We start from the raw sequence: 113,252 nt of genomic DNA on the forward strand, positions 1-113,252 counted from the left end.
CCCAGGTGCGCGGTAAAGCGCACCCAGTTTTCACCGTCGCGCTCAAACGGCTCGATATCGGTGGCGTGCAGGCTGGAAGTGCTGGCCCCGGTGTCGATCTTCGCGCGCAGGCCCGCCACTCCCAAGTCGGGAAGTGCCACCCACTCACGCAGACCCACAACGGTCAAATGGTCAAATGTCTTCAATATAGGTAACCGGTTAATTCGCCCAAGCCTGAGGTGTCACCTCAGCCAGGGCTTTGAATGAAGGCTTGGCGAACCAATAGCCCTGCATCAGAAAAATTCCGCAGCCGTGCAGGAAGTCCCGCTCGCCAGCACTCTCGATGCCTTCGGCGATGACAGTAACCCCCAACTGCTCACAGATTGTGACAATCCCCTGGACGATGACCTGGCGGACACGATCCTGATCGACATCGCGAATCAACGCCATATCGAGTTTGATCAAGTCAGGTTGGAAATCGGCCAGCAGGTTCAGCCCCGAATAGCCCGCGCCGAAGTCATCGATCGCGGTTTTGAAACCGAATTCGCGGTATTCACGCAGAATATTCGTCAAATGGCGATTGTTATCTACGTGCTCACTTTCCAGTGTCTCGAAAATCAGCCGATTCACTGGAAAATTATGCGCGCGGGCCGCTTCCAGAGTGCTGCGGATGCACAGTTCCGGGCGGTACACGGCATTGGGCATGAAATTGATCGAAAGATGGGTTTGCATCCCCAGCGCAGCGGCGCCGGCGATTGCCTGGGTGCGACAGCGTTGATCGAGACGGTAGCGATTGTGTTCATTCACTTGATCCAGCACCGACAGCGCGCTTTCGCCGTGCGTACCCCGCACTAAAGCCTCGTGGGCAAAAATCGACTGGTCACGCAGGTCTACGATAGGTTGATAGGCGAAAGCAAAATCGAAGCCCAAGGGCTCGCTTTGCTGGCAGCCCACGCAACGCTGGTCTGGCGAGGTGAGTGAAGTGGGGAAGTCGGTCACAGCGTATCCTCGCGAAAACAGGGTGCTACCTGGCGTATCTTAGGTGAGCTCAGGGGTTTATGCGTCGAAGGGTTTCAACGGTAAAGTTGCGACATTTTTCAGAGCGAGGAATTCAAGTGGCTCAGAAGCAGGAAGAGGAAGAAAAGGTCCGTTTGGACAAGTGGCTGTGGGCGGCGCGTTTCTATAAAACCCGTGCCCTGGCCAAGGCTGCCATCGAGAGCGGCAAGGTGCACCATCGCGGCGAACGCTGCAAGCCGGGCAAGGAACCGCGCGTCGGCGATGAGTTTCAGATTCGTACAGGGTTTGATGAAAAGACCGTCGTGGTGCAGGCCCTTTCCATCGTGCGCCGTGGTGCGCCTGAGGCACAGGCGTTGTACGCCGAGACCGAAGCGAGCATTGCCAAGCGCGAAAACGCAGCGGCAATGCGCAAGGCAGGTGCCACCGGCATGACCACCGACGGCAAACCGAGCAAAAAGCAGCGCCGCGATCTGTTCAAGTTTCGCGGCAGTGGCAATGATGACTGACTGCACAAATCTCTCCTGCAAAGGAGATTAAATGTGGGAGCCGGGCTTGCCCGCGATGCAGGCGGCTCGGTGTATCGGTGATACCGAGGTGATGCTATCGCAGGCAAGCCAGCTCCCACATGATCCTGCTGGGTTAGAGGGCTGTGCGCATGACGCTCAAGCGCCCAACCAGAGGCAGTTTGCCGAGCAACCCAAACACCGGCGCCGTCACCTGCAACAACCCATCCGACACCTTCGCCGCAAACGGCGTGTAATAACCCCAACCCAGCGCCAACAACGCCAGCAATACCCCGCCGATGTAGTCGTCCTGTCCCCAATGCGCACCGGCCACCAATCTCGGCATCATGAATAGCAGCGTCAGCCCCCAGATCACCACTACCTGGCTGACACGCTTGGCAAACACCGTCATGAACATCCCCCAGATCAACAACACCGAGGCATGATCCCCCGGAAAGCTCTGGCTCGAACGGTCTTTCAGCTCCCAGGTTTTCTCCAGTCCCGGGAAATATTCACTCATATGAACCGCCCCACTGATCACCATCGACGGGCTGCTGTGCTGCCAGCCCATCAGCACCGTGAGTTTGGAAAACAGCATGCGGATAAACAGCAGCAACAACAAAATGCCGAAGAACCCGAAAAACGCTTGGCGCACCTGCACCGCCTCAAACACCCAGCCGCCGCGAATCAGCAATGCCAGCAAAATCACCCCAACCACCGCATCGAACGGCCGCAAACTGGCGACTGCCCATACATGCAGCCAGGCAGAGTTGCTCGCCAGCGGGTCATTGAGCAGATGAAACAGCCACTCGTCGAAAACCACACACAGCATCTGGCCCGTGGGCCACAGCCAAAAAAACAGCAGCCCGATTGCGAGTAGATTGCAAAAGGCCCATCGCCCGAGGTTCCACTTGGCTTGGAACAAACCCGGATTGTTCATAAACTGTCCCTCATCACTTTAGAAATCTGCACCAAAATGGTGCTAAAGCGTTTAATTCTATAAAGCTCGTCACCAACTTGTCATCAATTCAGATACCCAGACCTATGACTGATCTACCGGATACCGACTTCACCCAACGCTTCATCTTCGACGAGAACGACGCCCGCGGCGAACTGGTCTCGCTGGAGCGCAGTTACGCCGAAGTCCTCGCCAAGCACCCCTATCCGGAGCCGGTCGCGCAACTGCTCGGTGAGCTGATGGCGGCGGCGGCGTTGCTGGTGGGCACCATGAAATTCGATGGTTTGCTGATCCTGCAGGCGCGTTCCGAAGGGCCGATCCCGATGCTGATGATCGAGTGCTCCAGCGAGCGCGAAATCCGTGGCCTGGCGCGTTACGACGCTGACCTGATCGCGCCGGACGCGACCCTCTCCGACCTGATGGCCAACGGCGTGCTGGCGATCACCGTCGACCCGACTGAAGGCCAGCGTTACCAGGGCATCGTCGACCTCGATGGCGAAACCCTGTCGGACTGCTTCACCAACTATTTCGTAATGTCCCAGCAAGTCGGCACCAAGTTCTGGCTCAACGCCGACGGCAAGCGCGCCCGTGGCCTGCTGTTGCAGCAACTGCCGGCCGACCGCATCAAGGATGATGACGAGCGCACTGACAGCTGGCGCAAGCTGACCGCACTGGCCGGTACCCTGACCGCTGAAGAGCTGCTGGGCCTGGACAACGAAACCATCCTGCACCGCCTCTACCACGAAGAAGCCGTGCGCCTGTTCGACGAACAGGGCCTGCGCTTCCGTTGCAGCTGCTCGCGTGAGCGCTCGGCCAATGCCTTGGTCAGCCTGGGCCTGGAAGACGCGCAGAATTTGGTAGTGGAGCACGGCGGCAATATCGAGATCGACTGCCAGTTCTGCAACCAGCGCTACCTGTTCGACGCCGCTGATGTAGCCCAATTGTTCGCCGGAGCAGGCATCGACACCCCTTCCGACACCCGCCACTAAAACGTTTAAGCACAGGTAAATCACCTGACGAACGCCGGATTAGCGCAGTTCTGACGGGAGGGCCCTACTCTTTTTGGGCTTTTCTGGCATAATCCGGCCCACTTTTTTCGCGGTAGTAGTGCGCAACTTTCTACTACAAAACGTTTGGAGCACTCGGCCATAGGCCGACGGGGAACCTCATGACGCAAGCCAACAACGCCGTATACACCGATCTGAGTGTTGACGATCTGGTTAAAGAAGCCCTGCAGCGTGGTGAAGGCGTGCTCGCCGATACTGGCGCGCTGGTCGTCGAAACCGGTCACCGTACTGGCCGTTCGCCGGTCGACCGTTTCATCGTTGAAGAGCCTTCCACCCAGGACGCAATCGCCTGGGGCCCGATCAACCGCAAGTTCCCGGCCGACAAGTTCGACGCTCTGTGGGCTCGCGTAGAGGCATTCAATAACGCGCAAGAGCACTTCGTTTCCCACGTTCACGTAGGGGCTGCCGAAGACCACTACCTGGCTGTGAAAATGACCACCCAGACTGCCTGGCAGAACCTGTTCGGTCGTTGCCTGTTCATCAACCCGGCCCAGTACAACCCGGCCGGTCGTGATGAGTGGCAGGTGCTCAACGTGGCTAACTTCGAGTGCGTGCCAGAGCGTGACGGCACCAACTCCGACGGTTGCGTGATCCTCAACTTCGCACAGAAAAAAGTGCTGATCGCCGGCATGCGTTATGCCGGTGAGATGAAAAAAGCCATGTTCTCCGTGCAGAACTTCCTGCTGCCGGCGGCCGATGTACTGCCAATGCACTGCGCCGCTAACATCGGCGAAGCCGGCGACGTGACCCTGTTCTTCGGTCTGTCGGGCACTGGCAAAACCACCCTGTCGGCCGACGAAAGCCGTTACCTGATCGGTGACGACGAACACGGCTGGGGCGAAGGCGTGGTGTTCAACATCGAAGGCGGTTGCTATGCCAAGTGCATCGACCTCTCCGAGAAGAACGAGCCGGTCATCTGGAAAGCCATCAAGCACGGCACCGTGCTCGAAAACGTGGTGATCGACGATGCCAAGCACGCCGACTACACCAACGTCAGCCTGACTCAGAACAGCCGCGCCGCGTACCCGCTGGAGCACGTTGCCAAGCGTTCCGAGCAGAACCTGGGTGGCGAGCCAAACGCTGTGATCTTCCTGACCTGCGACCTGACCGGCGTACTGCCGCCTGTCTCGATCCTCAGCGAAGAACAAGCCGCCTACCACTTCCTGTCCGGCTACACCGCTCTGGTGGGTTCGACTGAAATGGGTTCCGGCAGCGGCATCAAGTCGACCTTCTCCACTTGCTTCGGCGCGCCATTCTTCCCACGCCCGGCCGGTGAATACGCCGAGCTGCTGATCAAGCGCGTGCGCGGCTTCGGCTCCAAGGTCTACCTGGTCAACACCGGCTGGACCGGCGGCGGCTACGGCGTCGGCAAACGCTTCAACATCCCGACCACTCGCGGCGTCATCGCAGCGATCCAGAGCGGCGCGTTGATCGGTGCTGAAACCGAACACCTCGACACCATCAACCTCGACGTGCCATTGGCCGTACCGGGCGTGGATACAGGCCTGTTGAACCCACGTAACACCTGGGCCGACAAGGCTGCGTACGATGAAGCAGCGAAGGCGCTGGCCGGTCTGTTCATCGAGAACTTCAAGAAGTTTGAAGTGAGTGATGCGATCAAGGCTGCCGGTCCTAAGTTGTAAGATTCGGTTGTTGTGAAAAAGCCGCCCTTTGGGGGCGGCTTTTTTGTGCGCGAAGGGTTAGTCGGCGATGTGCAAAACCACTGCGCCCACCAACACCAACACGACCCCCAACACTTGCACTGCCGACAACCGTTCCTTGAAAAACACGAAGCCTAAAATCGCTGCAATCCCGCCCGACAATGTACTGATCACCGTCACCACCGAAACAGACCCCGCCATTGCGCCCCACGAAAACGCCGAGAAACCGCCCAGGTTCATCACGCTCGCGCCGGTCAACGTTGCACAGTTTTTCAGTGGCGGTATTTTCAGGCCGTCCTTTATCTTCAGCACCATCACCACCAGCACGCACAGGCCCACCAGATAACCCAGCCACAGCATGGTGATTGGACCCAGGGCGGGCAATGTGTAGCGGCCTTGCAGCCAGAAGCTGGTGCCGTACAGCACTGCGGCGAGCATGGCGTAAGCGATGGACTGCCGCGGGTTGTTGTGGGGAACGCCGTTGTCCTTATGAAGGCTGGAGAGGGACACGCCGATGACACACACTCCGATACAGCCCAGTTGAAGCAAGCTGATGTATTCACCGCTGGCCCACGACAGCAAAGTGGTGACCACGCCGTAGGACGTCACCAGCGGCGCTACGATCGCGGCTTTGCCCAACGCGAAGGCCTTGGACAGCGCGAGGGCGCCGGAGACGGTGAGCAGGGCAGCGGCGATGCCCAGTAGCCAGACGCTCAACGGCGCATCGAGGGATTTGAACAGGAAGGTCGGGAAGATGACCAGCAGCAGGGTCATGATCAAAAAACCGAGGGCTTGGCCGAAATACACCGCACGTTTCACGCCGACGGCGCGGGCATTAAGGCCCACGAGAAAGTCCGTGCCGCCCCAGAGCAGAGCGGCCAGCAGGCCCATTGTTACGTCCATGTACGGTCCTTGTTGTTTTGTGCGCGGCTCGCCAGATTACCGCGAATTCGATGTGGGAGCTGAGCTTGCCCGCGATGCAGGTACCTCGGTGAATCAGTCCTGCCGAGGTGATGTTATCGCAGGCAAGCCAGCTCCCACATTTGGATCTCAGTGTTCTTGGGGTTAGCTTAGGTTTTCCAGCGTCTGCGTATCCCAGCTATGGGTTTTGATCGCCAGATACAGCATGCCAATCGTCAGCGGGACTTTATCACCACGGCCCTTGGCGCGACGCTTCAGAAACACATCAAACACCGGCGGCTTAAAGTAGCGATAAGCATCGTAATCGCCCAGGTCGATCGCAAAATCCTGCTCCAGCGCATCCATAAATTGCTTGGCCTCGGCGCCGTCGCAGCCCAAGTCGAAGTTGAGCGAGGTGTCGAGACGAATGGTTTTGTGTTTCGGCAATCCGATTTCTTCGTGCAGCAATTGCAGAAGCTGCTGCATCACGGGGTCTTCGGGGAAATTGGGGGCCAGGTTCATGGTCGGGGCACGCGGAAGTGGGTGAGGGTTGCGTTGTCTGCGGTATTTGCTGCGGGTGATCAAGAGTGCCAAGCCTATCAAGAATATGAAGACAGGCAATAAAGGCATTCTGAGGATGATTGCCACGTCGGGCAGCAGGCAAGTCATCGTTAGCCCTGTGGCGAGACAGGTGATTGCGATGCGTTGTCTGAACCGGGGGGCTTTGATTTGATAATGCAGCAGCAAATACATCAGTAGAAAAAAGGCGGATTGAAGATACAGGGCCATATGACTAAGTCTCGTCCGTGTAGACATGCATTGAGAGAACACTAGTTTCAGGCAGGCGAAGGTGAAATATGTAGTGGGTAGGGCAGGTGTTTTAAGCAGTTTGGGAAGGGTATGACGCTGTGTTTGACGTTTTCCTACGGGAGTTTCCTGCAATTCAAGGTTGGCCAGGATTTGTGGAAGAAAACCGGGCAAATGTGGGAGCGGGCTTGCCCGCGATGGCAGTCGTTCAGGTACAGAAATACAGCCTGAAAGGACGCCATCGCAGGCAAGCCAGCTCCCACAATTTTAGCTGTGTGGCTGGTTTGGATGTGTTGGGTTATCGACTGCCGGTTGCAGCTGCACGTGCTGCGCAGCTTCCAGCAAGTCGCAGCCATCCTGCACGAGCAAGTACAGGGCATTGATGATGTGGGAGATGTCTTTGAGGTCGGCGTGTTCGTAGGTCAGGCAGGTGAAGGTTTCCAGTAAGTCGGTGGCGGCGCGGATGCGCTGGTGTGCGGCGCACTGGATGTCTTCGGCGGTGGCTTCGGTGTCGATGACGAGCGGGTGGGTGTCGGTGAAGTTGGTGCGTAGAAGGCGATAGCGACGGTTCGTTTCAGGGATCTGCATTTGAAGGTACTCGGTTTGCTGTTAGGTAACCGACACCACCGTGGCCAAACGGTGGGTGGCGGACTGTGCGCAGGTTGGCCAGCCGGAAACAGCAATCCGGCACGTCCGAGGACGTCCCACACACAGCCGCCATAGCAGTGCTTTACGAGACGATAGACGTTCGCAAGGCATGTAGTGGCACTTATGTGTGCTGTTTTCGAGTGACCAAACCCGGTCGCTGAGTTGGCAGCGACGGGGCGAACCTTAGAAGTGAGCGTAATTTGGAGCAATAAACAGATGGTTTACCGAGTGGCGGTTTTATCAAGCGCGTACTGGTTTCTCGGATCGTTCCCACGCTCCCGCGTGGGAATGCATGCCGTGACGCTCTGCGTCACCAGCGCCGGGGTCTTGAACCGTGCGCGGATGGCGGGACGCGGAGCGTCCCAGGCGGCATTCCCACGCGGAGCGTGAGGAACGATCAGTCACTTTCAGTGAGAGGTGTCACGCGGGACTGGTACTTGGCGAGAACGGCTTCGCGGGTCGGCAGGGGGTGATCGACGTCGTCGGGTTGGGTATCGAACCCTTCCAGGCGTAGGCTGGCGAGGTAATTGGATAGGCGGATCTTATGGTAGTGATCCTGTTTTTGCTCAAACGTCGGTTCGCTCATTACCGCGTACTCCTGGGTTGCAATGCTCGACTTTAGCGCAATGCTTAGCTCGCAGACTGGATATAAATTGAACGCAGAACTCATAGTTTAGCAGTGACCCAGAACTAAAAAATGTGGGAGCTGGCTTGCCTGCGATGGCGGAGTGTCAGTCAGCAATCTATCGACTGACACTCCGCCATCGCAGGCAAGCCAGCTCCCACAATTGCATTGTATTCATCTCACGAAATCGTCTGAACAATCCCACATCGGCCCTAGGCCATCCCTCAGCCTGTGTATCATCCTGTCTCTTATTTCCTTGCGACCTTTCTCGATTCGCTGAGTGTTCCGGGCTATGTTTTTGAGCCAACTCAGCGGTCAATGGAGTGACAGCTTATGCACGACACCCTCCAGCAGGTCTTTGGTTATCCACAGTTTCGTTTGGGCCAGGAAGACGTCGTCAGCGCGGTGCTGGCGGGTCGTTCGGCGGCCGCCATTTTCCCTACCGGGTCGGGCAAGTCCCTGTGTTATCAGCTGTCGGCGGTGTTGCTGCCGCACCTGACGCTGGTGGTTTCGCCGTTGTTGGCGTTGATGCAGGACCAGCTCGGTTTTTTGAAACGCCACGGCATTTCGGCGGGCAGCATCGATTCGGCGCAAAGTCGCGAAGACGCCAATGACGTGATGGCCCGCGCACGTTCGGGCGAGCTGAAGATCCTGATGATTTCCGTGGAGCGTTTGAAGAACGAGCGCTTCCGAAATTTTCTGCAGAGTGTGCATATCTCGCTGCTGGTGGTAGACGAGGCGCACTGTATTTCCGAGTGGGGCCATAACTTTCGGCCGGACTACTTGAAACTTCCGGACTACCAGCGTCAGTTCAATATCCCACAGGCGTTGCTGCTGACGGCTACAGCCACGCCAGCGGTGATTGCCGACATGCAGGCCAAGTTCGCGATTGCGCCTGATGATGTGGTTACCACTGGCTTCTACCGCGCCAATCTCAATTTGTTGGTGGAGCCGGTGGCCGGTGCGGATAAGCGCCGGCGTCTGGTGGAGTGGATGAAAGAACGGGCTAATCAGCCGAGCATCGTCTACGTCACGCTGCAAAAAACCGCTGAGCAAATTGCCGAGCATTTGAATCGAAACGGCATCCAGGCCGAGGCCTATCACGCCGGGTTACCCCACGATAAACGCGAAGGTATCCAGCAGCGTTTCATGGGCGGGCGCTCCAATTGCATTGTCGCCACCATCGCGTTTGGCATGGGCATCGACAAGAGTGATATCCGCAATGTGGTGCACTTTGACCTGCCCAAATCCATCGAGAACTACAGCCAGGAAATCGGCCGCGCCGGGCGTGATGGGCAGCCGTCTGACTGCCTGGTGCTGGCCAATCGCGACAGCCTGAACGTGCTGGAAAACTTTGTGTATGGCGACACGCCGGAGCAGGAGGGCATTCGCCGTGTGCTGGAGGAGTTGCAGGCGGCGCGAACCGAGGGGCAGTGGGAGTTTTTGCTGAGGTCACTGTCGGACCACAGCAACATCCGCGAGCTGCCGCTGAAAACGCTGTTGGTGCAGTTGGAACTCAAGGGCGTAATCGCGCCGCGCTATGCGTTCTATGCTGAATACCGCTTCAAATACCTGATTGAGCCAGAGGTGTTGCTGGCGCGATTTTCCGGCGAGCGCCAGCAGTTTGTCGCAGCGATTATCCAGGTGTGCACGCGCGCCAGAACCTGGGCGACAGTGGATTTCGATGCGCTGTATCAACAGCACAATGCTGGGCGCAGCCGGGTGGTGAAGGCGCTGGATTACTTCCAGGAGCAGGGCCTGATCGAGCTGGAAAGCAAGCAGATGACCGAGGTCTACAGCCTGCTGGACACCGCCTTTGATCCACAGGTGTTGAGCGCCGAGTTATACACAGGCTTCAAAAACCATGAGGTGACGGAGGTGGCGCGGATTCACGCCATGCTCGACCTTTTCGCCACTGAGCATTGCTTGGGCCAGCGTTTGGCCCAGTACTTCGGCGATGAAAATGCCCCCGAGCGTTGCGGGCATTGCTCGGTATGCCACGGCCACGTTGCGCATCTGCCGCAGCCACCGAGTTTGCCGCCGCTTGTGGATAAAAACTTTATGGGACTGTGCGGCGATTTTATCCACAGGCATCATGAAGCCACTGGGGATTTACCAGGCTCGGAGCGACTGACGCGCTTCCTGGGCGGCATCAGCGTGCCGCTGTTTACCAAGCTGAAAGCGCGGGGTATTTCGGGTTTTGCTGCGCTGGAAGACTACCCGTACGCCGAGGTACGCGAGTGGGCCGAGGCCCATCTGAATGATCTCTAAACTCACTTTCACGAGACCTGCACATGCCTGACTCAATGCCCTTGCGCGCCGATTACCGACACTTTCAGCCGATCATCACGCGCTGGCACGACAATGATGTGTATGGCCATGTGAACAACGTGACGTACTACAGCTTTTTCGACACGGCGGTGAATACCTACCTGATTGAAGAGGGCGGGCTGGATATTCATGACGGCGAAGTGGTGGGGTTTGTGGTGAGTTCGGCGTGTGACTACTTTGCGTCGATCGCTTTTCCGGATCGCATAGAAATCGGCCTGCGGGTGGGCAAGTTGGGTAACAGCTCGGTGCAGTATGAGTTGGCGGTATTCAAGGCGGGCGAGGAAGACGCCTGCGCGGCGGGGATGTTTGTGCATGTGTTTGTGGATCGCGCGTCGAACCAGCCGGTGACGATTCCTGAAAGGCTGCGCGAGGCGTTGCAGCGGTTGGTGGTCTGACAAAGACCGCTGGACCCATAGAAATCAAATGTGGGAGCTGGCTTGCCTGCGATAGCGGCGAGTCAGGTTTAAAACTGTTGCCTGACACTCCGCTATCGCAGGCAAGCCAGCTCCCACAGGGATTTGCTTCGGGCTTTAGATCGAGAGATTAGCGGTGATGACGGTAGTGATGCTTGTTCTTGCGATGCCCATAAGCATGCCCGCGCCCATGATGGTCATCACGGTCATAACGGCGGTTGTCGCGGCCTCGGTAGCGACGGTCGTCGTCATCGCTTTTGTTGCCCATGTAATTGCCCAGTGCGCCACCCGCGCCACCGCCGGCGGCTGCGCCGATCAGGCTGCCGGTGTTACCGCCGACACTGCGACCCACTACGTTGCCGCCGGCCGCGCCGAGTGCGCCGCCAATAGCGGCTTCGCCACGGCTGCGTTTGTCGGCGCCGACCGCACTACCGCCCGCGCCGCCCAAGGCTGCGCCGATGGCCGAACCGGTGTTACCGCCGATCTGCTGGCCCACAACTGAACCAAGTACCCCGCCCAATGCGCCGCCCACACCGGCTTCGGTGGTGCCACCGGCCATGGCTGCGCCACTGACCAGGCCAAGGGACAACAAGAGAATCGAGGAGAACTTCATAGGGAAACCTCAAGAGGATGACGGCGCGATCCTGAGGTTGTATCGAGACGCTGACAATCGAAATCCGACCGGTGGCAGCAGTTGTATACAATTTGATAAGTTACTGTTTTGTATAGGGAACTTAAGTGGTTTTTGCGAGTCTTTAACTACTTCGGAACGGCCGCTTTTATGCAAAAGCGGCCTTTTTTGTGCATGGTTAATGCTGGCCTGGCGAGCTTTTGTGGCGAGCGGGCTTGCCCGCGTTGGGCCGCGAAGCGGCCCCTGGTGCAGGCAGTGCGTTATGACTGAAAGAATGCGGTGACTGTATTGGGGCTGCTTCGCAGCCCAACGCGGGCAAGCCCGCTCGCCACAATTGAAGCCAGTCAGGCAGAGCGCGCCATGATCAGCCCAGTGTCACTCGCCGCTTCCAAACGAATCGCCACGAACTTCGACGTCGGCGTATGGCTGCCATCCCCGGTGCTCTCCAGCGGCACCAGCGGGTTCACCTCCGGGTAGTACGCCGCAGCCTGACCCGCCGGAATATCAAACGCCAGCAAGGTAAAGCCCTTCACGCGGCGCTCACGGCCGTCTTCCCACAGCGACACGATGTCGGCCTTCTGCCCCGGCTTGAAACCCAGGCGAATAATGTCGGCTTCGTTGACGAACAGCACGTCACGCTGGCCTTTCACGCCGCGATAGCGATCATCGAGGCCATAAATGGTGGTGTTGTACTGATCGTGAGAGCGCATCGACTGCATGATCAGGTCCGGCACCCGGCCCGTGGCGTGAGTGCGTTCGTGGATCAAGTCTTTGGGCAAGATGTTCGGACGGAAGTTGGCGCGCCCCGATGGCGTATTCCAGCGGCGTGCACCGGCCGAGTTGCCCAGGTAGAAACCACCCGGGTTTTTGATCTTCTCGTTGAAGTCTTTGAAACCCGGGATGGTGTCGGCGATCAGGTCGCGAATGCGCCCGTAGTCGGCCACCAGCCAGTTCCAGTCCACCGGCTTGCTGCCCAGGGTGGCGGCGGCAATGCCGGCCAGGATGGCAGGCTCGGACTTCATGAGTTTGGACAGCGGCTGCAGTTGGCCATTGGAGCCGTGGACCATGCTGAACGAGTCTTCCACCGTCACCGCTTGCGGGCCGTCGGCCTGGATATCGATGTCGGTACGGCCCAGGCACGGCAGGATCAGCGCGTCTTTGCCGTGCATCAGGTGGCTGCGGTTGAGCTTGGTGCTGATCTGCACGGTCAGGTCGCAGTTGCGCAGGGCTTCGAAGGTGCGCGGGCTGTCTGGCGTGGCTTGGGCGAAGTTGCCGCCCAGGCCGATAAACACCTTGGAGCGGCCTTCGAGCATGGCGTGAATCGCTTCGACCACGTTGTGGCCGTTCTCGCGCGGCACCTGGAACTGGAAGCGACGTTCCAGGGAGTCGAGGAACGCCACCGGTGGGCGCTCGTTGATGCCCATCGTGCGGTCGCCCTGCACGTTGCTGTGGCCACGCACCGGGCACAGGCCCGCGCCCGGCCGGCCGATGTTGCCGCGCAGCAGCATCAGGTTGGCGATTTCCTGGATGGTCGGCACCGAATGGCGGTGCTGGGTGATGCCCATCGCCCAGCACATAATCACGTTCTTGCCTTTGGCGTACATGCGCGCCGCTTGCTCGATCTCGACCAGGGTCAAGCCGGATTGCGCGACGATTTCATCCCACGAGGTGTCGTCAATCTTGCCAAGGTATTCCAGCACGTTGGCCGTGTGTTCGTTGAGGAAGTCGTGGTCGAACACCGCTTCTGTGCCTTCAGCCTGGGCCTGGCGCTCCCACAGCAGCAGGAATTTCGCCATGCCACGCAGGATGGCCATGTCGCCACCCAGCGCCGGACGGAAGTAGGCGGTGTTGGTCGGCTTGTCGCCGTTGGTGAGCATTTCCAGCGGGTGTTGCGGGTGCTGGAAGCGTTCCAGGCCACGCTCTTTCAGCGGGTTGATGCACACCACCTGGGCGCCGCGTTTCACCGCTTCGCGCAGCGGTTCAAGCATGCGCGGGTGGTTGGTGCCGGGGTTCTGGCCCCAGACGAAAATTGCATCGGCGTGTTCGAAGTCATCAAAGGTCACGGTGCCTTTGCCGACGCCCACACTTTGCGCCAAGGCGACGCCGCTGGCTTCGTGGCACATGTTCGAGCAGTCGGGGAAATTGTTGGTGCCGTAGGCGCGCACAAACAGCTGATACAGGTACGCCGCTTCGTTGCTGGCACGACCCGAGGTATAGAACTCGGCCATGTCCGGGCTTGGCAGTGCATTGAGGTGTTTGCCGACCAGGTCAAACGCCGATTCCCAACTGATAGCTTTATAGCGGTCAGTCTCGGCGTCGTAGCGCATTGGCTCGGTCAGTCGGCCTTGGTATTCCAGCCAGTAGTCGCTTTGCTCGAGCAGCGCGGTGACGCTGTGCTTGGCGAAAAAGGCCGCGTCGACGCGGCGCTTGGTGGCTTCCCAGTTCACCGCCTTGGCGCCGTTTTCGCAGAACTTGACCATGCCGCTTTCCGGCGAATCACCCCAGGCACAGCCCGGGCAGTCGAAGCCGCCGTTCTGGTTGGTCTTAAGCATCATGCGCAGGTTTTTCAGCGCGTTGTCGCTGGTCAGCCATGCTTGCGCCACGCTGATCAGTGCGCCCCAGCCGCCCGCCGGGCCTTTATAAGGCTTGTAACGCGGGGTTGGGGTTTGGTCGGCTTGGTGGTGCTGGCTCATGGCTGGTTCTCCATCGCAGGGCTGTAGACCCGCGGCGCACTTTTCTGCGGCAGGTGGATGAGATTGAGGTTATGCCGGCGGGCCCATTGCAGGGCGAGGCCGGTGGGCGACGACAGGCTGACCAGGGTCTGGATGCCTGCGCGCAATACTTTCTGAATCAATTCGAGGCTGCAGCGGCTGGTAACAATCGCCAGGCCGCCGTCGGTCGGAATTTTTTGGCGGATCAGCGCGCCGATCAATTTATCCAGCGCGTTATGCCGGCCGATGTCTTCACGCCCCATCAGCAATTCGCCCTGGCCGTTCATGAACACGGCCGCATGCACCGCGCCGCTGTACTGGCCCAGCGGCTGAAACGCGCTGATGCGTTGACGCAGTCCATCGAGCCATTCGACTGGCGGCAAAGGCGCGCCCGGTAGCACTTGCAGGTCAGGCAATGCTTGTTCCACGGCTTCTACGCCGCACAAACCGCAGCCGCTGGTGCCTGCGAGTTGGCGGCGTTGCTGTTTGAGGTTCCAGAACGCGCGGCTGGAAATCTGCACCTGAGCGTACTGGGCAGAGCCTGAGCCGCTGAGTTTCAGGTCATAAATGTCGCTAACGTCGGCGATAATGCCGCTGCCAATGCTGAAACCGACAATAAAGTCTTCAAGATCCGTCGGCGTTACGAGCATCACGGCCTGACTGATATCGTTGTAGGCAATCGCCAACGCCACTTCCTCCGCCAACGCGGTGCTGGCGACTTCGGTGTGTTCGAGGTTGCAATACTGATAGGTCTGGCTGGCGGTGGGCGCGGGCACTTCAGGGGCGGGCGCCGCGCAGACTGGGCGCTTGGCGTTCATGGGGCAGTACCACCGACGGATTGATCAGTGTTTAGACTAGGCGCGACAAAGGGTCGCGTCTAATTGCCAGTACTGATCTATCGATAGATGGCGTCGATCAAGACGCTTTCTGCGATTTTTGAAACAGCGCGAAACACGCCTCTGCCAATGCCGAACGCGGTGCGCTGCGGCGCATGATCAGCCCCAAGCGCGCCAGCGTGTGGGCGTCTTCTATGGGTTGCAGGCGCAGGTGCTCGGTCAAGGCATCGAGCCCGCCGTCCAACGGCATCACCGCGCAGCACAAGCCGCCGTGCACGGCTTGTAACAATTGATGGACCGCATCGGTTTGCAGCAGCGGTTGCGGGTTAAGGCCCCGGCTGTGGAAGTTGTGGTCGATGGATTGGCGAAAGTGCATGCCGCCGGTGAGCATGCCCAGCGGCAGTTCGATCAACGCCTCCCAACTCAACGGCGTGTCGCCGAAGCTGAAAAACCGCTGGTCGTAGAGCAGTCCCATGCGGGTTTCGCCCAAGGCCAGCGAGTCGAAACGCTCGTTGTCCAAGCGCTCCAGATAAGAAACGCCGAGGTCCAGGCGGTTGCTCGCAAGTTGCTCAAGGATTTGCTCGGAGCTGAGTGCCGAGAGCTCAAAGCGCAGGCTCGGATGCTCTTTATGCAACTGCTGCATCAACGCCAAGGGGTCAAAGCTCGATAACGGCACCACACCCAGGCGCAACGTACCTACCAAATTGCCGCGACAGGCCGCCGCCTCGGCCAGCAAGCCGTCATAGGCCGCCAACACGGTGCGGGCCCAAGCCAATACCCGCTCGCCCGGTGCGGTAAACCCTTCAAAGCGCTGGCCGCGATTGACCAAGGGAAGATCAAGCTCTTCTTCCAGGTTGCGCAGGCGCATCGACAGGGTTGGCTGGGTGATATGGCAACGCGCCGCCGCCTGGCCGAAGTGACGTGTCTCGTCGAGGGCGATGAGGAATTTCAGCTGCTTGATGTCCATCTTCGCTCCAGGCTTATACCGATGGGGCAGGATTCTAGCGCGTTTGGGTCTTTGGTCGGGCTGGAACCCGGTTCTGTAGGACTGGTCTAGTCTTTGTCATCTGGAACTTAAACCCCAAGGAGAGTGCACCATGAGTCTTTTAAGCTTTGTTAAGGAAGCAGGCGAGAAGTTGATTGACCTGCTGACGCCGGGAAATGCAAATGCTGGCGATGAGTTGAAAAAACATATCGAAGCCGTCGGGCTGGGCAACCCGAACGTTCATGCCACCGTCGACGGTGACAAGGTGACGATCACCGGTGAAGTCGCCAGCCAGGAAGAGAAGGAAAAAATCATTCTGGCGGCGGGTAATATCGTCGGTGTGGCCAGTGTGGACGACCAGATTACCGTTTCCGGTCCAGTGGTGGTGGCTTCTCGGTTTGTCGTGGTGAAAAGCGGAGATACCCTGAGCGCGATCTCTAAAACGGTGTATGGCGATGCCAACAAGTACAACAAAATCTTTGAGGCCAACAAGCCGCTGCTCAAAGATGTGAATAAAATTTACCCAGGGCAGACGCTGCGTATTCCTGAGTAATACACCTTAAAGCCTGTGTGAGTTGGCTTCTGTGGGAGCTGGCTTGCCTGCGATAGCATCACCTCGGTGTATTTGATGAATCGAGGTGTCTGCATCGCGGGCAAGCCCGGCTCCCACATGAGTCTGTGTTTACATCAGTTCAGAGTCCGGCAATCAAATCGCGGTAATCATCTACCGCTGCAAACTCCGCCGTGTCTTTTGGCCCCTTTTTGCTGTCCGGCTCTTTCACCGCCAGCAAATGCCCAACACCAAAATCCCGCGCACTGCGCAGGATCGGTAACGTGTCATCAATAAACAGACTACGGGCCGGGTCGAAGTGGATGTCGGCTTGCAAGGCATTCCAGAACTGCGGGTTTTCCTTGGGAAAACCGTAGTCGTGGGAGCTGATCAACCGTTCGAAGTACGGCGCCAGCTCAATGCGTTCCAGCTTCAACGACAGCGAGTCACGATGCGCGTTGGTAATCAGGATCACACGCTTGCCGGCCTTTTTGATCGCCGCCAGAAAGGTGTCGGCGTCCGGGCGCAGGGCGATCAGGTGGGCGGTTTCCAGCTTGAGTTCGCGCACCGGAATGTTCAACTCCGTGCTCCAGAAATCCAGGCAATACCATTGCAATTGGCCGGCATTACGCTCGAACAGCGGCTGCAACTCCATCTCGGCCATGGCCCGGCTCACGCCGTGCAGTTCGGCGTAACGCTGGGGCAGGTGCTCCATCCAGAAGTGGTTGTCGAAATGCAGGTCGAGCAAGGTGCCGTCCATGTCCAGCAGGACGGTGTCGATGGCGTGCCAGGGCAAAGAGGGCATGGGCGGTTCTCATGTAAGTAAAGATATCCGACACAGACAATCGGAAAAGCCACGGTATAGTAACCCGATCACGCCAAGGAGCCGCTTATGCGCCAGAAACCCACCGTCCTCGCCCGCGAAATAGTCGCCAGTAGCCGTTTGTTCCGCGTGGAGGAAGTGCAATTGCGCTTTTCCAATGGCGTTGAACGGACCTACGAGCGCCTGGTGGGCCGCGGTGCCGGTTACGGCGCAGTGATGATCGTGGCGATGATCGATGACGATCACGCGTTGTTGGTGGAAGAGTATTGCGGCGGCACCGACGAATATGAATTGTCGTTGCCCAAGGGCCTGATCGAACCCGGCGAAGACGTGCTGGCGGCGGCAGACCGCGAGCTCAAGGAGGAGGCCGGTTATGGCGCGCGGCAGTTGGAGCACATCACCGAACTGTCGCTGTCGCCGGGCTACATGAGCCAGAAAATTCAAGTGGTGCTGGCCACTGATCTGTATGAAGAACGCCTGGAAGGCGATGAACCCGAGCCGATGCGTGTAGACAGGGTAAACCTGCGCGAGCTGTCGCAACTGGCGCAAAACGAGCAGTTCAGTGAAGGCCGTGCGCTGGCCGCGCTGTACCTGGTACGAGACCTGCTGACCCAACGAGGAGCGTTTAACGCATGAGCGAACTGTTTTTAGGTCACCCGTTTATTGCCCCTGTGATTGAACTGGCTCGCCAGGCCGGTGAGGTGATCCTGCCGTACTGGCGTGCCGATGTGGCGGTGACGTCCAAGGCTGACGACTCGCCGGTGACGGCGGCGGACCTTGCTGCTCACCATCTGATTCTCGCCGGGCTGACGGCGCTTGACCCGAGCATTCCCGTGTTGTCCGAAGAAGACGCCGATATCGACCAGAGCGTGCGCGCCGGCTGGCAGCGCTGGTGGCTGGTGGACCCGCTGGATGGCACCAAGGAATTTATTTCCGGCAGTGAAGAATTTACCGTCAACATTGCGCTGATCGAGCAGGGTCGTGTGGTGTTTGGCGTGGTGTCGATGCCTACCAGCGGCCGTTGCTACTTCGGCGGTGCCGGTCTGGGCGCCTGGCGTTCGGACGTGAGTGAGGCGCCCAAGCAGATTCAGGTGCGCCAGACGCCGGCCGCCGGTGAAGCCTTTACCGTGGTCGCCAGCCGTCGGCACACCAGCCCTGAGCAGGAACGTTTGCTGGACGGGTTGAGCGCGGGTTTGGGTGAGCTGAAACTGGCGAATATCGGCAGCTCGTTGAAGTTTTGCCTGTTGGCCGAGGGCAGCGCCGATTGCTATCCGCGCCTGGCACCTACTTCACAATGGGATACGGCGGCGGCTCAAGGCGTGCTGGAAGGTGCGGGCGGTGAAGTGTTGGAATTGAGCGGCGAGCCGTTCAGCTACCCCGCGCGGGCATCGTTGTTGAACCCGTTCTTTTTGGCGTTGCCGGCGAAGGCAGCATGGCGTGAGCGGTTGCTGAGCCTGGCCCGATCCTGAGCCTGGCTTGGATTCAATGTGGGAGCTGGCTTGCCTGCGATGGCGGTCTGACAGTCACAGCTTTTGTGACTGATCTACCGCTATCGCAGGCAAGCCAGCTCCCACAGTTGTTTTGTGTTGTAGGTTTTAGCGGTGCAGGACGTACTGGCCGGTAAAGGTCACGGCCTTGTCCTCACTGCCCTCATTCACAATCCACGTGTCCAGCGTCAACCGCGCCCGGCCATAGCGCTTGTAGGTCGCCACAAACCGCTTCCACACCTTCTCCTCCGGCGCCCGGCAAATCACGGTCGCGTCCCGGGTGACGGGCAGCGGGTAACTGATCTGCCCCTCCTGAATCACGATATGCCCGTCTTCAATCCCTTCTTCGCGCAACTGCAAATGCAGCCAGCCCCAACCTGCCAGCACCGCACCACAGTAGAGGCTGCCGCCGAACAGGGTGCTCTTGTGGTTGATGTTGGGCTGCAAGGGCAGGTGCAGTTGCAGTTGCCCGTGTTCCCAGTCGAGCACCTTGAGGCCCATTTCCCGGGTGAGGGGGATGTCGTGGTGAAGGACGGATTCCAGGTAACGGCTGTCGCGGCTCATGGCGGCCTCTTGGCGGGTGGGGTGGGTCATTCGTCGTCTGCGCCGTGGTTGCCGCTGTCGGCGAAGTTCAGGCCGTGCTTGCGCAGTTTGTCGTGCAGGGTTTTGCGCGGTACGCCGAGGGCTTCGGCGAGGCTGCGCACAGAGCTGTGGGGGCGGGTGAGTTCGGCAGCAATCAGGCTTTTTTCGAACTGCTCGACCTGTTCGCTCAACCCACCCGGCGTGGAGGTCAGCACCCCGGCGGCAGGATTGTCCGGTGTGTTATCCAGCGCCAGTTCCAGGCCCAGCGCAAAGCGCTCGGCGGCGTTCTGCAATTCGCGCACATTGCCCGGCCAGCTGTGGCGCAACAGCAACGCGCGCTGGCCGGGTTGCAGCTCATGCAGCGGCAGGCCGTGACGGCTGCTGGCTTCGTCGGCAAAGTGCTGGAACAGCATCAACGCATCTTCACCCCGCTCGCGCAGCGGCGGAATGCGCAGCGGCGCCACGTTGAGGCGGTAATACAAGTCGGCACGAAAACGCCCCTGGTCGGCGGACTGGCGCAGGTCTTCCTTGGTGGCCGCGATAATGCGGATATCCAGCGGGATCAACTGATTGCCGCCCAGGCGTTCCACCACGCGCTCCTGCAACAGGCGCAACAGCTTGACCTGCACGTCCAGGCTCATGCTTTCGATTTCATCCAGGAATAGCGTGCCGCCGTTGGCGAATTCGAACTTGCCGATGCGGCGTTTCTGCGCGCCGGTGAATGCGCCGGGCTCATGGCCGAACAGCTCGCTCTCCACCACCGATTCAGCCAGTGCGCCTGCGTTGATCGCCACAAACGGCCCGCTGCGCCGGCTCGACAAATCGTGCAGCGCGCGGGCGACGACTTCTTTGCCCGCGCCGGTTTCGCCGAGAATCAGCACGTCGGCGCGAGTCGCGGCCAGTGCGCCGATCTGCTCGCGCAGGCGCAACATCTGTGGTGAGTGGCCAACCAGGCGTGTACTCAATTGCTGACGGTCGCTAAGGGCCAGGCGCAGGCTGCGGTTGTCCAGCACCAGGCGGCGCAGGGCCAGGGCGCGGCGTACGCTGTCGAGCAGGGCGTCGCTGGCGAAGGGCTTTTCGAGGAAGTCATACGCGCCGGCGCGCATCGCCTGCACCGCCAGCGGCACGTCGCCGTGGCCGGTGATCAGCAGCACCGGCAGTTCCGGGTCCTGGCCGTGCAGTTCGGCGAGCAGTTCCAGGCCGTCCATGCCGGGCATGCGGATGTCGCTGACCACCACCCCCGGCCAGTCCCGCGACAGGCGCGCGGTGAGGCCGCTGGCTTCGCCCAGGGTCAGCACTTTCAGCCCGGCCAGGTCCAGGGTCTGGCACAGGGCCTGACGCAGGTGCGGATCGTCGTCGATCAACACCACCTGAATCCCGTTATCGATACTCATACACTGCGGTCCTCGGACGGTTGCAGACTGACGCCCGGCGAGCCGGCACGCAATTTCAGGGTTAACAGCGCGCCGCCTTCCTTGCTGTTGGCAAACAGCAGTTCGCCGCCGAAGGCACGCATCAAGGTGTCACAGATCGCCAGGCCCAGCCCGAGGCCCTGGGTGCGGGTCTTGGTGGTGTAAAACGGCTCACTCGCGCGGCCCAGGGCTTCCATGCAAAAGCCCGGGCCGTTGTCGCGAATGTAGAGGTTGACGCCTTGTTCGGTGGTTTGGGCACTCAGCCAGAGTTTGCGCGGCGGGCCTTTTTCGGTAAGGGCGTCGAGGGCATTGGCCAGCAGGTTACCGAGTACCTGGCGCAGACGGGTTTCGCCCGCCTGTACCCAGAGCGTCGCCTCCGGCAAGTCGCGGATCAGCTCGACTTCCATCGACCGCCGCCGCTTGGCCAGCAGCGCCAGCGAATCGTCCAGCGCCGGCTGCAGGGCCACACTTTCCGGCGCATGCCGGTCGCGGCGGGCGAAGGCGCGCAGGTGCGCAATGATCGAGGCCATGCGCCCGGTCAGCTCGCTGATCAGCTTGAGGTTGCCGCGCGCATCACTGGTGCGTTCGTGGTCGAGGAGGATTTCGGCGTTTTCCGCGTAGCTGCGAATCGCCGCCAACGGTTGATTCAGCTCGTGGCTGATACTCGCCGACATGGTGCCCAGCGCCGACAATTTGCCCGCCTGCACCAAGTCGTCCTGGGCGCGCACCAGCTCCTGCTGGGCGTGCTCGCGCTCCAGCACTTCCTGCTTCAGGCGCCGGTTAAGGCCTTCCAGATCACTGGTCCGCTCGACCACCCGCGCTTCCAGTTCCCGGCGCGCCCTGGCTTCAAAGGCGATGCGCTCCAGATAATGGCGACGGCGCTGCATGATCAGGCCCAGCAACAGCATCACCACCAGCAACGTGGCGCCACCGATGGCGACCACGGTGCGCACCGGGCGGTTGATCAGCGAGCGCGGCGCGAGAATTTCTACAGTCCAGCCGGTTTCGGCGATGGCCGTGGATTGGCGCAGCCAGGCGGTGGAACTCAGGGCCAGTGGTTGCGGGTCGCGGGTCGGGTAGGGCTGGATCGCGATGATCGCCTGGCGTTCTTCGGCGGTCAGCGGCCGGGTGGCGCGGAATCGCCACTGCGGGCGCGAGGTGAGGATCACTACGCCGTTATGGTCGGTCACCAGCAGTTGTTCGGGGGTGTTGCCCCACAGGCTTTCGGTGTGGTCCAGGTCGACCTTGACCACCAGCACGCCGATGACTTTGTCGCCGTCGTGTACGGCGGCGGCGAAGAAGTAGCCGCGCTTGGCCGACGTGGTACCCAGGCCGAAAAACCGCCCCAGGCGCCCGGCCATGGCTTCGCTGAAATACGGGCGGAACGAGAAGTTGCGGCCGACAAAACTGTCTTGTTTGTCCCAATTCGATGCGGCGAGGGTCTTGCCGGTGGTGTCCATCAGGTACATCACTTCCACCCCGGCCTGGGCGGCGACGTCCTTGAGCAGCAAGTTGGCATTGGTGAGGTTGGTGCTGACATGCGGCGCGTCCAGCGCGACGCGCAGGGCAGGCAAATCGCCGAGGATCTGCGGCAGCACTTCATAGCGATGCAAGGTGCCCAACAGGTTGGCGACGTACAGGTCGAGAGTCTGGCGGTTTTGCCCGGCCAACTCGCTGCGGTAATAGCGCTCGGCCAAGTGCTCCAGCGGCCACAACAGCGGCGCCAGGCACAACGCCAGGAGGGCGAGGCTGCGCCAGCGGGGTCTTCGCGGGAGGGATGGAGTCATGGGAGTCATGCGCCTGTGGGTACAGGCGCATTATGCCTAGCTGTGCTGCGCGTTGCCTTGGTTTACGCGATCAGGTCTTTGGGATCGCTGTTGCCCAGGCGCTCGCCTTGATAGCTGCCATCTTGCACGCGGCGGCACCATTCCAGGTTGTCGAGGTACCACTGCACGGTTTTGCGCAGGCCGGTTTCGAAGGTTTCCTGCGGCACCCAGCCCAGCTCGCGTTCGATCTTGCTGGCATCGATCGCGTAGCGCTGGTCGTGGCCCGGGCGATCCTTGACGAAGGTGATCAGGTCGGTGAATTTTTCCACGCCGGCCGGGCGCTGCGGCGCCAGCTCTTCCAGCAGGCCGCAAATGCCGCGCACGACATCGATATTCTTTTGCTCGTTGTGGCCGCCGATGTTGTAGGTCTCGCCGACCACACCTTCGGTGACGACTTTGAGCAGCGCGCGGGCGTGGTCTTCGACGTACAGCCAGTCACGCACTTGCAGGCCATCACCGTAAACCGGCAGCGCCTTGCCCGCGAGGGCGTTGAGGATGACCAGCGGGATCAACTTTTCGGGGAAGTGGAACGGCCCGTAGTTGTTCGAGCAGTTGGTCAACAGCACCGGCAGGCCGTAAGTGCGCTGCCAGGCGCGGACCAGGTGGTCGGACGCTGCTTTACTGGCCGAATACGGCGAGCTTGGCGCGTAGGGAGTGGTTTCGGTGAACAGGTCGTCCACGCCGTGCAGGTCGCCGTACACCTCATCCGTGGAGATGTGGTGGAAGCGGAATGCGCTTTTGGCCGGCTCGGCCAGCGTCTGCCAGTAAGCGCGGGTGGCTTCGAGCAGGCTGTAGGTGCCGACGATGTTGGTCTGGATAAAATCCGATGGGCCGTCGATGGAGCGGTCGACATGGGACTCGGCCGCCAGGTGCATGATCGCCTGGGGCTCAAAGCGCGCGAGCAAGGCGCTGACGGCGGCCTGGTCGATGATGTCGGCCTGTACAAATTCGTAGCGGCTGTTGGAGGCGATGCTTGTCAGCGACTCCAGGTTCCCGGCGTAGGTGAGTTTGTCGAGGTTGAGCACTTCGTGCTCAGTGTGTTGGATCAGGTGACGGATCAGGGCGGAGCCGATGAATCCGGCACCGCCGGTGATGAGAATGCGCATGTCGAGGGCCTTTTCCTTAGACGGACACGGGGCGATAGAAGCATAGCTTGAGTTGTGCGTCGGGCCGGTGCAAGCGCGGTGAGCGCAAGGGGTTGATTAACGGCCCTGAACAATGGCGATATAGACGCCTAAAAAACCGAGGTCGCCCCAATGTTGCTCGCCACGTTGATCCACCGTGCCAGTCTGCCCTGCCCGCAAGTGGGCCCCGATCAGGCCGCCCAGTTGCTGGCGCAACATTACGGCCTCACGGGCACCTTGCAGTCGTTGGGCAGCCAGCAAGACCTCAACTACAAGGTGGACAGCGACCGTGGCCGCTTTGTGTTGAAAATCTGTCGGGGCGACTATGCGGCCGTCGAACTGCAGGCCCAGCACGCCGCGCTGCATGAACTGCGCGACAAGGTGCGCGTGCCTGAGGTTGTCCGCGCCCTTACGGGGGAAGAGCTGCTGACCGTGACGGTCGACGGGCAAACGCTGCACCTGCGCCTGCTGGACTATATCGACGGCCAGCCCCTGACCCATCTGCCGCACCTGGGCCGCGAGGTAATCGCGGGTTTTGGCCAACTGTGCGGGCAGATGAGCCTTGCGCTGGCTGACTTCCAGCACCCGGGCCTGGACCGTACCCTGCAATGGGACCCACGCCACGCTCAAGAACTGATCAAGCACCTGCTGACGACCCTGAAAGACCTGCCCCATCACGCCGCGCTGGAACAGGTGGCCGAGCAGGTCGAGATGCGCCTGCAGCCTCTGGCGCCGCATTTGCCCTGGCAGGCGGTGCACATGGACATCACCGACGACAACGTGGTCTGGCAGCGTGATGCCAGGCGCCACTGGCAATTGCAGGGCGTGATTGATTTTGGCGACCTGGTGCACACCTGGCGTATTGCCGACCTGTCGGTGACCTGTGCGGCGCTGCTGCACCATGCCGACGGCGACCCGTTTGCCATCCTGCCGGCGATCCAGGCATGCCATGCGGTCACCCCGTTACAGCGCGAGGAGTTGCAGGCGCTGTGGCCGCTGATCGTCGCCCGCGCGGCGGTGTTGGTGTTGAGCAGCGAACAACAGCAACGGCTGGACCCGGATAACACTTACTTGTTGAAAAACGCCGAGCACGAGTGGGAAATCTTCCACGTGGCGACGTCGGTGCCCTTTGAGCTGATGGATGCGGCGATTCTGCGCTGCGTCGGTGAAACGCTGGCGCCGCTGGTCAGCCAGGATTTCGCGCCCTTGCTGCCGGGCCTGGTGGGGCGTGAGTTCGCGCTGATCGACTTGGGCGTACTCAGCCCGCATTTTGAAGCGGGTAATTGGGAACAACTCGGCATAGACCGGCGGCTTCTGGACGAAGCGGCGGCCGTGCATGGGTTGGCAGCCAGTCGTTACGGGCAATATCGGTTGTCGCGAACCCAGGTGGACAGTGCCGTCGAGCCCGAGACACTGCCTCTGCACGTGGAGCTGCATCTGCCCCATGGCACCGTGCTGGAGGCGCCGTTTGCCGGGACGCTGCACCACGGCGCCGACGGCCTGCTGCGCTTGCAGGCTGCTGATTTGAGCGTGCGGTTATGGGGCGTAAAAACCGCCTTGAAACCTGACGCGGCGCTGGTGAAAGGCCAAGTCCTCGGCGAAGTCCATGCACCGTTGACCGTGCAGCTATGCCGCGCTGACCTTGAGCCGCCGCTGTTCTGCACGCCCTCCAGGGCACACGCCTGGCAGGCGCTGTGCCCGTCGCCTGCGCAACTGCTGGGTCTGGCCTGCGATGCCGAGCCCGAGTTGGACCCCGAGGCCCTGCTGGCGCGACGTGATGCCAGTTACGCGCGCTCGCAGAAACACTATTACGTCGACCCGCCACGCATCGAGCGCGGCTGGCGCAACCACCTGATCGATATGCAGGGCCGCTCCTACCTCGACATGCTCAACAACGTGGCGGTGCTGGGCCACGGCCACCCGCGCATGGCGGCGGTGGCGGCGCGGCAGTGGTCGTTGCTCAATACCAACTCGCGTTTTCATTACGCGGCCATCGCAGAGTTTTCCGAGCGCTTGCTGGCGCTGGCCCCAGAGGGCATGGACCGGGTGTTTCTGGTCAACAGCGGCACCGAGGCCAATGACCTGGCGATTCGCCTGGCGTGGGCCTACAGCGGCGGGCGCGACATGCTTAGCGTACTTGAGGCCTACCACGGCTGGTCGGTGGCGGCGGATGCGGTGTCCACCTCGATTGCCGACAACCCGCAAGCGTTGAGCAGTCGCCCGGATTGGGTACACCCGGTGACGGCACCGAATACCTATCGTGGCGAATTTCGCGGGCAGGACAGTGCACCGGACTATGTGCGAAGCGTGGAACACAACCTGGCGAAAATCGCCGCCAGCGGGCGCCAATTGGCCGGTTTCATTTGTGAGCCGGTGTATGGCAATGCGGGCGGTATTTCCCTGCCACCGGGCTATTTGCAACAGGTGTACGGGTTAGTGCGCGCTCAGGGCGGCGTGTGCATCGCCGATGAAGTGCAGGTGGGTTATGGCCGCATGGGCCACTTCTTCTGGGGCTTTGAAGAGCAGGGCGTGGTGCCGGACATCATCACCATGGCCAAGGGCATGGGCAACGGCCAGCCGTTGGGCGCGGTGATCACCCGCCGCGACATCGCCGAAGCGCTGGAGGCCGAGGGGTATTTCTTCTCGTCGTCCGGGGGCAGCCCGGTCAGTTGCCGCATCGGTATGGCGGTGCTGGACGTGATGGAGGAAGAAAAGCTGTGGGAAAACGCCCAGGTCGTCGGCGGGCATTTCAAGGCGCGACTGGAACAACTGATCGAGCGCCACCCGTTGGTCGGCGCTGTTCACGGGTCCGGCTTCTATCTGGGCCTGGAGCTGGTTCGCGATCGCCACACACTGGAGCCGGCCACGGAAGAGACCACGTTGTTATGTGACCGCCTGCGTGAGTTGGGGATCTTTATGCAACCGACCGGGGATTATCTCAACATCCTCAAGATCAAGCCGCCAATGGTGACCTCTAAACGCAGTGTGGATTTCTTTGTCGACATGCTGTCGAAGGTGCTGGATGAGCAATTGTAGTTAGTCGATTGTTATCGACTAACTATTGTCACATTCTTTGTTTATGATGTTTTATCGCTTTTAAAGCCGATTTTTATCCGCTATAAAGTCGGCCTTCACCCCCCATTCGGAGCCCCGATCGCCATGACCACTTTGCACAGCACACCTCGCGCCGATGGCTTTTACATGCCCGCCGAATGGGCGCCACAGACTCAAACCTGGATGATCTGGCCAGAGCGCCCGGACAACTGGCGCCTGGGTGGCAAACCGGCGCAGGCCGCGCATGTGGCGGTTGCCAAGGCCATTGCGCGTTTTGAGCCGGTGACGGTCGCGGTTTCCGCTGGCCAGTACGAAAACGCTCGTGCGCGTTTGGACGTGCCCAATATCCGCGTGGTGGAAATGTCCAACGACGATGCCTGGGTGCGCGACACCGGCCCGACATTCGTGATCAACAACAGTGGCGAAGTGCGCGGCGTGAACTGGGATTTCAACGCCTGGGGCGGTTTTGACGGCGGCCTGTACGCGCCGTGGAACCGCGACTCGCAGGTGGGTGGCAAGGTCCTTGAGATCGAGCGAGCGCCGCGTTACCGCACCGAAGGCTTTGTGCTGGAAGGCGGTTCAATTCACGTCGACGGTGAAGGCACGGTGATCACCACCGAAGAATGCCTGCTCAACCGTAATCGCAACCCGCACCTCGATCGCGCGGCCATCGAAGCCATTCTGGGCGACAACCTGGCGGTGGATAAGGTTATCTGGCTGCCGGACGGCCTGTTCAACGACGAAACCGACGGCCATGTGGATAACTTCTGCTGCTACGTGCGCCCGGGCGAAGTGCTGCTGGCCTGGACCGATGACCCGCAAGACCCGAACTACGCGCGCTGCCACGCTGCCATGGACGTGCTGCAAAGCAGCACTGACGCCAAAGGCCGCCCGTTCACAGTGCACAAAATGCCGATTCCGGGCCCGTTGTATGCCACTGAAGAGGAATGCGCCGGGGTCGACCCTGTGGACGGTTCGCAAGAGCGTAATCCGACCGTGCGGTTGGCCGGTTCCTACGTCAACTTCCTCATCGTCAACGGCGGCATCATCGCGCCGAGCTTCGACGACCCGCTGGACAGCCAGGCCAAGGAAATCCTGCAGAACCTGTTCCCGCAGCACGAAGTGGTAATGGTGCCGGGCCGCGAACTGTTACTGGGTGGCGGCAATATCCATTGCCTGACCCAACAACAGCCAGCCCCGCACAAAAACTGAGTGCAGTTGTAACAGCGCTCGCAATAGTGGCTTAAAGCCACTCGTTTATGGCGCTCACAGCAAGCCCGCGGCCCAGCAAGGTCGTGGGCTTTTTTGTGTCCGAATGCCTATAAACACGGGACATTGGCATAGCTCTTGTATCGTTGTTGCCACAGTGACCCAAGGTGATGACTGCGCAGTTCTGTCACAAACCTTGAGTAAGTTAGCCGCTCACGCAGTAGGAGAGAGCGCTGAAATGAATGCCGATATCAACCTGATCTACACGCGCCCGTTCCACCCGATGCGGGTCAACGGTGACGCGATCCATGCGCTGGCGCTCTGGTTGAAGGCAAACGGCTCACGACAGGTGAGGCAACAGCCTGACTTGCGCGGTGTGATGAGTGAGCGCTACCCGGCGGGGTTGTTCACTGAGGATGAAGTGTTGGCGTTGTGTGAGTTGATGAAAGACTGAAGAACACTGGGATCTAAAAATGTGGGAGCTGGCTTGCCTGCGATAGCGGTGTGTCAGCTGGAAATATTTAGCTGACACACCGCTATCGCAGGCAAGCCAGCTCCCACATGTTGATTGAGGCTAGGCTTTAGAAACTGTAGGTGCCTGTAACGACGAGGCTACGCGGCTCGCCCGGCTGAATCTGCGCCACGCTGGTCGCTGATTCGTAGTAGTGCTTATCGGCGATATTGTTCAGCGCCGCACGCACATCCCACGCCTTTTGACGGAACCCGGCCAACGCATCCCAGCGGCCATAACCTGGCAGCACTACAGTGTTGAGGCTGTCGGCATAACGGTCGCCCACCAGCGTCAAACCGGTTTCCGCGTACCAGCCCATCTCGGGTTTCCAGGTGATGAACAGGCTGCCATTGCGCTTGGCCACGTCACTGACGCGTTTGCCTTCAAAGCCATTGTTGTCTTTCTCCACCTTGGCGTCCTGCAAGCCAATGCCCCCACGCACGTACCAGTTGCCGACGATCTTGCCGGTGGCCGTCAGCTCGACGCCGCGTGAGCGTTGCAGGCCTGTGAGCAGGGTGATGGTGCGGTCCAGCGGGTCGCTGGTGCGGCGGTTATACAACTCAAGCTCGTACACGGCGAGGGTGGTGCTGAGGCGGTCATCGAGCCAGTCGCTTTTCACGCCGATTTCCTTTTGCTTGGTCAGTTCGGGGCTCAAGTCGTTGACGCTGCCGGCGGCGTTCGGGGTGATGCCGATCAAACCGCCCCCCGCCGGGGAAAAGGTTTTGCTCCATGAGGCGTAGAACGAATGGTGCTCCAGCGGCGTCCACACCAGGCCCACGCGCGGGCTGGTACTGTGGCTTTCGACGGCCTGTCGGGTGTTGAGCACGTTGCTGGTGGTGTCCACTTCGAAGTGGTCGTAACGCAGACCGGCCAGCACTTGCCATTGATCGTTGAGGCGCAGTTGATCCTGCACGTACACCGCACGGCTTTCGACTTCGGTGTGGTTATAGCTTGAAAGGCTCATCCGCCCGGTGTGGCTCAGGTGGCGATCAGGCCTGTTGAGGTCCAGGCTCCGCACCGCCTGGCCGCCCCGGTTCACGGCGGTGGCGGTGTAGAGCTTTGGATCGCGACGCTGGCTGCCCAGCTCGAGGCCGGTGAGCAGGCGGTGTTCCAGACCGAAGGTGTCGAAACCGCCTTCCAGTTCAAGGTTGTTGAACACGTTGCGGGTGGTCAGGTCCTGTTGCCAGCGCTGGCGCGTGACCTTGTTTGTTTTCGGGTCATAGCCGGTCTGGTAGGTGTTGTCGAAATCGCTGTCGAGCTTGAACACGCCCAGGGTGTGGCGCAGTTGCCAGTTGGCGTTGAGTTCGTAGGCCAGTCTGGAGCGCAAGGACTGGGATTTGTCGTCGATGTAGTCGCGGTTATCAAAGTAGGTGGTGCTGCGGCTCACGTCCGCCGGGCGCCCGTTGACACCGGGAATGCCGCGATCCGGCGTGCGGTTGTAGCGGCTGTATTCGTATTGCACCAGCCAGTTCAGCTCGGGGCTGAGTTGCCAGCTCATGGATGGCGCGAACAGCTTGCGGTTGCCACTCACGCCATCGCGAAAGCTGTTGTTGTCCTGGTTGCCCATGTTCAGGCGCAGGCTGATGGTGTCGGTCGGGTCGGTGCTGAGGTCGGCGTACAGGCTGCGCAAATCTTCGCTGCCGCCTTGGGCTTCGAGGCTGGATTTATGACCGGCTTGAGGCAGCTTGCTCACGCGGTTGACGATGCCACCCTGGCCACCTCGCCCGTACAGCACGGCAGCCGGGCCTTTGAGTACTTCGATGCGCTCGATGTTATGCAGGTCGCGCACGTATTGGCTGTCGTCGCGGATGCCGTCCAGGTAGAAGTCGTTGCTCGCGTCGAAGCCACGGATGCGCAAGCTGTCGAACCGCGTGTCGGCACCGCTGCTGACGTTGGGGATGCCGCTCAACGCTTTGCCCAGGTCGTTGGTGCCGTAAGCGCGCAGGCTTTCGGTTTTCACCGAGTCGATGGCCTGGGGCACATAACGCACCGACGTCGCGGTGCGTGTGGCAGTGCTAGTTTCCTTGACGCGTGGGTCATCTTCATCTGCTTCGGCGCTCACCGAGGTTTCCGGCAGCACCGTGGCGGCGCAGGCAAAACCGGCAGACAGCAGAACAGAGAGCCCAAGGGTGATGGGCGTCAGGCGAGAGGCAGGCATGGGAATGTATCCGAAAAGAGTGGGAATAAATTTGCGCGCGAATGGTAATGCTTTGCATTTGCGCGCGTTATCTATTCACAAACGTATGCCTGTCGAAAATGTTACTCGATGTGTTTTCGGGGTATGAAGAAAGGATTTTCAGGCTTTGGCGAGGGCTCTAAAGGGCGTGCCTTAGACTTTTTTCGCCTAAATACAGACGATTCACGAAATTGACACATAGTTCAACCGGCGCATAGGATTGCGCCCAACGCCTGTGGCTAACCGCCATGACTCATCCGATAAAAAAAGGCCTGCGGCGATTCAGTCGTCCGCGGGCCTTCTTTTTTCTGGAAAAAGTCGACACCAAAAAAGCGACACGGAGCTTGGTGTCACAGCGCGTACTCAACCAGTAATAAGGAATATAAGAACATGTTGAAGCAACGGATGAGTCTGATCGCTCTGGGGATTTTGAGCGCATCGACAGTCATGGCCAACGACCAGGAGCAATCCAAGGGTTTCGTTGACGACAGCCACCTGAACATCGCAGCACGTAACGCCTACATCAGCCGTGACTACAAAAACGGCAAGCAAGACAAAGCCGAATGGGGCCAGGGCTTCATCGGCAAGTTCGAATCCGGCTTCACCCAAGGCACCGTCGGTGTGGGTGTGGACGTGATCGGCCAATACGCTATCCGTTTGGACGGTGGTAAAGGCCGCAGCGGCGCGGGCGGTATCGACTTCTTCAAGCAAGGCGACAGCGGCGCAGCAGCCGATGACCTGTCCAAAGGCGGCGCAGCCGTCAAGGCGCGCATCTCCAACACCGTGATCAAATACGGTCAGCAGATGCCAGCCGTTCCGGTCCTGGAGTACGACAACTCCCGTCTGCTCTCGGAAACCTTCGAGGGTACTTCGATCGTTTCCAAAGAAATCGCCGGCCTGCAGCTGGACGCGGGTCACTTCACCAAGGAAGCTCGCAAGAGCGCCGAGGGCAGCGACAGCGGCCGTCTGAAAAGCATCGACTACATCGGTGGTAGCTACAAATTCACCGAAAGCCTGTCGGCGGCGCTGTATGCCTCCAACATGCAAGACGTGCTGAAGAAGCAATACGTCAACGTCAACTACGTGCTGGCCCTGCCAGAGAAACAGTCGCTGACCTTTGACTTCAACGGCTACAAGACCAAGCTGGACAAGAGCTTCGCCCTGGAAAACCAAGGTGACGCCGACGCCCGCGACAACAAAATCTGGAGCCTGGGCGCTACCTGGGCTGTTGGCCCGCACAGCTTCACCCTCGCTCACCAGCGCAGCACCGGCGACACCGGCTACCTGTACGGCGGCTACCGCAACGCTGGCGGTATCGGCGACGGCGGCAATACCATCTTGCTGGCCAACTCCTACTGGTCCGACTTCAACGGCAAGGACGAGCGCTCCTGGCAAGCAGGTTATGGCATCGACTTCGCCACCTTCGGCGTACCGGGCCTGACCTACAACATTGCCTACGTGCGTGGTACCAACATCGACGACGGCAGCGGCCGTGGCGATGGCACCGAGCGTGAAATCTGGAACCAGTTCAAGTACGTGGTACAGAGCGGCCCGGCCAAAGACCTGAGCCTGCGTGCTCGTGCGTCCTGGTTGCGCGTTTCCAACAACGCCAGCAACTACAACGTAGGCGGTAACGAAATCCGTCTGTTCGCCGACTACCCGATCAACGTTTTCTAATTGATCCGGCGTCGCGCCTGATTTCAGGCGATAAAAAACCCCGACGTGTTCGGGGTTTTTTTATGCCTGGCAATCACGCACTGTCTTGTTACACCGCATCACTAATGAAGTACTCCAGCCCCTCTTTATCCCCTCCCGGCGCACGCCTAAATTGACCCCACTGCCGGCCCATCACCCTGATGGCCGACCACTGGAGTCACCACCATGCCCTTTGTCAGCCTGCGCATCACCCGTGATGGCGTGACCCCGGAACAGAAAGCCCAGGTCATCGCAGAGTTCACCGAAACCCTCGAACGCGTGCTCAACAAACGCCCTGACCTGACCCATATCGTCATCGAGGAAATCGACACCGATAACTGGGGTTACGCCGGCATCACCACCACCCAATACCGCAAATCCCAAGCCCCTACCGGAGAAGCATCATGAGCAAAGTCGTCATCATCACCGGCGCGTCCCAAGGAATCGGCGCCGCTGTGGTTCAGGCCTACCGTGCGCTGGATTACCGTGTTGTCGCCACCTCGCGTTCGATTCAGCCGTCCACCGACCCGAACATCCACACCGTGGCCGGCGACATCGCCGACCCGGCCACCGCCCAGCGCGTGGTCCGCGAAGCGCTGGCCACCTTCGGGCGCATCGACAGCCTGATCAACAACGCCGGTATTTTTATTGCCAAACCCTTCACCGCCTACACCCAGGACGACTACGCCAACGTGCTCGCGGTGAACCTCAACGGCTTCTTCTACATCACCCAACTCGCCCTCGCCGAGATGGAAAAGAACGGCGCCGGGCACATCGTCAACGTCACCACCAGCCTGGCCGATCACGCCATCGACGGCGTGCCCTCGGTACTCGCCAACTTGACCAAAGGCGGGCTTAACTCGGCGACCAAATCCCTGGCGATCGAATACGCCAAACGCGGCATCCGCGTGAACGCCGTCAGCCCGGGGATCATCAAAACGCCGATGCACGGCGAAGAAACCCACGCAGCGCTGGGGCAACTGCACCCGGTCGGGCACATGGGGGAGGTGAGCGATATCGCCCAGGCGATCATCTACCTGGAAAACGCCGGGTTTGTGACCGGCGAGATCCTGCACGTGGACGGCGGGCAAAGCGCCGGGCACTGACCCGAATACGCCCCGGGCTTAACTGTCCGGGGCGTTGTCTTCACGGGGCGAGCGGCCGAAAAACGCTTTATAGGCACGACTGAACGCGGCCTCGGATTCATAGCCAATCGCAAAACCGATTTCTCCGATGCGGCTGTCATGTTTGGCCAGCATCGTTTTCGCCAACCGCAAGCGCCATTCATTCTGATACCGCAGCGGTGAGCGTCCTACCAACGCGCTGAAACGGTCGCAGAAATTGGACCGCGACATGCCGGAAATTTCCGCCAGAGCCGCAATATTCCACTGCCGCCCCGGCGTTTCGTGAATCGCTTTCAACGCCCGCGCGATACGCGCGTCCGACAACCCGCCGAGCCAACCCGACGCAGCGCTTTGGTGCACCCAAGTGCGCAGAATCCGAATCACCGTGAGGTCGATCAGGCGCGAAATCATCAACGCCCCGCCTGGTTGCGAGTCATTGGCTTCGAGCAACATGAAATGCAGGATGCCTTCCGCCCAATCCGCCGCCTCGGTTTTACGGATATGGATCAGCCGCGGCAGCGCAAACAGCATCGCCTGGAAGCTGTTCCCATCGAACCAGAAGCGGCAGATCACCACCGCCGCAGGCCCATCGCTGGCGGTGACGGTGATACCGGTGGGGTCGTGAGGCAGCAGAATGATGTCGCCTTGCGCCAGCGTCACGGCGGGTTGATCCACACCTTCGAGGTGCAGTTGGCCTTGCTGAACCACGCAGATATGCGCGCTCTGCTTGTCGAGGTCGAGACATTGCCGGCTGTTCAGTGCGGCGGTGTAAACGCGGTCGCCGGTCAATCTGATCTGCGCCAGCACTTGGGACAGCAGATCCCCCTTGGCCAGCCCTTCCAGCTTCATTTCCGGATGAATGATCAAGTTTTCAAGGGGATTCATCATGTCAGGTTACCCACACACTCTCTAAGCTGAGGCCCAGATCATAACGCGCTGACGCCGGCACCACGAACCCGTTGGGAAGGTGATCGTTTATGCGCATCATCCACTCACCTGGAGCACCTCACATGTTCGGAATCTCCACCCTCGGCTGGCTACACACCCTCGGCAGCCTCCCCGCGATCCCCTTCGCGGCCTACATGTTTATCCGCCACGGCCGCATCGTTCCACGCTCAACGCCAGGCAGGTTCTACCTCGCATCGATGCTGATCGGCGCATTCAGCGTGTTTCTGGTGGCGAAACAGCCGGTCAGTAACATCATCGGCGTTATCACCCTTGCACTGTTGGCGGCGGGTTATGGGGTAGGGCACGTGGCATGGCTCGGACGAGCGCGCGCGTACCTGGAAACCATTTTCCTGAGCCTGACAGCGTTCTTCCTGATGGTGCCCACCGTGTCCGAAACACTGCGCCGCGTGCCGGATGGGCATCCGTTTGTGACTGACCTGCAATCGCCGATATTGCTCGGCGCACAGGGCAGCATCGCCGTGGCGCTCGTCGTCGGGTTAGCTGCGCAGATGATTTACCTGCGCAGGAAAGGTGGGCGGTTCGCCTGAGCCATGAACACAAAAAAGCCCCGACCTTCCCAGGCCGGGGCGTTCTTCTGTGGGAGCCGGGCTTGCCCGCGATGGCGTCTGCTCGGTCACCACAGCTATAACTTACTGCTCTGCATGACAGGGCGACGCCAACACCTTCACCACATCATCAATCACCGCCTTGCTCATCTCCTGCAAATAATGCGAAGCCCAGGCGTAACGGTCTGTGTCCTTCGTCATCGCCGCATCTTCCGCGAGCAGCTTGGCGACGTGGAGCAGGTCGGACACATGGTGCAAGGCTTCGTGCAGGGATACGCCGCTGTTGACGCGGAATAGGGGTTGGTCGGAGTGAAAGGAAAACGGGGTGACGCCGAGGGTGGTTAGGGCGGACGGATTTGTGGCGGTCATAGGTGAAACTCCCATATCGAGTGAGAGCTACCACGTTCGTTCTCAGGCGAAGGGTGGCAGCTGTGCGCAGGCTGAGAAACCGGAGATACAGGAACCCGGCAGACCCGAAGGTCTCCCACGCACAGCCGCCATTGCACGAAATGTGGGGCGAAAAAAAACGCCTGCAAATCGGGTTTTGGGGGCGCTGTGGCGCCTGCATCTTGCCGGGTTCTCAGGCCCGATCGCTGAATTGGCAGCGACGTGTGGAGGGTAGCGTGATGGAGGGGGTGGGGCAATCGGGAATGTTGATGGGTGGTTTTTGTAGAAACCGGTGATAGCCGAGGTGATTTGTGTTTTCTGGGGGCACCATGATTATTTTCCTCCTTCGGACTTTCGCTACGAGATAAATGCAGGCGAAAGCCAGTAAATGTGGATTTATAAACCGCCTATTTCATAGTGCGAGGGACAAGGGTTTCAATTTCCTTACGCGGATTGTCAGCTAGATCCAGTTCACCTTGATTGAAAAACTGTCCAGGTCGGAGAAGATCAAAGGTCGGCAATTGGGCGGCGCGTTTACCGCGCAATTCTGCCCGAACTTTGAGGTTGCGTTGGTCTCACGCTTAACTTCACTAACTCCGCCTCTTTCTGATGGCTTCTTATATAAAATCAGTAATGCCGCTATTAATAAATAGAAACTCGAAACAATAAAGTAGGATGTTATGATTCGCCGCGTAGCACTATATTGAAACTTTGAATTTGCTCTGGGTTTGCTTTAGCTTCGAATGCACTCTGGCCGACGATTCTGACCATGCGGGAGCAGACTGCTGAGTACTTCTCAATCCAATAGCTTTGTTCTAATCGGCCGAGCCACTGACTATCTTTTTTTGTTGAGGGGAATTCGTCCAAGAGATTCATATAATATCTGATGGAGTTTGTCATTATCGCTACATTGTGTAGAAGTGATAGTATTGCTTTATCCATGCTTTCGGTTGTTGTTATTTCGTTGTTAGATATGGCGTATATTACTCTTCTAAGCGGGAGTCCATAGTAAATTTCGCCAAAGCAAGGGTTGTTAAAGGGAGTGTCTAGTTTTATTTCAAGTACTAAGTCCAACCTGGAGATCGATTCTCGAGCTAATAGCAACTTTTGCTGGTGGGCATTCGAAGCAAAGCTAATATAAACCATGTAGCCTGCTAAAAGTGAGGCGGCGGGAGCTATTATTCCACCAATATAAGAGCCGAAGCCGCCCCAGTCTTGATTGTTTGAACTAATTTTTAAGTTTCCTCCAGCATACATCGCATAGAAATATAAGCCACCTGCGATTAGTAATGTAATGATGAAAGTTAAAAGTGCAAATTTGAAGTTTTTCATAATGATCCCCTGACCTTAATTCTGTTTTTTGATAGGGTTTTAGCCTTGGTAGTTCGATTGTCGGGTAGATTATGCATGCTTCGATCCTAATCAATGACTGAGAACTATAAGTTTTAATTTATTATTTTGATTCTATATCGGTCCATTGACCGGTCTCTAGGTTACGCGTCAAATGTTGATCGCTAGGGTAGTCATTCCCGACTGTCCGCAAGATATCGCTGATCGTTGTGATGGGTATAAAGAAAAGCTTTTTCTTTCTCATTGTATCTGATGAGAGGTAAAAGCCTTCAATGGATCCAATGGCACTCAGTGAAAAAATAAATATGTAGCTATGTATTACTTGGTTGCAGATGAACTCTATGTCAAGGGTCTGAACTTTTTGTTGATTTAAGTCGTAGTGCTTTTGGAGTTTGTCTCTGTTGAAGTAATCTGGGTTGGCTTCATTAAATGCGCTAAAGAAAGGTGTTTCATATTTCAGTGCTTTGGTTTTTGTTGATAGATTGAAAGTTTCAAGAAGCTTCCTTACTGCATAAAATCCGACGAAAATCTCGCGTTCAGCTCGAGCGAAAATACGCTCGCTAGTTTTCTCATCAACTATTGCCTTTTCCAACCATCTAGAAGATCGCAGGAGAGGGTTTTTCCAATAATAGGACTCATGAATCACAGACAAATCCTCAGCCTTGAATATGACATTGCTCTAGCCGCCGGGATTCAGACAGACGTTCCTGCGGGAGAATAGTAAGCATAGCAGTGTAATTATACTGGTTCATTCCGCATCGATAGGCTGACCGCTAATCTCAACCGATGGTTATTGGTGGGGGGCGGTAGCATTTCGCTGCCTGCTGCTGATCATGATCACAAAACAGAGCAGTTCCTAACGCGAAATTTCAATCAAAAGAAAAATAAACCATATAAAGCACTTATCCTCCTCCCGCCGACGGGGTTTGCGTCCTTTTTTTGTGCAAACCCGGATGTAGTGCAAACGAACCGGCAGCCCAAGCGGGGCGGGGCGCTCTGCGTGCGATCGGCGGTTTCACAGATTGCAAAATTTTGAAGAGAAGTGCAGTGCGGTTGCACAGCGGTACAGCAGATGGCTACGAACGGGTCAGGGCTGGAGGCCCCAGTTTCATTGGGTCGAAAGTTTTAAAACATTCGAACCAGGCGGTTTTCAGAATCGCAACCGGTCGAATGTGCACGTCATTTCAGGTACAGGCCGTGTGGCAGGATATGCAGGGAGTTGCCCGCCGGCTGGGCCTGGCAGGCTTATTACATGGGAGAGAGGGGGGTTCAAACTTTTGCAGCGGCGCTGCGTACATGAGGAAGGGCGCCGAGGCGTTCCAAGCGGGCGAATTCCGCTTCTACCAACGGGACCAGCAACTGGTTCAATGAGCTATAAAGTGTGTTGGCCTGATGTTGAGACAGTCTTTTTACCGTGCCGGTCACGCCGCTGGCGCAGCACACGCAATCGGGCTCAATCCCGAGGATCTCCAGCGCACCATCTATAATAGCCTCGCAGGTAGTCAGCACGGTTGCACAGAATCATGCTGGCCGGTCCTTCCTGGTAGTCCCAATGGACCTCCCACAGGGCGCCTTTATTGATGACTTCAATTTTTGGAATGGGAGCAACGGTGCAATCCGTTGGGCGCCGTTTGCTCGGAGTGACCTTCATCTGAGTTCGGCAAAAATTGCCACACAATCTAGAACGGACTCTCCTGCGAGAGCGCTCTAATACGGGCTGTGGGCGTTGCCATTTTGTATTCGAAAGACTATTTGAATTAGATGGCTCTATTAATTTCGAGGCGTTAGGAGAGTTTCTCCTCTGATTCGATATCGGTAAGTTTAGGTTTTTGTGTTAGGTCGAGCAAGATTTTGCTAGTGGTTTTCATATGGGAATATATTTGTATTAGCAGGAAGAAAAACTGTTAGTTTGGGTTTTTACGAAAGGCTTTGTTCAATATGATTACCAGTGAACGCCCGAAACGGCTGCTCTTGGGGAGGTTAAAGGTGAGTCCTCCGTAAAATTTCACGATGGAATCGGAAACTGGTACCTATTCGACTCGAGAGGATAGTGCTATGGTTTCCGCTAGTAAAAATCAACGAGGGAATGGATATGCTGCCAAGGACATTTGTTGGGTTTAGTAGTACCGATATTCACTATTTTAGGTTGATGCAAGCTTGGAAGGCTAACGAGCGGATTGATTTCAATTTTGTAGATTGCCAACTGAGTACCGAGATTTATTCAAATAATGAGGATTATATAAAGCGTAGGTGTCGGGAACGGATAAATATGGCTGGTACTTACGCTATTTTAATTGGCCAAGATACTAGGTCTAAGCATAAGTATGTCAGATGGGAAATAGAGGTGGCTTTAGAGAAGGGCTGTCGAATTATAGGGATAAATATTGATAAGTCTAGGCGTGTTGTTGAAAGCACGTGTCCTCCAATAATAAGGAATATTGGAGCAATATTTGTTCCGTTCTCGCCTAAAATTGTGGCATTCGCATTGGAGGACTATAAGATGAATAAAAATGATGACTATCACTATAATGATGGTGTTTATACCCGTTTAGGCTATTAAGAGAAGGTGCGAAATGCAAGATAAGGATTTTCCAGCATTATATCGATCGGCTGATGAGCTCTCATTGGATTCACAGAAGAGTTTTTTATTCGCATTAAAAAGTCATTTGATTTTGCTAGTGTTGGCGGCAGCATTATCACTGGTGACTTTTCCTCATTGGGGTGTTGCGCTTCTTCAGGTAGGTGCTCTGTTGGGGGCTCTTTCATGTTCGATTTATCTTTTTACTCGTCGGCCAGATCGATATTGGTATACGGCTCGGGCCCTCGCCGAATCAATTAAAACGGTCACTTGGCGTTACGTTTGTTGTGCTGAGCCATTTCATGGAGAGCACTCAATTGCTAGGGTGAGCTTTCAGAAAAGGCTGAAGGCTATTCTTGATCAAAATACAGATGTTGCAAGAGCGCTAACCAATCATCTGGAGGCTCCACATATTACTGATGCTATGGTTGCGATGCGTAATTCTTCACTTGAGGATAGAAAACAAAATTACGCACGAAATAGGATTGGAAATCAACTCAGCTGGTATGCGAAGAAAGCTGCTTTTAATCGAAGAACATCAAATATCTTTTTCTTCGCCTTAATTGCAGTTAATAGTGCTGCTGTTATTTGCGCAGTTCTAAGAATAAAATTCTTCGATATCCCTTTTTGGCCTACTGATATTTTGGTGGCGGCGGCAGCCAGTCTCTTGAGTTGGATGCAGGCTAAACGGTTTTCAGAGTTGGCAGCCTCTTATTCTCTAGCTGCTAATGAGATAGGGCTTATTCGAGAGCAGTCTCTCGTACCTAATACGGAAGATAGCTTTTCATCATTTGTTGGGGATGCTGAAAATGCGTTCTCACGAGAGCACACTCAGTGGGTCGCACGAAAGGACGAATAGCTTATTGGAAGTTTTTGGGACTTCCTTTTTGAGGATGTCCCAAGTGGTCGGATATGGATTTATATCACTTATTTTCTCGCAATATGCTGAGATAGGATCTCTCCCTATCTTTCCCTGCCCACGTCTCTGCAATATGCTCGCTTAGCCCTGGTATGTCTTGCTCTAAAGTAGAGGGCCAAAGACACGGATTGTAGTCGTAGACCCTGAGCATGTGATCAATATCGAATATCGCTGCGGTACCTTTTGCTCGAATTAGGCATACAGGTTTATCAAATGCGATCCTCATTCCTAGTTCAAATAAGACATTTGGATTGTGTTCTGAAAGGTCAACAATCACAAGATCTGCAGAATCCAAGTCATTTACAATAGTCGATTGAATAACTTCGCTTCCTGACTTCTTAGCGGTTCGGGCGTTGAAGTTTGCCTTTACCGCGGCGGGCGTGATTAAGTGTTTCAAAACTTCATCGAAGTAGCCTTGTGGATATTGTGAGGTTTTTTCTGAGAAGGGCATTGCGACGAATGCGACCAGATTGCCAGAGTTGGTTGATTCCCCTAAAACTATAGTGCTTTCAGATGAACTGGTTGAACTTTCCCGTCTAGGTTTGCGTTCATCTCCTTTTGTTTTCAGTTTTGCGGATTTTAGAAAGCTTAGGTTTTTTTGATAAAGATCATAGAAATCATCTTGAAGTGACTCGGCTACTCCAAACTCCGTTTTCAAAGTATTTTTTAAGTACTGAATTTCTGGGAGATTCTCCCCCTGGTAATATTCAAATACTTTCCGAAATAGCTCTATATTTAAAAATGCATCTTGTGCTGCTTGATACTCTTCTTCTTGATTTTTAGGGTAGGCAAATTTTTTCCCGATTTCGGCAATTTCAATTTTTGCACTTTCTCGTGTGCCTATCGTAAGTCCGTAATCCCTAGAAGATGCAGTAAGGTAGAAAAAATTCGCGCCTTTTCCTAAGCCAAGAGCACTCGCTATTTCCGCCGGGGACCATGGATTTCCCGCGTTAAAATCTTTTATAGCATCGAGAATTTTACGGCTTTCTTCAATGCTATATTGTGGAAACTCTCTTTTTGGTTTTTTAGCGTTCGCAGCCCTTGTCTTGGCTTTTGCAACTGGCTCTGTTGGATGGGTAACATCTTCTTGGCTATCTGCAGTTTCTTTCATTTAGATGATCTTCCTTAATGCAGTCCGTAGACAGCTTGGTTTGCCCGAAATAGATGATTTTCCCAGATAAGCTGGGGAGCTTCTACTCGCCTCCCCAGAGGTATATTACCTTAGCTTAACTAGGCCTCTATTATTTTGTCTAGCCTCGCATCTTAGTGAGGGCGTGAGACACAAAAATGTGTCTTTGAAATTTCATGGCTCACATCGAGACTTACCTAGTTCGATAAAGCTTCCGGTTTTTAGTAACTTTACGATGTCTATTATTTTGACTAGGTCCGGGGTTACCCCGTGGTCGTTTGCGACTGAGCAGATGTATTCAGCAAATCCATCCCGTCTGGTCTCATCGTCTATTACACCTATATAAAGATTCCTGTCTGTCGCTCAGGTCGCATCTTTTACCTTTGGCTCGCTCCCGCTTTTTACAAGGTAGGTTACGACGCTTTCTGCGTCGGGTTAGGGGTAGCTGAGGCGGTGACTGGTATGGAAAGTGCAGCGAGGACGATGGTCAGGAGGCGTACTACGGTACCTTTTCGTTAATCTGAACAGTAAAAATAATCCATTTTGGACTATGCCGAAATGAACTTTAACGTGCGGTGAACTCTAGGTCACTGCGCCTTGGCAAATTCCACTCATAATTCAGACTACCAAACGTAACTCGCTGTCTTGCGAACGGTCAGAAAGAGGCAGCACGTCTCTCAGGTAGAGCTAGCCGAGCGTCAAGGTAATACACAGACCTTCGTATCCAAATGTGAGCGTGGTGAGCGCCGAATGGACGTGGTGGAGCTGGTCGAGTTTGCCGAAGCTCTTGGCGTGCCGCCGCTTGAACTGGTTGGAGAGTTCTTAGCCAAGCGTAGTGCGGGAGGGGACTCGAAAACGAGGAGGGGGCTAAGGAAGGCTCATAACGTGTCAGTTTCGTGTTTTTTCCTAACCCACAAACGACAAAGGCCAACCCGAAGGTTGGCCTAAGCCTTGTAGCGTATGGTGCCGGCACCAGGAGTCGAACCCGGGACCTACTGATTACAAGTCAGTTGCTCTACCAACTGAGCTATACCGGCGTGTTAGGGCGACGATTATAGCGATTGGCAAGCATCTGTAAACCCCTGAATTCTGACTATTTTTGCAGAAGCAGTGGTTTTTTTGCGATCGCTGCTTTTTCGTCGTCGGAAGGCCGGTTTACAGGGCCTTTCGGAGGCTCAGTTTCCATCGCCGCACTCGTCGGTGAATTTCAGGTAGTTCAGCACTTGAGTCTGGCCTTTTGAGTCGAGATAGGTCAGGTGGGCGTTGACCACGCCGCAGCCGGAGCGGGCGTCTTCGGTGGTGGAGAGTACGCGCTGGATGTCGGGCTTGTGGTGGATGCCTGCGTGCGCGGTGAAGCTGGCGGCGAGCAGGCTGGCGGCGATGAGGGTTTTCCAGTTGTTCGGGTTCATGGGGGCGGCCTCTGAGGTCAATGGTGGGTGGGGCCATTGAATGCCTTTGAGGTATCCGGGCTGTGTCGCCGGGTGCTGGTTTTGTCTCGTTGTGTATAGGGGGGGGCGTTATGTACGTGCTGATACGAAGGCGAATACCGCTTGGCAGAATTCAGCGGGTTTTGATCAAAAATCGCACAAAAAATCGCTAGTTGATTGATTTAAAAGTAAATATTCACGATATATAAAAAAGCCATAAAAATGGCGTCATGCCACTCATCTGAAAGCATTTCGTTACAAACACCAAAATACTGACACCATCAGTCTGATATCACACAATGCGCGCCTCATCTATTCAGCGGTTCGACAGGAGGGAGCAGTCAGTGGGGCGTGCAGATCACATTTCAAAACTTTACACCGCACTGGGTGCGAGTTCGTTGAGCGAGCCGGATGTGGCGCAGGAATCGCCTTCGGCGCCTTTGCAGCGTTTGCTGGATCAGTTGAACGCAGGTGCCGCGGATTATTTGCGTCCGCCGGAGTTGGTCGAAGGCCCGCGTGGCGAGGTGTATTCGGACCCGTTGGCGCCGAAGGTCGTGGTGGTGGTTTCTGCGACGGGCGGTGTGGGGCGCAGTACGTTGGCGGCGGCGCTTGCCAGTGGTTTGCAGCGTCAGGGGCACCCGGCGCTGGCGCTGGACCTGGACCCGCAAAACGCGTTGCGTCATCACTTGTGCCCGGGGGCGGATTTGCCGGGTATCGGTGCGACCAGCCTGCTCAATCAAAGCTGGCAGGCGTTGCCCGCGCGCGGGTTTGCCGGGTGCCGGCTGGTGGCGTTTGGGGAAACGGATGGGGTGCAACAACAAAGCCTGACGCGCTGGTTGGGCCAGGACCTCGATTTTCTCGGCAAGCGCCTGGCCGGGCTCGGGCTGAATGGCCAGGATACGGTGGTGATTGACGTGCCGGCCGGCAATTCGGTGTATTTGAATCAGGCCGTGTCGATGGCCGATGTGGTGTTGGTGGTGGTCAAGCCCGACGCCGCTTCGTTCCGCCGACTGGCCAAGATGGATGAGGTGCTCGCGCCCTACCTTGAGGGTGAGTCGCCGCCCGACCGCTTCTATGTGATCAATCAAGTGGATGGCACCCACGCGTTCAGCCAGGACATGGCCAGTGTGTTCAAGCTGCGCCTCGGCGATGCGGTGCTCGGTGTGGTCCACCGCGACCCGGCGTTTCGCGAAGCGCAGGCCTATGGAAATGACCCGCTTGACCCTGTGCTTAACAGCGTCGGCAGCCAGGATGTGAATGCGCTGTGCCGTGCGCTGAAGGTGCGTCTGCGCTAAGCAGAGCTCTGGCCATTAATTTGACTATTTACCGCTTGTCTAAAAAACAACCAGTTAAAACATCAAAATAATGACACTTCGCCATGGCTGTCACAGAATGCGTCAACAGGGACGCCTATAAAAAAGACCTGCGACAAGTGCCTGCTTGCCGAACTTCACGTCTTTAAGTTGCGTCGTGAGGAATGGGCTATGAGCCTTAGTAAAGAACTGCTGACATTGTTCGGCAAGAACGTGACCCATGATGCCCAAGGCATTGATGCGCGCATGCACTTCTTTGGCAGCGTGCCTGCTGACGAAAACGCTCACTCCCGACAGACACCAGTCACCGCACTGCGCCCGAAAGTAATCGCGTTGGTGTCGATCAATGGCGGTGTTGGCCGCAGCACGCTGGCCACGGCCTTGAGCAGCGGTTTGCAGCGCCACAGTGAATCGGTAGTGGCGCTGGACCTGGACCCGCAAAATGCGTTGCACCATCATTTCGGCGTCAGCGCATCAATGCCGGGTATCGGCCGCACCAGCCTGGAGCACGGGCAATGGGCGCCCTTGCAGCAGCTCGGTTTCGCCGGGTGCCAGGTGCTGACCTTTGGCGACATCACCGTCGAGCAGCAGGAAAACCTCGAGCGCTGGCTCAAGCACGAACCCCTCTGGCTTGCGCAGCGCCTCGCGTCTCTGGGCTTGAGCGAGCGGCAGACGGTGATCATCGATACCCCGGCCGGTAACAACGTCTATTTCCATCAGGCGCTCAACGTGGCCGACGTGGTGTTGGTAGTCGTGCAGGCTGACGCCGCGTGCCTGGCTACCCTCGATCAGCTGGATGTATTGCTCGCGCCGCACCTTGAAGGCAAACGCCCGCCGACTGTGCATGTGGTGGTTAACCAAGTGGATGAGAGCAACGATTTCAGCCTCGACATGCTGGAGGCGTTCAAGCAGCGGCTTGGCAAAGCGCCATTGGCGGTGCATCGCGATATGAAAATCAACGAGGCGCTGGCATTTGCGGCCGACCCGTTGGACACCGTGGCGAAGCGGCTGGCGAGTGATGATTTCAACGAGATTTGCCAGCTGTTGAAGGCGCCAAAAAGACGTGCGTAAAGCGCGGTATATACGCTTATCGCCAGATGCTTATGCACAATCGGTTGGATGGGGCTGTCACGAAACAGCCATTTTGTGGAGCCGTTCTCAACACGCTGCAACTGCCTGTTTTGTGTGCACTTTATAATGTGAACAAAAAATGACCAGCGTGGCTTTTGAGCTGTAACGCAGACGACTACAGCCTCTGTAAAGATTCCATCAACAGAGTTATCCACAGGGCACGTGCAGGAAATTTTGCCCCCTAATCGCGCTCGGCCAACACCATTATATTGCGAGGGGTGAGCGTAGCGTCGCAGAAGCTGCCTATCTCAACCTTGTAGCCCTGTTCCGACAGGAAAAGTGCCCGGTCCAACACCAGCCACATTTCCAGCGGGCGTCGGAATAATCCTCGCACCAACTCCAGATTGCGCACTTCGGCCAAGCGACGCCAGCCATGCGCTTCCAGCGTGGCCCAATCCTGTGCGCCTGTGGATAAACCTTTGAGGCTTGCCAGCTCCCGGCAATAGTCGGCGAAGGGTTTATCCAGCCAGTTGGCGGGCAGGGACGGTGTGGGCAGGTAGTCGTCGCAGCCGCGCAGTTCACGTTGCAGCCGATCAAAGCCCAGGCGCCGGGCCATGGAGGTGTCGCGCTGCTGGCGCACGCGGTTGCCGGCGGTGACGGTTTCGCTCAGTGGCAGGCCAAGGTCTTCAATCGATAACTGCAAATGCGAGGCGCGGCCCGCACCGGACAGCGGCTGGTAGCTGTCGGCGTTGATGCGGTTATAGCAGCAAGGCGCGAGTGCCAGCCTCTTGCAACCGGCGGCGCTGGCGAGTTGCAGCAGGCGCACGTGCAGGTCGCCGCAGGCATGCAGGGCAACGGGAGTGTGCTCGGGGTTGAGCGCTACATCAGCCATTACATCCTGCAGGCGATGGGTCACGGGCAAACCGTGGTGGTCGCTCAGGGCCTGGCCGGCGGCGATCAAGGCCGGGTCGTATTCCAGGCACGTCAGTTGCTGGCCGGGTTGCAGCAGGCGGCGGCCAAGGTGGCCTTTGCCGGCGCACCAGTCCAGCCAGTGCGTGGGGGGTTGCGCAAATTGCAGCGCGGCGCCAAAGGCTTCGATTTGTTGCCATTTGCGACCGGGCACATCCACATTCAGTCGGTGGCGCGCGGTTTCCAACGCCCTTGCGGGCAACTTATCCACAGCACTCAAGCGCTGAGCATGTTCGGCAAGTTGTGGAAAAGGCGCGGGCGCCGGGAGCTCATGCGGCGTGTTGTGACTGGCCTCGGCCTCGGCCAGCGAGCGCTGACGCAACCACTGGGCCAGCGCGGGGTGCACGGTTTCCCAGGGTAAGTGCAGGTGCGTAAAGGGCCGTGGTTTCCACAGCCCCTGGTGCTCGATCAGGAATGCATTCAGCGCGTTGAAGCGCGCTTCAACGTCCCTGGCAGGCATCGACGCGCAGCCAGCGTTCCAGCAACTTGAAGCCGCGAACCAGGATGTAAGCCATCAGCAGGTAGAACAGCCCGGCGGCGAAGAAGATCTCCACCGGCAAGTAGGTGCGCGCAATGATGGTGCGCGCCATGCCGGTCAGTTCCAGCAAGGTCACCGTGCTGGCCAGGGCGCTGGCCTTGAGCATCAGGATCACTTCGTTGCTGTACGCCGGCAGGCCGATGCGCGAGGCGCGCGGCAGGATGATGTAGAACAGCGTCTTCGGTTTGGACATGCCCAAGGCGCGCGCCGCTTCGATCTCACCCGGCGGAATGGCCTGGATCGCGCCGCGCAGGATCTCGGCGATGTAGGCGGCGGTGTGCAGGGTCATGGTCGCGGTGGCACACCAGAACGGGTCGCGCAGGTAGGGCCACATGACGCTTTCACGCACGGCATCGAACTGCGCCAGGCCGTAGTAGACCAGGAACAACTGCACCAGCAGCGGCGTGCCACGGAAAAAGAAGATGTAGGCGTAGGGCAGGGCGCTCACGTACCAGCGGCGCGAAGAACGGGCAATGCCGAGTGGGATCGCGAGCAGCAGACCGGCGATCACCGCGATGGCCACCAGCTCCAGGGTCAGGGTCGCGCCCTGCGCCAGTCGCGGCAGCCACTTGATGATCACGGCCCAGTTCAGGCCCAGGTCGAAATGCGAGAGCCAACTGTAGTCACCGCTCATTGGGTGCTCCTTGCGAAGCCGCGGGCGGCGCGTTTTTCCAGAAAGTGCATGCTGATCATTGCCAGCACGGTGAGGCCCAGGTACATGAAGGCCGCAACCATAAAGAAGGTGAATGGCTGCTTGGTCACGGTCACGCCGATCTGCGCGTGACGCATGATTTCTTCCAGACCGATCACCGACACCAGCGCAGTGTCTTTCATCAGGATCATGAACAGGTTGCCCAGGCCAGGCAGGGCGATGCGCCACATCTGCGGCATGATCAACCGGGTAAAGATTCGAAACTTCGACAGGCCCAGCGCTACACCGGCTTCACGGTGGCCCTTGGGAATGGCGAGAATGGCGCCACGAAACACTTCCGTGGCGTACGCACCAAAGCACAGGCCCAGGGCGATGACCCCGGCGGCAAAGGCGCTTAGAGAAAGGTCGGGGTTACCAAAAAACTCCCCCAGGGCACGCATCAAATTGACCGTGCCGAAGTAAATCAACAGCACCCACAGCAATTCGGGAATACCGCGAACGAGGGTCGAGTAAGCGCCGCCAAGCCATTGCAGCGGCTTGTACGGGGACGTCTTGGCCAGCGCGCCGCAGAGGCCGAGCACCAGCCCCAGGCACAGGGCCGTGAGCGCCAGTTTGACGGTCATCAGCGCGCCAGCGGCAAGCGCGGGACCGAATCCGTAGAGATCGAAATTCATGGTGTTTTCATATCGCAAGGCATTGCTAAAAGCCGACGCGCTCAGGTGAGCGCGTCGGGCAAGTCGCTCAGATCATTCGATGCTGAACGGGAAGTACTTGTCGTTGATTTTTTTGTAGGTGCCGTCTGCCTTGATCTCTGCCAGGGCTTTGTTCAGGCGCTCGCGCAGTGGGTCGCCTTTGCGTACGGCAATACCGATCTTGTCGCTTTCCACAACCGGGTCGCCTTTGAACTCATAGGCCAAACCGTCTTTGCTCTTGAGCCATTCGTACTGCACGTACTTGTCGGCGAGGATGCCGTCCAGGCGCCCGGACGTCAGGTCGAGGTAGGCGTTTTCCTGGGTGTCGTAGAGCTTGGCGGTGGTTTCCGGCAGCTTGTCTTCCAGGTAGGTACCGGCGAGCGTCGCGCGCTGGGCACCGATAATCTTGCCTTTCAGGTAACCGGCGTCAGTCTTGAAGTCGGCCGTAGCTTTGGGCGCGATGAATTGCAGCTTGTTGGAGTAGTACGGGTCGGTGAAGTCGACGGCTTGTTTGCGCTCATCGGTGATCGACAGCGAGGACACCAGGAAGTCGAACTTCTTGGCGTTCAGGGCCGGGATGATGCCGTCCCAGTCGGACACATACACTTCGCACTTCTCGACTTTCATCTTGGCGCACAGGGCGTCGCCGATGTCTTTGTCAAAACCCACAACGTTGCCGCTGGCGTCTTTATTGTTGAAGGGCGGGTAGGCCGCTTCGATCCCCATTTTCAAGGTTTCTGCCATGGCCGTGGCGCTGAACGCCATCGAGACGGCCGCAGCCAGAAGGAATTTTTTATAGTTCTGCATGCATGTTGCTCCGTTAGCGGTTGCTCGACATGAATTGTTTGCAGCGCGCCGAAAGCGGGTTTTCAAACACCTGCTGTGGCGATCCTTGCTCTTCGACCAGGCCCTGGTGCAGGAACACCACTTCACTGGAAACCTGACGGGCGAAGCCCATTTCATGGGTGACCAGCAGCATGGTGCGGCCTTCTTCGGCCAGCGCGCGGATCACACTAAGTACTTCCTGAACCATTTCCGGGTCAAGGGCCGAGGTCGGCTCGTCGAACAGGATGACTTTGGGTTGCATCGCCAACGTGCGCGCAATGGCCGCGCGTTGTTGCTGGCCGCCGGACAGTTGCGCAGGGTAGGCGTGGCGCTTGTCGGCGATGCCGACCTTGGCCAGCAAGGCTTCGGCCACTTCGATGGCTTCGGCTTTGCTCTGGCCGAGCACACGGCGCGGGGCCTCGATGATGTTGTCGAGGATGCTCATGTGCGGCCACAGGTTAAAGTTTTGAAACACAAAACCGATTTCGCTGCGCAGGCGGTTGATCTGTTTGCCGTCGGCGGCCATCAGCGCGCCGTTTTTCGCGGCCTTGAGCTTGAGCTCTTCGCCGGCCACCAGAATCTGACCCTGGTGCGGGTTTTCAAGCAGGTTGATGCAGCGCAAAAAGGTGGACTTGCCGGAACCGGAGGAACCCAGGATCGAGATCACGTCGCCGTCGCGAGCGGTCAGCGAGATACCTTTAAGTACCTCCAGCTCACCATAGCGTTTATGCAAGTTGCGGATTTCAAGCGCGGGCGCGGCCTCGGCCATGTGCGGTCCTCATTGTGTGCGTTGCGTTCTTGCTGTTGGGCTGCCTTCCTGGCGAGGCGCCAAGCTAGCATAGCGTTTGGATGACAGCCAACAGCGCTGCGGACGGTAAACGGGCGGTCTGCGGCAGGGTGTCGCATCAGCGCAGCAGCGTGTCGCGCTATCAACAACCCACAGACGTTTGAACCCGATAAATCCACAGGCTTCGCGTAAAAAAGGGCGCGATGGTGCCAGCTTTGGCCGGGGGTTGGAAGGGTTAACCGGGCAAACGGTGCATATCAGCCCTTTAATGGGGCGTCACGTACTTTTTGTGTGTGTTTATGGTGCGTTTATCCATCCGAGAAGTGGGTCGGTCGGTAACGCTATAGCGGAATGCCATTGTTCTCAATGACTTGCGATCTCTGTTGAATTGTCCTACAGCCCGCGTCAATCGCGGCTCTGTAACATTTTGGCGCAAATCTTGCGTAAAAAATAAAGAACGCCCCGTTGGTTTCTTTTCACGAGAAAGATCGCAGGCCGGGCGGACTGTTTTCGCAATTCCTCGCAAAGGTGTGTCAATGAGTAGTACGCAAAGCTCCAATGACCTCGAACAGGGGCTCAAACCGCGTCACGTCACCATGCTGTCGATTGCCGGCGTTATTGGTGCCGGTTTGTTTGTCGGCTCCGGCCACGCGATTGCTGCCGCCGGGCCGGCCGTACTGCTGGCTTACGCCGCTGCGGGCACGCTGGTGGTGTTGGTGATGCGCATGCTTGCCGAAATGGCCGTGGCTTCGCCCGACACCGGTTCGTTCTCCACCTACGCCGACCGCGCGATCGGTCACTGGGCCGGTTTCACCATCGGCTGGCTGTACTGGTGGTTCTGGGTGCTGGTGATTCCATTGGAAGCCAACGCCGCTGCGACCATTCTCCACGCCTGGTTCCCCGACGTGGCCATCTGGGCATTTACCCTGATCATCACCTTGCTGCTGACCGCCACCAACCTGTTCAGCGTGAAGAACTACGGTGAGTTCGAGTTCTGGTTTGCGCTGATCAAAGTCGTGGCGATTGTGGGCTTCGTGATCCTCGGCCTGGCGGCGATTTTCGGCTTGCTGCCGACCAGCCAAGTCAGCGGCGTTTCGCACCTGTTCGACACCCAGGGCTTTATGCCAAACGGCACGGGCGCGGTATTGGCGGCGATCCTGACCACCATGTTCTCCTTTATGGGCACCGAGATCGTGACCATCGCGGCCGCCGAATCGAAGAACCCTGGCCAGCAAATCACCAAGGCCACCAACTCGGTGATCTGGCGGATTGGCTTGTTCTACCTGCTGTCGATCTTCATCGTGGTGGCGCTGGTGCCATGGAACGATCCGACCCTGGCGGCGGTAGGTTCCTACCAGACCGTGCTGGAACGCATGGGCATTCCTAACGCAAAACTGATCGTCGACCTGGTGGTACTGGTTGCGGTAACCAGCTGCCTGAACTCGGCGCTGTACACCGCCTCGCGCATGCTGTTCTCCCTGGGCCGTCGCGGTGACGCACCGGCTGTGGCCAAACGCACCAACAAAAGTGGCACGCCTTACTGGGCTGTGCTGTTGTCCACAGGCGCAGCGTTCCTCGCGGTATTCGCCAACTATGTGGCTCCGGCGGCCGTGTTTGAATTCCTGCTGGCCAGTTCCGGCGCGATCGCGCTGCTGGTGTATCTGGTGATTGCGGTGTCGCAACTGCGCATGCGCCAGAAGCGTACGGCGGCAGGCGAGAAGATCGTGTTCAAGATGTGGCTGTTTCCGGGCCTGACCTATGCGGTGATGGTGTTTATCGTCGGTACGTTGACCATCATGCTGTTCCAGGAAGCGCACCGGGTCGAGATTATTGCGACCGGGATTTTGAGCTTGCTGGTGGTATTGGCGGGGTTGTATGTGGCGAGCCGTCGCAAGGCGCAGAAAGTGGGCGCTGCTGTACTGAGCTGATGGAGTGCAGCTAAACAATGTGGGAGCCGGGCTTGCCCGCGATGACGGACTGACAGTCGATATTTTATTCGCCTGACACGCCGCCATCGCGGGCAAGCCCGGCTCCCACAGTGTGTTATGGGTCAGTCTTCTGAATTGGCCAGTGCTTGGGACGCCGCCACGTAATCCGCCTGAAACTCCGGCGATTCAATCCACGCCAGCGCAGCTGCCTCATCATCGCTGTCCGTGGCCCACTGCCGATACTCGATCAGTGCCGCCAGGATAAAGTCGGTGGCTTCTTCTTCACCTTCCTGCTCCAGCACCACCGCCAGCAACGGGTGCGCCAGGAAGGCCGCGCACAGCGCTTGCTGGCTGGTCTCGCCTGCAGTACGCATCTCGACAAACAATTCAGTCAAATCCACCGACTCAAGGTCAATGCGGCTGTCGTCGCCCGCAAATGTATCCGGTTTGGTTGCGACGGCGCGCTGGGTGCGGTTTTGCTTGGCCTTGGCTTTGGCCCGGTGGGCGCGTTTTTGCTGCTTGTTCGGCGAGGCCATGGGCTCAACGTCCTTGGGGGTCTGGATAGAGGTGGGGTATTGAAGCGCAGGTTGGGGCAAATCCCAAGGGAATCTAGGTGCGATCCGTCACTCGTCTCCCTGGCGAACCCGTTGCCAGCGCGCCCTCTTGCAGCCATGCCAATGCGATCGGCCACAGTCGGTCCTGATATTCACTGCGAAAGAAAGCGAAATGCCCGACGGCTTTTTCGCCGATATCCTCGGGGGTGATTCGCAGGTGGCTGCGTTCACTGCCGTCGAAATAACCCAGCAACCGCTCAATCGCCGCAACTGTTCCGAAGGGGTCGTCGGTGATGCTGATGGCCAGTACCTGCGCATTCACGCGGCTAAAGGGCAGGTCGCCCAGGGCTTTCCCGCTGGGGCGCGTTTCGTATTTGGGTGTTGGGGTTGCCCAATCCTTCACCACGCCGGCAGGGGTGTCTTCCAGCCAGCCCATTCGCTTGCCCGGGAAGTAGCCGTACAGGGCCGTCATCAGCGGCATCACTACGTGCCACTTGCCGAACATCCGCCAGCGGGTGCTCGCGTCGTAATCACGCCAGTAAGCGAATTGCGCGCCCACCGTCACGATCCGCCGAATCACCGCGCCCGAGGCCCCCAGCCCGGCAGCGCAGCCACCGAAACTGTGGGCAACCACATCAATCGGCTGGCCCGGAAATTCGCGCTGCGCCCGTTGCAGCATCGCCTCGAAATCCAGCACGCCCCAATCCGACCATGACGCCTTGAAGCCGCGCAGCGAGCCAGCGCGCGACTCGCCAATGCCGCGGTAGTCATAGGTGATGACGTCGAAACCATTGGCAAACAAGTAATCGGCGAATCGAGAGTAGTGGCGGCAACGCACGGAGGTGGCGGCGTTGATGATCACTACGGGGCGCGCCGGGTCGGTGCGGATGTGGCGCCAGGTGAAGCCGCCGATCAGATAGCCGTCGGCGGCGGGCTCGCGAAATGCTTCTGGTGCGGGTTGGGTGGGCAGGTTCATTGTGCGGCTCAATCCTTGCGCTTTGGGTGGGTAGGGGGCCACGCGCTTTTATTGGAAACCGAAATTAACAAATTTATCGTGGTCTGGGCGCAGGAAATGTCGCGCCGCTCGACCTTATCTTCCCGGGTGCTTAGGCTTGCAATCCATTGATCAGCCAGAGCCGGCCCATGACCCGCGACACCCTCGAGCACAACCAGATCCCGATTTACTTCGCCGCCGTCCTTTTGGCGGCTGCGTTTGGCGTGCTCGCGCCCTTATCGGCCCAGAGTCTGGGCGTGCTGGTCACGCCCGCCATCGCGGTGCTGATGTACGCAATGTTCCTGCAAATCCCCTTTCTCGATTTGCGCGAAGGGTTGGGTAACAAGCGCTTCATATATGCGTTGTTGCTGGCCAATTTCATCCTGGTGCCCTTGCTGGTTTGGATACTGACCCGCGGTCTTGTGGCGCACCCGGCACTGTTGGTGGGGGCGTTATTGGTGTTGCTCACGCCGTGCATCGACTACGTGGTGGTGTTCACTCACATTGGCAAGGGCGATTCGCGGCTGATGCTGGCGGCGACGCCCATCCTGTTGCTGCTGCAATTGGTGCTGTTGCCGGTTTACCTGAGTTTCATGCTGGGTGCGCAGTCGCAAGTGGTGGTGGCGGTAGGGCCATTCGTCGAGGCGTTCTTGCTGTTGATTGTGCTGCCGATGGTGCTGGCGGTGCTCACCACGTCCCTTGCGCGGCGCTCAAGTGTTGTCAGCGCCTGGAACCATGTCTGGGCCTGGCTGCCGGTGCCGGCCATGGCGCTGGTGCTGTTTGTGGTGATTGGCTTGCAAATCACGTCGGTGGTACGGGATATCGGGTTGTTGTTGCCAGTGATCCCGGTTTACGTCGGCTTCCTGCTGCTGGCACCACTGTTGGGCGCGCTGGCGGCCCGGCTGTTTGCGTTGCCGGCGGCGACGGCGCGGGCGGTCACGTTCAGTGCGTCGACCCGCAATTCGCTGGTGGTGCTGCCTTTGGCGCTGGCCTTGCCTGAAGACGTACGCGGGCTGGCGGCCACGGCGGTGATTCTGCAAACCCTGGTGGAGTTGGTGGGCGAGCTACTCTACATCCGGCTGATCCCGGTGCTGGTAGGGCGCGCTTGTCGGTAAACCCGTGAATCTTCAGGTCTGTTCAGGCGTTATTCAGGGGAGGAGTCGGCACCATGGCGTCGGCGTACCCTACCCGGAAGGATTACTGATGGACCATCGCAGCCGTTTTCGCCTGGAGTCTCTGGGCATTTTCCTGATCGCTTTGCTGCTGTTTACCCTGGGTATCTGGGACCAAGTGCCCCAAGGGTTTGACGGACGCTGGGCACTGTTCATGCAGGAAATGTTTCGCCACGGTGCGAGCCTTTTCCCTACCACCTACGGTCAGCCGTACGCGGATTATCCCGGTACCGCGACCTTCTTCAGCTTTGTATTTGCCCGCTTGTGGGGTGCGCCGAACCACCTTGCGAACGTGTTGCCGACCGCACTGGCGTCGGCTGGCGTCATCGCGCTGATCTATCGCTTGCTGGCGCCGTACGGCCGGCCTTGGGCGCTGCTGACGGTATTACTCACGCTGCTCACTACCCAATTGCTCGATAAGTCGCGCTCGGTGTGCCTGGACCAGATGATTGCGCTGTTATGCGTGGGCAGTTTCTACCTGCTGCACAGTGGTGAACAACTGGGCTCGCGGGTAAGGCAGTTGGCGGTGTTCCCGCTGTTTGTGCTGGCGTTCGCGATTCGCGGGCCGCTGGGGCTGATCGAAGTCTGCGGTGTGGTGTGCGTGTACTGGGCGCTGGGCCGTCCTGGCGCACGGGTCAAGCAGGTGCTGATTCACGGCGTGGTGGGTTTGGTGTTGCTCGCGGCCTGCTGGTGGGTGTTGATGAAACTGGCGCGGATCAGTGGTGGTGATGCCTTTGCCGATGAGGTGTTCAAGATGCAGGTCGGCGGGCGCCTCGACGAGTCGGGCGAGCCGTTTTACTTCTACTTCAAATTGAGTTTGTACCGGTATTTCCCGGTGGTGCCATTGGCGCTGGCGACCTTGATCGCGCTGCGCCATCGCTGGTCCGAGCGCCTGGTCAATGAAGAGGTGCAATTGGTGGTTCGGCTCGCGGCCTGCGGGTTGATGATCCTGCTCGGGCTCTCGGTGCCGCATTTCAAGCGCGCGTACTACATTCTGCCGATGGTGCCGATGTTCGCTGCTGTCGCCACCTATGGGCTGCTTCAGGCGCAAAGCTGGCTGCTGGGCGTGCGCCGCTGTTATGAAGGGCTTGTCGCCGTGCTGCCGGCGTTGTGCGTGGTGGTGCTGTTTGTGTGTCGGCATGCGTGGCAAAAGCACGGCTATTGGCCTGATGTATCGCTGCCGCTGCTGATCGGCGTGCTGGTGGTGCTGCAAGTGGCAGCGCTGATTGCCTGGCGCCGCGCGTTGCGCCTGATATCACTCAGTGTCATCGCCCTGGCGGCGCAATGGTTGCTGCTGGTGGTGGTGATCGACCCGGCCAAAGACCTGCAATTCGATACCCGCAAGTTTGTCAGCCAGGTAGAGGCGCTGCGTGCTTCGCAGCCTGGGCCTTTGGTGTTTGTCGACCTCGGCCGCGACACGTGGGCGGTGCGTTACATGATGAACCTGGATCACGACGAGCAGCCGCTGTTTGTGAGTCGCAATGAGCCTGAGAAATTGGTGACCTTGCCCCGGCCATCCTGGGTGATTGTGCCGCGTAAGGAGGCTGAGCTGTTGAAAGGGACGTCGATGGAACAACAGGCGCCGAACTTCGAGGGCCGGCTCAACGACAACCCGCTGATGGTGTTTTTGCTCCAGTAAGCGCATGGCCTTGAGCGGCGCAGCTCTTCACGGTTTCACATCTGACAAAAAAGCCTGCGATTAGCAGGCTTTTTTGTTGGCGCGTGCGCAGTGCAGTCGTGGATCAGGCCGCCGGAAGCACAGGGATCTGCATGCCGATTTTTGCCGAGGCGAAGTTGAGGTCGCCACTGGCAATGGACTGGGCCTTGAAGCCTTGGCCAATCAGATCCTTGATGTAGAACGTGTTGTAGATGAAGGCAAAGACGATGTTGCTCAGCCCCATCGTGAACATTGCGATCACGAACTGAATCAGGCCGTATTTCAGGTCGCCGCGAAACAGTGCCGGGAAGCAACCGAAGAAGAAGGTCGTCCACGAAAAGCCGACGGGGGCTTCTTTCATGGCGCCGGTATTCGGGTTTTTGAAAATAATCGATGTGTATGCCATTTGTTTCTCCATGTGCCCAAACGAGTAAGCGATACGTTGGGCTCCGTATCCCTGGGTATTGCGAAGCAAGCGGCAGGCGTCAGTCGGCGATTTCCCAGATCAAATTGTCTTCGTCGACCATGACATCCACGCTCAAGGTTTCGTGACCGTCCGGGCCATCGACCTCAACCAAGCCGCGATATTTGTTTTTGCCCCTGCTGATCAAGGTCAGGTCTTTGATCGTGTTTTCGCCGGGAGACGTGTCCTTGTCCCACGTCTCCTGCATGCTTTCCTTCACCTCTTGTGCCAGCTCTTCATTGGCTGCGTGAGCAGTGCCGAGGCAAAGCAGTGACGCGAGCAGTGTCAGTGCCACTGTGTGGCGAGTGCGTGTGCAGTTCATCTCGTGCTCCTTGAGACGGCGATGCCGGGCGCAGGCCTGCGCCCTGTGAAGTCTTAAGCCTGCTGGGTCTGGCCGCGCAGAATATTTTGCTTTCTCTGCTCTTCCGGCAGGTCGTTGACGCAGTAGTTGATGTAGAAAATATTCAGGAAGAAGGTGTAGAACGCGTTCATCCGCAGATCGATTTTATGTTCGCTGAGGGCGTATTCAGACAGCGCGTTTTTAGCCTTGAAGGCCCACACGATGTACATCACGTTGGAGGCGAGGAGCAGAATCATCGCAATGGCATTCAGCAACACGCTATCCATTCCGGAGAGCGCGCCACCCATGCCAAGACACACCGCGAGCCAGATGATGTAGGTGTTGTCGACCACCCGGTTTTTTGTGGTTTCGCTGAGGATCAAATTGCTTCTGTACACCCAGAGAAAGAGATACAGGCCCGCCGTGGCGGCTGACAGCAACACCATGTTGAGGGTCTTGGTGTCGATTTTGTCTTTTAATTCGTTGATGGTGGACATAACTCTTCCGTGTTTATGGCGTCGAGCGGCTTCAAGGTTGGTTCGCGAAGGGCTGCAGCTTTTTGAAGGGGGGACGCACGGGGAGGTCTAAGTCCGTCGTTTTGCCTTCGCGAATGGATATGCAATGGCTGACGGTTACAGGAGGGGATGCATCCGCATCGTGTGACTCGCCGGCCTTGGCATATTTTGAATCATATCACGATGCCACCATTCGGCGGCATGGCCGGTGGTATTCAATGGGCAACAAATCGCAGGCAACAAAAAACCCGCACTTGGCGGGTTTTTTGTGTGTTTCAGATGATGCTTGCACCACCTGAAACTAATTAGTGGTGCCCAGAGACGGAATCGAACCGCCGACACGGGGATTTTCAATCCCCTGCTCTACCGACTGAGCTATCTGGGCAACGGGGCGCATTAAACTGGTTTTTCAGGGGGTCGTCAAGCAAGTTTTCAAAAAATATTTAATTATTACCGTCGCTTACGTGCCGACCCCGGTTTTTGATCAATTATTGAGCAGGCGGCACGTAGCCGTCAGCTTTGGCGTAATCCTCGCCGGAAAAGAACTTGTCCATCTCGCCTGCCAGGTATTTGCGGTCTTCAGCGTTCATCATGTTCAGGCGTTTTTCGTTGATCAGCAGGGTCTGGTGTTTCAGCCAGTCACCCCAGGCCTGGGCCGAGACGTGATCGAACACATCCTGACCCTTGGCGCCCGGGTACGGAGGGCGTTCCAGGCCCGGAAGTTCTTCTTTGTACTTGCGGCACATGATGGTGCGGGTCATGACGACTCTCCTGCGTTCAATACGTCGGCCGCGCGCTTCAGCAGTTTCTTGACCGGGGCGGCAAGGCCCAGGCGCGGCGGGGTGGCGAGGTTATACCAGAGCCAGTCGGCCTCGGCCACGTGATGGGCGGATTCCTCGACCTGCACCAGCCACGGCTCGATAGCCAACTGGAAGTGGCTGAAGGTGTGGATCAGCCCTGGCAGTTCTTGATGCTTGCCGAGTTCGAGCGCGTGCTGGTGGGCGAGGTGTTCGAGGTCTTGCAGGTCATCCAGCTCCGGCAAACTCCACAGGCCGCCCCACAGGCCGGTGGAAGGGCGACGATAAAGCAGGATCGCGCCTTCGGCGTTCGCCAGCATTGGCATCAGCGTGCGTTTCTGCGGAATGGTCTTGCGCGGTTTGGGGATCGGGTAGCGCGTCTCCAGGCCGAGCATGTGCGCTTCGCAGCCTTTTTCCAGCGGGCACAACAGGCAGCTGGGTTTGCTGCGCGTGCAGAGCGTGGCGCCCATGTCCATCATCGCCTGGGTGTAGTCGTTGACGCGGTCGTGTGGCGTGAAGCGCTCTGCGGTGGCCCACAGCTGTTTGGCCACTTTCGGCTCGCCCGGGTAGCCCTCTTGCGCGGTAAAGCGCGCCAGCACGCGCTTGACGTTGCCGTCGAGGATCGGCGCACGCAGGCCCATGCTCAGGCTGGCGATCGCGCCGGCGGTGGACAGCCCGATGCCCGGCAGTTCAGTGAGTTTTTCCACATCTTTGGGAAACTCGCCGCCGTAGTCGGCGACCACAATTTTTGCGGTCTTCTGCAGGTTGCGCGCGCGGGTGTAGTAACCCAGGCCGGTCCACAGGTGCAGCACTTCATCTTCCGGCGCGGCGGCCAGGGCTTCGACCGTCGGCAGTGACGCCATGAAACGGTCGAAGTAGTTGAGCACGGTGCTGACCTGGGTCTGCTGCAGCATGATCTCTGACACCCACACCCGGTACGGCGTGATGCCCTGTTGCCAGGGCAGGTCATGGCGGCCGTGGCGGTCGTACCAGTCGAGCACCGCCTGCGAAAACTGCTCGTTTCTCATCGTTTGAACAGGCCTTTCAACGCGTCTTTAAGCTGTGGGTTGACCTTGTCGAGCTTCTCTTCCAGCTTCTCGCTGAGCTTGTTGCCGGCCGCTTTGACGGCGACTTGGGTCAAGCCGTCCTTGTCCAGGCGGCAGGCCTTGGCGCCCAGTTCCAGTGGGCCACGGCAGCGCAGCGGCACTTCGATGCCCTGGAAGTTTGAGCCGACCTGGCAGGCCGGGTCCGGCACGTCGCGCTGGTCGCCTTCGACGATAATGCCCACGCGGTAATCCATGCCCAGTACGCGCAGGTCGACGTCACCGTTGCCGTTGACCGTCAGGCCGGGGATGCGCACTTTCAGGTCCGGGTTGCTGGCTACGCCATTACGGAAGGTCAGGTTGCCGCGCAGTTCCTGGAACGGTGTGTCCTTGCCCTGCGGTGTGCTGCTCAGGGTTTTGCGGTTGAGCAGGGCGATGCCGGTGCACAGTTGTTGCTCAAGGTTGGCGTTGAGCAGCATGCCGTTGTTGATCACGAAGCTGGCCGTGCCGTTCAGGCTGTCGATAAGCGCCTTCTGGCTGTTGCCACGGCCGCTGAGGTTGCTGTCGAGGGTGATCTGGCCTTTCACCGGCGGGGTTTGCCCCTGGGCTTGCAGGATGCGTTCAACCGGTACTTGCTTGATGTGGGTTTGCAGCGCCAGCAGCGGAATGTCCTGGCGTACATCAAGGGTGCCGTTGGCCTGGAAGGTGCCGTTGTAGAGGCCGCCGCTCAGGGTGTCGAGCTTGAGCTGGCCATCGAGGCCGGAGGCTTTGAGTGCCGCGTTCTGGATCGGCAATTTGCTCAGGGTCAGTTGACCGAAAGCCAGGTCAGCGTCCACATCGAGCGTACGCAGGCGGGTCAATGGCAGCAGTTTGTCGCTGCTCCATGCGGCTTTGGTCGGCGCATCCGGCAGCGGTGTGGTGCCACCGGCGGCCATGGCGCCCATCTCGCTGTTTTGCACCTCGGCCTGGCGCGCAGCGGCGGCGCCCTTGGCGGACTCAGACTTGGCCGGCAGGTAGTTGTCGGCGTTGAATGTGTCGGCTTTGAGCTGCACGCGCAAAGATTGCTTGGCGAAATCATCCACGGCGACGCGACCGGTGAAGGTGCTGCCATCGAGTTTCAGGTTGAGGTCTTCCAGGGCCGCACTGGTCGATGTGCCTTTAAGGCGGCTGACCAGTTCGACTTTGCTCAGGCTGCCTGCCGCCATTGGCGGCAGTGGGTGGCCGACGCTGTCAAGGAACTTGGCCAGGTCAAACTGAGCGATGGACAAGGCGCCGCTCAGTTGCGGGGCTTTGCTCAGGTCGCTGACCTTCACTTCGCCCAGGGCGCGCAACAGGTTGGCCGACAGCTTGATGTTGGTCCATTCGGCGACGTTCGCTGCCAAATCCACCAACAATTGACCCTGGGTGGAGAAGGTCACGGTCTTGCCTTGCAGGGGCTCGCCGGTGGCTTCGCCGCTGAGTTTCATGTCTTCGAACTGGTAGCGCTGCAGGGCACGCTGAATGCGCAGGTTGCCGTTCAGCTCGGTCTTGATGCGCATCAGCGGCTGGTTGCTGCCCAGGAATGCGGTGAGCTTGAGTGGGACGCTGGCGCCTTCGTGCACCGCGCCGGCGCTCAACTGGATGCTTTCGGCGCTGAACTGCTTGCCGGTAAGCTCATCGTTGTATTCAACGCGCGCGTTGTTGATCGTCAGGCTGTCGATGTCCAGGCGGATCGGTTTTGGCGGTTTTTCCGGTTCGGGTTCAGCCGGGGTTTGCGTCGGAGCCGGAACCGGCGTATTGGCCGTCTTCTCGGTGACGTTCTTGCCGATGTCTTCCCAGTTGCCATGGCCCTGCTTGTCGCGGTTCAGGCGCAGGTTCAGGCCTTCCACACGAACATCGCTCATCTGCACTTCGCGGCGCAGCAGCGGCAGCACGCGCACCGACAGGCCGATCATCTGCAGGTCGGCGAACGGTTGGGTCGGGTTGGTCATGGTCGCCACGCTGGCTTCATGCAATTCCAGGCCCAGCCAGGGGAACAGGCTCCAGCCGATGTCGCCATTGAGCGTCAGCTCGATGTGGGCCTTGTCGCGGGCAATCTGGCGAATCTCGTCTTTGTAATCGTTGGGATCGAAGAGGTGGGTCAGGGCAAAGCCCAGGGCCACAATGATCAGCAACAGCCCGAGAAGTACCAGACCCAGGATTTTGCCGAACGCTTTCATGGGCGAGTCCTTGTATGTCGATTTCAAAATTTAGCCGCAGAGTATAACGCCAGGCGGCGTGCGTCAGTTCCCCCATCGTTACATTGTATCTAGCCGCGTCAAAACGGGAATTTGACGTCAAACAAATCAGGCCGCGCGAAAAAGGTGATATCAGTTTGGTTTTTCTGTCATCCACAGGTGCTAATCTGCGCAGGTTCGTCTGTCGTCTGCGACACAACGTCGCGTTTAAATGGAGCTTTACTCAACAACAACGGCCAACGCTCTGCGTGCAAGGCCGAGGGAGAGAGCGCCTGACGGGCACATACTAATAACTGGGGGAAACACCAATGAGCACTAGCACTGTGGCAGGTTCAACTGCCGCACAGCCTGCGTTCCTGTCCAAGGAGCGCATTATCGCCAAGCCCGGCTTCAACCGCTGGCTGGTTCCACCGGCCGCCCTGGCCATCCACCTGTGCATCGGCATGGCCTACGGGTTCTCGGTGTTTTGGCTGCCACTGTCCAAAGCCTTGGGTATCACCGCACCGGTCGCCTGCGCGCCGGACATGAGCTTCATCGCCCAAGTCTTTTCGTCCCAGTGCGATTGGCCGATTTCCATGCTGGGCTGGATCTACACCCTGTTCTTCATCTTCCTGGGCTGCTCGGCAGCCATCTGGGGCGGCTGGCTGGAACACGCCGGGCCGCGTAAGGCGGGCGTTGTGTCGGCGCTGTGCTGGTGTGGTGGCTTGCTGATCTCGGCGTTGGGTGTGTACACCCACCAGATCTGGCTGATGTGGATCGGCTCCGGCGTGATCGGCGGTATCGGCCTGGGCCTGGGCTATATCTCGCCCGTATCGACCCTGATCAAGTGGTTCCCGGACAAGCGCGGCATGGCCACCGGCATGGCGATCATGGGCTTCGGCGGCGGCGCAATGGTTGGCGCCCCGTTGGCAGCGGCCTTGATGGGCCACTTTGCTTCCCCGACCAGCGTCGGTGTATGGCAGAGCTTTGCGGTCATGGCCGTGATCTACTTCGTGTTCATGATCGGCGGCGCACTCTCATACCGCGTTCCGCCAACCGGCTGGAAGCCTGAGGGCTGGACCGCCCCGGCGAAAAAAGCCAGCAACGCGATGATCACTCACCGTCACGTGCACGTGAACGTGGCCTGGAAAACCCCGCAATTCCGCCTGGTATGGCTGGTGTTGTGCCTGAACGTCTCCGCCGGTATCGGCATCCTCGGCATGGCTTCGCCACTGTTGCAGGAAGTGTTCGGTGGCAAGTTGCTGGGTAACGGTCTGACATTCGGTCAGCTGGATGCGGGCCAGTTGGCATCTATTGCAGCCATCGCGGCCGGCTTCACCGGTTTGCTCAGCCTGTTCAACATTGGTGGCCGTTTCTTCTGGGCGTCGTTCTCCGACTACCTGGGCCGCAAAAACACCTACTTCGTGTTCTTCGCCCTGGGCTTTGCCCTGTACGCGCTGATCCCGAACCTGGGTCACCTGGGCAACGTGGCGCTGTTTGTGGCGGCGTTCTGCATCATCCTGTCGATGTACGGCGGCGGTTTTGCGACCGTTCCGGCTTACCTGGCTGACCTGTTCGGTACGCAAATGGTCGGCGCGATCCACGGTCGCCTGCTGACCGCCTGGGCCGCAGCCGGCGTGCTGGGCCCGGTGTTGGTGAACTACCTGCGTGAATATCAGCTGAGCATCGGCGTTGAACGCGCTGCGGCCTACGACATCACCTTGTACATCCTCGCCGGCCTGCTGGTGCTGGGTTTCATCTGCAACCTGCTGGTGCGCCCGGTGGCGGACAAGTACTTCATGACCGATGCCGAACTGGCCGCTGAACAAGCGCTGGGTCATGACAAAGGCGCTGATGCTTCCACCTCGCTCGAGTGGAAAGCGGCGTCCGGCACTGTGCCAATGGCGATCGCCGCCTGGCTGGTGGTGGGTATTCCGTTGGCGTGGGGTGTGTGGGTGACCTTGCAGAAAACGGCTGTCCTGTTCCACTGATGCAATGTCTGTAGGGACCGGCTTTTTGTGGCGAGCGGGCTTGCCCCGCGTCGGGTCGCGAAGCGACCCCAATGAGACCGGCGCGTTTTTTCAGTCAAAACGCGTAGGTAAGTTTTGGGGCTGCTTCGCAGCCCAACGCGGGGCAAGCCCGCTCGCCACATAAGCGGGTACCCACATGTACACACATGTCTATCCCCGACATTCCTCGCTTCAACTCGTCAGTCTTATCCCCTCCGTTGTTTCTGTTTAGCGCCCGCGCCCCTATAATGGCTGCCTTTTTCGCCCAATGATTTTGCGGAGCTGGTGATGGCTGAACGTAAGGTATCCGTCGAGCGCGACACTCTGGAAACCCAGATCAAAGCCTCGATCAACCTGGATGGCACCGGAAAGGCCCGATTTGATATCGGTGTCCCTTTTCTTGAGCACATGCTGGACCAGATCGCCCGTCACGGGCTGATCGACCTGGATATCGTCAGCAAGGGCGACCTGCATATCGACGACCACCACACGGTGGAAGACGTAGGCATTACCCTCGGCCAGGCATTTGCCAAGGCGATCGGCGACAAGAAAGGCATCCGTCGCTACGGCCACGCCTATGTCCCGCTGGACGAAGCGCTGTCGCGTGTGGTCATCGACTTCTCCGGCCGCCCAGGCCTGCAGATGCACGTGCCTTTCACTCGCGCCACCGTGGGCGGCTTTGACGTCGACCTGTTCCAGGAATTCTTCCAGGGTTTCGTCAACCACGCACTCGTCAGCCTGCACATCGACAACCTGCGCGGCACCAACACCCACCACCAGATCGAAACCGTGTTCAAGGCGTTCGGCCGCGCGCTGCGCATGGCCGTGGAGCTGGATGACCGCATGGCCGGGCAAATGCCGTCGACCAAGGGCGTTCTGTAATGCAGACGGTCGCGGTTATCGATTACGGCATGGGCAACCTGCACTCGGTGGCCAAGGCCCTCGAACACGTGGGTGCCGGCAAGGTGCTGATCACCAGCGATGCCGACGTGATTCGCGAAGCTGACCGGGTAGTGTTTCCGGGTGTTGGCGCGATTCGCGATTGCATGGCCGAGATCCGCCGCCTGGGCTTTGACAGCCTGGTGCGCGAAGTCAGCCAGGACCGCCCGTTCCTCGGCATCTGCGTGGGCATGCAAGCCTTGCTCGAGCGCAGTGAAGAGAACGACGGCGTGGACTGCATCGGCCTGTTTCCCGGCCAGGTGAAGTTCTTTGGCAAAGACCTGCACGAAGACGGCGCCCACCTGAAAGTCCCGCACATGGGCTGGAACGAAGTGCGCCAGACCGTGGATCACCCGCTGTGGCACGAAGTGCCGGACATGGCGCGTTTCTACTTTGTGCATAGCTACTACATCGCCGCCGGCAAGCCGGATCAGGTGGTGGGTGGCGGGCATTACGGCGTCGACTTCGCCGCCGCGCTGGCTGAAGGCTCGCGCTTTGCCGTGCAGTTCCACCCGGAGAAGAGCCATACCCATGGCCTGCAATTGTTGCAGAACTTCGCCGCGTGGGATGGCCGCTGGTAATGGCCAAGAAGCCGAAGCTGCCGGTCTTGAGCCTCACGCCTGAACAGGAGAGTGAAGCTACCCTCAAGATCAAGCGCTTCATGGAGGACCGTTTCGAGCTCCAGCTGGGCTCGTTCGAGGTCGCCGAGATTCTTGAGCTGTTTACCACCGAAGTTGCGCCGCACTATTACAACAAGGCGATTTTCGACACGCAGACGCTCCTTAAAGAAAGGTTCGAAAGCATCGAAAGCGACTTGTGGTCGCTTGAGAAACCCTGATTTCTCAAGCATTGCTGACTATCGAATAAGGTTTGCCAGATGCTGATTATCCCCGCTATCGATCTCAAGGACGGCGCGTGTGTACGCCTGCGCCAAGGCCGCATGGAAGACTCCACCGTGTTCTCCGATGACCCGGTCAGCATGGCTGCCAAATGGGTGGAAGGGGGCTGCCGTCGTCTGCATCTGGTGGACTTGAACGGCGCCTTCGAAGGCCAGCCGGTCAATGGCGAAGTGGTCACCGCGATCGCCAAGCGCTACCCGCATCTGCCGATCCAGATCGGTGGCGGCATCCGCTCCCTGGAAACCATCGAGCACTACGTCAAAGCTGGCGTGAGCTACGTGATCATCGGCACCAAGGCCGTGAAAGACCCGGCGTTCGTCGCCGAAGCCTGCCGCGCGTTCCCGGGTAAAGTGATCGTGGGCCTGGACGCCAAAGACGGTTTCGTCGCCACCGACGGCTGGGCTGAAATCAGCACCGTGCAGGTGATCGACCTGGCCAAGCAGTTTGAAGCTGACGGCGTGTCCGCCATTGTTTATACCGACATCGCCAAAGACGGCATGATGCAGGGCTGCAACGTGCCGTTCACCGCTGCGCTGGCGGCGGCCACGAAGATTCCGGTGATCGCTTCCGGCGGCATTCACAACCTGGGTGACATCAAGTCGCTGCTCGACGCCAAGGCACCCGGCATCATCGGCGCCATCACCGGTCGTGCGATCTACGAAGGCACCCTGGACGTCGCCGAAGCCCAGGCTTACTGCGACGCCTACAACGGCTGAGGACTGACCATGGCGCTGGCCAAACGCATCATCCCTTGCCTGGACGTCGACAACGGTCGCGTGGTCAAGGGCGTCAAGTTCGAGAACATTCGCGACGCCGGTGACCCGGTGGAAATCGCCCGTCGTTACGATGAGCAGGGTGCTGACGAGATTACCTTTCTCGACATCACCGCCAGCGTTGATGGCCGCGACACCACGCTGCACACCGTGGAGCGCATGGCCAGCCAGGTGTTTATCCCGCTGACCGTGGGCGGTGGCGTGCGTACCGTGCAAGACATTCGCAACCTGCTCAATGCCGGCGCGGACAAGGTCTCGATCAACACCGCCGCGGTGTTCAACCCGGAGTTCGTTGGCGAAGCCGCGCAGCACTTCGGCTCGCAATGCATCGTGGTGGCCATCGACGCCAAGAAAGTCTCCGGCCCGGGCGAAACCCCGCGTTGGGAGATCTTCACCCATGGCGGTCGCAAGCCGACCGGCCTGGACGCGGTGGAGTGGGCGATGAAGATGGAAGGCCTGGGCGCCGGTGAAATCCTGCTGACCAGCATGGACCAGGACGGTATGAAAAACGGCTTCGACCTGGGCGTAACCCGCGCCATCAGCGATGCACTGGGCATTCCGGTGATCGCTTCCGGCGGCGTCGGCAACCTGCAGCACCTGGCTGACGGTGTGACCGAAGGCCACGCCAGCGCCGTGCTGGCGGCGAGTATTTTCCACTTTGGCGAATACACCGTGCCCGAGGCCAAGGCGTACATGGCGGCGCGCGGTATCGTCGTTCGCTAAACGCTGCTGGACACCATGGCAGGCGCGCGGCACTCTCTGCGCTTGCCATGGACTTCGGTACTATTCATGTTCAAACACCTGCTGCTCGCCTTGGCCAGTACTTCCATCCTGTTGGCAGGCTCGGCCCGTGCCGAAGAACCGTCTGACGCCTCCCTGGTGTTGCTGACGGAAAACTTCCCACCCTACAACATGGCAAAAAACGGCAAGAACTTCGCCAAGGACGAGAACATCGAAGGCATCGCCGTCGACATCGTGCGCGAAACCTTCAAGCGTGCCGGCATTTCCTACAACCTGACCCTGCGTTTTCCCTGGGAGCGAATCTACAAACTCGCCCTGGAAAAACCCGGCTACGGCGTGTTCGTAATGGCGCGCCTGCCGGACCGCGAAGCCTTGTTCAAATGGGTCGGTCCCATCGGCCCGGATGATTGGGTGATGCTGGCCAAGGCTGACAGCAAGATCGAGCTGGAAGACCTTGAGCACGCGCGCCGTTACAAGATCGGCGCCTACAAAGGCGACGCCATTGCCGAAACCCTGGAGAAGCAGGGGCTCAACCCGATCGTGGCGCTGCGCGACCAGGACAACGCACAAAAGCTGATGGATGGCCAGATCGACCTGTGGGCCACCGGCGACCCGGCAGGCCGGTATCTGGCCCGCCAGGTCGGGGTAACCCAACTCAAAACCGTGCTGCGCTTCAATAGCGCGCAGTTGTACCTGGCGTTGAACAAGCAAGTGCCGGACGACGTTGTGGCCAAACTTCAGGCGGCACTGGATCAGTTAAGACGGGAGGGTGGGGTCGATAAAATCGTCGATCACTATCTCTAGGTCGTTGTCAGCCTCCGGCGACACAGCCGGGGGTTGCTCTTCGCCGATTGCAGGCGCAGGTGCAGGCGCTGGAAACTCGCTCATGTGCACCTGTTCGCCGTTGGTAAAGATGACGGCGTTGCCGACCTGGCTGCCGTCCTGGCGCAGCAATTTATATTCGCTTTGTATGAGATAGCCGGCGACCGCTTTGTTCGCCGGGATGTAGGTAATGATTTCCAGCGGCGAGCTTTCAAGCCAGGGGCTGATGGAGTGCTGGGTATGGGTGAACTCAGAGTCGAGTTGTGCGCTGAAACGCGTCATGAACACATGGGGGTTGGCAGGCCACTGGGTAAACAACTCAACGCTCGAGATGGATCTGAGCGTTCGAGTGTCATTGCCATTGGCGCCCTTGGTCGCCGTCCAGCTAATGGGTTTGCTGACTGCGCTCTGGTTGTGTCCGAAGCCGGCAAGCACGTAGGTATCGGTGCGTTGCACTTGATAATAAGGAGACTCTGTCAATTGCCGGGTGAGCATCAGTGCCGGATCCAGAACACAAAACCAAGGCAGTTCGCAGACGGTGGACGCATGGCTGGGTTGCGCGAGGCTTGGCTGTTCATACGCGGACAGTTCAGGCGGTGGCGTTGGGATAATCACTGGCGCGGTGAGCGCCAGGCGCAGCGAATAGGTCGGGGTGCGCTCAGACGGCTTTCCATGACTGGCATGGGCAATAAAAGTGCTGGGTGCGAGGTTGATTTCACCAGGCGCGGCGCGGGGCGGGGAGATCGTCCAGGCACTGAAATCTTTGTCTGCACCACTGCCGTGGTCACCCCAGATTCGGTCCCCAATGCTCGACGCGATCACCAAGTCAGCCCTGACGCAGCGTACGGCGTTGCGCGATGGTTTTTCGTGCTCCATTCCGCACATGTGCCCCATGGCCACGTAGCCTGGAGGTGGAACTGGACGCCAGATCGAAACACTGGCTACAGCGCCTGAACCGGCATCCCTCCAGACCAATTGATAATCGTCCGGGGGGCGAAGTGCGGTGCCATCCGTTTGGTTGGCGTCGCTGACGACGGCGACCACTCTCTGTTGATTTATGTTGCGATGGCTGGCGACCGCAACATCACCCAGGGAAGAGAATTGACTGAGTGCATCCGCGGAGGTCGAGGGTCGCCAGACAGTAAAAGGCTGATCGGCGCCTGACCCTCGGTCGTTCCAGCAATGGTCAAACTCGGTGGTGAAATTTATCAGCAGGTCTTTGAATTGAAGCGATTTCATCGTGAGCACTCCTGTGTCTCGAAAGTTCTGATGCGCTGCGTTGCCCTCAGGGCAAGCGGCCGCAGTTACTATCGAAAACTTTGCACAGGCGTGGGCGGTAGCTATTTAGGGTGGGGGGGCGTGCTTGAACGCTAGCGATAAACCCCGTCTTTTCCGTGGCCCGCCATGGCGCGGTTACTGCGCACGCTGATCATCAACTTGATATCAATCCAGTCGACGCCCTGGGCCTTGAGCTTGGGCAATTCACGCTCAAGCACCGCCAGGGTCTGCGGGTAGGGGTGGCCGATCATCACCGCCGAACCCTGTTTATGGGCCAGCTTGATCGCGGTTTGCAGTTGCGTGGTGATGGCTGCTTCGGTGCGCTCGTCATCGAGAAACACATCCCGCGAGACGTGGGCCAAGCCAATCTTCTGGGCTTCGGCCGCCGCTACGGTTTGCGCGCTGGTGCGGCTGTCGACGAAGAACTTGTTGCGCCGCTGCAACTCGGCCATCAGCCAGGCCATCGCCTCCGGTTGCGCGGTCATGCGGCTGCCCATGTGGTTGTTGATGCCGGCGGTGTAGGGCACAGCCTTGAAGGCGGCGTCCAGGCGTTTGCCGAGTTCTTCGATGGGCAGCTCGGGGTGCCAGGCGAATGGGCCTGTGGCCGGGTCCATGGGCATGTGCAGGATCACGATCTTGCCGGCCTTGTGCGCCTCACGGGCGAATTCGGCGGCGTGGGGCGTGTCGGGCATGATCGCGGTGGTCACAGGCCCGGGCAGGGCCAACACGCGACGATCCCGGGGCAGGTTTTGCCCGAGGTCGTCGATGATGAGGGTCAGGTAGGCTTTTGAGGGCTCACTGGCCGGGGTCGCATGGGCGACCCCGGCCAGGCTGCACAGCAAGGCGATGATCAGGGCAACACGCATATCAACGGCTGCGCGTGATGCTCAGGCCTTTGAGCAGGCTCAGCGCCTGGGCCAGCTGGTAGTCATCGTCCTGCGGCATCGGCTTGGCTTTGGCGCCGCTGCCGGTTGGCTGGTCGGCGCCGCCGTTGCCATTGCCCAGGTGACCTTGCAGGTCGGCCTCTTTGTAGAACTCGCTGTCGACCTCGTTGGTGATCTTGGCCTTGCGCACTTCGATGTCCGGCACGATGCCCTGGGCCTGGATCGAGCGGCCGTTCGGCGTGTAGTACAGCGCTGTGGTGATCTTCAACGCGCGGTCATTGTTCAGCGGCAACACGGTTTGCACCGAGCCTTTGCCGAAACTGGTGGTGCCCATCAGCACGCCGCGTTTCTGGTCTTGCAGGGCACCGGCGACGATTTCCGAAGCCGAGGCGCTGCCGCCGTTGATCAACACCGCCAATGGCACGCCTTCGCTGAGGTCGTTACCGGTGGCTGAGAAGCGCAACTCGGAGTTGGCGATACGGCCCTTGGTGTAAACGATCAAGCCTTTGGTGATGAAGTGGTCGACCACTTCCACAGCCGCCTGCAGCACGCCGCCCGGGTTGTTACGCAGGTCGAGCACGATGCCGTTGAGCTTCTTGCCGTTGTCTTTACGCAACTTGGCCAGGGCCTTGGCGACTTCATCGCCGGTCTTGACCTGGAACTGGGTGATACGGATGTAGCCGTAGCCCGATTCCAGCAGCTGGCTCTTCACGCTCTTGACCGTGATGGTCGCGCGGGCCAGCGTCACGTCAAACGGGTTGCCGCCGTCGCGCACCAGGGTCAGGGTGATTTTCTGGCCGAGCTTGCCGCGCATCTTGTCGACGGCTTCGGTCATGGTCTGGCCGCGCGTTGGCTGGCCGTTGATCTTGACGATGAAGTCGCCAGCCTGAATGCCGGCCTTGGATGCCGGGGTGTCATCGATCGGCGACACGACTTTGATGTTGCCGTCCTCGGAGCCCACTTCAATGCCCAGGCCACCGAACTCACCGCTGGTGCTTTCCTGCAGCTCGGCGAAATCCTCAGGGCCCAGGTAGGCGGAGTGCGGGTCAAGGTTGCTGAGCATGCCCTTGATGGCATTTTCCAGCAGGGTCTTGTCGTCTACGGGGTCGACATAGGCTGCCTTGATCCGGTCCATGACCTCGGCAAAGGTGCGCAGCTCGTCCAGCGGCAGCGGCGCCTTGGTGGTCGCTGCAGAGCTCGCAGCCGTGGCGGCAGGCGCAGCCGGTGCGGCCTGGTCGGCGAAAGCCAGCGGCGCGCCGATCACCAGGGCGATCGTCAGGGCCAACGAAGTGAGGCGGGACAAATGCAGCATGTCGAACGAACTCCTAGTGTAGATGCGGCCCTATCCTTGGGAACGGCACCATTGTGCAGGATCGCTCGGGCGACCCTGCTGACGAATAGCGAAGTACAGCGCCGGAGTGTCCTGGCCACCACTGTTACCGACAGTGGAGATGGATTCACCGGCTTTTACAACATCACCTGCCGACTTGAGTAAAGTCTGATTGTGGCCATAAAGGCTCAAATAGCCATTACCGTGGTCAAGAATTACCAATAAACCGGCGCCACGCAGCCAATCGGCAAACACCACGCGCCCACCGTGAACGGCATGCACCTGGCTGCCGGCGGCGGCGCTGATCATCACCCCGTCCCACTTGGCGCGGGTGTCATCGCCACGGGTTTCACCAAAGCGTGCCAGTAGTCGACCATCAACTGGCCATGGAAGTTTGCCGCGCGCTGAAGCAAAAGGCCCGCCGAACGACTCGCCGCTGCTGGAAACCAGTGGGCCAGGCGCTGCATGTGCCGGTTTACGCGGTGCCGGAGCGTCCGTGGTGGCAGCCAGTTCGGCCTCACGCTGGCGCTTTTTTTCGGCTTCCTGCTGGGCGATCAGCGCTTTCTGCCGCGCTTCTTCGGCCTCACGTGCCTGGCGGGCCAGGGTTTCTTCGATGGTTTTGAGTACTTTGCCCAGGTCTGCCTGGTCTTGCTCGCGGGCTTGCAGCTTGGCGTCGCGGGCTTTTACATCGTCGTTGAGTTTGGCCAGGGCCACCTGACGTTCCTTGCGCACCTTGTCGAGCTGGTCGCGCTGGGCGTCGAGGGCGCTTTTCTGGTCGTTCAGTTGTGACTGCTGGTCGGTAATTTCCTGCTCGACATTGGCCAACTGGCGCAGGGTTTCGTTGAAACCCTTCAATTGCGCCAGGCGCGCTTTGCTCAGGTAGTCGTAGTAGGTGAGGGTGCGGGCGAATTTTTCCGGGTTCTGCTGGTTGAGCAGCAGCTTGAGGTATTCCTGGCGGCCACTCTGGTAGGCGGCGCGGGCCTGGATCGCGATCAAGCGTTGCTGTTCAACGCGTGCGCTCTGGAGTTTTTTTTTCTCACCGTCGAGTCGCTCCAGTTCCGACTCGCTCTTCTTTAATTCTTTTTGCAGCTCCTGGACCTGCTTCTCCAGGTTGCCCATCTCGGTTTCCGTGCCGCGCAGGTCTTTCTGCACCCCGGATTTCTCTTCCTGGAGCTTGCCGAGCAGTTTTTTCAGCTCGGTAATGTCCTGACGCGTAGCGTCCAACTGTTGTTGGGTTTGTGCGCGCTCGTCGGCAAACGCCGGTTGGAGCAGGCAGACAAGAGCGAGGGTAATCAAGGCGCGAAGCATAGAGGCGGGCGACACCAGGGAAAGGGACGGCCTAGTATGCCCGCCAAGCGCGGCAAAAAAAACGCCCAATTCGGGCTGAAGAGCAAGATAACTCCCGGACACCACATGCAAATGTGGGAGCTGGCTTGCCTGCGATAGCGGTGTGTCAGTGACTAATGTAGTCGACTGGCAGAATGCTATCGCGGGCAAGCCCGCTCCCACAGTGTTTTGCGGTGTGTTTTAGGTCAGACCAGGATTGAAGTCCCGGTCATCTCCGCCGGCTTCTCCAACCCCATCAGCATCAACATGGTCGGCGCCACATCCGCCAACACGCCGCCTTCACGCACTTTCAGGTCGCGTTTGCCGACATAGATGAACGGCACCGGCTCGGTGGTGTGCGCGGTGTGCGCCTGGCCGGTGGATTCGTCGGACATCTGCTCGCAGTTGCCGTGGTCAGCGGTAATCAACGCTTCGCCGCCGACTTTGTCCAGCGCGTCAACGATGCGGCCGACGCACAGGTCCAGGCATTCCACGGCCTTGACCGCCGCTTCCAGGTTGCCGCTGTGGCCGACCATGTCGCCGTTGGCGTAGTTGACCACGATCACGTCGTAACGCTGGTGTTCGATGGCGTCGACGATCTTGTCGGTGACTTCCGGCGCGCTCATCTCCGGCTGCAAGTCGTAGGTGGCGACTTTTGGCGACGGGATCAGGATGCGTTCTTCGCCCGGGAACGGTTCTTCACGACCGCCCGAGAAGAAAAAGGTCACGTGGGCGTATTTTTCGGTTTCGGCGATGCGCAGCTGGGTCTTGCCGTTTTTTGCCAGGTAATCGCCCAGCACGTTGTCCAGGCTGCCCGGCGCAAAGGCCGACGGGGCCGGGATGTTGGCGGCGTATTGGGTCAGCATCACGAACTCGGCTTTCGGCTGACGCGCGCGTTCGAAGTCCTTGAAACCGGTGTCGACGAACACGTGGCTCAGCTCGCGGGCGCGGTCGGCGCGGAAGTTCATGAACACCAGCGCATCGCCGTCTTCGACTTTGACCGGCTCGCCGATGGTGGTGGCTTTGACGAACTCATCGCTTTCGCCACGGGCGTAGGCGGCTTCCAGGCCTTCCTGGGCGGTGGCGGCGTGGAATTCGCCCTGGCCTTCGGCGATCAGGTTGTAGGCCTGGGCCACGCGGTCCCAGCGGTTGTCACGGTCCATGGCGAAGTAACGGCCGACCAGGCTGGCGATGCGGCCTTTGCCAAGGGCAGCGAATGTGGCGTCGAGCAGTTCGATGGACGATTGCGCGCTTTTTGGCGGGGTGTCGCGGCCGTCGAGGAAGGCGTGCAGGTAAATGTTCTTGGCGCCGCGCTTGAAGGCCAGTTCGGCCATGGCGACCAGGTGGTCCTGGTGGCTGTGGACGCCACCGTCGGACAGCAGGCCCATAAAGTGCACGGCTTTACCGGCGGCGACCGCTTTATCGACGGCTGCGCAGATAGCCGGATTCTCGAAAAACTCGCCATCGCGGATCGATTTGGTCACGCGTGTGAAGTCTTGGTATACCACTCGTCCGGCGCCGAGGTTCATGTGGCCGACTTCCGAGTTGCCCATCTGGCCGTCCGGCAAACCTACATCCATGCCGGAACCGGAGATCAAACCGTTGGGTACGGTGGCGGTCAGGCGGTCGAGTACTGGCTTCTTGGCCGAGTACACGGCGTTGTCGTGGTGGCTTTCACTGTGTCCGAAGCCATCGAGAATTATCAGGACCAAAGGTTTAGGCGTAGTAGTCATAGATCCTCTCGCGGCGTAATAAAGGAAGACAATTGAAAAGGGAGTAGCAGTTTAAAGCGAAGTTCCAACCACGTCACCGCTTTACGGGGGTTGGCCCCCCCGGACGGCTGTGTATACTTACCGCCATTTTAACGCCCTGGAACCTCCTTGATGGTTGATCACCTGATTGCATTTGCCACTGCCCACTACTTGCTCGCGGGTGCCTTCGTCATCCTGCTGGCGCTGCTGATCGCTCACGAAATGAGCCGCGGTGGCCGCAGCCTGAGCACGTCGGAGCTGACCGCGCTGGTCAACAAGGATGAGGCCGTTGTCGTGGATATTCGCCCAGCCAAGGATTTCGCTGCCGGCCATATCGTCGGCGCCCTGAACATTCCACAAGACAAGCTGATCGCGCGCTTGCCCGAGCTGGAAAAATACAAGGCCAAGACCATCATTCTGGTCGATGCCCAAGGCCAGCACGCCGGCACCCACGCCCGCGAAATGCTCAAGACCGGTTTCACCGCCGCCAAACTGTCCGGCGGTATCGGCAGCTGGAAGGCCGATAACCTGCCGCTGGTGAAGTGAAATGAGCCAGGTTGTCGTGTATTCCAGCGATTGGTGCCCTTACTGCATGCGGGCCAAGGCTCTGCTTGAGAAAAAGGGCATTGCCTTCGAAGAGATCAAGGTCGACGGCAAACCCCAGGTGCGCGCCGAAATGGCCCAGAAAGCGGGGCGCACGTCCGTGCCGCAGATCTGGATCGGCGCCAGGCATATCGGTGGTTGCGACGACCTGTTTGCCCTGGAGCGCGCCGGCAAGCTTGATGCGCTGCTCGCCTAACCCCTAAAAGACCATAAGATCACAAGGATCTGCGATGACTGACCAACAGAACACCGAAGCTGCGCAAGACCAAGGCCCACAGTTTTCGCTGCAGCGCATCTACGTGCGTGACCTGTCGTTCGAAGCGCCGAAAAGCCCGGCCATCTTCCGCCAGGAATGGACCCCAAGCGTTGCACTGGACCTGAACACCCGTCAAAAAGCCCTGGAAGGCGACTTCCACGAAGTGGTGCTGACCCTCTCCGTGACCGTCAAGAACGGTGAAGAAGTGGCGTTCATTGCTGAAGTGCAACAGGCCGGTATCTTCCTGATCCAGGGCCTGGACGAGCAGTCCATGAGCCACACTCTGGGCGCGTTCTGCCCGAACATCCTGTTCCCGTATGCCCGTGAGACCCTGGACAGCCTGGTCACCCGTGGCTCGTTCCCGGCGCTGATGCTGGCTCCGGTGAACTTCGATGCCCTGTACGCGCAAGAGCTGCAGCGCATGCAAACAGAAGGTTCGGCGACCGTTCAGTAAGTCGACGCGATAAAAAAATGTGGGAGCGGGCGAGTGTGGGAGCTGGCTTGCCTGCGATAGCATCACTGCGGTGTGACTGACACACCGAGGTGACTGCATCGCAGGCAAGCCAGCTCCCACACAAGGCCTCTCCCACATTTTATTTGTGCGCTATTTGAAACCGAGTTGACGCCAGCCTTCGTAAACAGCAACGGCTACGGTGTTGGACAGGTTCAGGCTGCGACACCCTTCGCGCATCGGCAAGCGCAGGCGATGGCCTTCAGGCAGGGCGTCAAGCACTTCTGCCGGCAAGCCCCGGCTTTCCGGGCCGAACAGAAAGGCGTCGCCCTCGGCAAAGCTGGCATCATGAAACGGCCGCGAGCCCTTGGTGGTGAACGCGAACAGTCGCGGGTGCCCCAGGCTTTCCAGGCAGCTGGCCAAATCGGCGTGACGCTGCAAGGTGGCGTACTCGTGGTAGTCCAGCCCGGCGCGGCGCAGGCGCTTGTCGTCCATGTCGAAGCCCAACGGCTCGATCAAATGCAGGTGGCAGCCACTGTTGGCGCACAGCCTGATAACGTTGCCGGTATTCGGCGGAATTTCTGGTTGAAAAAGGATGACGTGAAACATGCACGGCTCCGAAGGCAAAGATGCGCTGCATTCTACCCCTGAAGACGACCCAAGGCCGAAGCTATTGCCGCGCGTGATGGGCTCTTTGGCCATTGTGGGTTTGATGATCGGTTTGATGATCGGTCGCCTGACCACCCCGGACCCGGTTGAACTGCAACAGGTCGAAACGGCGGCAGACGGTGTGGTGGTGTGGTTCAACAGCGAACCCAAGCTGCACGGCGAACATATCGATGGCACCGTGGCGCTGCTGTTCGACGCGCAGGGCAAGGCTGGCGCAGGGCAACTCAAGGTGAATGACAAGGATGTGAACTGGCGCATCCGCAAGACTGATGGCGGCTTGCTGCTGAACCTGGTGGCGGCTCGGCCGTTGCGTGGGGACTGGAAGGGGGAAAAGGTTGATGGCCGCTGGCGGCTGGAGGTCCATCTCCAAGAGCAATAAAAGAGGGAATCCCCGGCCTGCCTGTACCAAGGTTCCCAAAACGGGCTGGGGCTATGGGCGCTGTGCCGCATAAGCCCCGGGTGTAAAGAAGGGAGTTCCCGGCCTGCCTGTACCAGGGCTCCCAAAACGGGGTGAAGCCAAAGGCTTCGGTGTTAAAGAGGGAATCCCCGGCCTGCCTGTACCGAGGTTCCCGAAACGGGTGTGGGGCGCGACGCGATCCGCATCAAGCACCCCGGGTGTAAAGAGGGGATTCTCGGCCTGCCTGTACCAAGGTCCCCGAAACTGGGTAGTACTGGGGTTGTTGCAGGGCGCGTGCCAAAGTTTGCAATGTGTGCCAAAAAATTTCTCCAGAAAGCGCAAAGCCCCGGAATACGGGGCTTTGGTGTTTTCAGGATTTAATGTTTTCTTAATTGGGCGCGTGTTTCGGGCGTTGGATCCGTGCCCGATGCCGGTTCGTGGTGCATTGAAGCGGTGCACAGTCCTGGAACTTGATCGTTCCCACGCTCCGCGTGGAAATGCATCGTGTGACGCTCCGCGTCACCATTGCACCGATCTAACGTTGCGGTGAGGCTTGGACGCGGAGCGTCCGGGGAGGCATTCCCACGCGGAGCGTGGGAACGATCAACTAGCCCTCATCACCCTCATCATCATCCCCACCATCCACCTTCATGCCCAACTCCTTGATCTTGCGCGTCAGGGTGTTGCGGCCCCAGCCCAGCAGCACGGCGGCGTCGCGGCGGCGGCCGGCGGTGTGTTTCAGGGCGGTTTCGATCATGATCCGCTCGAACGCCGGTACGGCGCTGTCCAGCAGGTTCGACTGGCCACGTGCCAGGGCCTGATCGGCCCATTGGCGCAGTGCCTGCTCCCAGTTGGTCACCGGGGCCGAATCCTGCGGCAGGCTCAACAGCTCCGGCGGCAGGTCGCTGATGTGCACTTCGCGCCCGGACGCCATCACGGTGATCCAGCGGCAGGTGTTCTCCAGCTGACGCACGTTGCCCGGCCACGGCAGGTTTTTCAGGTATTCCTCGGTCTCGCTTTTCAGCAATTTCGGCTCAACTGCCAGTTCTTGCGCCGCACGGCTGAGGAAGTGGCGGGCCAGCGTCGGAATGTCTTCGCGGCGGTCCGACATGCGCGGAATGTGGATGCGGATCACGTTGAGGCGGTGGAACAAGTCCTCACGGAATTTGCCCGCGTGCACCAGGGTTTCGAGGTTCTGGTGGGTCGCCGCGATGATGCGCACGTCGACCTTGACCGGCGTGTGCCCGCCAACGCGATAGAACTCACCATCGGCCAGCACGCGCAGCAAGCGCGTTTGGGTGTCAGCCGGCATATCGCCGATTTCATCAAGGAACAGCGTGCCACCGTCCGCCTGTTCAAAGCGCCCGCGACGCAGGTTGGCTGCACCGGTGAACGCGCCTTTCTCATGGCCGAACAGCTCGGACTCCATCAAATCCTTGGGAATCGCCGCCATGTTCAGCGCGATAAACGGCGAAGCCGCTCGCGGGCTGTGACGGTGCAGCGCATGCGCCACCAGCTCTTTACCGGTGCCCGATTCGCCGTTGATCAGCACGGTGATGTTGGAGTGGCTCAAGCGCCCGATGGCGCGAAACACTTCCTGCATCGCCGGCGCTTCGCCGATGATTTCCGGGGTGCGGGTCAGGGCCGGTGGGGCTTCCTGATTTTGCTGTTCCTGGGCGTGCTGGTTGGCGCGCTTGACCAGCGCCACGGCCTCGTCCACGTCGAACGGCTTGGGCAGGTATTCAAAGGCGCCGCCCTGGTAAGACGCGACAGCGCTGTCCAGGTCGGAGTGCGCGGTCATGATGATCACCGGCAAGCGCGGGTGCTGCTCGCGAATCCGCGCCAGCAAGTCCAGGCCACTGGCGCCGGGCATGCGGATGTCGGAGATGATCACGTCCGGCTGCTGGCGAGCCAGGCGGCTCATCACCCCATCGGCGCTGTCGAAGCTCTGGGTGGTCATGCCTTCCTGTTGCAAGGCTTTCTCGAGGACCCAGCGGATAGAACGGTCGTCATCGACGATCCAGACAGTTTCACTACGGCTCATGTCGATGGGGCTCCTTGTTCCAGTGGCAGAAAGATCGAGAAGGTGGTGTGGCCGGGATGGCTTTCACACTCGATCAGACCCTGGTGCTGGCTGATGATGTTCTGGGTAATGGCCAGGCCCAGCCCGGTACCGTCCGGGCGGCCACTGACCATGGGAAAGAAGATGGTTTCCTGCAGGTCCGCAGGAATGCCCGGGCCGTTGTCGATGATCTCGACCTTGGTCACCAGGCGATGGCGCACATGGCCGATGGTGAACTGGCGCAGGGCGCGGGTGCGCAAGCTGATGCGGCCCAGGCGCAGTTCGTTCTGGCTGCTGATGGCTTGCATGGCGTTGCGCACAATATTGAGCACCGCCTGAATCATCTGCTCACGGTCGATCAATACGTCGGGGATGCTTGGGTCGTAGTCGCGCACCAGGGTGATGCAACCCTGGCTTTCGGCTTCCACCAGTTGGCAAACACGCTCCAGCACCTCGTGCACGTTGGTCATCGCCAGGGACGGCAGCTTGTTGGAGCCGAGCATGCGGTCCACCAGGTTTCGCAGGCGGTCGGCCTCTTCGATGATGACGTTGGTGTAGTCCTTGAGATGCTCCTCCGGCAGCTCGCGGGCCAACAACTGCGCGGCACCGCGAATCCCGCCCAGCGGGTTCTTGATCTCGTGGGCCAGGCCGCGCACCAGCATCTTGCTGGTTTCCTGTTTGGACAGCTGCGCTTCTTCTTTGGTGATGCGTAGCAGGCGGTCGCGGGGGTGCACTTCGAGCAGCAGCAGGGTCGCGCCGTTGCTCAGGATCGGGGTTACGGCGTAATCGACGGTCAGCGTCTGGCCGGTGAGCGCGGTGAGCATCGCCTCGCGCTTGGTGAATGGGTGTGCCTGCTCCACCGCCTGGCGTAACGAACTCAGGGCTTCGGCCGACTCGGTGAACAATTCGCTGATGAACTGCCCATGGCTGCGCTGGCCGCTGATGGCCAGGAGCATCTCCGCCGCCGGGTTCATGTACTCAAGACGCAAGTCGTCGTTGAGCAGGATGGTCGCGGTGGTCAGGTTGTCGAGTAACAAACGGTGCAGTGCATCGCTGATGGTCATCAGGACCTCTTTTGGAGCAAGGCGCGGGCTACGGGCACACGCTGATACAAGGAAAATGCAAAAACCAAACCAAGGCTCCGAAAAGAAGCGCGAAACCCCTGAAATGGGTGTTTTGGGCGCGAAACTGTGGCGTTCTGCCAGCTTGTTCGTGAAGTTTCGAACCAAAATGGGCTGATCAGGTGAGAAGGGTGCAACGTATCGCACCAATATAGTGCAGTTTGGCGAAGTCTGTTCAGGAACAGCTCAAAGGCAGGCTTAAGGCGGTCGGCAGGATTCAGGAAGGCTTTTTGGGGGTGTTCTTGCGATTGTTCAGGCAGGGCTTGATGACTTCGTGCAGGTCGTCATTGTCTTGGGGCAGGACAAACTCGGCGGTCAACGGGGCGTCGCCGGGGATGGAGGAGGGCAATGTCATCTTGATGAGTTGGCCGCGCATGGCATCGGTGATCCATTCGCGTAATTCCTGGCGATTGGCGGGCATGGTGAGTTTGAACAGCACGCCATGTTGCTGGGAGGGCTCTGCGCTGTAGTAGCCGTTGACGCGGTAGGTGCGGGTGGGAAGGGGGCCGGTGGTGAGGCTGAGCGGGCCGGTGGAGCGGGCATCCGGGCCTTCATACATGTCGGGCTTGAAGTGCAGCTCGTCGGTGTGGGTGAGCAGTGAGATCATCGGGCGAGAAGGGGAGCGATAACAGGCGACTTGCAGGATCGCAATGCTGGTTTTGTCCATATGAGTCGCGATGCCGTTGATTCTGGCGTGCACCATCGTGCTGTCCGGGTAAGGCTGCTCGATCGTCCAGGCATCCGGTTCGTCAGCGCTCGTTACGTGTGGTTCGGTCGGTGGGCTGAGCGCAAGCAGCAGCGAACATAAAGCCTTGCAACTGAGATTCATCACAAAATCCGTCAACGATTGGCGGTTGGGGGGCCGCATCGTAGAGGGCTGAGTGCTCAAGATGTATCGGACAATTCCGGCATTCCAATAATCCTGTGGGAAAGGGCCTTGAATGATGCAGGCCCGGTTCACTTCAAGGCTGGTAAATGCACAGTTCGGCAGTGGCGCGAGTCATGGCGATTTGTTGCAGGGGGTCGTAAAGCGGTTGGTGCACGGCCTGCGCAACCCATTGCGGGCACTGGGGGTTGCTGCGTTCGGGGCTGAAGTCGGCCAGTTGTTGCAGCAGGCTTTTTTGCAGTTGATCCAGTGCCGGGCGAATTTTCCCGACCAGGTCCGGGCGCGGGGTGTCAGGGGCTTTGCCCTTGAAATGCCAGTCGGACAGGTGGGTGTATTGCACCAGTTTATTGGCTTCGATCTGGGCGGCGAAAAACTGCGCGGCTGCTTCAGGTGCGAGTGAGTAGCCTGGGGCCTGGGTTCTCACGCTGGCGAGCACGTCCTGTTCCCGGGGGCGGTCTTCCACGGCTTTGTGGCTGTCCCATTTGCTCAGGGCGACCTGGTCGGCGATGGCCAGGCGTTCGGCGATGCTGTTGAGCAGCGGTTCGAGAGTGGCGGGCGCGGCGTTTGCTGTGGCACTGAAAAATAACAGAGCGAACACAAGTCGATACTTCAAGGCTGATCTCCTGTGGGAGCGGGCTTGCCCGCGATGGCGGTGTGTCAGTCATACAACAGGTCGCTGACAGTGCGCTATCGCAGGCAAGCCAGCTCCCACATTTTTAATTGGGTTTGCAGGTTATGAGCGGCGTCAGGCAGAGGCTACCTCAACTTGCGCGGTTGCCTACAGTTACGCCAGAATCCGCCGGCTTGTACGGCTGGCTTGTCGTCTCTAAGGTTGCCCGGTCGCTGCTCATCAGCGATCAGGTTTAGTAGCCTGAGGGTAAGTTAAGTTCGTACCGCGCCGATCTTTATGGTGGCTGTGCGCAGGGCATCTTCGGGTGCGCCGGTTTTGCTTAACTTCCCCGGTCTACTAACCTGCGCACAGCTGCCACCCAATCGTTTAGTAGCGAGTCGATGGCGGCCTCATTCGAGGAAGTTAAGCCATGTTCAAGCCAACGCCAAACCCACCACCATCCGTCTTCATCATCGCCCCCGACGCCGACGACGAAGCCCTGATGATCAACAGTTTTGAAACCTTCTCGTCCGTCAGCACCCTGTTGCTGGACCTGTCCGAAGAGCTGGACGGCAAGCACCGCGATGCTGCCCTGGCCATTCACCAACTCAGTGCAATGGGCACGCAGATAGCTGCCAGGATGCTCGATCGCCACGTCCCGGTTGGTTAAATTCCGGGCAAAAAAAAGACCGCCCAAGGGCGGTCTTTTTTCATCACGCCGCTTTACGCGGCGCTACTGGATCAGCAGCTGTAGTACAGCTCGTATTCCAGCGGGTGTACGAAGGTGCGTACTTTGATTTCTTCTTCGCTTTTCAGCTCGATGTAGGCATCGATGAAGTCGTCGCTGAATACGCCGCCTTTGGTCAGGAACGCACGGCCCTTGTCCAGCTCTTCCAGGGCTTCTTTCAGGCTGCCGCACACTTGTGGGATCTCTTTGGCCTCTTCAGGCGGCAGGTCGTACAAGTTTTTGTCAGCAGCGTCGCCAGGGTGGATCTTGTTCTGGATACCGTCCAGACCGGCCATTACCAAGGCAGCGAAGGCCAGGTACGGGTTGGCTGCCGGGTCCGGGAAACGTGCTTCGATACGGCGAGCGCGAGGGCTGGACACGTAAGGAATACGGATCGAGGCGGAACGGTTACGGGCCGAGTAGGCCAGCATTACCGGTGCTTCAAAACCTGGGACCAGACGCTTGTAGGAGTTGGTCGACGGGTTGGTGAAGCCGTTCAGGGCCTTACCGTGCTTGATGATACCGCCGATGAAGTACAGGGCGGTGTCGGACAGGCCGGCATAACCTTCGCCAGCGAAGGTGTTCTTGCCATCTTTGGCGATGGACAGGTGAACGTGCATACCCGAACCGTTATCGCCGTACAGTGGCTTAGGCATGAAGGTAGCGGTACGGCCGTAGGCATCAGCCACGTTGTGTACGCAGTACTTCAGGGTTTGAACTTCGTCAGCCTTGGCAACCAGGGTGTTGAACTTCACGCCGATTTCGTTCTGGCCGGCAGTTGCCACTTCGTGGTGGTGAACTTCGATAACCAGGCCCATTTCTTCCATGGCGTTGCACATGGAGGTACGGATTTCGTGGTCGTGGTCGAACGGCGGAACCGGGAAGTAGCCACCTTTGATACCTGGACGGTGGCCTTTGTTGCCGCCTTCCACGTCCTGGTCGGACATCCACGAACCTTGTTCGGAGAAGATTTTGAACATGGAGCCGGAGATGTCGGACTTGAACTTGACCGAATCAAAGATGAAGAATTCTGGTTCCGGACCTACGAATACGGTGTCGCCGATACCGGTCGACTTCAGGTATTCCTCGGCACGCTTGGCGATCGCACGTGGGTCACGGTCGTAGCCTTGCATGGTCGAAGGCTCGATCACGTCGCAGACGATGATCAGCGTTGGGTCTTCGGTGAACGGGTCGAGTACGGCAGTGCTGTCGTCCGGCATCAGGATCATGTCGGAGGCTTCGATGCCTTTCCAGCCAGAGATGGAGGAGCCGTCGAACATTTTGCCTTCTTCGAAGAAAGCATCATCCAGCGCGTCGCGAGCCGGCATGGTCACGTGGTGCTGAGTACCTTTAGTGTCCGTGAAGCGCAGATCAATCCATTTAACGTCATGATCTTTGATGAGTTGAACCGACTTCGACATGGTGTCCTCCGGGTGGCTTCGGGCTGGGGTAGTGGAGTTAGCCCTTAGAATGTGGGTGATGCCGGCGCGAATACTCGACCAAGGCAACCTGCCTCACAAGAGAGCAAATTGCATGCCAGTGCGCCAACATGGCCTTTTTGCCTCAAAATGGCCCCTATAAAGGTGCAATCCGTTGAAACGGAATAAAAAGCGCACCTCAATGTAGCGCTTATTTGCGCAAATGACCCGTTTTGGTGCGCGTTACGCCTGATGCATATTAACTGGTTAAACCTTGAGCGATTTCCGCTATAATCCGCGCCCCCCTTTTTCAGCAGGCCCGGCGCGCGCTGTTTCCATGAAATTAATCGTAAAAGTCTTCCCCGAGATCACCATCAAAAGCCGACCGGTACGGATGCGTTTCATCCGTCAATTGGCCAAGAACATTCGTGCCGTGCTCCGCGATCTGGACCCGGCTGTGGTGGTGAATGGCGTGTGGGACAACCTCGAGCTGGAAACCCGCCTGACCGACGCCAAAGCCCTGAAGGACATGACCGAGCGCCTGAGCTGCATGCCGGGTATCGCGCATTTCCTGCAGGTCGACGAGTACCCGCTGGGCGACTTCGACGACATCACCGACAAGTGCAAACAGCACTTTGGCGGCGAGCTTGAAGGGAAGATTTTTTCGGTGCGTTGCAAGCGTGCCGGCAAGCACCCGTTCAGCTCCATGGACGTTGAAAAATACGTCGGCAGCAAGCTGCGTCGCGAGTGCGGCGCCGCCGGAATTTCCCTGAAAGCACCGCAAATTGAAGTGCGCATGGAAATTCGCGACCAACGGTTGTTTGTGATCCACAGCCAGCACAACAGCATCGGCGGCTACCCCTTGGGCGCCCTGGAACAGACCCTGGTACTCATGTCCGGCGGTTTCGATTCCACGGTGGCGGCTTACCAGATCATGCGCCGCGGCCTGATGAGCCACTTCTGCTTCTTTAACCTGGGCGGGCGTGCACACGAATTGGGCGTGATGGAAGTCGCGCACTTCATCTGGAAGAAGTACGGCAGCTCCCAGCGCGTGTTATTTGTCAGTGTGCCGTTTGAGGAAGTGCTCGGCGAAATTCTCGGCAAAGTCGATAACAGTCATATGGGCGTGGTATTGAAGCGTATGATGTTGCGCGCCGCGTCCAGGATCGCCGATCAGTTGCAGATCGACGCGCTGGTGACCGGCGAAGCGATTTCCCAGGTGTCCAGCCAGACGCTGCCCAACCTGTCGCTGATCGACTGTGTGACCGAAAAGCTGGTATTGCGCCCGCTGATCGCCAGCCACAAACAGGACATCATCGACCTGGCCGAAGAAATCGGCACGGCGGATTTCGCCAAGCACATGCCTGAATATTGCGGGGTCATCTCGGTGAACCCCAAGACCCACGCCAAGCGCAACCGCGTGGAGTACGAAGAGCAACAGTTCGACATGGCGATTCTGGAGCGTGCGCTCGAGAACGCCAAAATGGTGCCAATCGATCGCGTGATCGACGAATTGGGCCAGGACGTAAAAATCGAAGAAGTCAGCGAAGCCCTGGCGGGCCAGATTGTCGTCGACATCCGTCACCCGGATGCCGCTGAAGATGAGCCGCTGGAAATCGCTGGCATCGACGTGCAAACGCTGCCGTTCTACGCACTGAACGCGCGTTTCAAGGAACTGGATAACAGCCGTCAGTACCTGCTGTATTGCGACAAAGGCGTGATGAGTCGCCTGCATGCCCACCATTTGCTCAGTGAGGGGCATGCCAATGTGCGCGTTTATCGACCGAGCTAAGAGCCCGGGGCTGTTTGCCTGTGGCCTGCGTCACCGGCCCCCCGACTCTGCCGTCAAGCTGTAACGGCAAGGCCTGACTCTACTGTTAATCGCTGCCACGACCTGTCAGCACACCGAATCCTCTGATCGAGATACACAAGTGATCGAAAATCTACGTAACATCGCCATCATTGCTCACGTTGACCATGGTAAAACCACCCTGGTAGACAAACTCCTGCGTCAATCCGGCACCCTGGAGCGCAACGAGCTCAACGACGAGCGCGTGATGGACTCCAACGACCAGGAAAAAGAGCGCGGTATTACCATCCTGGCTAAAAACACCGCTATCAACTGGAACGGCTACCACATCAACATCGTGGACACCCCTGGCCACGCCGACTTCGGCGGCGAAGTAGAACGCGTAATGTCGATGGTTGACTCCGTTCTGCTGCTGGTTGACGCTCAAGACGGCCCTATGCCGCAAACCCGTTTCGTGACCAAGAAGGCCTTCGAAGCCGGCCTGCGTCCGATCGTGTGCATCAACAAGGTTGACCGTCCAGGCGCGCGTCCGGACTGGGTTCTGGACCAGATCTTCGACCTGTTCGACAACCTCGGTGCTACCGAAGAACAACTGGACTTCCAGGTTATCTACGCCTCGGCCCTGAACGGTATTGCCGGTCTGGAACACACCGCCATGGCTGAAGACATGACCCCGCTGTACCAGGCGATTGTTGACCACGTTCCACCGCCGAAGGTTGACCGTGAAGGCCCGTTCCAGATGCAAATCTCGGCACTGGACTACAACAGCTTCCTGGGTGTTATCGGCGTTGGCCGTATCGCTCGTGGTAGCGTCAAGCCGAACACCCCAGTTGTCGCCATCGGCGCCGACGGCAAGAAGCGTAACGGTCGTATCCTGAAGCTGATGGGTCACCACGGTCTGCACCGCATCGACGTTGAAGAAGCGTTCGCCGGCGACATCGTGTGCGTGAGCGGTATGGACTCGCTGTTCATCTCCGACACCCTGTGCCAGCCGGACACCGTCGAGGCGATGAAGCCTCTGACCGTTGACGAGCCAACCGTTTCCATGACCTTCCAGGTAAACGACTCGCCTTTCTGCGGTAAAGAAGGCAAGTTCGTGACCTCCCGTAACATCAAGGAGCGTCTGGACAAAGAGCTGCTGTACAACGTTGCTCTGCGCGTTGAAGAAGGCGACTCGGCTGACAAATTCAAAGTTTCCGGCCGTGGTGAGCTGCACCTCTCCGTACTGATCGAAACCATGCGTCGCGAAGGCTTCGAAATGGGCGTTGGTCGTCCGGAAGTGATCATCCGTCAGGTTGAGGGTGTTAAGCAGGAACCGTTCGAAAACGTCACCATCGACACCCCGGAAGAATCCCAGGGCAAGGTGATGGAAGAGATGGGTCTGCGTAAAGGCGACCTGACCAACATGGTGCCGGATGGCAAAGGCCGTGTGCGTCTGGAATACAACATCCCTGCTCGTGGTCTGATCGGTTTCCGTAACCAGTTCCTGACCCTGACCAACGGTGCTGGCATCCTGACCTCGATCTTCGATCGCTACGACACCATGAAGTCCGGCGACATGTCCGGCCGTCAGAACGGTGTTCTGGTATCGGTAGAAACCGGCAAGGCACTGACCTACTCCCTGGAAACCCTCCAGGCGCGTGGCAAGCTGTTCGTTGAACACGGTCAAGAGATCTACAACGGTCAGATCGTTGGTCTGAACAGCCGTGACAACGACATGGGCGTCAACCCAACCAAAGGCAAGAAGCTCGACAACATGCGTGCTTCGGGTAAAGACGAAACCATCGCTCTGGTTCCACCTGTTCGCTTCACCCTGGAACAGGCTCTGGAATTCATCCAGGACGACGAGCTGTGCGAAGTTACGCCTAAGTCGATCCGCCTGCGTAAGAAGATCCTGGACGAAGGCGAGCGTACCCGCGCTGCCAAAAAAGCCAAGAACTGAGTTAACTCAGGCTGAATGAAAAACGCCCCCGGTCGAAAGGCCGGGGGCGTTTTTTTATGTCTGATCGTTCCCACGCTCTGCGTGGGAATGCCTCTTGGGACGCTCTGCGTCCCGCTTTTACGGGCGCAGCGTGGGAACGATCGGATCAGAACTTATCGAGCGTCTTGAACTTGGTCTCGCGCACCACTTCCTTTGGCTTATACGCGCAATACCCCGGCCGCGGGCCGATCTTCGGGTGGTTGCGGCAGGTATCCGGGCGCTTGTCATAAATAGTGCAGAAGCGCGTCTTACGATCCAGGTACAGGCAGTCGTTGTTGCTCATGCGCTGCAGGGTAAAAATTTCCGATTTGGAATTGAAGCGCTCCACGATGCCTTCTTTCTGCAAACGCTTGGCGATGTTCTTCGCCGGGTCGCCGAGTTCGAACTCATCGACGATGCCAATGCGGATCAGGTCCTTGATCTTCACTTCCACCGGCAGCGTGCAGCAGCTGGACACGCAGCCGCCGCACATGTGCGCGGAGTATTTCTGCCACGTTTCAAGACGGTCGAGTTCCGCGGCGGCGATCAGTTGAGGCTTCATCAGGGTTCCAAAAGGTGGGGCTGTATCCGGGCGCGCGATCATACCGGGATTGGTGGTTTTTTGAACAATATTTTACGGATTTCAGCTCAAAGGCTGCGCGAGTGCGTGATCGGGCACGGCCCCTGCATCTAAAACCGCTAAACGTGAATGAGTTAAAAAACTGCCGAACCAGAGCGTCTACCGTCTGTCAGACCGACTAGGCTCTAGCAACTCCTTCAATCTCGCTCGAGGTCGCATCGATGTCTCAGGAACCGCTTGCACGAGAAGCAGAGGTAGCCGCATTTCGCGAGGCTGTCTTGACCAAACTCACTTACGCGGTGGGTAAAGACCCCGACCACGCTTTCGACCACGACTGGTTCGAAGCCATTGCCCTGGCCGCGCGCGACCAGATGGTCGATCACTGGATGAACCACACGCGGCGTATCTACCGCAAAGGCCAGAAGCGGGTTTATTACCTTTCCCTCGAATTCCTTATCGGCCGCCTTCTCTACGACAGCCTGAGCAACCTTGGCGTGCTGGAAATTGCTCGCGAAGCCCTGGCCGAGCTGGGTGTGGACCTTGAGCGCATCCGCCTGCTGGAGCCCGACGCGGCACTCGGCAACGGTGGCCTGGGCCGCCTGGCCGCGTGCTTTATGGAAAGCATGTCGACCTTGGGCATTGCCGGCCACGGTTATGGCATTCGTTATGAGCACGGCTTGTTCCGCCAGGCGATCGTTGACGGCTGGCAACAGGAGCAAACCGAACGCTGGCTGGATTTCGGCAACCCGTGGGAGTTCGAGCGCGCTGAAGTGATCTACCCGATCGGCTTTGGCGGCAGCGTCGAAACCCTGGCGGACGCCTCGGGCAAGATGATTCAAGTGTGGACGCCCAACGAAACCGTACGGGCGGTCGCCTACGACACCCCGGTGGTCGGCTGGCGCGGTGCCAGCGTGAACACCCTGCGCCTCTGGCGTGCACGCGCCGTGGAAGACTTGCACCTGGAGCGCTTCAACGCCGGTGACCACTTGGGCGCCGTCGCTGAAGTGGCCCGTGCCGAAAGCATCTCCCGCGTGCTTTACCCGGCCGACAGCACCGAAGCAGGGCAGGAACTGCGCCTGCGTCAGGAATACTTCTTCGTCTCCGCCTCGCTTCAGGATTTGCTGCGTCGCCACAAAAACATGCACGGCTCGGTACTGAGCCTGGGCGAGCACGCTGCCATCCAGCTCAACGACACGCACCCGTCCATCGCCGTGGCCGAGTTGATGCGCCAGTTGGTGGATTTGCACGACATTCCGTGGGAAGCGGCGTGGGACGTCACCGTCGAAACCCTGTCCTACACCAACCACACCCTGTTGCCCGAAGCATTGGAAACCTGGCCTGTAGGCCTGATGGAACGCATGCTGCCGCGGCACATGCAGATCATCTACCTGATCAACGCCCAGCACATCGACTCGCTGCGCGCCAAGGGCATCCACGATTTTGACGTGCTGCGCGCCGTGTCGCTGATCGAAGAAGACAACGGCCGCCGCGTGCGCATGGGTAACCTGGCGTTTCTCGGCTCCCACAGCGTCAACGGCGTGTCCGGGTTGCACACTCAACTGATGCGCAGCACCGTGTTCTCCGAACTGCACAAGCTCTACCCGGAGCGCATCAACAACAAAACCAACGGCATCACCTTCCGTCGCTGGCTGTACCAGGCCAACCCGCAGCTCACCGAAATGCTCGTGGAAGCGTTGGGCCCGGACATTCTCGACACCATGGAAACCCGCCTGACGGAGCTGGAAACCTTCGCCGAGAAGCAATCCTTCCGCAAAGCCTTCGCTGAGCAGCGCCTGCACAGCAAGCGTGCACTGGCCGACATCATCCACGAGCGCCTGGGCATTTCGGTGAACCCGGCGGCGATGTTCGACGTGCAGGTCAAGCGGATCCACGAGTACAAGCGCCAGTTGCTCAACCTGCTGCACACCGTGGCGCTGTACCAGGCGATCCGCGCCGAGCCGGGCACCGACTGGGTGCCGCGCGTGAAGATCTTCTCGGGCAAGGCGGCGGCGAGTTATCACCAGGCCAAGTTGATCATCAAACTGACCAACGACATCGCCCGCACCGTGAACAACGACCCGACCGTGCGCGGTTTGCTCAAAGTGGTGTTCCTGCCCAACTACAATGTCAGCCTGGCGGAAAGCATTATTCCGGCGGCGGATTTGTCGGAGCAGATCTCCACCGCCGGCTTTGAAGCCTCGGGCACCAGCAACATGAAGTTCGGCCTCAACGGCGCGCTGACCATCGGCACCATGGACGGCGCCAACGTGGAGATGCATGAACGTGTCGGCGCCGAGCACATGTTCATCTTCGGCCTCAGCGCGCAGCAGGTAGAAGCCCGCAAGCACGCGGGCGAGTTCAACGCCGGGCCGGACATTGCGGCGTCCCATCGCTTGAACGACGTGCTGCAAGCGATCCGGGGCGGGGTGTTCTCGCCGGATGATCCGGGCCGTTATGTGGGCTTGATCGACGGGCTGATCGACTACGACCGCTTTCTGGTGTGTGCCGACTTCGATTCCTACTGGGACGCCCAGGCGGCGGTCGAGAAGCATTGGCATGATTCCAAGGCGTGGTGGCGTTCGGCGGTGCTGAATACGGCGCGGATGGGCTGGTTCAGCTCGGACCGGACCATCCGCGAGTACGCGACCGAGATCTGGAAAGCGTTGGATTAAGCACCGAATAACCCCTGTGGGAGCGGGCTTGCTCGCGAATACGGTCTGTCAGTCAGCAAATATGTCGACTGGCACACCGCATTCGCGAGCAAGCCCGCTCCCACATTGGTTTTGCGTCGATATACTAAGCCTCGGTTTGCCTAGGGATATCGACCATGCAATGGATTTTCATGCTGATTGGCCTGGTGCTCGGCTGGACGCTCGATGAGTCGTTCACCGATGCCGGTTTCGGTGCGCTGTTGGGGTTGGGCATTGGCCAGGCAATTCGCCTGTCGCAGCTCGCCGCTCAGGCGCACAAGCAGGCAGGTCAGCTGGAAACCACGCAGAAGGCGCTGATTGCCCTGGGCGAGCGCCTGCGGCTGCTGGAAGTACCCACGCCACCCACCCGCGTCATTGTCGAACCCCCTATCCCTGAACCGACGCCTGCTGCCAAGGTGCCCGACCTGGTTTGGGAGCTGCCCGCCGAACTGACGCCCGTTGCCATGGAAACCGCCCCCAGCCAGCTACTGCCGGCCGACGTTTGGGCACCGGCTGCAACCCCTCGCCCTACTGAACCCGCCATCCCGCGCGGCCCGAACCTGATCGAACGCGCCATCAGCGGCGCGCGCGCGTGGCTTCTTGGCGGCAATACGGTGCTGCGCGTCGGCGTGGTGCTGTTGTTTCTCGGCCTGGCCTTCCTGTTGCGTTATGCCACCGAAGGCGTGGTGGTGCCGATCGAATTGCGTTATGCGGGCGTTGCTTCGGCCGCCATCGCCTTGTTGGGCCTGGGCTGGTGGTTGCGCCTGCGCAACAGCAATTACGGCCTGATGCTGCAAGGCGCCGGCATCGCAGTGCTGTACCTCACGGTGTTTGCCGCGATGCGTTTGCACCCGCTGATCGATCCCGGTGCGGCGCTGGGTTTGCTGGTGGCCGTCACGGTGTTTTCGGCGATTCTGGCGATTACCCAGGATGCCTTGGGGCTGGCGTGCGCGGCGGCTCTCGGCGGGTTCGCCGCGCCGATCCTGGCGTCCACCGGCGCTGGCAACCACGTCGCACTGTTCAGTTACTTCGCCTTGCTCAACGCCGGCATCCTTGCGATCGCGTGGTTCAAGGCCTGGCGCTTGCTTAACCTGATTGGCTTTGTCGGCACCTTCGGCATCGGCTTCGCCTGGGGCATGCGCTCCTATACGCCGGAGTTGCTGTGGAGTACTGAACCGTTCCTGATCCTGTTTTTCCTGATGTACCTGGCCATCGGCCTGTTGTTCGCCCGGCGCAAGTTGTTAGAGAGGGGGGACGCGCCTGAAGGCCGTGACGCGTTGCTGCGTTGGTCGGTTGCCAAGGGCGATTATGTCGACGGCAGCCTGCTGTTCGGCCCGCCGCTGGTGGGCTTTGGCTTGCAGTTCGCGCTGGTGCAGCACCTTGAGTTTGCCGCCGCGTTCAGTGCGCTTGGCCTTGGCATTATTTACATGGGGCTGGCGCGACTGCTCAGCGGTGGCCGCGCTTTATTGCTGGCCGAAACCTGTCTGGCACTGGGGGTGATCTTTGCCAGCCTCGCGATCCCTTTGGGGCTCGATGCGCGCTGGACCGCCGCCGCCTGGGCCGTGGAAGGCGCCGGGATCTTCTGGCTGGGCTTGCGTCAGCAGCGACCATTGGCGCGGGCGTTCGCTTTATTGCTGCAACTGGGTTCGTTGCTCGCCTTCCTCGGCGAACTGCGCGACAGCCAGGACACGTTGCTGCAAGGGCCGCCATTGGGGGCGTTGTTGTTGGGCGCGGCGCTGTTGTTCAGCTTTTATCAACTCCACACCGCTGCGCCGGAACATACCCGGCGTTGGGAACGGCTGGGTGCGCCCTGGCTCGCCGTACTTGGCCTGGGCTGCGCTTACTTGTTGGCGCCGCTGTTATTTTCGACCCAAGGCAGCATCGTCAGTTGGGCCGTTGCTGGCCTGGCGACCCTGTGGGCGGGCCAGCGTATCGGCTCGCCAGCAGTTGTGCGTTGTGGTGTGGTTGGGCAAGTGCTGGGCGGCGCGCTCTTTGCGCTCGACCCCGTGGCCAACGCCTGGACGCCGCTGATCATCGCCTTGGCGGCCATGCTCGGCGCGTGGCGCTTGCCCCGTGGCCGGCTGTCTACAGGTTTGCTGGCTTGGGGCGTGGCCTGGTGGGCCTTGGCGGTGATCATTGAAGTGTGGCGCCTGGCGCCTGCGGCGTTGCACGCTCCGCTGTTGGTGCTGGCGGCTGCGCTGAGCGTGGTGATTTGGACGGCACTGGCGTTGCGTTTGCGCTGGGTGGCTTTGGGTGTCGCCAGTACGTTGCTCATGCCTGCGGCGGGTCTCGTGTTGTGGGGGGCGTGGACCGAGTATTACCACCCGGCGGCGCAGTTTGGCTGGCTGGCCTGGCTGGCGGTATTCGTGGTGCATTTCATCTCGCTGCGCCGTTTGGCGGCACTGGTTCCAGCCAAGGTGTTGAGCGTGGCGCATGTGTTGGGCTGCTGGATGCTGATCGGCGTGCTGGCGCTGGAGCTGCGTTACGGTTTGATGATGCTGTCGAGCGAGTACAACGCGTGGCGCTGGCTGGGTTGGGCGATCCTGCCGAGTTTGTATCTGGTGCTGGCGGCCGCGCCACGCAGTTGGCCGTGGCCGGTGGCGGCGTACCCGCGTGAATATCGCGTGCTGGCCGCGTTACCGCTGGCAGTGCTGATGCTCGGCTGGTTCTGGCTGGCGAATATCTTCAGTGACGGTACGGCCGAGCCGTTGCCCTACGTGCCGCTGCTCAATCCGCTGGATTTGGGCCTGCTGTTCGCGCTGCTCGGCATTTACCTGTGGTCGCGCAGTGTGGCGCCGGAGCGCGGGCCGAGGGTTGAACTGATCGCCCAGGCTGTCGCAGGCATCTCGCTGTTTGCGTTTTTTACCGCGCTGGTGATGCGCGCCGCTCACCACTGGGGCGGCGTGCCGTTCCATCTGGAGACGCTGCTGGAGTCCATGCTGGTGCAGGCGGGTCTGTCGATCATCTGGACCCTCATCGCGTTGGGCCTGATGATCGGCGGCCACCTGCGCCATCGCCGCGAGGTGTGGCTGATCGGCGCAGCGTTGATTGCGGTGGTGGTGGCCAAGCTGTTCTTTGTCGAACTGAGCAACCGTGGCGGCCTGGCGCGGATCGTCTCGTTTATCGGCGTGGGCGGGTTGCTGCTGGTGGTGGGTTACTTTGCGCCCCTGCCGCCCAAGCGTGCTGAACCCGTGGTTGAAACCGAAGGAGCGTTATCTTGATGGGCAAGCTGAGTCTGAGCGGGTGGGCGGTGTGGCTGTTGTGTTCGGCAGCCAGTGCCCAGGAAAGTCCTGCGGACTTCACCACACAGGTGCCGTTGGCGGTGAGTGGCAGCGGCCCCTGGTATCGCCTGGAGCTGCCGCTGGCGGTGCAGTTGAGCGCGCGTCAGGTTGATCTGAGTGATGTGCGAGTGTTCAACGCGGCGGGTGAGCCGCAGGCCTATGCGTTATCGCGTCAATCCGCGCAGCGCTCCGAGAGTCGCACTGTGGCGGATGTGAAGTGGTTTGCGTTGTACGCCGCCGATACCCGCGAGGCGTTGCCGGATGTGGTCATGAAGTCGACGTCCGAGGGCACGCTGCTGGAAGTGCGCCCCTCCACATCGGGCAAGCAAGTGCTGCGCGGCTGGGTGCTGGACGCCAGTGCGATCAAGGCGCCGCTGCAGCAGTTGAGCCTGGACTGGAGCCGCGAGCGCGACGGCTTCCAGCGTTTCAGCATTGAAGCCAGCGATGACTTGCAGCACTGGCAATCCTGGGGCGATGGCCAGGTGGCGCGTCTGTCCTTTGCCGATGAACGGGTGGAGCAACACGACGTGAGTCTGCCAGGCCAATCGGCGCGTTATCTGCGCCTGGTGTGGCAGGGGCAGGAAGCACCGCAGCTGACCTCGGCCAAGCTGGTGAGCGCCACCCGCAACAGTGTGCCGGCGCCGCTGATGTGGTCGCAGCCGCTGGCGGGCGCGCGGCTCAAGGCGGGGGAGTACAGCTGGCAGTTGCCGACCGGGCTGAATGTCGAGCGTTTGCGCATCGACCTCAAGCAACCCAACACGCTGGCGCCTGTGACCTTGTCGGGCCGCCGTGAAGCCAGTCAGGCCTGGCAACCGTTGAGCAGTGGCTTGCTGTACCGCCTGACCCAGAACGGTCAGGACGTGGTGCAGGATGAGTTGCAGCTGCCGGGCCAGACGGTGGCAGAACTCAAGTTGCAGGTGGATGAGCGTGGTGGAGGCCTGGGTTTGGAAGCGCCCGCCCTGCGTTTTGCCGTGCGCGCTACGCAGTTGGTGTTTCTGGCGCGGGGTGAGCCGCCGTTTACGCTGGCGCTGGGCAATGCGTCGGTGAAGGCGGCCAACCTGCCGCTGTCCACGCTGATCCCTGACTACAGCGCCGAGCGTCTCAACACCGTGGGCCAGGCCACGGTGGCGGGTGAGGTGGTGGTCAAGCAGCCCGCTGTTGCGGCGTCGCCCCAAGCCGGTACCGACTGGAAGAAGCTCGGCTTATGGGCCGTGCTCCTGCTGGGTGTGGCAGCACTGGGGGCGATGGCCTACAGTTTGTTGCGCAAGCCTGTGGCCAAACCGTGAACTCTATTGGGGTTAAATCCTCTGATGAGAGGAAATAACCCTCGACTCGCGTTAAACTGCGCGGGTTTTTCAGCCCCCCATTCTCCGGAGCCTTACATGTCCCGCGTTACCCTGAGTCGCTATTTGATCGAGCAGACCCGCAGCAACAACACGCCTGCCGATCTGCGCTTCCTTATCGAAGTGGTGGCGCGTGCTTGCAAGGAAATCAGCCACGCCGTGTCCAAAGGCGCATTGGGTGGTGTCCTGGGCAGCATGGGCACTGAAAACGTCCAAGGCGAAGTGCAGAAGAAGCTCGACGTGATCTCCAACGAGATCCTGCTCGAAGCCAACGAATGGGGCGGTCACCTGGCCGGTATGGCGTCCGAAGAAATGGACAATGCCTACCAGATCCCGGGCAAATACCCGAAAGGTGCCTACCTGCTGGTGTTCGACCCACTGGACGGTTCGTCCAACATCGACATCAACGCACCGGTCGGCACCATCTTCTCGGTACTGCGTTGCCCGAATGAATACCTTAGCCAGAACGAAGCCCTGAATGAAAAGGCCTTCCTGCAGCCAGGCACCGAGCAGGTCGCTGCCGGTTACGCCATCTACGGCCCACAGACCATGCTGGTGCTGACCCTGGGCGACGGCGTTAAAGGCTTCACCCTGGACCGCGAAATGGGCAGCTTCGTGCTGACCCACGAAGACATCACCATTCCTGCGTCCACTCAGGAATTTGCGATCAACATGTCCAACCAGCGCCACTGGGAAGAGCCGGTGACCCGCTACGTCGGCGAGCTGATGGCCGGTGAAGAAGGCCCGTTGAAGAAAAACTTCAACATGCGCTGGGTCGCTGCGATGGTCGCCGACGTGCACCGCATCCTGACCCGTGGTGGCTTGTTCATGTATCCACGCGACAGCCGCGAGCCGTCCAAGCCGGGCAAACTGCGTTTGATGTACGAAGCCAACCCGATGTCGTTCCTGGTTGAACAGGCGGGCGGTGCGTCCACCGACGGCCATCAGCGCATTCTCGACATCAAACCTGAAGGCCTGCACCAGCGTGTAGCGGTGTTCCTGGGTTCGAAGGAAGAAGTTGAGCGTGTGACGGCTTATCACAAAAAGTAAGCCTTGCAGTCACTGAAGAAGCCCCGAAACGTTTCGGCGTTTTCGGGGCTTTTTTGTTTTCGCTCGTCGGGAACCAGACACCCCTTTTCCCTTCTAAGCTTCTGGCAGATACCCCAACTGCTTCGTCTCTCCAGGAGTTTTTCCATGTCGTTACGCCGTCTCGCCCTGCTGGCTTTTTGCGTGCTGTTGGCCGCTTGCAGCAAGGTCAATCAAGAAAATTACGCGAAGCTGTCGGCTGGCATGGCCAAGGCTGAGGTGGAGTCGTTGCTGGGTAAGCCGACCGATTGTTCCGGCGCGCTGGGTATGTCCAGTTGCACGTGGGGCGATAAAAACAGCTTTATCAGCGTGCAATACGCCGGTGACAAAGTTCTGATGTTTTCCGGGCAAGGCCTGAAGTAAACCGGGGCGCGAGCCTGCGGGAGAAGAAGAATGATGCGTTTTGTTTTGTTTCTTTGTGCCAGCCTGTTTTTGGCAGGCTGCGCCAGCCATTCTGGCGATGATCTGCAACCCAAGACCGCGAGCAACGTCAACCTCAAGCGTTACCAGGGCACCTGGTATGAGTTGGCTCGATTGCCGATGTACTTCCAGCGTAACTGCGCGCAGTCCGAAGCCCGTTACACACTGCTGCCCGACGGCGATATGTCAGTGTTCAACCGTTGCCTGACGACCGAGTGGAAGTGGGAAGAAGCCAAGGGCACGGCCACGCCGCAAGTGCCGGGCAAGACCGACAAGCTCTGGGTGGAATTCAATAACTGGTTCACGGCGCTGCTGCCGGGCGTCGCCAAGGGCGATTACTGGGTGCTGTACTTCAGCGACGACTACAAGACGGCGCTCGTGGGCAGCCCGAGCCGGCGCTATATGTGGATCCTGTCGCGCACCCCAACGGTGAATGCCGACACCCGCGAAGACCTGCTGAGCAGGGCGCGGCAGCAGGGGTATGACACCACGCGGCTGATTTGGCGTACGTCGGACAAACAGATGGCGAAGACCTCGCAATAACCAGAGGGCAACATCAATCCAATGTGGGAGCTGGCTTGCCTGCGATGCAGCCACCTCGGTGTATCAGTTACACCTTGGTGAGGCTATCGCAGGCAAGCCAGCTCCCACAGTTTTAACCGAGCAAGTCTTTCAAGACTTGTGTAAACGCCCGGCTGCTTTCTTCCTCGCCGGCATGGCGCCCGTCCCGCACTACCCACTTGCCGTTCACCAGCACGTCACGCACCTGACGATCACCACCGGCAAACAACCAACGATTCAGAATCCCGTCTTCGCTGGCCGTCGCCAGGTACGGATCATTACCGTCCAGCACTATCCAATCCGCGCGTTTACCCACTTCCAGCCGGCCGATCGGCTGCCCCAATGCCTGGGCGCCGCCCTCCAGCGCGGCATCAAACAATGTGCGCCCAACCATTGGCTGATCACCGCGATACAGCCGGTTACGCCGCTGATCACGCAAGCGCTGGCCGTATTCCAGCCAACGCAATTCTTCCACCACGCTCAGTGACACATGGCTGTCGGAGCCGATCCCCATGCGCCCGCCTTGGGCGAGAAAGTCTACCGCCGGAAAAATTCCGTCGCCCAGGTTGGCCTCAGTGGTCAGACACAAACCGGCAATCGCACGGCTCTTGGCCATGCGCGCCACCTCTTCAGCATTGGCATGCGTCGCGTGCACCAGGCACCAGCGCTCATCCACTTCAACGTTGTCATACAGCCATTGCAGCGGACGTTTGCCGCTCCAAGCCAAACAATCATCGACTTCCTTTTGCTGCTCGGCGATGTGGATATGCACCGGGCACGCCTTGTCGCTGGCTGCCAATACTTCATGGATTTGTTGCGGCGTCACCGCACGCAGCGAGTGGAAGCACAGCCCCAGTTGCTGCGCCGGTTGCGCAGCGAGGATGGGTTTGAGCTGCGCTTGCAGGTCCAGGTAGTTTTCAGTGCTGTTGATAAACCGCCGCTGGCCCTCATTCGGTGCCTGGCCGCCAAACCCGGAGTGGGTGTAGAGCACCGGCACTAGCGTCAGGCCAATTCCGCTGCTGGCCGCTGCCAGGCTGATTTGCCGCGACAACTCTGTGCGATCGGCATACGGCTGGCCGCTGACGTCGTGGTGGACGTAATGAAATTCGGCGACCGAGGTGTAACCGGCTTTAAGCATTTCGATATACAGCTGCCGCGCGATGACCTGCAATTGCTCCGGGCTGATCTTGCCGACCATGCGGTACATCAGGTCGCGCCAGGTCCAGAAACTGTCATTCGGGTTGCCGGCAACTTCGGCCAAGCCCGCCATGGCGCGCTGGAATGCATGGGAGTGCAAATTCGGCATGCCCGCCAACAGCGGGCCTCTCAGCCGTTCGGCGCCGTCTGCGCTGGCATTGGCCTCAACCTTTGTCAGCAGCCCATCGGCGCTGACTTCAAGACGTACATCATTGGCCCATCCATTAGGCAGCAGTGCGCGTTCGGCAAAGAAAGCGGACATGATCAAGGCACCCCGGTCGTGTGTTTATTTGTATATACATATACAGACGTTTGCCTGCTCGGTAAACTCCGGCAATCTATGCATCTTTTCCCCCTGCAAGGATTCCCTGTGCCGACTCCGCCTGCCAAGTCTTCGCTGGCTGCCCACATGGACGAAAGTCCGGCGCCCTTGTATGCCCGCGTCAAACAGATGATCAGCCAGCAGATCCTCAACGGCAACTGGCCGCCGCATTACCGCGTACCGTCCGAAAGCGAGCTGGTCAGCCAACTGGGCTTCAGCCGCATGACTATCAACCGCGCCTTGCGTGAGCTCACCGCTGAAGGGTTGCTGGTGCGCATGCAAGGCGTCGGCACGTTCGTCGCCGAGCCCAAGAGCCAGTCGGCGTTGTTTGAAGTGCACAACATTGCCGACGAGATCGCTTCGCGCGGTCACCGCCATACCTGCCAGGTTATTCACCTGGGTGAAGAGGCTGCCGGCTCCGAGCGCGCCGTCGCCCTGGAAATGCGCGAAGGCGGGCGGGTGTTCCACTCGTTGATCGTGCATTTCGAGAACGACATTCCCGTGCAAATCGAAGACCGTTTCGTCAACGCCCTGGTCGCGCCGGAATACCTGCAGCAGGATTTCACCCAGCAAACCCCCTACGCGTATTTGAACCAGGTCGCGCCATTGACTGAAGGCGAGCACGTGGTTGAAGCGATCCTCGCCGACGCTGCCGAGTGCAAGCTGTTGCAGATCGAACCGAGCGAGCCGTGCCTGTTGATTCGGCGGCGCACCTGGTCCGGCCGCCAGCCGGTGACCGCCGCGCGTTTGATCCACCCCGGTTCCCGTCATAGCCTGGAAGGACGTTTCAGTAAATGAGTGCAGTGAAAGTCTGGCGCGCCGCCGATTACGTGCGCATGCCGTGGAAAAACGGCGGCGGCAGCACCGAAGAAATCACCCGTGACGCAGGCGAAGGCCTCGACGGTTTTGGCTGGCGCCTGTCGATTGCCGATATCGCCGAGTCGGGCGGGTTCTCTACTTTCGCGGGCTACCAGCGCGTGATCACGGTGATCAAGGGCGCGGGCATGGTGCTGACCGTGGACGGCGAGGAGCAGCGTGGGTTGTTACCGCTGCAGGCGTTTGCGTTCAAGGGTGAAAGCGAAGTGTCTTGCCGCCTGATCACCGGGCCGATTCGCGATTTCAACTTGATCTATTCGCCTGAGCGTTACCACGCGCGGTTTCAGTGGATTGATGGCGTGCAGCGGTTTTTCAGCACGGCGCACACGGTGCTGGTGTTCAGCGTGGCGGATGAAGTGAAGGTGCTGGGCGAGAAGCTTGGCCATCATGACTGCCTGCAAGTGGACGGTAACACTCAGCTGCTGGACATCTGCGTCAGCGGCCGCAGCTGCATCATCGAACTGACCGCACGCGGTTAAAAACTGTGGGAGCTGGCTTGCCTGCGATTGCAGTGTATCAGTACCAGATTGGCTGACTGACACACTGCAATCGCAGGCAAGCCAGCTCCCACATTTGTTTTGTAGTGATCATAAAATCTGTTTCCAGCCCCGCACCAAATTGTTACCGAACGCCCCAGCGTGGCGCAAAACCATGCTGTCGAGACAACCCTCCCTCGCTGTAATCCTCCTGCGAAAGAAATTTCATCCAGCCTCCAAGCCTTAATTTCCAAGGCCTGCGTACGCATTCCAAAAAAATCGCAACAGCTCCCGCAAAAAGTTGGCAGCTTGATTGCATATGCTTGTATGTACAAGTAGAGATGTGTGTGTAAGAGTTCACTTCGCACCTATCAAGTATGCGCATCGATCGCCGAGGAGTCTCAGTTGTGACCAAGCCTACAAAATACCGTGACGTAGAAATCCGCGCCGCTCGCGGTAACAAGCTCACCGCCAAAAGCTGGCTGACTGAAGCGCCGCTGCGCATGTTGATGAACAACCTCGACCCACAAGTGGCCGAGAACCCGAAAGAACTGGTGGTTTACGGCGGTATCGGCCGTGCGGCGCGTAACTGGGAGTGCTACGACCAGATCGTCGAAAGCCTCACCAACCTGAACGACGACGAGACCCTGCTGGTGCAATCCGGCAAGCCGGTCGGCGTGTTCAAGACCCACAGCAACGCCCCGCGCGTGCTGATTGCCAACTCCAACCTGGTACCGCACTGGGCCAGCTGGGAACACTTCAACGAACTGGATGCCAAGGGCCTGGCCATGTACGGCCAGATGACTGCCGGCAGCTGGATCTACATCGGCAGCCAGGGCATCGTCCAGGGCACCTACGAAACCTTCGTCGAAGCCGGTCGCCAGCATTACGACAGCAACCTGACTGGCCGCTGGGTCCTCACCGCCGGCCTCGGTGGCATGGGCGGCGCGCAGCCGCTGGCGGCAACCCTGGCCGGCGCCTGCTCGCTGAACATTGAATGCCAGCAGGTCAGCATCGACTTCCGCCTGGCCAGCCGCTACGTCGACGAACAAGCCACTGACCTCGACGACGCCCTGGCGCGCATCGCCAAATACACCAAGGAAGGCAAGGCCATCTCCATTGCCCTGCTGGGTAACGCGGCGGAAATCCTGCCGGAACTGGTCAAGCGCGGCGTGCGACCGGACATGGTCACCGACCAGACCAGCGCCCACGACCCGCTCAACGGTTACCTGCCGGCCGGTTGGACCTGGGACGAATACCGCGCCCGCGCCAAAACCGAACCGGCTGAAGTGATCAAGGCCGCCAAGCAATCGATGGCCGTGCACGTTCAGGCGATGCTGGATTTCCAGAAACAAGGCATCCCGACCTTCGACTACGGCAATAACATCCGCCAGATGGCGCAAGAAGTCGGTGTGGAAAACGCCTTCGACTTCCCGGGTTTCGTACCGGCCTACATCCGCCCGTTGTTCTGCCGTGGCATCGGCCCGTTCCGTTGGGCGGCACTGTCAGGCGACCCGCAAGACATCTACAAGACCGACGCCAAAGTCAAAGAACTGATCCCGGACGATGCGCACCTGCACAACTGGCTGGACATGGCGCGCGAGCGCATCAGCTTCCAGGGCCTGCCGGCGCGTATCTGCTGGGTCGGTCTGGGCCAGCGCGCCAAGCTGGGCCTGGCGTTCAACGAAATGGTGCGCAGCGGCGAGCTGTCGGCGCCGGTCGTGATCGGCCGTGACCACCTCGACTCCGGCTCGGTAGCCAGCCCGAACCGCGAAACCGAAGCGATGCAGGACGGTTCCGACGCCGTGTCCGACTGGCCATTGCTCAACGCCTTGCTCAACACCGCAAGCGGCGCGACCTGGGTGTCGCTGCACCACGGCGGTGGCGTGGGCATGGGCTTCTCCCAGCACTCCGGCATGGTGATCGTCTGCGACGGTACTGATGAAGCCGCCGAGCGCATTGCTCGCGTACTGCACAACGACCCGGCCACCGGGGTGATGCGTCACGCTGATGCCGGCTACCAGATCGCTATCGACTGCGCCAAAGAGCAGGGCCTCAACCTTCCGATGATCAAATAAAGGCTGGCCCTGTTCCTGTGGGAGCTGGCTTGCCTGCGATGGCATCACCTCGGTTTGACTGACAGACCGAGTCGCCTGTATCGCAGGCAAGCCAGCTCCCACAAAAGCCAGCTCCCACAAAAGAGCAATGTGTACACGTAAACAATCCATCAGAGGTTGAACAACATGGCTGCAAATGACACCACCCCGTTGATCGAAAGGCGTTCGATCGACTACATCCCGGAAGCGGAAAGACACGGTCGTCTATTGAGCCAGTTCACCCTGTGGATGGGTGCCAACCTGCAAATCACCGCGATTGTCACCGGGGCCCTGGCCGTGGTGCTGGGCGGTGATGTGTTCTGGTCGTTGATCGGTCTGTTGATCGGCCAATTGATCGGCGGCGGCGTGATGGCGTTGCATGCGGCGCAAGGGCCCAAACTCGGCCTGCCGCAGATGATTTCCAGCCGGGTGCAGTTTGGGGTGTATGGCGCGGCGATTCCGATCGTGCTGGTGTGCCTGATGTATCTGGGCTTCACCGCCACCGGGACGGTGTTGTCCGGTCAGGCGCTGGGCCAGTTGTTCGGGGTCAGCGACAGCGTCGGTATTCTGATTTTTGCCAGTGTCATCGTGCTGGTCACGGTGCTCGGTTACCGGGTGATCCACTTCATCGGCCGTGTCGCCAGCGTCATCGGCGTGGTCGCCTTTGTCTACCTGTTCAGCCGTCTGATGAGCCAGACCGACGTGGGCGCACTGCTGCAAATCCGCCACTTCAGCTGGAGCAGTTTTCTGCTGGCGGTGTCGCTCGCGGCCTCCTGGCAAATCGCATTCGGCCCTTATGTGGCGGACTATTCGCGCTACCTGCCAAGCAACACGTCCTCGGTGAAAACCTTCCTCGCCGCCGGCGCAGGCTCAGTGATTGGCGCGCAGGTGGCGATGGTTCTCGGCGTGTTTGCCGCCGCCATGTCCAACGGGCAATTCGCCGGTCACGAAGTGGCCTACATCGTGGGCTTGAGCGGTACGGGGGCCACGGCTGCGCTGCTGTACTTCAGCATCGCGTTCGGCAAGGTCACCATCTCCACGCTCAACTCTTACGGCAGCTTCATGTGCATCGCGACCATCATCAGCGGCTTTCGTGGCCGGCTGGAGGTCACGCGCTTGCAGCGCCTGGTGTTCGTGCTGGTGATTGTCGGCACCGCGACCCTGATTGCGTTGCTTGGCCAGCATTCGTTCCTCGGTGCGTTCAAGTCTTTCATCCTGTTCCTGCTGGCGTTCTTCACGCCGTGGAGCGCGATCAACCTGGTGGATTACTACTGCATCACTCGCGAGCGCTATGACGTACCGGCGCTGGCCGATCCGAATGGTCGTTACGGTCGCTGGAACCTGCTGGGTATCAGCGTGTATGTGTTCGGCGTCCTGGTGCAGTTGCCGTTCATCTCCACCAAGTTCTACACCGGCCCTTTGGTGGCCGCGCTGGGTGATGTGGATATTTCCTGGATTATCGGTCTGGTGCTTCCCGCCGCCCTCTATTACCTCTGTGCGAAAAAATGGCACGGCACAGTGCCCGATCATCTGATCCTGCCGGTAGAGCAGGGCGCTACACCAACAACGACAAACGGGCTGGCTGCACAAGCCTGATGGGACGTGGACAGGGCAGGATGCCTACTGACTGCCGTAATCCATTTCAAGATTGGGAGCGTCACAACAATGAAAATGAATAAGACCCTGTTGGCCTCGTTGTTCTCAGCCAGTGTGCTGGCAAGCGCTGGCGCCCAGGCGGCCGGCTGGTGCGAATCCGGCAAGCCGGTGAAGTTTGCCGGGCTGAACTGGGAAAGCGGCATGTTGCTCACCGACATCCTGCAAACCGTGCTGGAAAAAGGCTACGACTGCAAAACCGACAGCTTGCCGGGCAACTCCATCACCATGGAAAATGCCCTGAGCAGCAACGACATCCAGGTGTTTGCCGAGGAGTGGGTGGGCCGCAGCGAAGTCTGGAACAAGGCCGAGAAGGCCGGCAAAGTCGTTGGCGTCGGCGCGCCAATCGTTGGTGCCATTGAAGGCTGGTACGTACCGCGTTACGTGATTGAAGGCGACGCCAAGCGCAAGCTGGAACCCAAGGCGCCGGACCTGAAAAACATCGCCGACCTGGCCAAGTACGCCTCGGTATTCAAGGACCAGGAAGAACCGTCCAAGGGCCGCTTCTACAACTGCCCGGCCGGCTGGACCTGTGAGCTGGACAACAGCGAAATGCTGAAAAGCTACGGCCTGGAAAACACCTACACCAACTTCCGCCCAGGCACCGGCCCGGCGCTGGATGCGGCGGTACTGTCGAGCTACAAGCGTGGTGAGCCGATCCTGTTCTACTACTGGTCGCCAACCCCGCTGATGGGCCAGGTTGACCTGGTCAAGCTGGAAGAAAAACCCGGTGTGGATAAAAGTGTGAGCATCAAGGTGGGCCTGTCCAAAACCTTCCACGAGCAGGCGCCTGAGCTGGTGGCTGTGCTGGAGAAGGTCAACCTGCCGATCGATTTGCTGAACCAGAACCTCGGTCGCATGGCCAAAGAGCGAATTGAGTCGCCAAAACTGGCGAAAATTTTCCTCAAGGAACATCCTGAGGTCTGGCACGCCTGGGTGAGCGACGACGCAGCCAAGAAAATCGACGCGGCCTTGTAGGTTGAGCGTTCCCGGTTGCCCCAACAGGCAGCCGGGCGCCCGGCCACAACCCACTGGATCGAGAGCACGATATGTTTCCTGAGAGTTTTACGTTTTCCATCGCCGACTGGGTCAACGGTTGGGTGGACTCACTGGTCACCAACTACGGCGACGTGTTCCGGCACATTTCCGACACCCTGCTATGGGCCATCGTCAACCTGGAAGGGCTGCTGCGTGCGGCGCCCTGGTGGCTGATGCTGGCCATCGTCGGCGGTATTGCCTGGCACGCCACCCGCAAGGTGGTGACCACGGCGGTCATCGTCGGTTTGCTGTTCCTGGTGGGCGCGGTTGGCCTGTGGGACAAACTGATGCAGACCTTGGCGCTGATGATGGTCGCCACAGTGATCTCGGTGCTGATCGGCATTCCACTGGGGATTCTGTCGGCACGCAGCAATCGCCTGCGATCCGTGTTGATGCCGTTGCTCGACATCATGCAAACCATGCCGAGCTTCGTGTACCTGATTCCGGTGTTGATGTTGTTCGGCCTGGGCAAGGTCCCGGCGATTTTCGCCACAGTGATCTACGCCGCGCCCCCGCTGATTCGCCTCACCGACCTGGGCATTCGCCAGGTCGACGGCGAAGTCATGGAAGCCATCAACGCTTTTGGCGCCAACCGCTGGCAGCAACTGTTCGGCGTGCAACTGCCGCTGGCCTTGCCGAGCATCATGGCCGGTATCAACCAGACCACCATGATGGCGCTGTCGATGGTGGTGATCGCCTCGATGATCGGCGCGCGAGGCTTGGGCGAAGACGTGCTCGTGGGCATCCAGACCCTCAACGTTGGCCGCGGCCTTGAAGCCGGGCTGGCGATCGTGATTCTTGCAGTGGTCATCGACCGCATTACCCAGGCCTATGGTCGTCCACGGCATGAGGCGAGCAAATGACTACAGTCAGCAAAATTGAAGTTAAAAACGTCTTCAAGATTTTCGGCAACCGTTCCAAGGAGGCCTTGGCGATGGTTGGCCAGGGCAAGACCAAGGACCAGGTACTGGCCGAGACCGGTTGCGTGGTCGGCGTGAACGATCTGTCGCTGAGCATCGGCACCGGCGAGATCTTCGTGATCATGGGCCTGTCCGGTTCCGGCAAATCCACCTTGGTGCGCCACTTCAACCGCCTGATCGACCCTACCAGCGGCGCGATCCTGGTGGACGGCGAAGACATTCTGCAACTGGACATGGAAGCCCTGCGCCAATTCCGTCGGCACAAGATCAGCATGGTGTTCCAGAGCTTCGGCCTGCTGCCCCACAAGAGCGTGCTCGACAACGTCGCCTACGGCCTGAAAGTGCGCGGCGAAACCAAACAGGTCTGCGCCGAACGCGCACTGCACTGGATCGAAACCGTGGGCCTGAAAGGCTACGAAAACAAATACCCGCACCAGCTTTCCGGTGGCATGCGCCAGCGCGTCGGCCTGGCCCGTGCGTTGGCAGCCGACACCGACATCATCCTGATGGACGAAGCCTTCAGCGCCCTCGACCCGCTGATCCGCGCCGAGATGCAGGACCAGTTGCTGGAGCTGCAAAAGACCCTGCACAAGACCATCGTGTTCATCACCCACGACCTCGACGAGGCGGTGCGTATCGGCAACCGCATTGCGATTCTCAAGGACGGCAAGCTGATCCAGGTCGGCACCCCGCGCGAGATCCTGCACTCGCCGGCGGATGAGTATGTGGACCGGTTTGTTCAGCGCCGCGCGGCGGTGGTCTGATCCGGACCTTGTGGTGAGCCGGCTGGCGCCATCGCAGGCAAGCCAGCTCCCACCTTTGGAATGCATTCCCCTGTGGGAGCTGGCTTGCCTGCGATGGCGCCAGTGAAGCTGCACAAGAATTGAAGAAGGTACAAAGATGTCCCAGGCAGCAAAAATCATCATCGCAGACGCGCCATTACGTTGGCAGGACGTGGTCGCCGTCGCCCGCCACGGCGCCGTACTCGAACTCTCGGGCCACGCCTGGGCGCGTATCGACAACGCCCAGGCCATCGTGCAGCGCATCGTCACCAGCGGCGAACGCGCCTATGGCGTCAACACTGGCCTGGGCGCGCTGTGCAACGTGTCGCTCAAAGGCGAGCAACTCAGCCAACTGTCGCGCAATACCCTGTTGAGCCACGCGTGCGGTGTCGGCCCGGTGCTCAGCGACGAACAAACCCGCGCAATCATCTGCGCCGCCATCATCAACTACAGCCACGGCAAATCCGGCCTGCACCCGCAGGTGGTGCATTCGTTACTGGCGTTGCTCAACCACGGCATCACGCCGCAAGTGCCATCCCAGGGCTCGGTGGGTTACCTGACGCACATGGCCCACGTCGGCGTGGCCTTGTTGGGTGTCGGAAACGTGAGTTACCGAGGCAAGATCGTTCCGGCTCAAGAGGCCTTAAGCGCAGAAGGTTTACAGCCGGTGGTGCTCGGCGCCAAAGACGGTCTGTGCCTGGTCAACGGCACGCCGTGCATGACCGGCCTGAGTTGCCTGGCCCTGGCCGACGCGCATCACCTGCTGCAATGGGCCGATGTGATCGGTGCCATGAGTTTCGAGGCCCAGCGCGGCCAGATCGACGCCTTCGACGAAACCATCATCGCCCTCAAGCCACACCCGGGCATGCAGCAAGTCGGCATCAACCTGCGTGCCTTGCTCGATGGCAGCGAAGTGATCGCCAGCAGCAAAGGCATTCGCACCCAGGACGCGTTGAGCATCCGCTCGATCCCGCAGATTCACGGCGCCGCGCGTGATCAAGTTGAGCACGCCACCCGCCAGATCGAGACCGAGCTCAACAGCGCCACCGACAACCCGCTGGTCCTCGGTACGCCGGACAACTACCGCGTGGTGTCCCAGGCCAACCCGCATGGGCAGTCGGTTGCATTGGCCGCCGACATGCTGGCGATCGCCATGGCCGAAATCGGCTCCGTGGCCGAGCGCCGTCTGGACCGTCTCATCAACCCGCACGTCAGTGGCCTGCCGGCGTTCCTGGTCAGCAACCCCGGGGTCAACTCCGGGATGATGATCGTGCAATACGTCGCCGCCTCCCTGTGCGGGCAAAACCGCCAACTGGCGCAACCGGCAGTGCTCGACAACTTCGTCACCTCGGGCCTGCAGGAAGACCACCTGAGCATGGGCACCAATGCCGCGCTCAAGCTGCATCAACTGTTGGCCAACGTGACCCGGATTCTCGCCATCGAGTACCTGTTGGCCGCCCAGGCGTTCGAGTTCCTGAAGGAGCAGCGCTTCGGCGCCGGCACCGACAGCGCCTGGCGTTTGCTGCGTGAACAGGTCCCGCCGTACGAGCAGGACCGCTGGCTGGCGCCGGACATCGCGACCGCCGCCGCGCTGCTCCAGGACACCGCTTTGCTGCACCGCGTATTACCCCGTTTGCACTGAACACTTTTTAAGAACAATTCAAAGGAGCATGAATGTGACTGCGCTAAATCTGATTCCAGGCCAACTGAGCCTCTCCCAACTGCGGGCCATCTACCAGCAGCCGGTAACCCTCAGCCTGGATGACAGCGCCACGGCGCAGATCGAAGCCAGTGTGGCCTGCGTGGAGCAGATTCTCGCCGAGAATCGCACCGCCTACGGCATCAACACCGGTTTCGGCCTGCTGGCCTCGACCCGCATCGCCAGCGAAGACCTGGAAAACCTCCAGCGTTCGCTGGTGCTGTCCCACGCCGCCGGCGTCGGTGAGCCGATCAGCGATGCGCTGGTGCGGCTGGTCATGGTGCTCAAGGTCAACAGCCTGAGCCGTGGGTTTTCCGGGATCCGCCGTCAGGTGATCGACGCGCTGATCGCGCTGATCAACGCCGAGGTGTACCCGCACATTCCTCTGAAAGGTTCGGTCGGTGCGTCCGGTGACCTGGCGCCCTTGGCTCACATGTCTTTGGTGCTGCTGGGCGAAGGCAAGGCGCGCTACAAGGGCGAATGGCTGGAAGCGACCGAAGCACTGAAAATCGCCGGTTTGACGCCGCTGACCCTCGCCGCCAAAGAAGGCCTGGCGTTGCTCAACGGTACCCAGGTGTCCACCGCCTACGCCCTGCGCGGCCTGTTCGAAGGCGAAGACCTGTTCGCTGGCGCCCTGGCCTGCGGCGCGCTCACCGTGGAAGCCGTGCTGGGATCGCGTTCGCCCTTCGATGCCCGCATTCACGCCGCGCGCGGCCAGCGTGGGCAGATCGACGCGGCTGCGGCCTACCGCGACCTGCTCGGCGAAAGCAGCCAGGTGTCCCAGTCGCACCAGAACTGCGACAAGGTGCAAGACCCGTATTCCCTGCGTTGCCAGCCACAAGTCATGGGCGCCTGCCTGACCCAGTTCCGCCAGGCCGCCGAAGTGTTGGTGGTGGAAGCCAACGCCGTGTCGGATAACCCGCTGGTGTTTGCAGCCGAAGGCGACGTGATCTCCGGTGGCAACTTCCACGCGGAACCGGTGGCCATGGCCGCTGATAACATGGCGCTGGCGATTGCCGAGATCGGCTCCCTGAGCGAGCGCCGCATCTCGCTGATGATGGACAAGCACATGTCGCAACTGCCGCCGTTTCTGGTGGGCAATGGCGGCGTGAACTCCGGCTTCATGATCGCCCAGGTGACGGCGGCGGCACTGGCCAGCGAGAACAAGGCACTGGCGCATCCGCACAGCGTGGACAGCCTGCCGACTTCCGCCAACCAGGAAGACCATGTGTCGATGGCTCCGGCTGCGGGCAAGCGTCTGTGGGAAATGGCCGAGAACACCCGCGGTGTGTTGGCGGTTGAGTGGTTGGCCGCGTGCCAGGGCCTGGACCTGCGCGACGGCTTGAAAACCTCGCCGGTGTTGGAAAAAGCCCGCGCGATTCTGCGCGAGAAAGTGGCGTTCTATGAAAAAGACCGTTTCTTCGCCCCCGACATCAACGCCGCCAGCGAGCTGCTCGCCAGCCGCTGCCTGAATGAGTTGGTGCCGGCCAAGTTGCTGCCAAGCCTCTAAGGCTGACGCAGATCCAGTGTGGGAGCTGGCTTGCCTGCGATAGCTATCTGTCAGCCAATAAATGTGTGGCTGATCTACCGCCATCGCAGGCAAGCCAGCTCCCACATTTGATCTTCAGCGGATTCAAGTTCTCTCAGGATAAAAATAATTAGGGACGAGAAATGCACACGCAAGAAAAGGGTTTGAAACGCGGGCTCAACGCCCGACATATTCGCTTCATGGCACTGGGGTCGGCGATCGGCACCGGGCTTTTCTACGGCTCCGCCTCTGCGATCCAGATGGCCGGCCCCGCCGTGCTGCTGGCCTACCTGATCGGCGGCGCCGCCGTGTTTATGGTGATGCGCGCCCTCGGTGAAATGGCGGTGCACAACCCGGTGTCCGGCTCTTTTGGCCAGTACGCCAGCACCTACCTGGGCCCCATGGCCGGTTTCATCCTCGGCTGGACCTATGCGTTTGAAATGATCATCGTCTGCCTCGCCGATGTGACGGCGTTTGGCATCTACATGGGCTTCTGGTTTCCCGAAGTCGCGCGCTGGGTCTGGGTGCTCGGCATCGTGTTTTTGATCGGCGGCCTGAACCTGTGCAACGTCAAAGTGTTTGGCGAAATGGAGTTCTGGCTGTCGCTGCTCAAGGTCGGCGCCATTATCGCGATGATCCTCGGTGGCTTCGGCATCATGCTGTTTGGCATCCATTCGGCTGGCGAGACCCAGGCCAGCGGGATCAGCAACCTGTGGGCCCACGGCGGCTTCATGCCCAATGGCGTCGGTGGTTTGATCGCCTCGTTTGCAGTGGTGATGTTTGCCTTCGGCGGCATCGAAATCATCGGCATCACCGCCGGTGAAGCCAAAGACCCGCAACGCGTGATCCCCAAGGCGATCAACGCCGTGCCGCTGCGCATCCTGTTGTTCTACGTGCTGACTCTGTTCGTGCTGATGGCCATTTACCCATGGCCGCAGATTGGCAGCCAGGGCAGCCCGTTCGTGCAGATCTTCAGCAACCTCGGCATCGGCTCGGCGGCGACCATCCTCAATATCGTGGTGATCTCGGCGGCAGTGTCGGCCATCAACAGCGACATCTTTGGTGCCGGCCGCATGATGTACGGCCTGGCCCAGCAAGGGCAGGCGCCCAAGGGGTTTGCCCAACTGTCGAAACATGGCGTGCCGTGGATGACCGTAGTCGTGATGGGCGCGGCGCTGCTCGGCGGCGTGGTGCTCAACTACCTGATTCCGGAAAACGTGTTTCTGGTGATTGCCTCGATCGCCACCTTCGCCACCGTGTGGGTGTGGCTGATGATCCTGTTCACCCAGGTCGCCATGCGCCGCTCGATGACCAAAGAACAGGTGGCTGAACTGAAATTCCCGGTGCCGTTCTGGCCGTATGCGCCTGCGGCGGCCATCGTCTTCATGCTGTTCGTGTTTGGCGTGCTGGGTTACTTCCCGGATACCCAAGCGGCCTTGCTGGTCGGCGCCGTGTGGATCGTGCTGCTGGTGGTTGCCTATCTGCTGTGGGTCAAACCCGCTGCCGGGCAAGCGGCCAAGGTCCATCACGACCCGGCTTTGTCTCATCGATAACTTAGGGAGGCGTTGATGAAAACGCTTTGGCAACACTGCCACGTCGCAACCATGGCTCAGGGCAAATACTCGATCATCGAGGACGCCGCCATGGTCACCGCAGGTTCGCTCATCGAGTGGATCGGCCCCTTGGCCGAACTGCCGAAGGGTGACTATGCGCAGGTTCACGACCTGCAAGGCGCGTGGGTCACCCCCGGGATGATCGACTGCCATACGCACACGGTGTTCGGTGGCAATCGCAGCGGTGAGTTTGAGCAGCGCCTTGAAGGCGTGAGCTACGCCGAAATCGCCGCCAAAGGGGGTGGTATTGCCAGCACTGTGCGCGCCACCCGCGCCGCCAGCGAGGATGAGCTGTTTGCCAGCGCTGAAAAGCGCCTGCGCAGTTTGCTGCGTGACGGTGTGACCACGGTGGAGATCAAATCCGGCTACGGCCTGGACCTGGTCAACGAACGCAAGATGCTGCGCGTTGCGCGTCGCCTCGGCGAAGCGCTGCCGGTCAGCGTGCGCGCCACGTGCCTGGCAGCGCACGCGTTGCCGCCGGAGTACAAGGACCGCGCCGACGACTACATCGAGCACATCTGCGCCGAAATGCTGCCAGCCTTGGCAGCGGAAGGGCTGGTGGATGCGGTCGACGCTTTCTGTGAGTACCTGGCGTTCTCCACCGAGCAGGTGGAGCGCGTGTTCAAGGTTGCCCAACAGCTGGGCCTGCCGGTGAAGTTGCACGCCGAGCAGCTGTCGTCGCTGCACGGCTCCAGCCTCGCGGCGCGCTACCACGCGCTGTCGGCGGATCACCTGGAATTCATGACCGAAGAAGACGCGATCGCCATGGCCGCCGCCGGCACTGTCGCCGTATTGCTGCCAGGCGCGTTTTACTTCCTGCGCGAGACCCAGCTGCCGCCGATGGACGCGCTGCGCAAACATGGCGTGAAAATCGCCATCGCCAGCGACCTCAACCCCGGCACCTCGCCCGCGTTGTCGGTGCGCCTGATGTTGAACATGGCCTGCACCCTGTTCCGCATGACCCCCGAAGAAGCACTGGCTGGCGCTACGCAACACGCGGCTACCGCATTGGGCATGGGCGAGACCCATGGTTCTCTGGAAGTGGGCAAGGTTGCGGATTTTGTTGCCTGGCAGATTGATCGCCCCGCCGACCTGGCTTACTGGCTGGGTGGCGAGCTGGATAAACGCGTCGTGCGCCATGGCGTCGACGTCACCGTCTAAGGAGTACCGTTGTGGATAAGGTTCTGACGTTCAAAAAAGGCCGCGTACCGCTGTTGATCAGCATGCCCCATGCGGGCCTGCGCCTTACTCCGGCTGTAGAGGCCGGGCTGATCCCCGAGGCGCAAAGCCTGCCGGACACCGACTGGCACATTCCTACGCTGTACGACTTTGCCGAGGCGCTGGGTGCCAGCACCTTGTCGGCGGAGTACTCGCGGTTCGTCATCGACCTGAACCGGCCGTCCGACGACAAGCCGTTGTACGCAGGTGCCACCACCGGCCTGTACCCGGCGACACTGTTCGACGGCGTGCCCTTGTTCCGCGAAGGCGAGGTGCCGTCCGAGGAAGAGCGCGCAACTTACCTGCAAAAAATCTGGGGCCCTTATCACCGCACGCTGCAGGAAGAACTGGCGCGGCTAAAGGCCGAGTTCGGCTACGCGCTGCTGTTTGACGCGCACTCGATCCGCTCGGTGATCCCGCACCTGTTTGACGGCAAGCTGCCGGACTTCAACCTCGGCACCTTCAACGGCGCTGCGTGTGACCCTGAGTTGGCCGGCCAGCTGGAAGCCATCTGCGCCACGCACCCGCAGTACAGCCATGTGCTGAACGGGCGTTTCAAGGGAGGGCACATCACCCGGCACTACGGTAACCCGGCGCAGGATATTCATGCGGTGCAGCTGGAGTTGTGTCAGAGCGCGTATATGGAAGAGTTTGAGCCGTTCAGGTATCGGCCGGATTTGGCTGAGCCGACACAGGT

The 113,252-nt window shown here is 59.4% G+C and carries 105 protein-coding genes and 2 tRNA genes (2 of these 107 running past the window's edge); 55 read left to right on the plus strand and 52 right to left on the minus strand.

Annotated elements, in window-relative coordinates:
- Positions 1-185, minus strand: the start of a protein-coding gene (rimB, locus tag BFW87_RS12845; RefSeq protein WP_078740178.1) for a retropepsin-like aspartic endopeptidase RimB. Its footprint begins 298 nt before the window's first position; 185 of the gene's 483 nt are visible here — the first part of the coding sequence; the start codon lies at positions 183-185; its stop codon lies beyond the left edge, outside the window.
- Between the two features lie 13 nt (positions 186-198).
- Positions 199-978 (minus strand): S6 modification regulatory phosphodiesterase RimA, encoded by a 780-nt coding sequence (gene rimA / locus BFW87_RS12850; protein ID WP_078740179.1) that lies wholly within the window; start codon positions 976-978, stop codon positions 199-201.
- Between the two features lie 116 nt (positions 979-1,094).
- On the opposite strand from rimA, the gene BFW87_RS12855 reads away from it, so the two are divergent.
- Positions 1,095-1,502: an RNA-binding S4 domain-containing protein gene (locus tag BFW87_RS12855; protein ID WP_078740180.1), complete on the plus strand. Its 408-nt coding sequence runs from the start codon at positions 1,095-1,097 to the stop codon at positions 1,500-1,502.
- Positions 1,503-1,635: 133 nt separating this feature from the next.
- Here the strand turns inward: BFW87_RS12855 and BFW87_RS12860 are convergent, their stop codons facing one another.
- Positions 1,636-2,439 (minus strand): phosphatase PAP2 family protein, encoded by an 804-nt coding sequence (locus tag BFW87_RS12860; RefSeq protein ID WP_078740181.1) that lies wholly within the window; start codon positions 2,437-2,439, stop codon positions 1,636-1,638.
- Positions 2,440-2,543: 104 nt separating this feature from the next.
- Here BFW87_RS12860 and hslO point away from each other — a divergent pair, with 104 nt between their 5' ends.
- Both hslO and BFW87_RS12870 read left to right on the plus strand, forming a co-directional pair.
- The gene (gene hslO, locus BFW87_RS12865) at positions 2,544-3,446 is read left to right on the plus strand and encodes an Hsp33 family molecular chaperone HslO (protein WP_078740182.1); all 903 of its coding nucleotides are present in this window, start codon (positions 2,544-2,546) and stop codon (positions 3,444-3,446) included.
- Between the two features lie 179 nt (positions 3,447-3,625).
- Complete coding sequence (locus BFW87_RS12870; RefSeq protein WP_078740183.1) at positions 3,626-5,167, plus strand: phosphoenolpyruvate carboxykinase; 1,542 nt, start codon at positions 3,626-3,628, stop codon at positions 5,165-5,167.
- Between the two features lie 57 nt (positions 5,168-5,224).
- On the opposite strand, the gene BFW87_RS12875 is transcribed toward BFW87_RS12870, so the two are convergent.
- From BFW87_RS12875 to BFW87_RS12890, 4 genes are all read right to left on the minus strand, one after another.
- A complete protein-coding gene (locus tag BFW87_RS12875) occupies positions 5,225-6,088 on the minus strand; it encodes a DMT family transporter (RefSeq protein WP_254865883.1) in 864 nt (287 codons plus the stop codon).
- A gap of 162 nt (positions 6,089-6,250) precedes the next feature.
- Positions 6,251-6,607 carry a DUF1493 family protein gene (locus BFW87_RS32515; protein ID WP_078740548.1) on the minus strand — a complete coding sequence of 119 codons (357 nt, stop codon included), beginning with the start codon at positions 6,605-6,607 and terminating at the stop codon, positions 6,251-6,253.
- Positions 6,608-7,159: 552 nt separating this feature from the next.
- Positions 7,160-7,480: a hypothetical protein gene (locus tag BFW87_RS12885; RefSeq protein WP_078740185.1), complete on the minus strand. Its 321-nt coding sequence runs from the start codon at positions 7,478-7,480 to the stop codon at positions 7,160-7,162.
- Between the two features lie 457 nt (positions 7,481-7,937).
- Positions 7,938-8,126 carry a YhfG family protein gene (locus tag BFW87_RS12890; protein WP_078740186.1) on the minus strand — a complete coding sequence of 63 codons (189 nt, stop codon included), beginning with the start codon at positions 8,124-8,126 and terminating at the stop codon, positions 7,938-7,940.
- Positions 8,127-8,498: 372 nt separating this feature from the next.
- Between BFW87_RS12890 and BFW87_RS12895 the strand changes: the two genes are divergently transcribed.
- Together BFW87_RS12895 and BFW87_RS12900 are read left to right on the plus strand one after the other, a co-directional pair.
- Positions 8,499-10,436 (plus strand): RecQ family ATP-dependent DNA helicase, encoded by a 1,938-nt coding sequence (locus BFW87_RS12895; protein ID WP_078740187.1) that lies wholly within the window; start codon positions 8,499-8,501, stop codon positions 10,434-10,436.
- Positions 10,437-10,459: 23 nt separating this feature from the next.
- A complete protein-coding gene (locus BFW87_RS12900) occupies positions 10,460-10,891 on the plus strand; it encodes an acyl-CoA thioesterase (RefSeq protein ID WP_078740188.1) in 432 nt (143 codons plus the stop codon).
- A 148-nt stretch (positions 10,892-11,039) separates the two neighbouring features.
- On the opposite strand, the gene BFW87_RS12905 is transcribed toward BFW87_RS12900, so the two are convergent.
- The 4 genes from BFW87_RS12905 to BFW87_RS12920 all read right to left on the minus strand — a co-directional run bounded on the left by BFW87_RS12905 (position 11,040) and on the right by BFW87_RS12920 (position 16,054).
- Positions 11,040-11,522: a glycine zipper domain-containing protein gene (locus BFW87_RS12905; protein WP_078740189.1), complete on the minus strand. Its 483-nt coding sequence runs from the start codon at positions 11,520-11,522 to the stop codon at positions 11,040-11,042.
- A 362-nt stretch (positions 11,523-11,884) separates the two neighbouring features.
- On the minus strand, positions 11,885-14,233 hold the full coding sequence (locus BFW87_RS12910) for an FdhF/YdeP family oxidoreductase (RefSeq protein ID WP_078740190.1): 2,349 nt from the start codon (positions 14,231-14,233) through the stop codon (positions 11,885-11,887).
- Positions 14,230-15,069, minus strand: coding sequence for a formate dehydrogenase accessory sulfurtransferase FdhD (gene fdhD / locus BFW87_RS12915; protein ID WP_078740191.1), 840 nt, complete (start codon positions 15,067-15,069; stop codon positions 14,230-14,232). Before fdhD ends, BFW87_RS12910 begins: the two co-directional genes overlap by 4 nt.
- Positions 15,070-15,166: 97 nt before the next feature.
- Positions 15,167-16,054, minus strand: a complete 888-nt coding sequence (locus BFW87_RS12920; protein WP_078740192.1) for a LysR family transcriptional regulator — start codon at positions 16,052-16,054, stop codon at positions 15,167-15,169.
- A gap of 130 nt (positions 16,055-16,184) precedes the next feature.
- On the opposite strand from BFW87_RS12920, the gene lysM reads away from it, so the two are divergent.
- Positions 16,185-16,625, plus strand: coding sequence for a peptidoglycan-binding protein LysM (gene lysM / locus BFW87_RS12925; protein ID WP_078740193.1), 441 nt, complete (start codon positions 16,185-16,187; stop codon positions 16,623-16,625).
- A gap of 139 nt (positions 16,626-16,764) precedes the next feature.
- On the opposite strand, the gene yrfG is transcribed toward lysM, so the two are convergent.
- Positions 16,765-17,427 (minus strand): GMP/IMP nucleotidase, encoded by a 663-nt coding sequence (gene yrfG / locus BFW87_RS12930; RefSeq protein ID WP_078740194.1) that lies wholly within the window; start codon positions 17,425-17,427, stop codon positions 16,765-16,767.
- Positions 17,428-17,514: 87 nt separating this feature from the next.
- Here yrfG and nudE point away from each other — a divergent pair, with 87 nt between their 5' ends.
- A complete protein-coding gene (gene nudE / locus BFW87_RS12935; protein WP_078740195.1) occupies positions 17,515-18,081 on the plus strand; it encodes an ADP compounds hydrolase NudE in 567 nt (188 codons plus the stop codon).
- Positions 18,078-18,914, plus strand: a complete 837-nt coding sequence (gene cysQ, locus BFW87_RS12940) for a 3'(2'),5'-bisphosphate nucleotidase CysQ (protein WP_078740196.1) — start codon at positions 18,078-18,080, stop codon at positions 18,912-18,914. Before nudE ends, cysQ begins: the two co-directional genes overlap by 4 nt.
- A 126-nt stretch (positions 18,915-19,040) precedes the next feature.
- On the opposite strand, the gene BFW87_RS12945 is transcribed toward cysQ, so the two are convergent.
- The 4 genes from BFW87_RS12945 to rfbB form a co-directional block, all read right to left on the minus strand.
- Positions 19,041-19,496: a thioesterase domain-containing protein gene (locus BFW87_RS12945; protein ID WP_078740197.1), complete on the minus strand. Its 456-nt coding sequence runs from the start codon at positions 19,494-19,496 to the stop codon at positions 19,041-19,043.
- A gap of 26 nt (positions 19,497-19,522) precedes the next feature.
- Positions 19,523-20,908, minus strand: coding sequence for a sigma-54-dependent transcriptional regulator (locus BFW87_RS12950; protein WP_078740198.1), 1,386 nt, complete (start codon positions 20,906-20,908; stop codon positions 19,523-19,525).
- Positions 20,905-22,713, minus strand: a complete 1,809-nt coding sequence (locus tag BFW87_RS12955; protein ID WP_078740199.1) for a sensor histidine kinase — start codon at positions 22,711-22,713, stop codon at positions 20,905-20,907. The genes BFW87_RS12950 and BFW87_RS12955 overlap by 4 nt, the downstream gene beginning before the upstream one ends.
- A gap of 62 nt (positions 22,714-22,775) precedes the next feature.
- Positions 22,776-23,858, minus strand: coding sequence for a dTDP-glucose 4,6-dehydratase (gene rfbB / locus BFW87_RS12960; protein WP_078740200.1), 1,083 nt, complete (start codon positions 23,856-23,858; stop codon positions 22,776-22,778).
- Positions 23,859-24,008: 150 nt separating this feature from the next.
- On the opposite strand from rfbB, the gene BFW87_RS12965 reads away from it, so the two are divergent.
- From BFW87_RS12965 to BFW87_RS12975, 3 genes are all read left to right on the plus strand, one after another.
- A complete protein-coding gene (locus tag BFW87_RS12965; RefSeq protein WP_078740201.1) occupies positions 24,009-26,912 on the plus strand; it encodes an aminotransferase in 2,904 nt (967 codons plus the stop codon).
- Between the two features lie 123 nt (positions 26,913-27,035).
- Entirely contained in the window at positions 27,036-28,142 is a 1,107-nt protein-coding gene (gene aguA, locus BFW87_RS12970) for an agmatine deiminase (protein WP_078740202.1), read from the plus strand.
- 235 nt (positions 28,143-28,377) lie between these two features.
- Positions 28,378-28,593 (plus strand): hypothetical protein, encoded by a 216-nt coding sequence (locus BFW87_RS12975; RefSeq protein WP_078740203.1) that lies wholly within the window; start codon positions 28,378-28,380, stop codon positions 28,591-28,593.
- A 127-nt stretch (positions 28,594-28,720) separates the two neighbouring features.
- Here BFW87_RS12975 and BFW87_RS12980 read toward each other — a convergent pair whose 3' ends face one another.
- Positions 28,721-30,808 (minus strand): TonB-dependent receptor, encoded by a 2,088-nt coding sequence (locus BFW87_RS12980; RefSeq protein WP_078740204.1) that lies wholly within the window; start codon positions 30,806-30,808, stop codon positions 28,721-28,723.
- Positions 30,809-31,216: 408 nt separating this feature from the next.
- On the opposite strand from BFW87_RS12980, the gene BFW87_RS12985 reads away from it, so the two are divergent.
- From BFW87_RS12985 to BFW87_RS12995, 3 genes are all read left to right on the plus strand, one after another.
- Entirely contained in the window at positions 31,217-32,503 is a 1,287-nt protein-coding gene (locus tag BFW87_RS12985; protein WP_078740205.1) for an OprD family porin, read from the plus strand.
- A gap of 204 nt (positions 32,504-32,707) precedes the next feature.
- The gene (locus BFW87_RS12990) at positions 32,708-32,929 is read left to right on the plus strand and encodes a tautomerase family protein (protein WP_078740206.1); all 222 of its coding nucleotides are present in this window, start codon (positions 32,708-32,710) and stop codon (positions 32,927-32,929) included.
- Positions 32,926-33,627 (plus strand): SDR family NAD(P)-dependent oxidoreductase, encoded by a 702-nt coding sequence (locus BFW87_RS12995; RefSeq protein WP_078740207.1) that lies wholly within the window; start codon positions 32,926-32,928, stop codon positions 33,625-33,627. The genes BFW87_RS12990 and BFW87_RS12995 overlap by 4 nt, the downstream gene beginning before the upstream one ends.
- A gap of 18 nt (positions 33,628-33,645) precedes the next feature.
- On the opposite strand, the gene BFW87_RS13000 is transcribed toward BFW87_RS12995, so the two are convergent.
- On the minus strand, positions 33,646-34,533 hold the full coding sequence (locus BFW87_RS13000; protein ID WP_078740208.1) for an AraC family transcriptional regulator: 888 nt from the start codon (positions 34,531-34,533) through the stop codon (positions 33,646-33,648).
- 122 nt (positions 34,534-34,655) lie between these two features.
- Here BFW87_RS13000 and BFW87_RS13005 point away from each other — a divergent pair, with 122 nt between their 5' ends.
- Positions 34,656-35,141, plus strand: coding sequence for a hypothetical protein (locus BFW87_RS13005; protein WP_078740209.1), 486 nt, complete (start codon positions 34,656-34,658; stop codon positions 35,139-35,141).
- 102 nt (positions 35,142-35,243) lie between these two features.
- On the opposite strand, the gene BFW87_RS13010 is transcribed toward BFW87_RS13005, so the two are convergent.
- From BFW87_RS13010 to BFW87_RS31975, 4 genes are all read right to left on the minus strand, one after another.
- Entirely contained in the window at positions 35,244-35,528 is a 285-nt protein-coding gene (locus tag BFW87_RS13010) for a DUF3077 domain-containing protein (protein WP_078740210.1), read from the minus strand.
- A gap of 696 nt (positions 35,529-36,224) precedes the next feature.
- A complete protein-coding gene (locus BFW87_RS13015; RefSeq protein WP_078740211.1) occupies positions 36,225-36,878 on the minus strand; it encodes a hypothetical protein in 654 nt (217 codons plus the stop codon).
- Positions 36,879-36,999: 121 nt separating this feature from the next.
- On the minus strand, positions 37,000-37,542 hold the full coding sequence (locus tag BFW87_RS13020; RefSeq protein ID WP_139372429.1) for a hypothetical protein: 543 nt from the start codon (positions 37,540-37,542) through the stop codon (positions 37,000-37,002).
- 623 nt (positions 37,543-38,165) lie between these two features.
- Complete coding sequence (locus BFW87_RS31975; RefSeq protein WP_176159741.1) at positions 38,166-38,405, minus strand: hypothetical protein; 240 nt, start codon at positions 38,403-38,405, stop codon at positions 38,166-38,168.
- 583 nt (positions 38,406-38,988) lie between these two features.
- On the opposite strand from BFW87_RS31975, the gene BFW87_RS13035 reads away from it, so the two are divergent.
- Positions 38,989-39,456 carry a TIR domain-containing protein gene (locus BFW87_RS13035; RefSeq protein ID WP_078740215.1) on the plus strand — a complete coding sequence of 156 codons (468 nt, stop codon included), beginning with the start codon at positions 38,989-38,991 and terminating at the stop codon, positions 39,454-39,456.
- 13 nt (positions 39,457-39,469) lie between these two features.
- Positions 39,470-40,333 (plus strand): DUF4231 domain-containing protein, encoded by an 864-nt coding sequence (locus tag BFW87_RS13040; RefSeq protein ID WP_078740216.1) that lies wholly within the window; start codon positions 39,470-39,472, stop codon positions 40,331-40,333.
- A 64-nt stretch (positions 40,334-40,397) separates the two neighbouring features.
- Here BFW87_RS13040 and BFW87_RS32160 read toward each other — a convergent pair whose 3' ends face one another.
- Complete coding sequence (locus BFW87_RS32160) at positions 40,398-41,504, minus strand: hypothetical protein (protein WP_217699417.1); 1,107 nt, start codon at positions 41,502-41,504, stop codon at positions 40,398-40,400.
- 663 nt (positions 41,505-42,167) lie between these two features.
- Here BFW87_RS32160 and BFW87_RS32520 point away from each other — a divergent pair.
- Positions 42,168-42,470, plus strand: a complete 303-nt coding sequence (locus tag BFW87_RS32520; protein ID WP_217699418.1) for a helix-turn-helix domain-containing protein — start codon at positions 42,168-42,170, stop codon at positions 42,468-42,470.
- 13 nt (positions 42,471-42,483) lie between these two features.
- On the opposite strand, the gene BFW87_RS13060 is transcribed toward BFW87_RS32520, so the two are convergent.
- Together BFW87_RS13060 and BFW87_RS13065 are read right to left on the minus strand one after the other, a co-directional pair.
- Positions 42,484-42,559 (minus strand) — tRNA-Thr (locus tag BFW87_RS13060).
- Positions 42,560-42,697: 138 nt separating this feature from the next.
- A complete protein-coding gene (locus BFW87_RS13065; protein WP_078740217.1) occupies positions 42,698-42,931 on the minus strand; it encodes a DUF2790 domain-containing protein in 234 nt (77 codons plus the stop codon).
- A 416-nt stretch (positions 42,932-43,347) separates the two neighbouring features.
- Between BFW87_RS13065 and bcsQ (BFW87_RS13070) the strand changes: the two genes are divergently transcribed.
- Both bcsQ (BFW87_RS13070) and bcsQ (BFW87_RS13075) read left to right on the plus strand, forming a co-directional pair.
- The gene (gene bcsQ, locus BFW87_RS13070; RefSeq protein WP_368483946.1) at positions 43,348-44,244 is read left to right on the plus strand and encodes a cellulose biosynthesis protein BcsQ; all 897 of its coding nucleotides are present in this window, start codon (positions 43,348-43,350) and stop codon (positions 44,242-44,244) included.
- Between the two features lie 189 nt (positions 44,245-44,433).
- Positions 44,434-45,333, plus strand: a complete 900-nt coding sequence (gene bcsQ / locus BFW87_RS13075; RefSeq protein WP_078740219.1) for a cellulose biosynthesis protein BcsQ — start codon at positions 44,434-44,436, stop codon at positions 45,331-45,333.
- A 241-nt stretch (positions 45,334-45,574) separates the two neighbouring features.
- On the opposite strand, the gene BFW87_RS13080 is transcribed toward bcsQ (BFW87_RS13075), so the two are convergent.
- The 5 genes from BFW87_RS13080 to BFW87_RS13100 form a co-directional block, all read right to left on the minus strand.
- Positions 45,575-46,762 carry a methyltransferase gene (locus BFW87_RS13080; RefSeq protein WP_078740220.1) on the minus strand — a complete coding sequence of 396 codons (1,188 nt, stop codon included), beginning with the start codon at positions 46,760-46,762 and terminating at the stop codon, positions 45,575-45,577.
- Positions 46,743-47,432, minus strand: coding sequence for an ABC transporter permease (locus BFW87_RS13085; protein ID WP_078740550.1), 690 nt, complete (start codon positions 47,430-47,432; stop codon positions 46,743-46,745). The genes BFW87_RS13080 and BFW87_RS13085 overlap by 20 nt, the downstream gene beginning before the upstream one ends.
- Positions 47,433-47,470: 38 nt before the next feature.
- Positions 47,471-48,166, minus strand: a complete 696-nt coding sequence (locus tag BFW87_RS13090) for an ABC transporter permease (RefSeq protein ID WP_078740221.1) — start codon at positions 48,164-48,166, stop codon at positions 47,471-47,473.
- A 72-nt stretch (positions 48,167-48,238) separates the two neighbouring features.
- Positions 48,239-48,991, minus strand: a complete 753-nt coding sequence (locus BFW87_RS13095; RefSeq protein ID WP_078740222.1) for an ABC transporter substrate-binding protein — start codon at positions 48,989-48,991, stop codon at positions 48,239-48,241.
- Positions 48,992-49,004: 13 nt separating this feature from the next.
- Positions 49,005-49,778 (minus strand): ABC transporter ATP-binding protein, encoded by a 774-nt coding sequence (locus tag BFW87_RS13100; RefSeq protein ID WP_078740223.1) that lies wholly within the window; start codon positions 49,776-49,778, stop codon positions 49,005-49,007.
- A 554-nt stretch (positions 49,779-50,332) separates the two neighbouring features.
- Here BFW87_RS13100 and gabP point away from each other — a divergent pair.
- Positions 50,333-51,724 (plus strand): GABA permease, encoded by a 1,392-nt coding sequence (gene gabP, locus BFW87_RS13105; protein ID WP_078740224.1) that lies wholly within the window; start codon positions 50,333-50,335, stop codon positions 51,722-51,724.
- 122 nt (positions 51,725-51,846) lie between these two features.
- Here the strand turns inward: gabP and BFW87_RS13110 are convergent, their stop codons facing one another.
- Both BFW87_RS13110 and BFW87_RS13115 read right to left on the minus strand, forming a co-directional pair.
- Positions 51,847-52,260 (minus strand): hypothetical protein, encoded by a 414-nt coding sequence (locus tag BFW87_RS13110; RefSeq protein ID WP_078740225.1) that lies wholly within the window; start codon positions 52,258-52,260, stop codon positions 51,847-51,849.
- A gap of 73 nt (positions 52,261-52,333) precedes the next feature.
- Positions 52,334-53,254, minus strand: coding sequence for an alpha/beta hydrolase family protein (locus BFW87_RS13115; RefSeq protein WP_078740226.1), 921 nt, complete (start codon positions 53,252-53,254; stop codon positions 52,334-52,336).
- A 167-nt stretch (positions 53,255-53,421) separates the two neighbouring features.
- On the opposite strand from BFW87_RS13115, the gene BFW87_RS13120 reads away from it, so the two are divergent.
- Both BFW87_RS13120 and BFW87_RS13125 read left to right on the plus strand, forming a co-directional pair.
- A complete protein-coding gene (locus BFW87_RS13120) occupies positions 53,422-54,387 on the plus strand; it encodes an arsenic resistance protein (protein ID WP_078740227.1) in 966 nt (321 codons plus the stop codon).
- A gap of 88 nt (positions 54,388-54,475) precedes the next feature.
- Positions 54,476-56,083, plus strand: coding sequence for an ArnT family glycosyltransferase (locus tag BFW87_RS13125; protein ID WP_078740228.1), 1,608 nt, complete (start codon positions 54,476-54,478; stop codon positions 56,081-56,083).
- Positions 56,084-56,186: 103 nt separating this feature from the next.
- Here the strand turns inward: BFW87_RS13125 and BFW87_RS13130 are convergent, their stop codons facing one another.
- The 7 genes from BFW87_RS13130 to BFW87_RS13160 form a co-directional block, all read right to left on the minus strand.
- The gene (locus BFW87_RS13130) at positions 56,187-56,507 is read right to left on the minus strand and encodes a hypothetical protein (protein WP_078740229.1); all 321 of its coding nucleotides are present in this window, start codon (positions 56,505-56,507) and stop codon (positions 56,187-56,189) included.
- Positions 56,508-56,586: 79 nt separating this feature from the next.
- Positions 56,587-56,886, minus strand: a complete 300-nt coding sequence (locus BFW87_RS13135; protein WP_078740230.1) for a hypothetical protein — start codon at positions 56,884-56,886, stop codon at positions 56,587-56,589.
- A gap of 53 nt (positions 56,887-56,939) precedes the next feature.
- The gene (locus BFW87_RS13140; RefSeq protein ID WP_078740231.1) at positions 56,940-57,401 is read right to left on the minus strand and encodes a hypothetical protein; all 462 of its coding nucleotides are present in this window, start codon (positions 57,399-57,401) and stop codon (positions 56,940-56,942) included.
- Positions 57,402-57,728: 327 nt separating this feature from the next.
- Positions 57,729-57,804, minus strand: a tRNA-Phe gene (locus BFW87_RS13145).
- Between the two features lie 103 nt (positions 57,805-57,907).
- Positions 57,908-58,180, minus strand: coding sequence for an oxidative damage protection protein (locus tag BFW87_RS13150; protein ID WP_078740232.1), 273 nt, complete (start codon positions 58,178-58,180; stop codon positions 57,908-57,910).
- Positions 58,177-59,244 carry an A/G-specific adenine glycosylase gene (gene mutY, locus BFW87_RS13155; protein ID WP_078740233.1) on the minus strand — a complete coding sequence of 356 codons (1,068 nt, stop codon included), beginning with the start codon at positions 59,242-59,244 and terminating at the stop codon, positions 58,177-58,179. Before mutY ends, BFW87_RS13150 begins: the two co-directional genes overlap by 4 nt.
- Positions 59,241-61,457 (minus strand): AsmA family protein, encoded by a 2,217-nt coding sequence (locus BFW87_RS13160; RefSeq protein WP_078740234.1) that lies wholly within the window; start codon positions 61,455-61,457, stop codon positions 59,241-59,243. The genes mutY and BFW87_RS13160 overlap by 4 nt, the downstream gene beginning before the upstream one ends.
- 326 nt (positions 61,458-61,783) lie before the next feature.
- On the opposite strand from BFW87_RS13160, the gene BFW87_RS13165 reads away from it, so the two are divergent.
- From BFW87_RS13165 to BFW87_RS13195, 7 genes are all read left to right on the plus strand, one after another.
- Positions 61,784-63,445 carry an OFA family MFS transporter gene (locus BFW87_RS13165; protein ID WP_078740235.1) on the plus strand — a complete coding sequence of 554 codons (1,662 nt, stop codon included), beginning with the start codon at positions 61,784-61,786 and terminating at the stop codon, positions 63,443-63,445.
- Positions 63,446-63,751: 306 nt separating this feature from the next.
- Positions 63,752-64,345, plus strand: a complete 594-nt coding sequence (gene hisB, locus BFW87_RS13170) for an imidazoleglycerol-phosphate dehydratase HisB (RefSeq protein ID WP_078740236.1) — start codon at positions 63,752-63,754, stop codon at positions 64,343-64,345.
- Positions 64,345-64,983: an imidazole glycerol phosphate synthase subunit HisH gene (gene hisH, locus BFW87_RS13175; RefSeq protein WP_078740237.1), complete on the plus strand. Its 639-nt coding sequence runs from the start codon at positions 64,345-64,347 to the stop codon at positions 64,981-64,983. The genes hisB and hisH overlap by 1 nt, the downstream gene beginning before the upstream one ends.
- Positions 64,983-65,240 carry a DUF2164 domain-containing protein gene (locus tag BFW87_RS13180; protein WP_078740238.1) on the plus strand — a complete coding sequence of 86 codons (258 nt, stop codon included), beginning with the start codon at positions 64,983-64,985 and terminating at the stop codon, positions 65,238-65,240. The genes hisH and BFW87_RS13180 overlap by 1 nt, the downstream gene beginning before the upstream one ends.
- A 39-nt stretch (positions 65,241-65,279) precedes the next feature.
- Positions 65,280-66,017 (plus strand): 1-(5-phosphoribosyl)-5-[(5-phosphoribosylamino)methylideneamino]imidazole-4-carboxamide isomerase, encoded by a 738-nt coding sequence (hisA, locus tag BFW87_RS13185; RefSeq protein WP_078740239.1) that lies wholly within the window; start codon positions 65,280-65,282, stop codon positions 66,015-66,017.
- Positions 66,018-66,026: 9 nt separating this feature from the next.
- Entirely contained in the window at positions 66,027-66,797 is a 771-nt protein-coding gene (gene hisF, locus BFW87_RS13190) for an imidazole glycerol phosphate synthase subunit HisF (RefSeq protein ID WP_016972251.1), read from the plus strand.
- 66 nt (positions 66,798-66,863) lie between these two features.
- Positions 66,864-67,619 (plus strand): substrate-binding periplasmic protein, encoded by a 756-nt coding sequence (locus BFW87_RS13195; RefSeq protein ID WP_078740240.1) that lies wholly within the window; start codon positions 66,864-66,866, stop codon positions 67,617-67,619.
- Here BFW87_RS13195 and BFW87_RS13200 read toward each other — a convergent pair.
- From BFW87_RS13200 to gpmI, 5 genes are all read right to left on the minus strand, one after another.
- Complete coding sequence (locus tag BFW87_RS13200; protein ID WP_078740241.1) at positions 67,572-68,876, minus strand: Vps62-related protein; 1,305 nt, start codon at positions 68,874-68,876, stop codon at positions 67,572-67,574. The two genes, BFW87_RS13195 and BFW87_RS13200, sit on opposite strands and share 48 nt — an antisense overlap.
- Positions 68,877-69,007: 131 nt before the next feature.
- The gene (locus BFW87_RS13205) at positions 69,008-69,781 is read right to left on the minus strand and encodes a divergent polysaccharide deacetylase family protein (protein ID WP_078740242.1); all 774 of its coding nucleotides are present in this window, start codon (positions 69,779-69,781) and stop codon (positions 69,008-69,010) included.
- Position 69,782: 1 nt separating this feature from the next.
- A complete protein-coding gene (locus BFW87_RS13210; protein WP_078740243.1) occupies positions 69,783-71,111 on the minus strand; it encodes a S41 family peptidase in 1,329 nt (442 codons plus the stop codon).
- Between the two features lie 30 nt (positions 71,112-71,141).
- The gene (locus BFW87_RS13215; protein ID WP_078740244.1) at positions 71,142-72,437 is read right to left on the minus strand and encodes a murein hydrolase activator EnvC family protein; all 1,296 of its coding nucleotides are present in this window, start codon (positions 72,435-72,437) and stop codon (positions 71,142-71,144) included.
- A 224-nt stretch (positions 72,438-72,661) separates the two neighbouring features.
- Positions 72,662-74,188, minus strand: coding sequence for a 2,3-bisphosphoglycerate-independent phosphoglycerate mutase (gene gpmI / locus BFW87_RS13220; RefSeq protein ID WP_078740245.1), 1,527 nt, complete (start codon positions 74,186-74,188; stop codon positions 72,662-72,664).
- 150 nt (positions 74,189-74,338) lie between these two features.
- Between gpmI and BFW87_RS13225 the strand changes: the two genes are divergently transcribed.
- Genes BFW87_RS13225 through secB form a run of 3 tightly spaced genes read left to right on the plus strand, consistent with a single transcriptional unit; the run spans position 74,339 to position 75,519 of the window.
- Positions 74,339-74,752, plus strand: coding sequence for a rhodanese-like domain-containing protein (locus tag BFW87_RS13225; protein ID WP_078740246.1), 414 nt, complete (start codon positions 74,339-74,341; stop codon positions 74,750-74,752).
- 1 nt (position 74,753) lies between these two features.
- Positions 74,754-75,005: a glutaredoxin 3 gene (grxC, locus tag BFW87_RS13230; protein ID WP_078740247.1), complete on the plus strand. Its 252-nt coding sequence runs from the start codon at positions 74,754-74,756 to the stop codon at positions 75,003-75,005.
- A gap of 34 nt (positions 75,006-75,039) precedes the next feature.
- Positions 75,040-75,519, plus strand: coding sequence for a protein-export chaperone SecB (gene secB / locus BFW87_RS13235; RefSeq protein ID WP_078740248.1), 480 nt, complete (start codon positions 75,040-75,042; stop codon positions 75,517-75,519).
- Between the two features lie 150 nt (positions 75,520-75,669).
- Here the strand turns inward: secB and BFW87_RS13245 are convergent, their stop codons facing one another.
- On the minus strand, positions 75,670-76,125 hold the full coding sequence (locus tag BFW87_RS13245; protein ID WP_078740250.1) for a tRNA (cytidine(34)-2'-O)-methyltransferase: 456 nt from the start codon (positions 76,123-76,125) through the stop codon (positions 75,670-75,672).
- Here BFW87_RS13245 and BFW87_RS13250 point away from each other — a divergent pair.
- Complete coding sequence (locus tag BFW87_RS13250; protein WP_078740251.1) at positions 76,124-76,564, plus strand: hypothetical protein; 441 nt, start codon at positions 76,124-76,126, stop codon at positions 76,562-76,564. The genes BFW87_RS13245 and BFW87_RS13250 overlap by 2 nt on opposite strands.
- Before the next feature lie 625 nt (positions 76,565-77,189).
- On the opposite strand, the gene ntrC is transcribed toward BFW87_RS13250, so the two are convergent.
- The 4 genes from ntrC to BFW87_RS13275 form a co-directional block, all read right to left on the minus strand.
- Positions 77,190-78,626: a nitrogen regulation protein NR(I) gene (gene ntrC / locus BFW87_RS13260; RefSeq protein WP_003218003.1), complete on the minus strand. Its 1,437-nt coding sequence runs from the start codon at positions 78,624-78,626 to the stop codon at positions 77,190-77,192.
- On the minus strand, positions 78,623-79,708 hold the full coding sequence (gene glnL / locus BFW87_RS13265) for a nitrogen regulation protein NR(II) (RefSeq protein ID WP_078740252.1): 1,086 nt from the start codon (positions 79,706-79,708) through the stop codon (positions 78,623-78,625). The genes ntrC and glnL overlap by 4 nt, the downstream gene beginning before the upstream one ends.
- A 274-nt stretch (positions 79,709-79,982) precedes the next feature.
- The gene (locus BFW87_RS13270) at positions 79,983-80,594 is read right to left on the minus strand and encodes a hypothetical protein (protein ID WP_078740253.1); all 612 of its coding nucleotides are present in this window, start codon (positions 80,592-80,594) and stop codon (positions 79,983-79,985) included.
- Positions 80,595-80,727: 133 nt separating this feature from the next.
- The gene (locus BFW87_RS13275) at positions 80,728-81,312 is read right to left on the minus strand and encodes a chorismate mutase (RefSeq protein ID WP_078740254.1); all 585 of its coding nucleotides are present in this window, start codon (positions 81,310-81,312) and stop codon (positions 80,728-80,730) included.
- A 379-nt stretch (positions 81,313-81,691) separates the two neighbouring features.
- On the opposite strand from BFW87_RS13275, the gene BFW87_RS13280 reads away from it, so the two are divergent.
- Positions 81,692-81,931 (plus strand): DUF6124 family protein, encoded by a 240-nt coding sequence (locus BFW87_RS13280; RefSeq protein ID WP_078740255.1) that lies wholly within the window; start codon positions 81,692-81,694, stop codon positions 81,929-81,931.
- A 71-nt stretch (positions 81,932-82,002) separates the two neighbouring features.
- On the opposite strand, the gene glnA is transcribed toward BFW87_RS13280, so the two are convergent.
- Positions 82,003-83,409, minus strand: coding sequence for a glutamate--ammonia ligase (gene glnA / locus BFW87_RS13285; RefSeq protein ID WP_078740256.1), 1,407 nt, complete (start codon positions 83,407-83,409; stop codon positions 82,003-82,005).
- Positions 83,410-83,743: 334 nt separating this feature from the next.
- Between glnA and thiI the strand changes: the two genes are divergently transcribed.
- On the plus strand, positions 83,744-85,198 hold the full coding sequence (gene thiI, locus BFW87_RS13295) for a tRNA uracil 4-sulfurtransferase ThiI (protein ID WP_078740257.1): 1,455 nt from the start codon (positions 83,744-83,746) through the stop codon (positions 85,196-85,198).
- A 139-nt stretch (positions 85,199-85,337) separates the two neighbouring features.
- Positions 85,338-87,158 (plus strand): translational GTPase TypA, encoded by a 1,821-nt coding sequence (gene typA, locus BFW87_RS13300; protein ID WP_078740258.1) that lies wholly within the window; start codon positions 85,338-85,340, stop codon positions 87,156-87,158.
- Positions 87,159-87,303: 145 nt separating this feature from the next.
- On the opposite strand, the gene BFW87_RS13305 is transcribed toward typA, so the two are convergent.
- Entirely contained in the window at positions 87,304-87,738 is a 435-nt protein-coding gene (locus BFW87_RS13305; RefSeq protein ID WP_049710458.1) for a YkgJ family cysteine cluster protein, read from the minus strand.
- A gap of 239 nt (positions 87,739-87,977) precedes the next feature.
- On the opposite strand from BFW87_RS13305, the gene BFW87_RS13310 reads away from it, so the two are divergent.
- The 6 genes from BFW87_RS13310 (at position 87,978) to BFW87_RS13335 (ending at position 97,119) form a co-directional block, all read left to right on the plus strand.
- Complete coding sequence (locus BFW87_RS13310; protein WP_078740259.1) at positions 87,978-90,428, plus strand: glycogen/starch/alpha-glucan phosphorylase; 2,451 nt, start codon at positions 87,978-87,980, stop codon at positions 90,426-90,428.
- Between the two features lie 155 nt (positions 90,429-90,583).
- Complete coding sequence (locus tag BFW87_RS13315; RefSeq protein ID WP_078740260.1) at positions 90,584-93,667, plus strand: DUF2339 domain-containing protein; 3,084 nt, start codon at positions 90,584-90,586, stop codon at positions 93,665-93,667.
- Complete coding sequence (locus BFW87_RS13320; protein WP_078740261.1) at positions 93,667-95,013, plus strand: DUF3999 domain-containing protein; 1,347 nt, start codon at positions 93,667-93,669, stop codon at positions 95,011-95,013. The genes BFW87_RS13315 and BFW87_RS13320 overlap by 1 nt, the downstream gene beginning before the upstream one ends.
- Positions 95,014-95,109: 96 nt before the next feature.
- The gene (locus tag BFW87_RS13325) at positions 95,110-96,120 is read left to right on the plus strand and encodes a class 1 fructose-bisphosphatase (protein ID WP_078740262.1); all 1,011 of its coding nucleotides are present in this window, start codon (positions 95,110-95,112) and stop codon (positions 96,118-96,120) included.
- A 144-nt stretch (positions 96,121-96,264) separates the two neighbouring features.
- A complete protein-coding gene (locus tag BFW87_RS13330) occupies positions 96,265-96,519 on the plus strand; it encodes a hypothetical protein (RefSeq protein WP_017849914.1) in 255 nt (84 codons plus the stop codon).
- A 30-nt stretch (positions 96,520-96,549) separates the two neighbouring features.
- Entirely contained in the window at positions 96,550-97,119 is a 570-nt protein-coding gene (locus BFW87_RS13335; protein ID WP_078740263.1) for a lipocalin family protein, read from the plus strand.
- Between the two features lie 112 nt (positions 97,120-97,231).
- Here BFW87_RS13335 and BFW87_RS13340 read toward each other — a convergent pair whose 3' ends face one another.
- Positions 97,232-98,596 carry a formimidoylglutamate deiminase gene (locus BFW87_RS13340; protein ID WP_078740264.1) on the minus strand — a complete coding sequence of 455 codons (1,365 nt, stop codon included), beginning with the start codon at positions 98,594-98,596 and terminating at the stop codon, positions 97,232-97,234.
- 147 nt (positions 98,597-98,743) lie between these two features.
- Between BFW87_RS13340 and hutC the strand changes: the two genes are divergently transcribed.
- The 12 genes from hutC to hutG form a co-directional block, all read left to right on the plus strand.
- A complete protein-coding gene (gene hutC / locus BFW87_RS13345) occupies positions 98,744-99,454 on the plus strand; it encodes a histidine utilization repressor (protein WP_017738808.1) in 711 nt (236 codons plus the stop codon).
- Entirely contained in the window at positions 99,451-100,011 is a 561-nt protein-coding gene (locus BFW87_RS13350) for a HutD/Ves family protein (RefSeq protein ID WP_078740265.1), read from the plus strand. Before hutC ends, BFW87_RS13350 begins: the two co-directional genes overlap by 4 nt.
- 404 nt (positions 100,012-100,415) lie before the next feature.
- Positions 100,416-102,086 carry a urocanate hydratase gene (hutU, locus tag BFW87_RS13355; protein WP_176159742.1) on the plus strand — a complete coding sequence of 557 codons (1,671 nt, stop codon included), beginning with the start codon at positions 100,416-100,418 and terminating at the stop codon, positions 102,084-102,086.
- A 165-nt stretch (positions 102,087-102,251) separates the two neighbouring features.
- Positions 102,252-103,700 carry a purine-cytosine permease family protein gene (locus tag BFW87_RS13360; protein ID WP_078740551.1) on the plus strand — a complete coding sequence of 483 codons (1,449 nt, stop codon included), beginning with the start codon at positions 102,252-102,254 and terminating at the stop codon, positions 103,698-103,700.
- A gap of 69 nt (positions 103,701-103,769) precedes the next feature.
- Complete coding sequence (locus BFW87_RS13365; RefSeq protein ID WP_078740267.1) at positions 103,770-104,735, plus strand: ABC transporter substrate-binding protein; 966 nt, start codon at positions 103,770-103,772, stop codon at positions 104,733-104,735.
- A 71-nt stretch (positions 104,736-104,806) separates the two neighbouring features.
- Entirely contained in the window at positions 104,807-105,658 is an 852-nt protein-coding gene (locus BFW87_RS13370) for an ABC transporter permease (RefSeq protein WP_017138613.1), read from the plus strand.
- On the plus strand, positions 105,655-106,479 hold the full coding sequence (locus tag BFW87_RS13375; protein WP_017138612.1) for a quaternary amine ABC transporter ATP-binding protein: 825 nt from the start codon (positions 105,655-105,657) through the stop codon (positions 106,477-106,479). The genes BFW87_RS13370 and BFW87_RS13375 overlap by 4 nt, the downstream gene beginning before the upstream one ends.
- Positions 106,480-106,615: 136 nt before the next feature.
- Complete coding sequence (hutH, locus tag BFW87_RS13380; RefSeq protein ID WP_078740268.1) at positions 106,616-108,139, plus strand: histidine ammonia-lyase; 1,524 nt, start codon at positions 106,616-106,618, stop codon at positions 108,137-108,139.
- A 28-nt stretch (positions 108,140-108,167) separates the two neighbouring features.
- Positions 108,168-109,706 carry a histidine ammonia-lyase gene (hutH, locus tag BFW87_RS13385; protein WP_139372430.1) on the plus strand — a complete coding sequence of 513 codons (1,539 nt, stop codon included), beginning with the start codon at positions 108,168-108,170 and terminating at the stop codon, positions 109,704-109,706.
- Between the two features lie 161 nt (positions 109,707-109,867).
- On the plus strand, positions 109,868-111,277 hold the full coding sequence (locus BFW87_RS13390; protein WP_078740269.1) for an amino acid permease: 1,410 nt from the start codon (positions 109,868-109,870) through the stop codon (positions 111,275-111,277).
- 15 nt (positions 111,278-111,292) lie between these two features.
- Entirely contained in the window at positions 111,293-112,498 is a 1,206-nt protein-coding gene (gene hutI, locus BFW87_RS13395; RefSeq protein ID WP_078740270.1) for an imidazolonepropionase, read from the plus strand.
- Positions 112,499-112,509: 11 nt separating this feature from the next.
- On the plus strand, positions 112,510-113,252 hold the 5' portion of the coding sequence (gene hutG / locus BFW87_RS13400) for an N-formylglutamate deformylase (protein WP_078740271.1). The gene runs 58 nt beyond the window's last position; 743 of the gene's 801 nt are visible here — the first part of the coding sequence; its start codon is at positions 112,510-112,512; the stop codon falls past the right edge of the window.

Origin of the sequence: Pseudomonas fluorescens, from assembly GCF_002022275.1 — a bacterium.
In the GTDB taxonomy this organism is placed as follows: domain Bacteria; phylum Pseudomonadota; class Gammaproteobacteria; order Pseudomonadales; family Pseudomonadaceae; genus Aquipseudomonas; species Aquipseudomonas fluorescens_AJ.

What these genes read in the sequence shown, in the direction of transcription:
- BFW87_RS12860 (WP_078740181.1), bottom strand. Translation starts at nt 2,439, where the DNA reads ATGAACAATCCGGGTTTGTTCCAAGCCAAGTGGAACCTCGGGCGATGG.
- hslO (WP_078740182.1), top strand. Translation starts at nt 2,544, where the DNA reads ATGACTGATCTACCGGATACCGACTTCACCCAACGCTTCATCTTCGAC.
- BFW87_RS12870 (WP_078740183.1), top strand. Translation starts at nt 3,626, where the DNA reads ATGACGCAAGCCAACAACGCCGTATACACCGATCTGAGTGTTGACGAT.
- BFW87_RS12875 (WP_254865883.1), bottom strand. Translation starts at nt 6,088, where the DNA reads ATGGACGTAACAATGGGCCTGCTGGCCGCTCTGCTCTGGGGCGGCACG.
- BFW87_RS32515 (WP_078740548.1), bottom strand. Translation starts at nt 6,607, where the DNA reads ATGAACCTGGCCCCCAATTTCCCCGAAGACCCCGTGATGCAGCAGCTT.
- BFW87_RS12885 (WP_078740185.1), bottom strand. Translation starts at nt 7,480, where the DNA reads ATGCAGATCCCTGAAACGAACCGTCGCTATCGCCTTCTACGCACCAAC.
- BFW87_RS12890 (WP_078740186.1), bottom strand. Translation starts at nt 8,126, where the DNA reads ATGAGCGAACCGACGTTTGAGCAAAAACAGGATCACTACCATAAGATC.
- BFW87_RS12895 (WP_078740187.1), top strand. Translation starts at nt 8,499, where the DNA reads ATGCACGACACCCTCCAGCAGGTCTTTGGTTATCCACAGTTTCGTTTG.
- BFW87_RS12900 (WP_078740188.1), top strand. Translation starts at nt 10,460, where the DNA reads ATGCCTGACTCAATGCCCTTGCGCGCCGATTACCGACACTTTCAGCCG.
- BFW87_RS12905 (WP_078740189.1), bottom strand. Translation starts at nt 11,522, where the DNA reads ATGAAGTTCTCCTCGATTCTCTTGTTGTCCCTTGGCCTGGTCAGTGGC.
- BFW87_RS12910 (WP_078740190.1), bottom strand. Translation starts at nt 14,233, where the DNA reads ATGAGCCAGCACCACCAAGCCGACCAAACCCCAACCCCGCGTTACAAG.
- fdhD (WP_078740191.1), bottom strand. Translation starts at nt 15,069, where the DNA reads ATGAACGCCAAGCGCCCAGTCTGCGCGGCGCCCGCCCCTGAAGTGCCC.
- BFW87_RS12920 (WP_078740192.1), bottom strand. Translation starts at nt 16,054, where the DNA reads ATGGACATCAAGCAGCTGAAATTCCTCATCGCCCTCGACGAGACACGT.
- lysM (WP_078740193.1), top strand. Translation starts at nt 16,185, where the DNA reads ATGAGTCTTTTAAGCTTTGTTAAGGAAGCAGGCGAGAAGTTGATTGAC.
- yrfG (WP_078740194.1), bottom strand. Translation starts at nt 17,427, where the DNA reads ATGCCCTCTTTGCCCTGGCACGCCATCGACACCGTCCTGCTGGACATG.
- nudE (WP_078740195.1), top strand. Translation starts at nt 17,515, where the DNA reads ATGCGCCAGAAACCCACCGTCCTCGCCCGCGAAATAGTCGCCAGTAGC.
- cysQ (WP_078740196.1), top strand. Translation starts at nt 18,078, where the DNA reads ATGAGCGAACTGTTTTTAGGTCACCCGTTTATTGCCCCTGTGATTGAA.
- BFW87_RS12945 (WP_078740197.1), bottom strand. Translation starts at nt 19,496, where the DNA reads ATGAGCCGCGACAGCCGTTACCTGGAATCCGTCCTTCACCACGACATC.
- BFW87_RS12950 (WP_078740198.1), bottom strand. Translation starts at nt 20,908, where the DNA reads ATGAGTATCGATAACGGGATTCAGGTGGTGTTGATCGACGACGATCCG.
- BFW87_RS12955 (WP_078740199.1), bottom strand. Translation starts at nt 22,713, where the DNA reads ATGACTCCATCCCTCCCGCGAAGACCCCGCTGGCGCAGCCTCGCCCTC.
- rfbB (WP_078740200.1), bottom strand. Translation starts at nt 23,858, where the DNA reads ATGCGCATTCTCATCACCGGCGGTGCCGGATTCATCGGCTCCGCCCTG.
- BFW87_RS12965 (WP_078740201.1), top strand. Translation starts at nt 24,009, where the DNA reads ATGTTGCTCGCCACGTTGATCCACCGTGCCAGTCTGCCCTGCCCGCAA.
- aguA (WP_078740202.1), top strand. Translation starts at nt 27,036, where the DNA reads ATGACCACTTTGCACAGCACACCTCGCGCCGATGGCTTTTACATGCCC.
- BFW87_RS12975 (WP_078740203.1), top strand. Translation starts at nt 28,378, where the DNA reads ATGAATGCCGATATCAACCTGATCTACACGCGCCCGTTCCACCCGATG.
- BFW87_RS12980 (WP_078740204.1), bottom strand. Translation starts at nt 30,808, where the DNA reads ATGCCTGCCTCTCGCCTGACGCCCATCACCCTTGGGCTCTCTGTTCTG.
- BFW87_RS12985 (WP_078740205.1), top strand. Translation starts at nt 31,217, where the DNA reads ATGTTGAAGCAACGGATGAGTCTGATCGCTCTGGGGATTTTGAGCGCA.
- BFW87_RS12990 (WP_078740206.1), top strand. Translation starts at nt 32,708, where the DNA reads ATGCCCTTTGTCAGCCTGCGCATCACCCGTGATGGCGTGACCCCGGAA.
- BFW87_RS12995 (WP_078740207.1), top strand. Translation starts at nt 32,926, where the DNA reads ATGAGCAAAGTCGTCATCATCACCGGCGCGTCCCAAGGAATCGGCGCC.
- BFW87_RS13000 (WP_078740208.1), bottom strand. Translation starts at nt 34,533, where the DNA reads ATGATGAATCCCCTTGAAAACTTGATCATTCATCCGGAAATGAAGCTG.
- BFW87_RS13005 (WP_078740209.1), top strand. Translation starts at nt 34,656, where the DNA reads ATGTTCGGAATCTCCACCCTCGGCTGGCTACACACCCTCGGCAGCCTC.
- BFW87_RS13010 (WP_078740210.1), bottom strand. Translation starts at nt 35,528, where the DNA reads ATGACCGCCACAAATCCGTCCGCCCTAACCACCCTCGGCGTCACCCCG.
- BFW87_RS13015 (WP_078740211.1), bottom strand. Translation starts at nt 36,878, where the DNA reads ATGAAAAACTTCAAATTTGCACTTTTAACTTTCATCATTACATTACTA.
- BFW87_RS13035 (WP_078740215.1), top strand. Translation starts at nt 38,989, where the DNA reads ATGCTGCCAAGGACATTTGTTGGGTTTAGTAGTACCGATATTCACTAT.
- BFW87_RS13040 (WP_078740216.1), top strand. Translation starts at nt 39,470, where the DNA reads ATGCAAGATAAGGATTTTCCAGCATTATATCGATCGGCTGATGAGCTC.
- BFW87_RS32160 (WP_217699417.1), bottom strand. Translation starts at nt 41,504, where the DNA reads ATGAAAGAAACTGCAGATAGCCAAGAAGATGTTACCCATCCAACAGAG.
- BFW87_RS13065 (WP_078740217.1), bottom strand. Translation starts at nt 42,931, where the DNA reads ATGAACCCGAACAACTGGAAAACCCTCATCGCCGCCAGCCTGCTCGCC.
- bcsQ (WP_078740219.1), top strand. Translation starts at nt 44,434, where the DNA reads ATGAGCCTTAGTAAAGAACTGCTGACATTGTTCGGCAAGAACGTGACC.
- BFW87_RS13080 (WP_078740220.1), bottom strand. Translation starts at nt 46,762, where the DNA reads ATGCCTGCCAGGGACGTTGAAGCGCGCTTCAACGCGCTGAATGCATTC.
- BFW87_RS13090 (WP_078740221.1), bottom strand. Translation starts at nt 48,166, where the DNA reads ATGAATTTCGATCTCTACGGATTCGGTCCCGCGCTTGCCGCTGGCGCG.
- BFW87_RS13095 (WP_078740222.1), bottom strand. Translation starts at nt 48,991, where the DNA reads ATGCAGAACTATAAAAAATTCCTTCTGGCTGCGGCCGTCTCGATGGCG.
- BFW87_RS13100 (WP_078740223.1), bottom strand. Translation starts at nt 49,778, where the DNA reads ATGGCCGAGGCCGCGCCCGCGCTTGAAATCCGCAACTTGCATAAACGC.
- gabP (WP_078740224.1), top strand. Translation starts at nt 50,333, where the DNA reads ATGAGTAGTACGCAAAGCTCCAATGACCTCGAACAGGGGCTCAAACCG.
- BFW87_RS13110 (WP_078740225.1), bottom strand. Translation starts at nt 52,260, where the DNA reads ATGGCCTCGCCGAACAAGCAGCAAAAACGCGCCCACCGGGCCAAAGCC.
- BFW87_RS13115 (WP_078740226.1), bottom strand. Translation starts at nt 53,254, where the DNA reads ATGAACCTGCCCACCCAACCCGCACCAGAAGCATTTCGCGAGCCCGCC.
- BFW87_RS13120 (WP_078740227.1), top strand. Translation starts at nt 53,422, where the DNA reads ATGACCCGCGACACCCTCGAGCACAACCAGATCCCGATTTACTTCGCC.
- BFW87_RS13125 (WP_078740228.1), top strand. Translation starts at nt 54,476, where the DNA reads ATGGACCATCGCAGCCGTTTTCGCCTGGAGTCTCTGGGCATTTTCCTG.
- BFW87_RS13130 (WP_078740229.1), bottom strand. Translation starts at nt 56,507, where the DNA reads ATGGCATACACATCGATTATTTTCAAAAACCCGAATACCGGCGCCATG.
- BFW87_RS13135 (WP_078740230.1), bottom strand. Translation starts at nt 56,886, where the DNA reads ATGAACTGCACACGCACTCGCCACACAGTGGCACTGACACTGCTCGCG.
- BFW87_RS13140 (WP_078740231.1), bottom strand. Translation starts at nt 57,401, where the DNA reads ATGTCCACCATCAACGAATTAAAAGACAAAATCGACACCAAGACCCTC.
- BFW87_RS13150 (WP_078740232.1), bottom strand. Translation starts at nt 58,180, where the DNA reads ATGACCCGCACCATCATGTGCCGCAAGTACAAAGAAGAACTTCCGGGC.
- mutY (WP_078740233.1), bottom strand. Translation starts at nt 59,244, where the DNA reads ATGAGAAACGAGCAGTTTTCGCAGGCGGTGCTCGACTGGTACGACCGC.
- BFW87_RS13160 (WP_078740234.1), bottom strand. Translation starts at nt 61,457, where the DNA reads ATGAAAGCGTTCGGCAAAATCCTGGGTCTGGTACTTCTCGGGCTGTTG.
- BFW87_RS13165 (WP_078740235.1), top strand. Translation starts at nt 61,784, where the DNA reads ATGAGCACTAGCACTGTGGCAGGTTCAACTGCCGCACAGCCTGCGTTC.
- hisB (WP_078740236.1), top strand. Translation starts at nt 63,752, where the DNA reads ATGGCTGAACGTAAGGTATCCGTCGAGCGCGACACTCTGGAAACCCAG.
- hisH (WP_078740237.1), top strand. Translation starts at nt 64,345, where the DNA reads ATGCAGACGGTCGCGGTTATCGATTACGGCATGGGCAACCTGCACTCG.
- BFW87_RS13180 (WP_078740238.1), top strand. Translation starts at nt 64,983, where the DNA reads ATGGCCAAGAAGCCGAAGCTGCCGGTCTTGAGCCTCACGCCTGAACAG.
- hisA (WP_078740239.1), top strand. Translation starts at nt 65,280, where the DNA reads ATGCTGATTATCCCCGCTATCGATCTCAAGGACGGCGCGTGTGTACGC.
- hisF (WP_016972251.1), top strand. Translation starts at nt 66,027, where the DNA reads ATGGCGCTGGCCAAACGCATCATCCCTTGCCTGGACGTCGACAACGGT.
- BFW87_RS13195 (WP_078740240.1), top strand. Translation starts at nt 66,864, where the DNA reads ATGTTCAAACACCTGCTGCTCGCCTTGGCCAGTACTTCCATCCTGTTG.
- BFW87_RS13200 (WP_078740241.1), bottom strand. Translation starts at nt 68,876, where the DNA reads ATGAAATCGCTTCAATTCAAAGACCTGCTGATAAATTTCACCACCGAG.
- BFW87_RS13205 (WP_078740242.1), bottom strand. Translation starts at nt 69,781, where the DNA reads ATGCGTGTTGCCCTGATCATCGCCTTGCTGTGCAGCCTGGCCGGGGTC.
- BFW87_RS13210 (WP_078740243.1), bottom strand. Translation starts at nt 71,111, where the DNA reads ATGCTGCATTTGTCCCGCCTCACTTCGTTGGCCCTGACGATCGCCCTG.
- BFW87_RS13215 (WP_078740244.1), bottom strand. Translation starts at nt 72,437, where the DNA reads ATGCTTCGCGCCTTGATTACCCTCGCTCTTGTCTGCCTGCTCCAACCG.
- gpmI (WP_078740245.1), bottom strand. Translation starts at nt 74,188, where the DNA reads ATGACTACTACGCCTAAACCTTTGGTCCTGATAATTCTCGATGGCTTC.
- BFW87_RS13225 (WP_078740246.1), top strand. Translation starts at nt 74,339, where the DNA reads ATGGTTGATCACCTGATTGCATTTGCCACTGCCCACTACTTGCTCGCG.
- grxC (WP_078740247.1), top strand. Translation starts at nt 74,754, where the DNA reads ATGAGCCAGGTTGTCGTGTATTCCAGCGATTGGTGCCCTTACTGCATG.
- secB (WP_078740248.1), top strand. Translation starts at nt 75,040, where the DNA reads ATGACTGACCAACAGAACACCGAAGCTGCGCAAGACCAAGGCCCACAG.
- BFW87_RS13250 (WP_078740251.1), top strand. Translation starts at nt 76,124, where the DNA reads ATGCACGGCTCCGAAGGCAAAGATGCGCTGCATTCTACCCCTGAAGAC.
- BFW87_RS13245 (WP_078740250.1), bottom strand. Translation starts at nt 76,125, where the DNA reads ATGTTTCACGTCATCCTTTTTCAACCAGAAATTCCGCCGAATACCGGC.
- ntrC (WP_003218003.1), bottom strand. Translation starts at nt 78,626, where the DNA reads ATGAGCCGTAGTGAAACTGTCTGGATCGTCGATGACGACCGTTCTATC.
- glnL (WP_078740252.1), bottom strand. Translation starts at nt 79,708, where the DNA reads ATGACCATCAGCGATGCACTGCACCGTTTGTTACTCGACAACCTGACC.
- BFW87_RS13270 (WP_078740253.1), bottom strand. Translation starts at nt 80,594, where the DNA reads ATGAATCTCAGTTGCAAGGCTTTATGTTCGCTGCTGCTTGCGCTCAGC.
- BFW87_RS13280 (WP_078740255.1), top strand. Translation starts at nt 81,692, where the DNA reads ATGTTCAAGCCAACGCCAAACCCACCACCATCCGTCTTCATCATCGCC.
- glnA (WP_078740256.1), bottom strand. Translation starts at nt 83,409, where the DNA reads ATGTCGAAGTCGGTTCAACTCATCAAAGATCATGACGTTAAATGGATT.
- thiI (WP_078740257.1), top strand. Translation starts at nt 83,744, where the DNA reads ATGAAATTAATCGTAAAAGTCTTCCCCGAGATCACCATCAAAAGCCGA.
- BFW87_RS13305 (WP_049710458.1), bottom strand. Translation starts at nt 87,738, where the DNA reads ATGAAGCCTCAACTGATCGCCGCCGCGGAACTCGACCGTCTTGAAACG.
- BFW87_RS13310 (WP_078740259.1), top strand. Translation starts at nt 87,978, where the DNA reads ATGTCTCAGGAACCGCTTGCACGAGAAGCAGAGGTAGCCGCATTTCGC.
- BFW87_RS13315 (WP_078740260.1), top strand. Translation starts at nt 90,584, where the DNA reads ATGCAATGGATTTTCATGCTGATTGGCCTGGTGCTCGGCTGGACGCTC.
- BFW87_RS13320 (WP_078740261.1), top strand. Translation starts at nt 93,667, where the DNA reads ATGGGCAAGCTGAGTCTGAGCGGGTGGGCGGTGTGGCTGTTGTGTTCG.
- BFW87_RS13325 (WP_078740262.1), top strand. Translation starts at nt 95,110, where the DNA reads ATGTCCCGCGTTACCCTGAGTCGCTATTTGATCGAGCAGACCCGCAGC.
- BFW87_RS13330 (WP_017849914.1), top strand. Translation starts at nt 96,265, where the DNA reads ATGTCGTTACGCCGTCTCGCCCTGCTGGCTTTTTGCGTGCTGTTGGCC.
- BFW87_RS13335 (WP_078740263.1), top strand. Translation starts at nt 96,550, where the DNA reads ATGATGCGTTTTGTTTTGTTTCTTTGTGCCAGCCTGTTTTTGGCAGGC.
- BFW87_RS13340 (WP_078740264.1), bottom strand. Translation starts at nt 98,596, where the DNA reads ATGTCCGCTTTCTTTGCCGAACGCGCACTGCTGCCTAATGGATGGGCC.
- hutC (WP_017738808.1), top strand. Translation starts at nt 98,744, where the DNA reads ATGGACGAAAGTCCGGCGCCCTTGTATGCCCGCGTCAAACAGATGATC.
- BFW87_RS13350 (WP_078740265.1), top strand. Translation starts at nt 99,451, where the DNA reads ATGAGTGCAGTGAAAGTCTGGCGCGCCGCCGATTACGTGCGCATGCCG.
- BFW87_RS13360 (WP_078740551.1), top strand. Translation starts at nt 102,252, where the DNA reads ATGGCTGCAAATGACACCACCCCGTTGATCGAAAGGCGTTCGATCGAC.
- BFW87_RS13365 (WP_078740267.1), top strand. Translation starts at nt 103,770, where the DNA reads ATGAAAATGAATAAGACCCTGTTGGCCTCGTTGTTCTCAGCCAGTGTG.
- BFW87_RS13370 (WP_017138613.1), top strand. Translation starts at nt 104,807, where the DNA reads ATGTTTCCTGAGAGTTTTACGTTTTCCATCGCCGACTGGGTCAACGGT.
- BFW87_RS13375 (WP_017138612.1), top strand. Translation starts at nt 105,655, where the DNA reads ATGACTACAGTCAGCAAAATTGAAGTTAAAAACGTCTTCAAGATTTTC.
- hutH (WP_078740268.1), top strand. Translation starts at nt 106,616, where the DNA reads ATGTCCCAGGCAGCAAAAATCATCATCGCAGACGCGCCATTACGTTGG.
- hutH (WP_139372430.1), top strand. Translation starts at nt 108,168, where the DNA reads ATGAATGTGACTGCGCTAAATCTGATTCCAGGCCAACTGAGCCTCTCC.
- BFW87_RS13390 (WP_078740269.1), top strand. Translation starts at nt 109,868, where the DNA reads ATGCACACGCAAGAAAAGGGTTTGAAACGCGGGCTCAACGCCCGACAT.
- hutI (WP_078740270.1), top strand. Translation starts at nt 111,293, where the DNA reads ATGAAAACGCTTTGGCAACACTGCCACGTCGCAACCATGGCTCAGGGC.